The sequence below is a fragment of the Lactobacillus sp. B4007 genome (assembly GCF_026535895.1).
In the GTDB taxonomy this organism is placed as follows: domain Bacteria; phylum Bacillota; class Bacilli; order Lactobacillales; family Lactobacillaceae; genus Lactobacillus; species Lactobacillus panisapium.
In genome coordinates this window covers 83,281-198,623 of sequence record NZ_JAFNPA010000001.1, presented here as the reverse complement: position 1 = coordinate 198,623, position 115,343 = coordinate 83,281, and the positions used below count along the sequence as shown (strand labels likewise).

The window sequence follows — 115,343 nt, the reverse complement described above, 5'->3', positions numbered from 1 at the left end:
TTGACAATTTTGATTTATTCATGAGCACAGTATTTTCAATTGCTGAATACGTGTGTTGCTATAAATTTGGCATATTGTCAACTAATGGCTTTATACAAGAAGATGTCATAAGAAGTGTAAGGAAGGATTATGCAGATAAAAATGGGCGTCTTACTGCAATAGATATTATGTCTATGTTTGGTGTTTTAAAAGACTGGTGGAAAAAAATTGATTTTAAGAGAGGCCCAGAAAGAACAGATTTTGGAAGAAATCCGATTGAACATGGTAGGTATGATCCTAGAAGATTTAAAGAAACAGACTTTATTAAATTAATACTGTTTATATTTACCGTTCTAATGGCGCCAGATCGAAATACATATAAGAAGTAATAAAAGATTTAAAACAAACTTTAGTTAATATTTTTAAAATAATCATTTTTCAAGATAATCAAAAAAAGCATTTAACAAAATTACTTTAAAAAATATTGGAAGATAGACAAAGATTAGAAAGCAAGTAAAATATCTTCAAAAAGGCTAATAATAAAGAAATAACTATAAAGCTATAAATGCTCCAAGATTCGGAAGCGTGTTTGTATATGCTGTAAGAATTTGAAAGTGAAAAAAAGAAATTCTTTATGTGCAATTGACTAAAAAAACAAAAGATGATTAAGAACTTTTTTATAAAAAGATTGGAAATATGCTAAGTTAACCTAAATTCAACCTGAGATAGTGTCTCTTAGTGACAATCTCGTTTAGACATTATTACCAGTTTGCAAGTATAATTAACATTCCATACATAAAAAACTTGACTAATAGTTCAATTTAGCTTGGTAATTTTTTGTATTATGTGATTTAAGAGGAAAGGGTGCCAACAAATTCAATGATTTTGAGTGTCAAATCATTGAAATTATCAAAATCAGGGTTTTTAATTATCACATTTTCAAGTACTGTGCATTTGGGTATATGTGAACAATTTTCACTCTTTTTGTCAATTTTTAAAGAATCTAATATTTTTTTGTACTTCCGAATATCATTCCAAGAGCTATTGCACAAATTGCAGTTTCTAATGGTTTAAACCAAAGCCAAAGCATAAATCGTTTTTTATTAAATTGATGTTGAAAAACGGAAAGTAAGTAGTATGTAAATAACCACATCCAATATTTTCACAAAAATATTTTTCTTTATGTTTTTTAAAATAAAATTTTATCTTTAAAAGATATTTGATTAAAAATTCATAAGCGATACTAATATAACAAGTGTTAAACTATTCTACATATATGGAAATATAATCTATGGAAATATAATCTTTTTACACTTTTTCCATTGCTTATTCCTTTAGTCGGTATCAGTTAATCCTTTTTTAGTCTTCTAGTAGAAAAATGTCCAGTTCTTTGGAAGAAACTTTTGCTGTTACTATGCTGAATCAAGTCTCACATAATTCTACCAAACCATAGAGATCTACTTCAATTGCCAGAGATAAACAGAACAAATAGTGTGAACAATGTATAAGGACGAACCACGTGAACTTGGTAAGAAGCTGAAAATTCATCACGAGCATGTTTGGTTTCAGCTATTACCGAAATTTGTCATTCACATGCTTGGTGTGAATAATATCTAAAACTTATATGTGATAGTGAAGAAATTCTGCTCGGTGAAATCAAGAAGTTTTGTTCACAAGAAAAAGTTGGCAGTACTTAACCCTTTTGCGAGGCATCAAGAACGTTAGAATGAAGTCGGAGGTTAAATAACAGTATTTTTGCGTTTACTTTAATTAACGGCATGACAGAGGACTTTATTCGTCTTCCATAAGATGCTAGCAAAAGAATAGTAAACGAAGTTGCTAAAATCGACAGTATAATCTACAACGTTACTAGTAAGCAGCAGTTAACGATTGAGTGAGAGTAAATGTAATATTTGCAGTAAGTGGAATGCTGATATAATCGGCTTTGGTAGGTAAGGAAAGCGACCTGAAAGCTTTAAATTATTATAATGATGTGTGAAACTTTATCACTTAGCGATAAAAAGTAAACAGTCTTTTTCGAAAAAGAAAAATTTTAATATTGACTAAAATAGAAAAATTCATTTGAAAAATTATATACGACAGTGACGTTATATAATCTTGTTATTTATATATTTTAATTATGGATTATTTAAGTAGAACTTAATGTAGGAGCTAGAAAGGCTTTTATCTTAAGGTAACTAAAAATACTATTTTGTTCTTTTTTATTATAAGCATGGTTACTTCAGCTGTTTAAATTACTTTCCAACTGATAAACTTTCGCTTTTTTGTCAATTACATTATATGCAATATGTATATGAGATTTGCTTTAGTACTTTTAAAAAATTCAAAATTTTTGTTTTAAATTAGCTTAAGTGTCAAATAAATTCCGGTTTAAAAAATGGCAAGTTGATATAGTATGATCATAATCAAAACGCTTTTAATTAGACATGCACTTATGAAGAAGTAGCTATATTCTTGACAAATAAGTTATATACAAATGTGTTAAAACAAGCTTTTTTAAGAAAACAGCTTTTGAATAATTGATTTTTTTAAATATTATGCAATAATATTAATTATAAAAGCGAAAAATCGTTTTAATCATGTATATTTAGGAGTATATTATGTTAGTTGATTTCAAAATACAAAATTTTCGTTCTTTTAAAAAGGAACAAGAATTTTCGATGCAAACAGGTGAACGTCTTAGAAAGCACAGCAAAACTAATACTTTTAAATTTAAAAAAGAAAATCTTGTTAAATCAGCTTTGATATTTGGAGCAAATGCTAATGGAAAGAGCAATTTACTTTTCGCATTAAATGTTCTTAGAAGATTAGTGGTTCAGCCTACTTCCAGTATAGAAGATGAATTATTTTATGACACATACGGCAACAATAGTAAGAATACCAAATTCGAAATCACTTTTATAAAAAATAACAAAAAGTATATTTATTGTTTAGAATATAATCGCAAAAGGATTATTAAAGAAACTTTAAAAAACGATAAAGAATATATTTTTAAACGTGTAGAGCAAAATTTTTTACTACTTCCTCAACAGTTAAAGTCAATAAGTTCCAATATTCGCGATAACCAGTTGCTTTTGTATTTTGGACAACAAAATAATGAGCCAAATTCAAAAGAAGCTTATCATTGGATCGCACAAGATTTAGTTTTTGTGAATACTGATAATATTAATACTGATAAATTTGAAATGTTTGAAGATAAAAAATTTAAGAAAAAAGTTTTGTACTTTATACAAGCAGCAGATTTTGACATAGTAGATATAGAAGTTAAACCAGTTACTATGCCAAATTTAAATTATCTTTTTAAAAAGTTAATTAAAAATCAGGATTCTGAAGATAGCAAAGACGATACAGAAATCTTAAAAGAAACATCAATCAATGAATTATATTGTAAGCATCGTTCTAAAAATGGGACATTTACTCTTAATTTTAATCAAGAAAGTAGAGGAACTAAAGTATTTATTATTTTGGCTTTATATATTCTAAGCAATGAAAATAAAGTTTTATTAATTGATGAGTTCGATAGATCTTACCATCTTGAACTTGCGAAAGCACTCGTTTCATTAATTAATAGTGAAAAGCAGACTAATCAGTTTTTGTTAACAACACATGAACTTTCTTTAATGGATTGTCAGTTGAGACCAGATCAAATTTGGTTTGTAGAAAAAGATCGCTGTGGTGTAAGTGAACTATATAGTCTGTTTGATTTTGATGATCCAGCCTTAAAGCGCAGTGACTTTAATTACAAACGTCGCTATTTAGAAGGCCGATATGGAGCTACACAAATAGTCAACCAAGAATTGCTAATGGAGGCTCTAGAAGATAATGAGTAGAAAAAAGCGACACTTGAAAGTTGGAGCTAAAATTTTTTTCTTTGTAGAAGGCTATACTGAAGAAAATTACTTTAGAAAGTTAATTCAGTATTACAAATTATACACTGCTTCTACTAAGGCGCTTTTTAATGCCTCGGCAAAAAAAATCAAAGTTATGGATGGGAATGGGGACTGGGTAGAATATACAAAAAAAATTTTAACAAAGGATCCTAAGTTTAGGCCTGATTCAGGAACCAGAATTTTCATTATATTTGATAAAGATCAGATTCCTGATAAAAAGATTGATAAAATGCTGAAAGATGCCGATGATTTAAAAGTTAATGGATCTAAGTGCCAGATTGGTTTGTCCAACTGTTCTTTTGAAGTCTGGTTACTTGCTCACTTTCAGAAAATGACTCCGAAACCAATCGAGTCTAGCAAAATGTGGCAGGGGCAATTGGAGCAAAGCTTGGGTAAATACTTAGGTAAAAAATATAAAAAAAATAAAATTGTTAACAATAAGCAAATGGAAAAAATTTTAAGTGATAACAAAGTATTTGAAGCAATAAAAAACACAGAAAAAATATCTCAAATTTCCTTGGAAAAACAGTCAACAAATATAGGACAGATTGTTTCAGATATCCTAAACAATCGATATATTTAACTCATAAAATCATATACTTAATTTGCATTCAATAAAATCATTATCTAATTATTGTCAATAAGTTGTATTGATTTTATAGCAATGTGCTGAGTCTGAAAAGTAAAATGGATTTTTAGACAATGAAGGTAATTTGAAAACTTTATCAAATAAAATTAAAGTTAGGGATCTCTTGGATAAATTATTTAGTAAAAGTTAAAACTCAAATTCAAATGCAATTTTTAAAGAATATAAAATAAGTCATACCTAATTGGGAATGGAGTAATGTGTCCTTTAAAATTATTGAACTCGAGAAAGCTGATAGTATTATATATTCTGAAACAATTAATATAGTTAGGTATTTGAGTAGTTAGTAGGGATGCTTTTTATAGCTAAATGTCTCACTAATCAAAAAGCACTCGTAAATTTTAAACATTTAGAGTTTGTTTTTAGTATAATTTATCATTTGCTCTAATTAATAAGTAACAACAATAAGACCGCGTTTTGATAAAGTACGACTTATTTACCGAAAAAAATGGTGTTTTTAGACGTCCGATGAAGCTATTTATGGCGGATATGACAAAAGCCCTGCGGTTTGGTAGACGAGTACTAAAGGAAATTGATCTAAAGTGGTCAGTGCCAATTATGGTAAAGAGGTTTACGCTCCCTTTGACTTAAGTCAGTTCCAATGAAGATAATTGTTTGGCAAGTTTTACTATGATAATATTTAAATATGTTAATGAAAGTTCTCAAAGTTAATTGAGGGCTTTTTATTATTTCAAAAAATGGGAGGAGCAAGTATTATGAAAAATACTCTATTTCAACATGGCACAATGCAAATGCTAGTAGAAGGATTATTAGACGGCACTTTGCCATTAGCGGAGTTGCTAAAGCACGGCGATATTGGCATTGGAACGGGTGATGGCGTTGATGGTGAATTAGTGATTTTAGACGGGATTGGTTACAAAATCGATACAACTGGAAAAGCCATTAAGTTACCATCTGATTTTAGAGTAACATACGCAGATGTTAGCTTTGCCGATTATCACGACTTTAAAAGCTACCAGGATATTGAGTTAGAAGAGATGCTTTCCCAAGTTTTAACAGCAAATAATGCGCAAAATCGTTTCTTAGCAGTTAAAACTAACGGTGTTTTTCAGAAAATTCGAACTAGATCATCCAAGAAGTCAAAGAAACCTTATCCTTCATTGGGTGAGATTGCACAAAATCAGGTCGAATTCGAAGCCGAAAATATTACCGGGACTATGATTTCATATTACACGCCGAAAGTTTTTCAAGGGGTGGGCGTTTCTGGCTTTCACAATCACTTTTTAGCCGATAGCTTGTCTGTGGGCGGTCATGTTTTGGCTGCAACAATGAAAGATGTAACTGTCAGCGTTCAGTTGCTGGATAATTTGCAATTACATCTACCAGTAGATAGTCAGGACTTTTTAGACGCAGATTTAACCGATATTACCAAACTTGACCAAGTGATTTCTAAGTCGGAATAGGAATCTATTACTGTCATTTTGATTGTGTAAAAAGGTGGTTATTAATAAAATATCTAAACAATCATATGTTGTTGGCTTTTTCTGAAATAAATATGATAAAATACCCTAATACAACTTATTTGAGTTAATTATTTTAATATTTTTTAAAATAAAATATGAACGATTTTTCGAAAAAAAGGGGAAATTTTGGAATTAGGATTAAATACTTATCAACAACATGAACAAATTGATGGTGAAAAGACACTCGGTAGAATCTCGTTAAATTCGGCTGACATGTATAAAGTAATGCATTTGGACGGACGCGAGAGTAATGCCATTCCCAAAAAGCGCACCGAGCAGTTTTTAGTGGGCGACTGGGTAACGCTTGATCCGCAAATTGATTTTGATTTAATTAATGAGCGTTTGCCGCGCTATAGTACTTTAGGTCGGATAACTGGTGAAGAATATCGGGCGGAGCAAAAGTGCGCTGCTAGCAATATTGATCAATTGTTTATCTGTATTTCACTGAATAAAAATTTAACTGACTCGCGGATTAACCGTTACTTGTATGCACTAAAAAAGGATGATGAATATCAGACTTCAGTGGTATTGACTAAGTCCGACTTAACTTCAGATAGTAGTAAAATCGCTGCCCAACTTGCTGCCAAATTGCAAGTTCCCGTCTTTTGCACTTCCAGTGTAACCAATGATGGCATTGAAAAATTACGTTCCAGTATTTTGCCGGGACAAACTGTTTCCTTTTACGGTAACTCAGGCGTAGGTAAATCGAGCTTAATTAATGTTGTTGCCCAAAAAGAGGTCATGGCGACCAGTGATATTAGTGCAAAAACTGATAAGGGTCGCCATACAACTACGAGCTCAAGATTAATTCCAATTGAAAATGGGGATTTTGTCTTAATTGATACCCCAGGCGTGAAAAGCATTGGTGTTGGTGCTAATGATCTAGCACAGGTTTTTCCTGAAATTGCGGAGCTAGCAAAAAAATGCCGTTTTAATGATTGCCGCCATCTCGATGAGCCTGATTGTGCCGTCAAAGAAGCTGTACAAAACGGGACTCTAGCGCAGAAAACTTATGATCAGTTTCTTGCTTTACAAAAAGAAAGTGAATTGACCCAAGGCTACCTTGACAAAAAGCTGGCGAAGAAATTAAATCAGAAGGCTGAATTTAAGAAGCAAACAATCAATTATCATCGTTATCGGAAGCCACCGATGTAAAACTAGAAGAAATCAACAAAAGCTCTCAATCATAATTGAGGGCTTTTTATCTACGAAATTTTAAAAATAACCGTTCATTTTTTATATTGAATTAGATCTGCTTACTATCTATAGCTATTTAATTAGATTGACATTTCGCCTCGTTAATTATATTATAATTTTATTTTAACAAAGATGAATAACAACTTTAACTTGTACAAGAAAGAACATTGCTTATGAATTTATCTGGTTTATTCAAAATCAACCGAAAACGTGCAACTTTTGTCCTTTTATTGTATTTTGTTTATGCAATTACCGGGACAATTGACTTTTACTTGTTTCAATTCGCTGTCAATGCTTTAGGAGCTGGAAATTTATCAGAATATATTAAGTGGCAGGTCTTTGAATTCATACCTGCTTTTCTCGGGATTACTATTTTGCCTTTGGCGACATACTTGTTTAACCAACAAATTCAAGACTATATTGATAAATTGAGATCAAAAATGGTTAGCCATTTTTATGCTGAAAATGACTTGAACGTGGCACAAATGCAAAATAATTTGCAAAATAATCTCGACATTTTAACGATAGATTATGCTCTGCCCTGGATAGATATTGTCAGCAATTTTTTAATCATTCTATTGTCCGTTGGGGCTCTTTTCAACTTAAACTGGACATTTGTCTTATTAACTGGGATTCTCGTTTTGATTAATTTGTATTTGCCCAAAGTAATGCAAAAAAAGACTTCTCAAGCTAGTACGCAAGTGGCTCAAAATAATGGTTCTTTTTTGACTGTGATTGGAGACTGGATTAGTGGCTTGAATGAATTGCGGCGCTACCATGCTGTTTCAATGCTTAATCGTGAACTGGCAAAGTATGGTGAACAGTTGGAAAAGTCAAAGGTTCATCAGACTAAAACAAGAACATTTTCAAATACTGTTAATGGCTTTGGCAACACGATTGGTCAGCTTTCAATTGCTTTTTTGGCAGGTATTTTGTTCCTTTTAGGTCAGATTAGAATTGGTACGGTATTAGCTGCGACTTCGTTTGCCTATAGCATATTCTCGGCCGTCTCAGCAATTACAGTCGCCATGGTTAAGCTTAAATCAACTAAGACTATTAATGAAAACACGCAAAAAATGATTGCAGGGGCTGAGAAAGATAAAAGTTCTTCAGCTGAACTGATAAGTCAGATTGAAGTTAAAAATTTGGTACTTAAATACGACCATAGCCCAGAAATTGCCTATCCCAATTTTATGATTAACAAAGGTGAAAAAATTTTACTCACAGGCGACAGTGGTACAGGTAAGTCAACTTTATTGAAAGCCATTTTAGGTGAAATTAAACCTTATCGCGGTGAAATTATCTATAAAAATGATGCTGGCGAACAAATTACACCGGATTTAAAGCAAATTAGCTATTTGGCGCAAGATCCGAAACTGTTTCCAGGCACAATTGCTGATAACATTGTGATGTTTCATCATGAACTTTTTACCAAAATACCACAATTGTTAAATAAGGTTCAGTTAGAAGCCGATGTGATGAGATTCCCTGCGGGTGTTGAAACAGCAGTTGATTTGGATCAAGATAATTTATCCGGTGGTCAACGACAAAAGGTGATCTTGGCTCGTGAAGAAGTCTTTGATAATGACTTTGTTTTAATGGATGAAGCAACCAGTGCTATAGATAGCAAAGCAACCAAGAAAATTATTGAGTATTTGGTTTCGACTGGCAAAACCATCGTTCTAATTGCACATAACTTGCAGCCAGAAATTCAGCAGCTGTTTGATAAAAATATTTATTTAGTAAATAACCAGGAAGGCAAAAAATGAATCTGAAAACTTTTTACCAGACCAATCGTTTGCGCTTTGTCCTCATTATCTTTCTTAGTTTAATGAATCCGGTTGCGATAATTACTGCTTCGTATCTGAACATGTGGCAACTTACGTCCCTTCATAACCACGACTCTAGAGCCTGGTTGGTAATTCTTTTGGTCACGCTATTAGCATATCTGCTCTCATATTTTTTTGATATGGGTTCGGATAATTTACTCGCAAGACAAGTGCAAGAGTTTAATGGTAGACTGCGAAAGAAGATTGTTAATCATATATGCCGTGATCAAAGAAATTATCAGGTTTCAGAAGTTGAGAATAGATTAACTAACGATTTAAACACGGTAAATGACCAATACTTTAATTTGATACCGCTTATTTGCAATTTTACGGGTTATACTGCCTTTACGACGATTGCACTCTTAACGATGCATTGGAGCTTGCTTTTTTTAACACTAGTTTCGATTGCTGTTTCAATACTTCTACCAAAGGTAATGGATAAACCGATTCAAAAAGCAACAGAAAAATTATCAAGTCAAAACAAACAATACTTGGACTTGATTGAGAAATGGCTTAGTGGAATTGCTGAATTGGAAAGATACCTCGCCGGTGAAAAATTATTCAACGTGATGCACAAAGGCGCAAAAGATTTGGAAAGAGCAAATCTCAATTTGACCAAAAAGCAGCAAATTTTGGCAATTATTACCGGAAGTGCTTCTCAAATCATGGTTATAGTTCTGTATGTTTGGACAGGTATTTTAATCAATAGGGGCTCAGTTACATTCGGGGCTGTTGGGGTTATTGGTAGCTTCAGCACATATATTTCTTTTGGAATAAAGTATTTGCCCTACTACTTTGGTTTAATAAAAGGAACAACTAGTCTAAGAGAACAAATTACCGCTGCTACGTCGTCGATTGAGGTTGATAACAGCACACAAAATGCCCCATATTCATTATGTACGAACAACTTGGAAGTTAATTATGAAAATGGCGAAGCCCTAAAGTTCCCTGATATCAAGATTAATTATGGCGAAAAAATTCTGTTGACGGGTGATAGCGGTACTGGTAAATCGACCTTGTTAAAGTTGCTTTTAGGAATTATTCAGCCTAGTTCAGGCAAAATTCAATTTATGGACAAACAGGGTAGAGTTGTCACACCTGACCTGTCGAAAATTGGTTATATTGCGCAAGACCCCGTTTTGTTTCCTAGCACGATAAAAAACAATATTACGATGTTTGATGATAAGTTAGATGGTTTGGTGGAAAATGCAGTCGAGGATGTTGGCTTAGCGCCAGATATAGCCAAATTTGATGCAGGCCTTGATACTAAAATTAATCTGCACAGGTTAAATGTTTCTGGTGGTCAAAGGCAAAAAATTATTTTGGCCCGTTCCAAAATCCATGACAGTAATATTCTACTCATTGATGAAGGCACAAGTGCGATTGATAAAACGGCAACAGTGGCAATCTTAAAAAAATTAGTCGAGCTGCCAAGCACCATTATCTTTATTGCGCATAACTTTGACGAGCGAATCACTGGCTTGTTTGATCGCGAAATTCAGTTAAGTAAGTAATTTGGTCCAAAGGTAGAAGCAGCTTAACATTAAGTTGCTTCTATTTTTTATTCTCAGAATTTTATAGCAAAATCATATCCTTTCATGTTTGAATATTGACCTGTTGTTGCAAAAAGTGATATTTACTCCCACCAACTAGGTATTCTAATAATTGAGATTACGGAAAGGAGAAACTATGCTTATTGAAACGCACAATTTAACTAAAAATTACGGTAATCGTCCTGCTTTAAATGGGGTTGATTTAAAAATTGGTAAGGGACAACTCATTGCTTTTCTAGGTACAAATGGAGCAGGAAAATCAACTACGATTAATATCTTGACTGGGTTATTAAAGCCAACTTCAGGTACTATTTCTTATGCAGCTAATCTGAAAATAGGTGTAGTTTTTCAGACTAGTGTTTTAGATGATAAATTGTCAGTTAAAGCCAATCTCTATTTAAGGGCAAGAATGTATAAAGAGTTTTCATCAGAGTGGCTCGAAGAACTAATTAACTTAATGGGGATTAGGAGATTCTTGCACCAAAAATACGGAACATTGTCTGGTGGTCAAAGAAGAAGAGTGGACATTGCCCGATCATTAGTTAATCGTCCCGATATCTTGTTTTTAGATGAGCCAACCACAGGGCTAGATTTACAAACAAGATTAGTGATTTGGCAACTCTTACAAAAGCTGCAAAAAGAGCAAGGACTAACCATTTTCTTGACAACGCATTATCTCGAAGAAGCTGAAAGTGCCGATCAAATGTATATTTTGGAAAATGGGCATGTCTTAGCCAGTGGAACAGTTAAAGAAATAAAAAAGCAATATGCGCCTACTAAATTACTCGTTAATGTAAAGAATAAAGCGAAGCTGAAAACAAATCATGCGGTCATTCACCTTAAAAATAACCTAGTTGAAATTGATGCTTTATCTTTTAAAGAAGTAACGAGCTTCCTAAATCAAAATCTGGATGAAATAACTGATTTTGAGTATCGTAAAGGATCAATCAATGACGCCTTTATTAAAATTACGGGAAAGGAGTTACAGTGATGCTTGCTCTATTACAAAGAAACATTAGAATTTATTTTGGAAATATTTTCGGTGTGATTATGTCTTGCTTAGGGGCATTGATTTCATTCTTCATCTATATTGGCTTTTTACAAAGAACTCTAGAAAAATCTTGGGGTAATATTCCGCATATTACCGAAATCCTCGATTTGTGGATGCTTGCAGGTATTGTGACAATTGCGGGAATTACCACATCTTTTCAGGCATTAGGGCAGCTCGTTAAGGACAAAGAAACAAGAACAGCAGATGATTTGAGCCTGACCGATACTTCTCTGCCAACGCGAAATTTTGCTTATATTTTAGCAAGTGTTTTTGTTAGTCTGATCATGCAAATAGTTACTTTTGCGATAATGAGCATTTATTTTACAGCGGTTGATAAAATTAGTATTCCTAATAATGCATATTTGTTAAGCAGTGGGTTTATTTTGCTGGGTGCTATTTCCGCGACCTTGGTAAACGGAGTAATTACGCTATTTATTCACTCCTATACTACTTTTAGCCGCTTATCATCTATCATTGGAGCTGCGGCAGGTTTTGCGGTAGCAACTTATATGCCATACGGAACATTAACTACTCATGCTCAAACTTTAGTCAAGTTAATACCAAGCAGTTATGAAGCTGCAGCTTTGAGAAGTATATTGCTAAATAAAGTAAGCCCCAATTTTTTAACAGGTAATGCAAGAACTCAAATGTTTAATTATCTTGGAGTTTCTTATAAAATTTATGGCTATCGGTTAGCCAGAATGGATAATGCTTATATGTTGTTGGGGATGACAGCACTTTTGACCGTGATAATTATTGCTTTATCGTTGACAATTGCTAAAAGTAAAAATAATGTTTGAAGAATTACCGAACTATTATAGAGACGAAAGTATACAGGTGCTCATAATAGTGGGAAAGTTCCTGTAGTAGTTTCTAGAAAATGACAGACTTAAAAAAAGAGCTGTTAAAGATTGATGATTGGATAAAAAATGGAACAGTTTATGAATAAAAGTTGGGTATTATTGTAATAGATGGCTTTGGCGTTGAAGCAATGCCAGATGCTAATATTTCTTTTTTGATGCATGTTACCCTAAAGAAAATTTTGATATCGTTTTCCCTCTAGATAACTCAAACAAATGGACTCTTTAAGATATAAGAAATTTAAAAATGCTTTTTGATGAAAATTTATACTGTCAAGCCAGACTTTTTTACTCATAATTCTGATATTATAAAGACTGAACGATTTAAAGAACTTTTAGATCCATCTGCTTACGAATATTATGTAAAACATACAATTGCTTTAAAATATATTTATGATTCATACTATCTAAAAACAATTGTATTTTGTCATAATTATTGGATATGAAACTGAAAATTTAGTATTTATTAGAATAAGCAGTTTACTAAAATAAATTGAAAGGTAGCGAATTTTGTTATGCGTGTTTTAGTTATTGGTGGTGCTGGATATATTGGTTCAGTTGCAGTAAAAAAATTAATTAAAAATGGATATGATGTAGTCGTACTTGACACTCTATATTCAAGTGCAATAGATCCTAAGGCAAAGTTTTATCAAGGGGATTTAAAAAATACATTTTTAGTAAGTAAAATTTTGCGCTCAGAAAAAATAAGTGTAGTAATGCATTTTGCAGCATCATCATTGGTTTCTGAATCTGTAAAAAAACCGTTGAAATATTATGATAATAATGTAACTGGTATGATTTCTTTGCTTGAGGCAATGATTGATGCACAAGTTAAATATTTGATTTTTTCTTCTACTGCTGCGGTATATGGTATTCCCAAAGTAGAAAAAATCACTGAAGATACACCGCTTGAACCTATTAATCCATACGGTGACAGTAAAATGATGATGGAGCGTATTATGTCTTGGGCCGATAAAGCTAATGGCATTAAGTCAATTGCTCTGCGGTACTTTAATGTGGCTGGAGCAGCAGATAATGGTTCTCTCGGAGAAGCGCATGAGCATGAAACACATTTAATCCCCGTACTTTTGAAAAGTGCACTTAAGGGTGATGGTAAATTTACAATCTTTGGTGATGATTATAATACAAAAGACGGAACTAATGTTCGCGATTATGTTGAAGTTAATGATTTGATTGAAGCCCATATTTTAGCGTTAACTAGATTAGTGAAAACTAACAAGTCTGATGTGTTTAATCTAGGGACATCTCAAGGGTACTCTAATCTTGAAATAGTAAAGGCTGCAAGAAAAGTTACTGGCATTGATATTCCATATACTTTTGGTCCAAGACGTGGTGGTGATCCAGATATTTTAGTTGCAGATTCAACTAAAGCGCGAGAAATTTTAGGTTGGAAGCCAGAACATGAGAATATTGAAGATATCATTTCTTCTGCTTGGAAATGGCATAAAAATACAGCTAAAAATTAATTTATCTCCTGTAATGTAGACTAATCGTTAAACTTTAAATTAGAGTTAATTTCTAAATTTATCAAATAAATACTGACGTCAAGAGCTAAGTATTTACTTGATAAATTGTCTATTTTTTCTCTTAAGTTAGTTTAGGTCGATAGTCTCTAAGTTTGAATTGAAAAGTGATAAATCTGAAACAGAAGTTTCTAAAAATATGCTTGATTCAGGTTTTGAAAATAATTATTAATAGGTATAAGGAAAAAGAATTAAGGACGCCTGTGAAGCGCCCTTTTTTGTAAAAAATAAATTTTATAGCTGATATCTAGTTTTATTCATCTTTGAACTAATTATTGTATAGATAATATTTTCAGAAAGTAAACTCTTTAAATTAGTTATTGTAATTAGCATGTGATTTTTTACGTATTTGTATTTGCTTAATAAAATCTTCGCCTATTTAATACTTTTAAAATAGTTACTATTTACTGTCAAAGCAAGCTATTATAGAAATGTAAAAACTTGGTTAGTAAGTGAGCATTAGTAATATAAAATTTTTATTTAGTGTCTTATGTTTAGGTTTGCACATTTTGGTGCTTGAAATTAACTGTTTATGTATAAATACAATATTTTGGGGTGTATTCTTAAATTTGAACTTCCAAAGTAATGATTAGAGTATGAAATTGTCATTCTTATAAGATAGAAAGAAAGTGAAGCACAAGTGAAAATTAAGTTTCAAACCGATGCCACTTTAAGCAAAGATGAAATTGAAGTTGCCATTAAAGCCGTGCAGGAAACAGAAACTGTCAGTAAATTGATCAGCTATTTAAACAAGTTTAACGAAAGTCAGCGCGCATTAATCCCTGTTAAAACTGAGGATCGCATTGTCACCCTTAAACAAGGGGAAATTATCAAAATCGAAGTTCAAGCAACGACATTAATCTACTACACAACCAAAAATATTTTTAAGGCTAAGGGGAGACTCTATCAGGTGCTAACTAATTTGAACGATGATTTTGTTCAAGTGTCTCGCCATGGTCTAATTAATTTAAATTATTTGGAGTCAATTGAGGTCGGCTTTGCGGGAAATATGGTTGCTAAACTGGCCAATAACTTAAAAGCTGATGTTTCAAGACATTATTTGCCAGAATTAGAAAAAAAGGTAGGTCTTTAAAATGAAACTACTAAAAAAGTGTATTAGTTATTTCTTAACCGGAGTTGGCTTTGGTTCAACCAGCTATTTAGCTATCCTAACTTTTGTCTATCCTAAGGTTGCACCCACCCAAATTGGTTTTATATCCGTTTTCATCATGTCAGGCTTGATTGGCCTTTTGTCGATGATTTTTGAAACGGATTTGCCTTTTCTAATTGCGCTAATTATCCACTTAGCTGGCAGTTTTATCTTATTTATTCTAATGATGATAATTAGTAATTTTGCTTTAAGCCCAGCGACAATTGGACTATTCTTCCTGATCTACCTGATTGTTTGGGCGGTTGTAATCTTGATGCAGGTGAATACTGTTCATAAAATTAATAAACAAATTAAGAAGCGAAATAGCAATAAATCGTAAACAAAGTAGAATACAAGAGCAAGCTCAGCCAACAATTAAAACTGGGCAAACGTAAAAAGCAGGCAAAGCACATTTTTCAGTGTTGAGCCTGCTCTCGTTGACAATAAAAAGACATATTTTATTTTTTTCCTATACCTAGAAAATCTATCCACTCATAAACAAAAGCAAAAATTGTAAGCGTGTAATCATACCAATGAAATGCTTTAGCAAAGCCTGTAAAAGACATAATTATCACGAAAGCCCAAAGTAGACTAAAGAATATAGGAATAGCAATTGACAGATTGTGCTTTCTAAGCCAAGTATCAATTGGCATAAATTTTATCGCTATGATGATAATTATAATTAATAAAGCAATCAAACAGTATTACCCCCCTTAAAAAATTTTTAAGATAACAAAACACTATCATAGTGCTATTCAATAAGCAACTGAACTATTGAGTTAAAAATTAAATAAGTGCATTTTTAATGCAATTTTCGGCCTTACCTTCATAGTTCGTCAAAAGTTAATGAAAGCTTTCAGTCGATTTGAGTATAAATTTCTGTGTGTTAAGTTTGAAACATATTTGGCAATGGTCTTGATAGTGTCAATTTTTAAACCGCGTGGCACACAGTTTTGCTTAACATCAACTTTTCTTGTAAAAGAGCAAATGGTTGTTCTTATTTAAGGTCCATGCCATCAATAATTCGTTGAATAAAGCTTTTTACATTAATTTAAAAAATATTAATATATAGTTCATAAAAAAGACCAGATTTAAATCTAAATCTGGTCTTTTACATTATTTACTTATTGAGTGAAATAACTGAGTCACGTAGCTTTAATTGTGGGTGATGGACAACCGAAGTAAACTTTTTCCCATCGATTAGCGCTAAGATTCCCTTACCAGCTTCTTCACCAACTGATGTGCGCTGGTAATTCATGGTTGTCAAACTAGGATTTAAGTAAGCTGCGGAGTCAAAATTATCAAAGCCAACAATCGAAACGTCTTGTGGAATTCTAATATTTTTCTTTTTAAGTTTATCAGTTACTAGTACAGCCAGCTCATCGTTGTAACAAGCGATTGCTGTTGGTGGCTGACTGCTATTTAAATAATCGTCAATCTTTTTACTAATAATACTGAATGAATCATGCGAACTATACATAATTAAATTGCTATTAGCCAAATTAGCATCATTATTCTGATAGGCCTGGATAAAGCCTTTCATACGTTCTACACCTTGGAGATCATCAGTCTGAAAGATCCCTAATATATTTTTATGGCCTTTATGTAAAAGGTAATTGATTAATTCTTCTTCAGATTCACGATCAGAATTAGTGATTGCAGGGAAATTAAATTCTGGGTATTCTGCATTAATGAATAAAAGTGGAATCTTGCTTTTTGCAATCCTTTGATAAATATCAGCATTTTGACAGGGTTTTGCACTCTCACTTGGCTCAACTATTAGTCCAGCAACTTGTAAGTCAAGCATTTTAATTAAATTAGAGCGTTCAGTTTTTGGATAATTATGAGTGTTAGCTATTAGAAGAGAATATCCTTTAGGATCAATAACGGTATCAATCTGAGAAATAATTTTGGGGAAAATGTAGTCTGCAATATGTGTACAAATTAAACCAATAGTTTTACTTTTAGGATTTACTTGCCACTTCTTGTTCCAATCTTGGATAAACATCCCACTTCCCTGAATTTTATAAATTAGATGCTCGTTTTGTAACTCAGTTAGTGCTTTTCTAACAGCATATCTTGTCGAATGAAAGCGATTAATTAATTCACTTTCAGTAGGAAGTTGTTGATTAACTTGATAATGTCCAAAAGTAATTTCATTTTTTAAAGTCTCCACAATGGCTATGTAATCACGTTTCAAAATATAAACCTCCAAAAAAATAGTTTGATAAAAGAAGCCATTACTCAAATTAGATATAAAAGATTAGATAAAAATTGTAATTCATGAGTCTAATTTTTTAGTATAAAAATAACAGTAGTTTTATAATCATTTCTATTAATTATAATATTAGTCATTTTATGGGATGAATTTTTGGAAAAATACAGCATAAAAAACAAATATTTTTTCTTTATAGCAAAATATGCCTTAATATCAACACTTAAATTACATAAATATTATAAAATTTGTTCGAACAAATTTCAACGGCTATTGCAAATAACAAATAAAAGTCATATTATGAAAGTGCTTTCGAGAAGGCGAAAATTAAAACTAGTTTTAGATAAAAGGAGGTACTATGAGTGAAAAAGAATAAAATTTCTAGTCGATTTATTTATTTCTTTGGTTCATTTGGTGGAATTTTATTTGGTTATGACATTGGAGTTATGACGGGTGCTTTACCTTTTCTTCAAAAAGATTGGCATTTAACAAATGCAACAGTTGTTGGTTGGATAACTTCAGCTGTTATGTTTGGAGCCATTTTTGGAGGAGCAGTTGCTGGACAGCTTTCTGATCGTTTTGGACGACGCAAAATGATTTTAGCTTCAGCTATTGTGTTTGCAATTTTTGCTTTACTTTCAATGGTTGCTCCGAATAACGGGTCTCTCTATTTAATTATTGTTAGAGTCCTATTAGGTCTAGCTGTTGGTGCTGCTTCGGCTTTGGTTCCAGCATATATGTCAGAAATGGCACCTGCAAATGCCAGAGGTAGTCTTTCAGGCCTGAATCAAACAATGATTGTTTCAGGAATGTTGTTATCTTATATAATGGATTTCTTATTAAAAGGGCTTCCACAAGCTTGGGGTTGGAGAATAATGCTTGGCTTAGCCGCTGTACCTGCAATTATCTTGTTTTGTGGCGTACTACGTTTACCAGAATCACCTCGGTTTTTAATAAAAAATAATCAGGAACAAGAAGCTAAGGCAGTTCTTTCAAGTATTCGGAAAAACCCACAGGAAGTTACCGATGAAATTAATGATATAAAATCTGCTTCGCAAAAAGAAAATTCTGCAACTGAAGCAACGACCTGGGGTTCTCTTTTTAGTAGTAAATATCGTTATTTGGTTATTGCTGGTGTCGGTGTGGCAGCTTTTCAACAATTTCAAGGAGCAAATGCAATCTTCTATTACATTCCGTTAATTGTGGAAAAGGCAACAGGAAACGCTGCAAGTTCAGCTTTGTTATGGCCGATCGTCCAAGGTGTGATTTTAGTGATTGGTTCGTTGGTATATATAGCAATAGCTGAAAAATGTAAGCGAAGAACCTTGCTAATGCTAGGCGGAACTGTAATGGGTCTTTCCTTTTTACTTCCTTCCGTTATTAATAGTATAGATCCTCACGCAAATCCAATGATGATTGTAGTTTTTCTATGTATCTATGTTGCATTTTACTCATTCACTTGGGCACCTTTAACTTGGGTTTTAGTAGGTGAAATTTTCCCATTGGCAATTCGTGGACGTGCTTCTGGATTAGCCTCATCCGTCAACTGGATTGGATCTTGGGCTGTAGGTCTACTGTTTCCAATGATGACGGCTTCAATGTCTCAAGAAATGGTTTTTGCAATCTTTGGCATTATCTGCATTTTAGGAGTCTTATTCGTTAAATTCTGTGTACCGGAGACCAAAGGATATACATTAGAGCAAATTGAGTCTATTGGAATGAATCACGGAAAAGATCTGATGGAGGACTAAAGTGAAATTGAATATTTCAGAAATTGTGCAACTAATAAAATCAGGTCAAACAGCACTTGGAATTGAATTTGGCTCAACACAAGTAAAAGCAGTATTAATTACAACTGATTTCCAGCCAATTGCATCAGGTAGTTATCTTTGGGAGAATACACTGCAAGATGGAATTTGGACATATTCACAAAAAGAAATTTTAACTGGCTTAAGACAAAGTTATGCACAATTAGCTGCAAATGTAAGCAGCAAATTTCATGTCAAAATTGAACATATTGGTTCAATCGGCGTAAGTGCAATGATGCACGGATATTTGCCTTTTGACCAAAATGACAAATTGCTAGTTCCCTTCAGAACTTGGCGAAATACGATAACTGGAGACGCAGCAAGTGAACTAACCAAATTGTTTAATTTTAATATTCCGCTGCGTTGGAGCATTGCTCACTTGTATCATGCTATTTTGCAAGATGAGGAGCATGTAAAAGACATTGCTTATTTAACAACATTAGCAGGTTATGTTCACTGGCAATTATCTGGTGAAAAAAACATTGGTGTAGGCGATGCTTCAGGGATGTTTCCCATCGGTAAGAATGGTCAATTCGATCAGGAATGCTTACAAAAGTTTGGTGCCTTAGAAAAAGTTAAAAAGTACCCGTGGAAGATCGAACAAATTTTGCCACACGTATTGAAGGCAGGCGAAGTTGCTGGTCATTTAACTAAAGAGGGGGCAAATTTACTTGATCCAACCCAGACATTGCAAGCAGGAAGCGTGATGGCACCACCTGAAGGCGATGCAGGAACAGGCATGATTAGTACTAACAGTGTTCGTAAGCGCACAGGTAATATTTCTGTTGGAACTTCTGAATTTTCAATGGTTGTCTTAGACAAGCCACTTAAAAAAGTTCACCGTGACATCGATCTTGTTACAACACCAACTGGGTTGCCTGTAGCCATGGTGCATATCAATAATTGTTCATCTGATATCAATGCATGGGCACAACTTTTCCAGGAATTTGCTGGAAGGCTTGGAATTGATATCAGTGCTGATCAGCTATATAGTGCACTTTTTCTAGATGCGACTAAGTCGGATCCCGATGCAGGAGGAATGGTTAATTACAGCTATTTCTCTGGGGAACCAATTACCAAGACGCAAGAAGGCAGACCGCTATTAGTCAGAACACCTAATAGTAAATTTACATTGGCTAACTTCATGCTGGCTCAGTTATATTCGGCCTATGCACCACTTAGAATTGGGATGGACATTTTGACTAATGAAGAAAATGTCACAACTGATGTCATGATTGCGCAAGGTGGCCTATTTAAAACTCCCGTAATCGGGCAGCAAGTTTTATCCAATATGTTGAACTTACCAATCTCTGTTATGACTAACGCTAGTGTCGGCGGACCTTGGGGTATGGCAGTACTCGCGCAATATGTTGCTTCCGGTGCGTCCGAGCCATTAGAAGATTACCTAGATACTAAGGTTTTTGTAGATTCTGAAATTATGACATTGAGTCCAGAGCCAGAAGGAGTTAAAGGTGCCGCTAAATATCTTGAACGTTATAAATTAGCACTTCCTTTGGAAAATGAAGCAAAAGTTTTGAGTGATGAGGCGAAGTAAATGCTGGAACAACTGAAAAAAGAAGTATATGAAGCTAATATGCAGTTACCAAAACTAGATTTGGTTACATTTACCTGGGGCAATGTTTCAGGAATAGACCGCGATCAAGGATTATTTGTCATTAAGCCTTCTGGTGTGGATTATGATAAATTGCAACCTGAAGACCTTGTGGTAGTTGATCTGACGGGTAAAGTGGTTGAAGGTAAATTAAATCCTTCAAGTGACACTCCAACACATACGTATTTATATAATCATTTTCCCAAAATTGGTGGTATTGTGCACACCCATTCGCCGTGGGCAGTAGCCTTTGCGGCAGCTAAAATGGATATTCCTGCTCTTAATACAACGCATGCAGATACTTTTTACACTGATGTACCAGCTGCAGATGCGTTAACTAAAGAAGAAATCGAAGAAGATTATGAGGGCAACACTGGTAAGACCATCGTTCGCACTTTTAATGAACGACATTTAGATTATGAAGCAACTCCTGGGAGTTTAGTTAGTCAGCATGGACCGTTTTGTTGGGGTGAAACTCCGGCTAAGGCAGTTTACAATGCTAAAGTTTTAGAAGTTGTTGCCGAAGAAGATTATCATACCTTGCAATTAACTAGGTCTGATAGCCATCTTCCTCAGTATTTATTAGATAAACATTATTACCGTAAGCATGGAGAAAATGCATATTATGGTCAGAATAATGCGCAATCAAAAACACATGCTAAAAGAAAGTAAAATTTATTATTTTAATTAAAAAGGAGAGTTTATATTATGTTAGAAGTACCTAAATATGAATTTTGGTTCGCAGTTGGAAGTCAACACTTATATGGTGAAGAAACCTTGAAGGAAGTTGCAGAAGATGCTAAAAAGATTGCAGATGGCCTAAATAAAAATGGAAATTTGCCATATAAGATTGTTTTCAAACAAGTTTTAACTACAGCAGATGAAATAACCAAGTTTATGAAAGAAGCTAACTATGAAGATAAAGTAGCTGGCGTCATTACTTGGATGCACACATTTTCACCTGCAAAGAACTGGATTCGTGGCACAAAACTTTTACAAAAACCATTATTGCACTTTGCAACACAATATTTAGACTATATTCCTTATGACACCATTGATTTTGACTACATGAACTTAAACCAAAGTGCCCATGGTGATCGTGAATATGGTTATATTAATGCCCGTTTACAAATGCACAATAAGATTATTTATGGCCATTGGCAAGATCCAAAAGTAATGAAACAAATTGCTGACTGGGAAGATGTTGCTGTTGCCTATGATGAGTCATTTAACTTAAAGGTTTGCCGGTTTGGCGATACGATGCGTGACGTTGCCGTTACTGAAGGCGACAAGGTTCAAGCTCAAATCCAATTAGGCTGGACAGTTGATTACTATGGCGTAGGCGACTTAGTTGATGAGATGGCTAAAGTTAAAGAATCAGAAATTGATGATGAATATGCTGATTTAAAGTCTCGTTATATTATGGTTCAGGGCTCAATGGATGAAGCCGCATATGAAAAGACTGTTCGCTATCAATTGAGACAATATATTGCCATGAAACGCTTCTTAGAACGTGGGGGCTATACTGCTGTTACTAGCAACTTTGAAGACCTACACGGTTTAGAACAACTTCAAGGCTTATCGGCCCAGTTATTAATGCGTGATGGTTACGGCTTTGCCGGTGAAGGTGACTGGAAGACAGCTGCATTATTGCGGACAATTAAGATTATGACCCATAATCAAAAGACTGCATTTATGGAAGACTATACATTAGACTTGCGCCCAGGTCACCAAGCAATTTTAGGCTCACACATGTTGGAAGTTGATCCTTCGATTGCTTCAGAAAAACCACGTGTTGAAGTTCATCCCCTAGATATTGGTGGTAAGGCAGATCCTGCACGTTTAGTCTTTTCTGGCTCTGAAGGCGATGCAATCGATGTCACCTTAGCTGATTTTAGAAATAACTTTAAGTTAGTTACGTACGCTGTTGACGCCCATAAAGCTGAAAAAGAAACACCACATTTACCTGTTGCTAAACAATTATGGACTCCAAAAGTTGGTCTTGAAAATGGCTCAATGCAATGGATTCAAGCTGGTGGTGGCCACCATACAGTCTTCTCATTCGCAGCAACTGAAGAGCAAATAACAGATTTAGCTACTCTATACGGCGTAGATTTATGTAGTATTAATTAGGAGTAACTAATCTGTACAAAGAATAAAATCCCTATATATTTCATGAAAAGCAATTAAATATTTATCTAAATACACTATTTCAATTATCTTGTTGAAGTAGTGTATTTTGCTAAAAAGAACAGGAGAACAAAAATGAAGGTAATTAAAGAATTTTTTGAAAAATATCAAGATCACGATGTTACCAAGGTAACTTTGGAAAATGACAATGGTGTTGCAATTTCGTGCTTATCAATGGGTGCAACTTGGTATGAGTTTTTAGTGCCGCGGGAAAATGGTCAACAGAAAAATTTGATTATGAATTTTGCTCATTGTGCTGATTATTATGCAAATGGCCTTTGCTGTTGTCAGGGAATTGGTCGTGTAGCTGGCCGAATTAAAAAAGGTCAATTCACTTTAAACAACAAGCAAGTTCAAGTACCAATAAATGAGAATGGAAATACTCTCCATGGTGGTAATGGCGGCTTTCGCTTTCTGAATTGGTCAGTAGCAACAGAGAAGACCGATGACAGTGTCAGCGTCATTTTCAAAAAAACAATCGATGAAAAAACAGATGGCTTTCCTGGTGACTTTGAAGCGACAATCACTTACACTTTAAATAATCAAAATCAGGTTACAATTTCTGAAAAGGCAATTAATGGTGGAAAGGCGACACTATTTAATCCAACTATTCATGTTTACTTTAATTTAAGTGATGCATCCAATCTAGATTCACATGAAATTAAAATCAATAGTCAGAAATACTTACAACTAGATTCTCAGTTGATTCCAACAGGCAAAATGTTAATGACCGCCAATACCCCATATGATTTTCATGAATTTAAAAACCTAGCTACTGCAATTAGAGAAAACGCTGGTTTTGATGATGCATTTGTTATTGATGGGTCAGAAAATGAAATGAAGGAAGTAGCAATCCTGCGTGAAAAAGAAAGTGGTCGTCAAGTTAAGATTACTAGTGAATCAAACTGTCTTGTGATGTATACGATGTCGCAAGAACAGCCAGGAGTAAAGTTTGTACGCGATCAGGGGATTGTTGCTCAGCCAAGTGAAGCAGTTGCGTTAGAAGCGCAGGTCTTGCCTGATGCGATAAACCACAGTAACTTTGGCAATATTATTCTGCCGGCAAATGAAACTAAAACACATCAAATTACATTTAGCTATTTGCAAAAATAAGCTGGGTAGTATGTGAGTAGCGAAAATAAAAGAGCGAGTTAGTAGACCCGCTCTTTTATTCTAGTTGTTTATTCTTTTTTTGAACATAAAGGTAAACGGGCCAGCCACTCAGCGTCAATAAAATGCCAATGATTGCTAAAATTGGCTGTGTCAAAGTTGTGGTAATAACAACAAACAATGCACCGCAGATTGCCAAAATCGGTGGTAACGGGTACCAGGGGATTTTATATGGCCGCTCTAAATCTGGATGTTTTTTGCGCAAAGCAAAAACGCCAGTGAACAAGAGAATTGAAAAGATCCACGAAACGTAAACTAGCATGTCAGTTAGTGAATCAAAGGTCCCTGAAAAAATCATAATTGTTGCGATGATGCATTCAAATAACATGCTGTTAGTTGGGACGATTGTTTGATTATTTAACTTGCCAAAAAAGTTTGAGGCCGGCAACTTCTTTTCTCTACCTAAAACATAGGGCATTCTTGAGCCTAGTAAAAGGTGACCGTTAATGGCACCAAAAACCGATACTAAGATTCCGGCAGCGATAATGGTTCCGCCTAGGTGGCCGAATAACTTTTGGGCCGTTAGCAAGGCAGCACTTTGATTGCCCACTACTTGATTCCACGGAATAACTTTGACGTAACTCCAGTTTAGCAAGGTATAAAAAATGGTAACGCCAAACAAACCCCAAATGATAGCCTGGGCTAAGGTTTTAGCAGGATTCTTGATTTCACTGGCAAGGTTACCTATACTAAGCCAGCCATCATAGGCAAAAAGAACTGCTAGCAGGGCTTGACCAAAAGCCGCTGTGCTACTGGCGGTAGTCAGATGAGGACTAGGCGCGCCTGCTAGTTGATTAGGGCCTTGATAAAAAAGTGCAAAAATAATAATCGCAATAATTGGTAACAGTTTAATTACCAAAGCTATTTTTTGCACCTGTGAACTTAACTTGGAGCCTAACCAGTTGATTACTAGCACTGTTAACATGACAAGCAAAGCAATGAGTGTTGTCGAACAATTTTTAAATTGTGGAATTTCTTTTAGTTGCGTTGCAAAGACAATTGAGAGGGCAGCAATGTTGGCTGGATAATAAATGATAATTAGGGACCAGCCAAATAAAAAAGAAACTTGCGGACCGTAAATCTTTTCGAGATATTTCACTGGTCCGCCATCTTCAGGATAAACGGAAGCAAGTTCTGCAATACTGAGACCCGCCATTAATGTGATAAAACCAGCAAGTGGCCAAACTAAAATACTGAGCCAAGCATTGTGTGTTAGCGATGAGATATTTGCAATCTTGAAAAAAGCACCGCCCCCAATCATGGTTCCCATGACCGTTGCCAAAGCAGCAAAAAAGTTGAGTTGTCTTTTCATAATAATTACCCTATTTAAAAATTACAATAATTAATTGTAATTATAGGCTATGCTGTCCGAAATAAAAAGTTTGCTTACATTTTTTTACAATTTATTTTTAAGATTAAAAAAAGGTTATTAATGTAACCATTAATTTGAAAGCAATTTCAAGTGTGCTATTATTTTTTTAGAGAACTATTGGGCAAGGTTGCCTTTGGTAATAAGGAGAGAAAATGACTAAGATTACTGTTATTGGTAGTATTAATCTAGATACCAATTTGCGCGTTAAGCAAATGGTTAAACCAGGCGAAACGATTCATGCAAAAGAGCATTATTCTGCTGCTGGTGGCAAGGGGGCAAATCAGGCCGTTGCAGCTGCTCGCTCAGGCTGCGAAGTTAACTTTATCGGCGCGGTTGGAAATGATGCACCCGGAAAAGAAATGCTGGGACTGTTAAAGCAAGAAGGAATCGATACTTCTGGTGTAAAAGTGATTAACAATGAATCAACGGGCCAGGCATTCATCACCGTTGATGATGCTGGGCAAAACTCAATCACAATTTATTCTGGAGCTAACTCTGGCTTTAATGCTGATGATGTAGCTGAAAAGCGTGACTTATTGGGCCAAAGCGATTATGTGATTGCCCAATTTGAGACGCCGGTTGAAGCCACAATTAAGGGCTTTGAAATTGCACACGCAGAAGGAATAAAAACTATTTTGAATCCGGCGCCAGCGATGACCGAAATTCCGTCTGCTTTGTTAAAGCAGACTGATCTTATCGCACCAAATGAAACTGAGGCGGCTACAATTACCGGTGTTCAAGTACGTGACGAAGAAAGTGCTAAAAAAGCAGCAGCGAAGTTGCATGCTCTTGGCGTCGAAGCGGTGATTATCACCATTGGCTCTAAGGGTGCCTTTTATGATTACAATGGTCAAAGTGAGTTGGTGCCAGCGTTTAAGGTTAAAGCCGTTGATACTACAGCTGCTGGAGATACTTTTATCGGTGCAATGACTAGCATCCTTAAGCCTGATTTTTCTAATTTAAAAGAGGCAATTATTTTTGCCAATAAGGCGTCATCGTTAACCGTGCAGCGTTATGGTGCTCAGCCATCGATTCCCTATAAAAAAGAAATAGAACAAGTTGACTAGATTTTTCGTAGTTTACGGGTCTTTTGACTAGCATAATCATTAGATTAGTAAAAAATAGTTTAACTTACACGTGGTAAAAATTATAATTAAGATGAACTTGTTGGTGCAGCATGAATTTAAGCTGTCCAATTAGCACAGAAAGGACATCTATTATGACTACTAAAATTGGTATTATTGGCGATGGGCACGTTGGCTGCACCGTTGCACATGAATTAATTGTTTCAGGATTAGTTGATGACTTGGTAATGATTGATCTTAATGAGGGCAAGGTTAACGCTGATGCAGTCGACTTTGAAGATGCAATGGCTAATTTACCCAACCACGTCAATATTACGGTTAATGATTACAGTGCACTTAAAGATGCGGAAATTGTGATTAGTACATTGGGTAAGATTTCGCTTGAGTCAAAGGGCGATCGCTTCCAAGAGCTTGAATATAATAAGAAGCAATTGCAGCCAATCACTGAATCAATTAAAAAAAGTGGCTTTAACGGTATTTTATTGGTTATTTCTAATCCAGTTGATGCTATTACCAACCTTTATCAACAATTAACGGGCTTACCAAAAGAGCGGGTTATCGGAACGGGTACGCTGCTTGATACTGCGAGAATGAAAAAAGTGGTTGCTCATAAATTTGATGTTGATCCCCGTTCAGTTAGCGGTTTTGCCTTGGGTGAACACGGTAATTCACAGTTCACTGCTTGGTCAACGGTTAAGGTATTAGAAAAGCCTATTTCTGAACTTGCTAAGTCCGCTTCTTGGGAACTGACAGATTTAGAAGATGAGATTGTCCGTGGTGGTCAAACCGTCTTCATGGGTAAGCACTACACTAATTATGGCGTTTCTGCAGCTGTTGTTAGAATTGCTCGGGCAATTCTGACTGACTCACGGACTGAATTGCCAGTTTCAAGTTATCAAGAAAAATATGGCACTTACATGTCATACCCTGCAATTGTTGGTCGGTGCGGTATTGTTGCTCGCGTTGAATTAAACTTAACGCCAGACGAAGAAAGTCTTTTGCAAAAATCCGCTGAAACAATCAAAGAAAAATCTCAAGCCTAGTTTAAATTGTAAGCAGTATTACTGGGTAAAGCGTCCTTTAAAATGGACGCTTTTTTATTGCCCTAATTGCTTGAACTACTAGGAAAAGTCGCGCAAAGCAATTTCATTGACAAAAAGTAAGTATAAGAATAGCATTAACTTTATCAACTGTTTTACTTGAAGGAAGTGCGATTATGGCTCAAATTTTAAACACTGTACAATGCAAAAATGTCTGTTTGTCTAACTCATTTGTATTTAGCCGGTGGGGAAATTTGTGTGTCGCTTAAAAACGGTTTAATTAGCAATCTGCAGTTCTAGTGTAATTGCGGATTATTGTTTTTATTTGTTAGGTAAGACCCATGAATCCTCGCGATGATTGGGTCTTTTTCTTTTGGAGTGGGGGAGAGAAAATGAGCTGGCAGATCATTACTCAAAGTTTGCCAATTTTTTTAAAAGCCTTTGAACTGACCCTCTGGCTTTCCTTAATTGGAATCTTAGGGGCAATTATCGTTGGTGTGATTAGCAGTTTAGTGCAGTACTTTAAAGTGCCGGTCTTAAGCCAACTATTTGCGGCTTATGTTGAGTTAGCACGAAACACGCCGTTATTAATTCAACTATTTTTCTTGTATTATGCTTTTCCAGTAATTGGGTTAAAAATGTCAGCGATGACTTGTGGCATCATTGGCCTGATTTTTCTTGGTGGAGCTTATATGGCGGAAGGATTTACCGGTGGGTTTACTGGCGTTAGTGCGACCCAAATTGATGATGGCAAGGCCCTCGGGATGAATAATCTTCAGTTAGCCCGTTATGTGGTTTTTCCACAAGGTTTTGCCTTAAGCATGCCATCTTTAACTGCTAATATCATTTTTCTAATTAAAGAAACTTCGATTTTCTCAGTGATTGCAATTCCGGAATTAACCAATACGGCACTTGATTTAATTGGAATGTATTATCGTTCCAATGAATATTTGTTAATGCTGGTAATTGCCTACGCGATTATTTTAATTCCGGTAATCCTAATCCTGAACTACCTAGAAAGGAGAGTGCGCTATGGCACATTCGGCGATTGATGTCATTTTTACCGGCAACAATTTTGCCAGAATCCTCGATGGTTTATGGACATCTGTCTGGATTTCGGTAGTCAGCCTTGCGGTTGGTCTTATTTTGGGCACTTTATTTGGTATTTTACGTACAATTCCAAACAAAATTATTCGGTTTATTTTGCGACTTTATTTAGAATTTTTCAGAATTGTACCAACAATTGTTTTGCTATATTTGTTCTATTATATCTTGCCGCGTAGTTTTCATATCGATTGGCCAGCCAGCTGGATGGCGATTCTGGCTTTTGCACTGTGGGTCGCCGCGGAATTTAGTGATATTGTCCGAGGAGCACTTGAATCTGTTCCGCTTGTCCAAAAAGAATCGGGACTTGCGCTGGGACTTAGTCCGACGCAACTATTTCGGTATGTTTTATTACCGCAGGCAATGAAACTCGAACTGCCAGCTACGATCAACTTGGCAACCAGGGTTATCAAGACGACCTCTTTATTGATGATGATCAGTATTATGGATGTCATTGCGGTCGGGCAACAAATAATTGAAGCCAATAACCAAAAATATCCGACAGCAGTCTTTTGGATTTACGGACTGATTTTTGTCCTGTATTTTGTAATCGATTATCCATTATCGCTTTGGTCAAAAAAGTTAGCTGCAAAACAGAAATAGGTGGATTAAATGACAAAAGAAATTTTGCGCGTTGAAAATTTGAATAAGTATTACGGAGATCGGCATGTCTTGCATGATATCAACTTTACCCTCCATGAAGGCGAAGTACTAACCTTGCTTGGCCCATCTGGCTCAGGGAAAAGTACTTTGATCAGGTGCTTGAATGGTCTTGAAGAATACAATGATGGGGCAATTTATTTTAAAAACCAAAAAGTTACGCCATCGGCTAAAAATTGGCAAAAATTGCGGCAGAAGATTGGCATGGTCTTTCAAAGCTATGACCTTTTTCCTAATCTAACGGTAATGGAAAACATTTTACTGGCTCCGACAAAGGTGCAAAAACGGCCTGAAGAAGAAGTCAAAAAAGAGGCGGAAAAACTATTAGCTAGAGTAGGTTTAACTGGCTATGTGGATTCATATCCACGGGAACTGTCAGGTGGACAAAAACAGCGAATTGCGATCGTACGGGCATTAGCTATGCACCCAGAAGTGATGCTATTTGATGAAGTCACAGCTTCACTAGATCCAGAGAAGGTGCGTGGTGTGTTACAAATCATGACAAACTTGGCCAAAGAAGAGCACAAGACAATGATTATTGTGACGCACGAAATGAACTTTGCCCGGCAAATTGCTGATCAAGTCTTATTTTTAGAAAACGGACAGATTTTAGAAAATACTCCGGGAAAGGACTTTTTCGCACAGCCGCAAACAGCACGTGCGCGTGCCTTTTTGGCTAGCATGGATTTTTAAGGAGTAAGCATGAAAGTTAAAACAAAAAATAAGGTAATTAGTATAATTGTTGTTGCCGTAGTTTTAATTATTAGCTTTTTTGGGTTTAAATCCTCTTTAAATGAAAGTACGGGTGGCAGCGATAGCAGCGTTAGCGCAATCAAAAAACGGGGCGTTTTGCGTGTGGCAGTGTTTGGTGACTTGCCCCCTTATGGTTGGGTCGACGACCACGGCTTTCGCAGGGGATATGACTTGCGCTTAGCTAGAAAAATGGCTAAGGATCTTGGCGTAAAGGTAAAGTTTACCCAGGTCAATGCCAATAACCGGGTTGATACGTTAAATTCAAATAAGGCCGATATTGTTCTTGCCAATTTCACGGTTACGCCTGAGCGAAAACAAGTGGTTGATTTTGCCAGACCTTATATGAAAGTTTCGGTCGGAGTCATTTCACCTAAAAATGCGCCACTTAAAAGTGAGGCGGCTTTGAAAAGAAAGTCGATCATTGTTAATAAAGGGACTACCGCGGAAAACTATTTCACAGCAAGAGGCGGCGTCAATTTGCTGAAGTTTGATTCTAAAACGCAGCAGTTTAATGCCCTGAAAAATAAGCGTGCGGCGGCTTTAGCCGATGACAACTCGTATCTTTATGCTTGGGTAAAGCGTAATCCGACTTATACGGTTGGAATTAAAAATATCGGGCCAAACCAGTATATTTCGCCAGCCGTGAAAAAAGGCAATAACTCTCTTTTAGATTGGACCAATAAAGAAATTACCAAGTTGACCAACCAGAAGTTCTTTACCGATGACTATAATAAGGAACTGAAACCATATTTTGGTAAGGAAGTTAAGCCGAGTGACATTGTTTTAGATTAAAGATGCTGGTATAATAATTAAGTCTTGAAATATATTTTGGAAAATGTTATTGTATTAGACGTTAATCGATTAATCTATGACTTGCAATAAAGTCATGGCAAAGGAGTAATAAACATGAAACAAGGCATTCACCCAGATTACCAACAAGTTGTCTTTATGGATTCCGCAACAGGTGCTAAGTTTGTTGCTGGTTCAACCTTAAAGTCAAAAGAAACAGTAGATTACGAAGGTAAAACTTACCCATTAATTCGGGTTGAAATTACTTCAGATTCTCACCCATTCTACACTGGCAAGCAAAAGTTTGCTCAAGCAGATGGTCGAATCGAGAAGTTCAACAAGAAGTATGGTATGAAGAAGTAATATCTTTGATCTGGTGGAAGCAGTCCCATTGGGGCTGCTTTTTTACGTAAAACGTTAATATTACGCTGCTAACTATTAGTGTAATATTGATTTTAGCGGAATTTCTTTTTAGCTAGGAGAAAATTAGATGAAAATGCAACTGGTAGAAATTGCTAAAGCAATCAACGCGAATTGTGAGGGCAACGACCAAACTGTTATTACTTCTGTTGCCTTTGACTCAAGAAAAATCGCTGAGGGCGGATTATTTGTCCCGTTAGTCAGTGATCGGGATGGTCATGACTTTGTAAGCAGCGCAATTAATAATGGGGCTAGTGCTACTTTGTGGCAAAAAGGTCACCCTAATAAGCCCACAGATATTGCCGTCTTAGAAGTTGATGATCCATTAACAAGTATGCAAAAATTGGCGCAGTATTACCTAAATAAGGTTAATCCGACTGTAGTCGGCATTACTGGTTCAAACGGTAAAACCACTACTAAGGATATGACTGCGGCGGTTTTGGCCAAAAGATTTAATGTGCATAAGACAGATGCTAATTTTAACAATGAAATTGGCGTTCCAATGACCATTTTGGATATGAAGCCAAATACTGAAATTTTGGTTTTGGAAATGGGAATGGACCATGCGGGGCAGTTGCACCAACTTAGTGAATTGACTCACCCGGATGTTACGGTAATTACCATGATTGGTGAGGCTCACATTGAATTTTTAGGTTCACGTGAAAAAATTGCTGATGCGAAGATGGAAATTACCGATTTCCTGCGTGAGGACGGCGAGCTTATTTACAATGGTGACGAACCGCTTTTGCGTGAGCGAGCTGAAAAGATTGACCAGTCAAAAGTTACTTTTGGTTTTGGTAAAAATGATACAGTGTATGCAACGGGTTTTAGAAGTTATAAACACCACGCCACATTCACGATTAACCAGTCAGACTGTAAGTTTACTATTCCAATGATTGGTAAGCATAATGTTTCAAACGCCCTGTCTGCTCTTTGCGTTGGTCGTCATTTTGGTGAAAGCGATGAAGAAATTGCTACTGCTTTAGCTAGCTTTACCCCAACTGCCAACCGGATGGAATGGGAAAAAGGTGATGTGGGTGAGGACATTATGAGTGATGTCTATAACTCGAACCCGACTGCTGTCCGTGCCGTTTTAAGCAGCTTTGGTCAGATCCAGGTTCCTGAAGGTAGCCGGCGCATTGCTGTCTTGGGTGACATGCTCGAATTAGGTGACAGATCAGCTGAGCTTCATGCTGGTCTTGCAGATTGCCTTGATCCGCAAGTGATTAACGAAGTATATTTATATGGCTCAGAAATGAAAAATTTAGCTGATGCTCTAAAAGAAAGTTACGAGCCAGAAAATCTACATTATTATAAAAAAGATCAGATGCAGCCAATGATAGCTGATCTGAAAAATGATATTAAGCCGCACGACATTGTTGTCCTGAAAGGATCACATGGTATGCACCTCGAAAAAGTAGTGGAGCGGCTTAGATAAGGAGAACTTAGTGAAATTTTCGGAATTAGGATTAAATGATGAGCTTCTAAAAGCAATTAAACGTTCAGGCTTTGAAGAAGCAACACCAATCCAAGAACAAACAATTCCTCTTGCTTTAGCAGGCAAGGACGTGATTGGCCAAGCTCAAACAGGTACTGGTAAGACAGCTGCCTTCGCTTTGCCAATTTTACAAAACTTAGACAAACACAATAAGGTAATTCAGGCGTTAATCATCGAACCAACGCGTGAACTTGCTATTCAAACACAAGAAGAACTTTTCCGCTTAGGCCGTGATGAAAAAGCACGCGTTCAAGTAGTATACGGTGGTGCTGATATTGGCCGCCAAATTCGGTCACTTAAAAACCATGTTCCAGCTATTTTAGTTGGTACCCCTGGACGTTTGCTTGATCATTTAAAACGCAAGACCATTAATTTGGAAAACGTCAACACAATTGTTTTGGATGAAGCTGATGAAATGCTTGACATGGGCTTTATTCAAGATATTGAAAGTATTTTGGGCTATGTCAAAAACCGTAAGCAAACATTGCTCTTCAGTGCGACAATGCCAAAACCAATTCTAAATATCAGCGAAAAATTCATGCATGACCCTGAAATCGTGCGGATTAAGACTAAAGAACTAACGGCTGACTTAATTGATCAATACTTTGTCCGGTCAAAGGACTCAGAGAAATTTGATATTATGTGTCGTTTAATTGATGTTGAAAGTCCAGATTTAGCGGTTATCTTTGTTAGAACTAAACGCCGCGTTGATGAAGTAACGCGTGGACTGCAAGCTCGTGGGTATAACGCTGCCGGAATTCACGGCGACTTATCCCAGGCTCGCCGAATTAGCGTTTTGAAACGGTTCCGTTCTGGTAAATTAGATATCTTAGTTGCTACCGATGTTGCAGCACGTGGACTTGATATTTCAGGTGTTACCCATGTGTATAACTATGATATCCCTCAAGATCCAGATTCATATGTTCACCGCATTGGCCGTACTGGTCGTGCCGGTCAAAACGGTAGTTCAATTACTTTTGTTACGCCAAATGAAATTGGCTACATGCGGACAATTGAACAACTTACTAAGAAAAAGATGACACCTCTTCGTCCACCATCAGATGACCAAGCTTTCCGTGGTCAATTAAAGGTTGCCAAATCCAAGATTGAAGACCTCATGAAGGAAGACTTGACCAAGTATACCGACGATGCTAGTGAGTTGTTAGAAAACTATTCTGCAATTGATCTTGTTTCTGCATTCTTGAAGAACTTATCTAAGGACTCATCAAACGTTGAGGTTAAGATTAGTTCAGAAAAGCCGTTACCTTATAAGGGTGGCGGTCGTCGTGGCGGCGGCCGTGGTCGTGGCCATTATAGTCGCGGTCGTAATGGCGGTGGCCGCGGCGGCTATCGTGGTGGTGACCGCGGTCATGGTGGTCGTGGCAACTACCGTGGTGGTCGCTCGAACCGTTCCGGTGGCAGTCATAATTTCGTAATTAAGAACAAAAAAGATTAATAATTTTACTAAAAAAGAGTTGTGGTCATGTGCAGCTCTTTTTTTGTATTATAATTTTCTCAAGTGAGGTAAGAAAAAATGATTTTTGGCGTGGGCATTGATGCAGTTGAAGTTGAACGAGTAGCCAAGATTGTCGCTAAGGGTGATGGTTTTGCCAAAAAAGCTTTAACCCCGAAAGAATTCGCACAATATCAAAAAATGGTTGGCAAACGAAAAGTTGAATATTTAGGCGGCCGTTTTTCACTGAAAGAGTCTTTTTCAAAGGCAATGGGTACTGGCTTAGGGGAAAAAGTCGGTTTAATGGATGTTGAAACCCTATGGGATGAAAACGGGCATCCGGTGACAACTTCGCCAAAATTCGATGGTCAAATTTTTTCGAGTATCACTCATGATAATCATGAAATAATAACTTTAGTTGTATTGGAGAAGTGAATATGGTTCCTGGAATACATCGTCCGGCAGCTGTTTATGTCGATTTAAGTGCAATTAAGCAAAATATTGAGCAAGAGTTAAACCACCTTGAGCCTGGGCAAAAATTATTTGCCGTAATTAAGGCTAATGCGTATGGTCATGGTGCCGTTAAAGTTGCTCAATTAGCCGCTAAAAATGGTGTCAGCGGCTTTTGCGTAGCAATTTTAGATGAGGCCCTTGAACTTCGCCGAGCGGGAATTACTCAGCCAATTTTGGTCCTGGGAGTTACCCCTGAAGAATACGCTACTTTGGCGGCCAAAAATGATATATCACTGACCGTGCCTGACTTTGAATGGCTAAATACAGCAGACCAAGAGCTTAACAATACCGGTTTGCAATTGAAAATTCATCTGGCGGTTGATTCAGGAATGGGGCGGATTGGTTTTAGCGAGGATGAGGAATTTCTCCAAGCTAATGACTTTTTGCTGGATAACCCGCACTTCGAAGTAGAAGGATTGTTCACACATTTTGCTTCCGCGGATAGCAGTGATGATACCTACTTTAAAACCCAGGTAGAACGGTTCGAGCATCTTAAGAGTTTACTGAAAGTAAAACCTAAATGGATTCATGTGGATAACACGGCGGCCAGTATCTATGGTAAAAAGGTGCACAGTGATTTGGTTCGGTTTGGTATCGGGCTTTACGGCCTTAACCCATCCTCAAATCCAAGTACTCCGGATTTACCAGCACAAATTAGACTTAAACCAGCATTATCTTTGGAGAGTGAACTAGTTCAGGTTCACACTATTCACAAGGGGCAAGGCGTTGGTTATGGTTCAACTTATATTGCTGATTGTGACCAAATTATTGGTACAATTCCACTAGGTTATGCAGATGGGTTTATCCGCAAATTTCAGGGCTTTAAAATCCAGGTCGGAGACGAATATTGTCCAATTGTAGGGCGGATTTGCATGGATCAGCTGATGGTACGTTTACCGTATGAGATGCCGACCAAAACTAAAGTGATTTTGATTTCAAATGATCCTACTGCTCCGAATAATATTAAGGCTGCGGCGGACTATGTTGATTCAATTCATTATGAAGTGGCTTGTTTACTAGACGACCGCTTGCCACGCATCTACCGTGAAGGATAAATTGGCTAGATATTTTTATTTAGTATTTCTAGCTTAAATGATTAAATAAATATCAGTCAAAGACTTAGAGGTACAATTTAGTCATGATGTATTAACTTATTTACTTGAAGAAAATAGTAAGGGTAGCCATCTGCCATCTAAATCTGTGTCCTTTAAAAGTTAAAAGCATACAAAAAGCGACTAATTTCTCAAACTAAGAGAGGTTAGCCGCCTTTTTGCTATTGAAAAATAGTTAATCTAACAAAGTTTTGCTAGTTACAATTATTGACGATTAATCATCAATTGGCTTACTCATAAATACGCCAGGATTTTCATCACTCATAATCGTCATCCCTGCCTGCAAATCTTCGATTTCTGCCACTACGTAGCTCTTTGCTTCCAAGCGCTTCACGATCAGTTTCATCGTGTCTTCTGTTACTCCGGCTGGCAAAGTAAAGAGAATTCGCCGAACAAAATTGTCATTAACCTCGGCCGAGGAGGCATCGAGACTCATTACACCAGCAATTTCTGAATATTTACTAATTGCTTTTGCCATTTTAACTAAATTACCCCGAGAATTATCGGTTAAAACCGTCAAAACATATGACCCAGTCTTGATGTTCCAAGCATCGGATAACATATCAAGCAAGCGGGAGTGGGTTAAAATACCATAAAATTTATTTTCTTCGTCTAAAACCGAAATGTATGGTAAATCCTTAATTGTGAAGAAAACTTTAAAAAATGGTGAATTAACTTTAATTGTTTTGGTGGCGTTTTTGAGCAGGTAGGTAACCGGCAAACTCATGTCTTTACCCTGAGATTTATGGCGGTAGATGTGCATCTTATAAATGTTTCCGCGGAAAATCGTCCCAGTATCATCTAAGATAGGCACACACCGATAGCCAGAGTCTTCTAAAATTTTAAGTGCTTCTTCAAGTGTTGCGTGTTCGTTAACTGTAGTTAGATAATCTTTTTTGATAACTAAAGATTTAATCAGCATGAAACTGCCTCCATTTTAAAAATAATCTGATTAGTCAACCATCACTCAAATGGTTTTTATTAAATAAAAATTAGAATAATTTTATTGAACAAATAGAGTTTAGCACGAGCTTGCCAAATTAAAAAGCTTTTTTACCGACTGAAATCAAAGTGTAATAGTCTTGGGCAATTTGCTTTTGGCAGGATGTGCTATTATTAAGTGCGACTAAAAGTAAGGGGTAATTTGATGAAAATAATTGCTGGCCTGGGTAATCCAGGCAGAAAATATGATGGTACAAAGCACAATACTGGTTTTATGGCAGTTGACCATTATTTACGGAAAAATGCGCTCGAACTTGAGCGGGAAAAGTTTGAAGGTAAATATACAAAACAAAAAATTAATGGTGAAGATATTATCCTGCTTGAACCACAAACTTATATGAATGATTCTGGAAGATCAGTTGCTCAGTTTGCCCGTTTTTTCAAGGTTGAGCCACAAGATATCTTGATTATTCATGATGATATGGATATGCCATTGGGCAAAATCCGCATTCGTGCAAATGGTAAATCAGGCGGTCATAATGGTATTAAGAGCATTATCCGTGATCTAGGTTCCAGTAATTTCAACCGCTTGAAAATTGGAATTCGGCACCCAGATAATGTTACTGAAGCCAGTGTTATTTCGTGGGTCTTGTCCCCGTTTAATGCTGAGCAAAAAGACTTAATGGATGCTGCTTTTGAAACTAGCAGTGAGGTCATTGCCGATTTTATTGCTGGCAAAAGCAGTCAGTTTTTGATGAATAAGTATAACTAAATCATGCGTTTGACAGACTTAATCGAAAAAGATCAGGATTTAACCGCGTTTATTGCCAAAGCGGCACAAGTTAAAAACTCACTAATCACGGGCGCTAATGCCGGTGCTTTTAGTCTGCTCTTATGTCAGATTGTAACGACACTCAAGCAGCCTTTAATATTAATTGAGGAAAACGAAAATAAAGCTCAGAAACTGTATAGTGAATTAAATGCGGTTATGCCGGATGGCACTATTCAAATTTTTCCACTTGATGCAACAATTGCTACGCAAACCGCTGTTAGTTCTCCTGATGAATTGAGCAGCAGAATCCAAACGCTGAACTTTTTGTTAAGCAAGCAAATGGGAATTGTGGTAACGACGCCGCAAGGAATGCAGTATCAACTTTCACAGCCTGAACAATATCAAGCTACTAGAAGAGCCTTTACCCCGGGTAAAGAGTTTGAATTATCTGAACTAACTAACTGGTTAATTCAAGCAGGTTATCGGCGGGAAAACTTGGTTGCGCGGCCGGGTGAATTTGCTCTAAGAGGAGATATCCTTGATATTTACCCGCTTGATCGCGAAAATCCGATCAGAATTGAGTTCTTTGGTGACGAAATCGATACGATTAAGGAATTTGACCTAGCAAGTCAGCGTAGTCAAAAGCAGGTAGAAGAAGTTACGATTGGGGCAGCGCAAGACCGTGTATTTACAGCTGCTGACTTTAGTCGTGCGGCGAAAATGATTACGAAGGCAATGGGCGATGCTCCCGCTCCAGAAGAGGCCGTCAAAGACCACTTTACCCAAATTCTGGATGAATTAAATGGTGGGACTTTACCGCAAAATTATGCTTTCTTAGTTGATTTTTTACTAGCAAAACCAAGTAGCTTACTGGACTATTTAGATTCGGATGGGTTAATTTTACTTGACGATTGGCCGTTAATTGATCAGGCAGTAAAGACAGTTGACCAACAAAATGCTGGCTTTATTGATGATGAATTAAAAACCGGTGCAATGCTGCCAGGGCAGCAGTTACGGGCTGATTTTCACCGCATTTGGTCCAAGGATCAGCATCACCACATTTACTTTTCACTCTTTCAGCGTAGCATCGGCCGCGTAAGACTTGGACAGTTATTTGATTGGCAGACACGTGAGCCGCAACAGTTTTTCAGTCAAATGCCGCTAATCAAAACTGAAATTGAGTCGTACCAAAGAAACGGCCAAACGGTTGTCTTACAAGCAGATAATCCTAAACGGGCACGGCAGATTAGTCAGACGATGGCCGAATTTGGGATGGATATTCCGGTGGTTGATGCGGCAGATATTTCTGAGCAGCAAACACAAATTATTGTGGGTTCATTTACCAGCGGCTTTACGCTGCCAAATAATAATTTAGTTTATCTAACAGAACATGAACTGTTTAATAAAACCACCCATCATAATCGCCGAATTAAAACACTGGAAAATGCCCAGCGTTTGCGCAATTATACGGAGCTTAAGCCAGGCGATTATGTTGTTCACGTCAATCACGGAATTGGTCGCTTTGAAGGAATTAAGACCCTAGAAAATAATGGGGTTAAACGTGATTATATTACAATCACTTATCAACATGGCGATCAGCTATTTGTGCCAGCGGATCAACTGAAATTAGTTCAAAAATATGTTGCTTCGGAAGGTAAGACGCCACATGTTAACAAGCTAGGTGGAACAGAATGGGCTAAAACCAAACGCAAGGTTCAATCGAAGGTGGAAGACATTGCGGATGACCTGATTGATTTATACGCCAAGCGTGAATCTGAAAAGGGCTTTGCATATTCTCCCGATGATAGTTTGCAACGCGAATTTGAGGATGCTTTTCCGTACGTAGAAACACCTGACCAATTGCGTTCACTGAAAGAAATCAAGCATGATATGGAGCAAGATAAGCCGATGGACCGCCTATTGGTGGGAGATGTTGGCTTTGGTAAAACCGAGGTGGCATTGCGCGCCGCTTTTAAGGCTATTCAGGACAATAAACAGGTAGCTTTTTTGGTACCAACTACTATTTTGGCCCAGCAACACTATGAAACAATCCAAGATCGGTTTAAAAACTTTCCGGTCAATTACGCTGTTTTATCCCGCTTTCAAACTCCAGCTGAAGCTAAAAAAATCACAACGGGGTTAAAGGATGGCAAAATTGATCTGGTCGTTGGAACGCACCGGTTATTATCGAAGGATGTCCAGTTTAAGGATCTCGGATTGCTAATCGTTGATGAAGAGCAGCGCTTTGGCGTTAAACATAAAGAACGGCTAAAGGAATTAAAGGCCAATATCGATGTCTTGACTTTGACGGCAACGCCAATTCCGCGAACGCTTCACATGTCAATGGTGGGAGTGCGTGATTTATCGGTTATGGAGACACCGCCATCTAACCGTTATCCAATTCAAACTTATGTGATGGAACAAATTCCTAGCGTCATTAAGGATGCCTGTTTGCGCGAAATGCAGCGCGGTGGCCAAGTCTTTTACTTGCACAATCGCATTGATGATATTGATGAAGTTGTTAGTCATTTAGAAGATTTGATGCCAACGGCTAGGATTGTGAGTGTCCATGGGCGCATGAGCAAGAACCAGATGGAAGATATTCTGTACCGTTTCTTGAATCGTGAATTTGATATTTTGGTGACTACCACAATTATTGAAACAGGCATCGACATGCCCAACGTTAATACAATGATTATTGAAGACGCTGACCATTATGGGTTAAGTCAGCTATACCAGCTGCGTGGCCGCATTGGCCGTAGCGCACGGCTAGCCTATGCTTATTTCTTGTATCAGCCTAATAAGGTGCTCACAGAAATAGGGGAAAAGCGGCTTGATGCCATTCGTGATTTTACCGAGCTTGGTTCGGGTTTCAAAATTGCGATGCGTGATTTGTCAATTCGCGGAGCAGGCAATATGCTGGGTGCCCAGCAGCACGGCTTTATTGATAGTGTTGGGTATGACTTGTATTCACAGATGCTGGCAGATGCCATTAAAACGCGTAAGGGCAAGAAAAAGCTTAAAAAGAGTAACGCAGAAATTGATCTGGGCTTGGAAGCATATATTCCAGAAAGTTATATCGCTGACCAGGAAGAAAAGATCGAGTTCTACAAGAAAATTAAGTCGGCTGATGTTGATGAAATTGCACAAATTCAGGATGAGTTAATTGATCGCTTTGGTGATTATCCGGAGCCGGTTGAAAATCTCCTCGCAATTTCGAAATTGAAGACTGAGGCGGATCTGGCGCAGGCTTTAACTATTACTAAAAGCAATAATCAAGTCAAAGTTGAATTTGATAACGAGGCAAGCCGAGAGCTGGAAGGACCGAATATTTTTAAAGCCTTGGAACATGTGAGTTTAAAGGCTAGAATTAACTTATCGCCGCAAAAACGGTTAATTGTTTTATTAGAATTGCCAGCTAAGATTCAGAGCAGACAGCTTTTTAATGAATTAACAACATTTATGGCCGGCGCTAATGATATTATTCAAAGATAATTTGAGGTAAAAAAATGAGAATAGATAAATTTTTAAAAGTTTCCCGTTTGGTCAAAAGACGTCCAGTAGCTAAGGAAATGGCCGATCAGGGTCGAATCAAAGTTAATGATAAGGTCGTTAAGTCGAGTTACGATGTCAAGATTGGTGATGTTATTGAAGTCGGCTATGGCGCTAAAGAAGTAAAAGCCAAGGTCTGTGACATTAAGGAAACAACCAAAAAAGCAGAAGCAAGTGAACTATACGAATTAGTTGATTAATTACTTTGTTATTTAATGACTTTTATAAGTGGTCTTGCTATAATGAAATTAGTAATTTTAGTAATAGAAGGAAAAAATTATGAAAGGACCACGTATTTACAATTCGCTTAGTCCAGAAGAGCGAGTTGCACGCTTAAGAAAAAAGCAGGAAAAACGGGAAAAAGAAGTACATCGTGTTCGACGCAACAGGATTATTGCGGCTTTTTTAGTTTTGTTTGCCTTTTTAGGCATTCAACTAGCGGTTACGCATGCGCAAACTAACCGCATTAATGAGCAAGTGCAAACATCTAAGAAATCGTTAAAGCAGATTAATAATCAGAAAAAGATTTTATTGGCTAAACGCGATGACTTGAAGGATCCTGACTACGTGGCCAAACTTGTTCGCTTCAAGTTCTTGTATTCTAAGCCAAATGAAACAGTTTATAATTTACCTGAGGACAAAGATAACAATTAATGAAATACCAAGTAGGACAGCGCGTTACTGGTAAAATTAACAACATTACCGATTTAGGCATCTTCGTATCGCTACCGCAAAATACTTCGGGCCTTATTCACCATAATGATTTTGGCGATAACTGGCTGCATGAAAAGCGCCACTATCAGGTCGGAGAGACGATTAGGGTAGTCGTAATTAATAACTTTAAAGGTAAAATAGGATTATCAAAAACGCGGATTAATGATCCTATTTTAATTGACCATACTAATGAATTTTCAACCACCAAAAAAGAAGACTTCTTAACCGTTTTAGCTAAGACAGTTGCTGATGCCGAAAAGGAAATTAACAAATTACAGCAAGAATTGACCGATTATGCTAGTTGATTATTTTTTTAAGCGTCATGGATTGCCCCTTGAGAATAAAACGGTCGTAGTTGCTACTAGTGGCGGCCCCGATTCGATGGCACTGCTAGATATGCTGGAGGAACTTCAGTCGCAGTATCATTTAGCCATCATTGCGGCCCACTTGGATCACCAATTACGTGCTGATTCCGCTCGTGAAAGTGAAGTAATTGCAGCTTATTGCCGTGACAAGCCAATTAAGGTGGTTAATGGGTTGTGGCCGACTGCTTTACATCCCCAAAAAGGAGTTGAAGCTGCCGCCCGCGAATATCGGTACCACTTTTTAGTGCAAGTGATGCAAGAAAACAATGCCGATTATCTCTTGACTGCACATCATTGTGACGATCTTTTAGAAAATATTTTATTGAAGTTTATTCGTTCGGGAAATCCCAGTGAAATGAATAGCTTACAGGCCGTAACTAAAATGAAAGACAGGACGCTCTTGCGTCCGTTTTTGTCTTTAGAAAAAGAAACGCTGCTGAAATATGATCAGGAAAAGCAGATTCCGTATGTGATTGATGAGACCAATAATGAAGACGACGTTTTGCGTAACCGTCTGCGCCATCACCTTGTTCCATTATTAAAACAAGAAAATCCTCAAATTGGTCAGAATGCTCTGCGCTTTACTAACCAGCTTAATTTGATAGATTCATTGGTTGAGTTAGAATTTAGCCAGCTCGGACAGCCAGAGAATTTTTTAGGAATTGCTTACCGCATCAAAACTTCGCATCTTGCATCTTTATCTAAAAAGCAACAGCTTTTATACTGGCAGTATTTTATTTGGCAAAAGTTTCATATTCGCGTCAATGAGCATTTAGGCGAGTTTAACTTAATTACTTACCAAGCCTATTTTTATCTTTACCAAAATAATTTGCCACCGCAAGAAAAACTGCATCATGTTAGTGTGGGGCAAAAGTTCGATTTTAATAACCGCCACTGCTTAATTACAACCAGGCCGTGTACTTCTGGCAAGCTAGTTGGACGGTTTTATGCTCCAGCTAGTGCAGCTCTAGTCGTTGGTTCACTAACTCCCGGCACGCGGCTGGAGTTAATATCAGGGCAGCACGTTAAAAGCAAGAAAAAATTTGCTGCTAAGGGAATCCCCAATGTTTTACGCCCATACTGCTTGGCAGTGTTAGCAGATGAGGTGCCCGTTTTTGTTGAAAAAACATATGTTAAGCGAAATAAGCGAACTGAATTGCAGCAATATTATTTATATGACAATATTTAATAAGATATTTTAAAATATTAGAGCATCACTGAAATTTGTGTTAAACTTTTATTCGTATATCCTTAGGAACTTTGCGGAGGTTTTTTATGAAAAATAACCGGAATCGGCTGTTTTCAAACGGCTTGTTCTATATTGTTGTTTTCCTGTTATTATTGGGGGGAATCAACTGGGCACTTGGTGGAACTGATAATTCCGGTGGTAGTGAAAACATTAGCTACTCGGAATTTGTGAAGGATTTAAATGACGGAAAAGTTAAAAACTTTAACGTTCAGCCTTCCAATGGTGTTTACACTGTATCAGGCAGTTACAAGACTGCTCAGGGTACCAAGGGACAGTCAAAAAATAGTTTTGACTTCTTCAATGGTAATTCTGGTTCTAAAGTAACGCGTTTTTCGACAACGATGTTGCAAAATGATTCAAGTGTTTCGAATGTTCAAAACTTAGCTGAAAAGAGTGGTACAAAGATGACCACTCAGGGCGAATCACAGTCTGGCAATTGGATTTCTACGATTGTGATGCTTGTGCCAACCATTTTGTTCATCGTGATGCTTTGGATGATGATTAGTCAAAGCAGTGGCGGTGGCCGTGGTGGTAACGGCGGCATCATGAATTTTGGTCGCTCACACGTTAAGCCAGAAGATCCGAAGAAAAATAAAGTTCGTTTCTCTGATGTTGCAGGTGAAGAAGAAGAAAAGCAAGAATTGGTTGAAGTGGTTGAGTTCCTTAAGAATCCAGCCAAATTCACCAAGCTTGGTGCTAAAATTCCGTCTGGTGTTTTGCTTGAGGGTCCTCCGGGTACTGGTAAGACCTTACTTGCGCGGGCAGTTGCTGGTGAAGCCAATGTACCATTTTTCTCAATTTCTGGTTCAGACTTTGTAGAAATGTTTGTCGGTGTTGGTGCCAGTCGTGTGCGTGATTTATTTACCAATGCTAAGAAAAATGCACCAAGTATTATCTTTATCGATGAAATTGATGCAATCGGTCGTCGTCGTGGCAGCAATGCCAGCGGTGGTGGTAACGATGAACGTGAACAGACCTTAAACCAGTTGTTAGTTGAAATGGATGGTTTCGAGGGCAATGAAGGTGTTATTGTTATTGCCGCAACTAACCGGTCCGATGTATTGGATCCAGCTTTGCTTCGTCCTGGTCGTTTTGACCGGAAAGTCTTGGTTGGTACTCCGGATGTTCGCGGACGTGAAGCTATTTTACGGGTTCACGCTAAGAACATGCCGTTAGCTGACGATGTTGATTTAAAGGAAATTGCTCGCCAAACACCAGGTTTTGTTGGTGCTGATTTGGCCAACCTGTTGAATGAAGCTGCATTGCTTGCGGCTCGGCGCAATGGCAATGAAATTACTGCCAGTGATTTAGATGAAGCTGAGGATCGTGTCATTGCCGGCCCAGCTAAGCGTAATAGCATGATTTCTAAGAAAGAGCGTCAGCGAGTTGCCTTTCACGAGGCCGGTCACTCCATTTGTGGGCTGGTCTTAAGCGATTCACGGACAGTTCGTAAAGTTACTATCGTACCTCACGGACGGACTGGTGGTTACAACCTGATGTTGCCAAAAGACGATCAGTTCCTGTTGACTAAGAAACAATTAATGGAACAAATTGTTGGTTTAATGGGTGGTCGTGCAGGTGAAGAAGTTGTTGTTGGTGACCAATCAACTGGTGCCTCAAATGACTTCGAGCAGGCAACGCAAATTGCTCACAGCATGGTTGTTAATTACGGTATGACCGATTCTTTAGGAATGGTTGAGCTTGAAAAAGAGGGCGAAACTAATCCATACGGCTTTAAACCATATAGTGAAGCAACTTCTGCTAAGATTGATGAAGCAGTGAAGAAGATTCTTGACGAAGCTCATGAACAAGCGGTTGAAATTGTAAAGAATAATCGTGAAAAACACCGCATCATTGCGGAAGCTTTGTTGAAGTATGAAACTTTAGATGAAAAGCAGATTATGTCACTCTACACTACTGGAAAAATGCCTGAAAAGACGGTTGAAGAATATCCAAGTGAGTCTAAAGCGTCAACTTATGAAGAAGCAAAAGCTGCTGCTGAAAAGAAAGAAAATCATAAGGCAGATGGTGCAGATTCATTGCCACCAAGTGAGCAAAAACAAGAGCAAATTTCTGAAGAGGAAAAATCCGAAACTCCTTTAGAAAAGAATAAAGAAGCAGAAGAAAGAAATCCTGAGAATCCAGAAAAGCTTGAATTTCCTGAGGAAAATGGTTCAGAAAAAGCAGATAATGCTGAGTCTGAGCAAAACAAAGATTCTGATTTAAGTGATGACGATCACTCTGATGATCATTCACAAAATTAATAATTAATAGGGCCTGTGTTGGGCTCTATTTTTTTAGGAGAATAAAAATGAGCGACTATTTAATTAAAGCAATTGATAAAACCAAAAATTTACGTTTGTTAACAATTAATGCCAAAAATTTAGTACAAGAAGCACAAACTAGACACGACACTTGGTCTGCTTCTTCTGCCGTTTTAGGAAGAACTTTAGTTGCTGGTGTATTGCTAGCAGGGGCTGAATTGACTGATCAAGAAGAGTTAACTGTTCGCCTGCTTGGCAATGGTCCTGTTGGACCAACGATTGTTACGGCTAAGTCAGACTTAACGGTTAAAGGCTATGTGAAAAATCCGCATATTGCATTACCGCCGAAGGATGATGGTCATATTGATGTTAAAAAGGCAGTGGGCGAAGGTTGGCTCGAAGTGACCAAAGATTTAGGTTTGAAGGAACCATACACAGGTCAAGTACCAATTGTTTCTGGCGAAATTGCCGAAGATGTTGCATACTATTTAACAAAGTCGGAACAAATTCCTTCTGCTGTTGGACTGTCCGTTTTTGTTAATCCCAATAATTTAATTGGCGCTGCTGGTGGTTTTATGTTGCAAGCCTTACCGGGAGCAAGTGATTCTTTAATCGATCATACAATTGAGCGGATTAACAGTTTGCCAGCACTGTCTAGTTCATTCTTAGATGGGATGGCGCCTGAAGAGTTAGCTAAGTTGATTTTGGGCGATGACTGCAAGATCTTAGCAAAAGACGATGTTGCATTTAAATGTGATTGCTCGAAAGAAAAATATGCCCAAATTTTGGCCACACTCAAAACGAGTCAATTGCAAGAAATGATTGCCAAAGATCATGGTGCAGAATTAACTTGCAATTTCTGTGGTAACAAGTATAACTATACAGAAGAGGAACTAAAGGCAATTTTAGCTGATAAAAAGTAATATTTAGTTCGACAAAAATTGGCGTGAAATAACGATATTTTTATAAACAGGTAAAAGTCATGATATCCAACTACTTAAAAAAATTAATTTTAAAAATCGGTGTTGCTCGGGTCATGGCTTTTATTGTGCTTTTAATTATTAGTTATGCGGTGTATTTTTTACAGCCTTATTTGATTAATCAGTTATTTGCGCAAAAGCAAACGCAAACTAACAGGGTAATTGTTCTGTTATTACTAGCAATTTCGCTCATGATGATGCCGCTAATTAATTGCCTCAACAACGGTTTTATTCAGGCTGTGCGCAAATATTCCAAACAGGAACTATGGGCAGATATTACTAAAAAGCCGCTGAGTTATTTTGCTAGACAATCGGTTGGTAAGGTCCAGAGCTATATTAAGGATGTATCCTTTGCCTGTCGCGAATTAGAACAAACTAGTTTGGCTGTTGTAATTCAAATGGCTGTGATGTTGCTTTTATATACGATCCTGCTTAGTCTGCAAAATATTTGGCTGGGGTTGGCCTACTTATTGTTTTTTATCGGTTACCTATTAGTTTCGATAATGATGGCAAGGAAAAATCGGCAAAATGTGGCTTCTTCTTTAAGTAGTGCCTCTAAAGTCAATGAGTATATTGTTGATTATTATCGTAATGTTGAAACAATTATCTCGAGTGACGCAGCTAAATATGAACAGGACAAGATGGACAAAATTCTTGCCCACGAGCAAAGTTCATTTATCAAGGTCCAAGCAATTACAAACAAGGCAGCGCTGCTGCAACAATTAATGATTGTTATCTTAGCTTGTGTGATTGCAGGAATCAGTCAATTTTTATTAGGCACTCATGACTCACAGTCCCTTTCAATTGTGCTGATTTTATTGTATTCCATTTTAAATTTGTCCGGTTTTGGTACACAATATTTGGCAATTGAGGAACTGTTAAACCGGATTCGGGCAGGGCTTGCTGAACTTGAATACGGTAAAGTAGAAAAAGTTCCACTCACTTGCTTCCAGCTGGACGGCAGTAAACAAGAAATTATCATTAACGGCATCAGTTATTCATATCACGGACAACACCCGGTTTTAAGTAATTTAAAGCTCAATTTTAAAAAGGGCGAAATGTCCGCGCTGATTGGCCCGAACGGAGCGGGAAAGAGTACCTTGCTAAAAATTATCAGTGGCTTTTATCAACTAGATGAAGGGCAAATTATTCTTCCGTTTAGTGATAGGCCTACCATAATGTATGTTGCGCAGGATGCCTCCTTGTTTAATCGGTCCCTAATGGCTAATATCTGTTATCCAGACCATCAAGTTGATCTTCAGAAAATTTACGGCTTAGTCCAGGAAATTGGGTTAGATTCACTGATTAAATCCCCGACTGATTTAATTGATAAAACGCCTGGAGATTTTAAGAATAAAATTTCAGGCGGTGAGGAACAAAAAATCCTCTTTTTGCGGGCGATTATCACTAAACCACAAATTTTGTTGTTAGATGAATTTACGAGTAATTTGGATGAAAAATCGATTGCTACCGTCTATAAAATGCTTAAACAATATCTACCTAAGAGTACGATTATTAGTGTCATTCACCGGACAGCAGAACTTCGCTATTATAAACATGTGGTGGAGTTGTAAAAAAACTAGGGCTAGCACTTAATTATTCCTTAAAATTAGGGTGCGGCAATTACTAAATTTGATTATAATGGAGAAGTTGAATCGAAATAGAATAAGGAGTGTAACTAAATGCTAAACGTGTATATTGTGCGTCATGGTCAAACTGATACTAATAAAACCTTAGCCATTAATGGTTCAGGAACCAACCTGCCCTTAAACGAAACGGGAATTAAGCAGGCTGAAGCTTTACGTGATAGTTTTGACATTAATAAAATTGATTATGTCTACGCCAGTCCCTTAACTAGGGCTAAGCAAACGGCTGAGATATTGAATCAAAATAAGCACAACATTATTTATGACGACCGGCTTAAGGAAATGAATTATGGTAATTGGGACGGAAAATCTGCTGTAGATATTCGCTCGAAATACCCACAGGCCTTTGATGATTTAGGGTATTTTACTGAAAATTATACTAATTATTGTACCGGTGAAAGTTACGAGCATTTAGCTGCACGTTTAACCGACTTTTGGCATGACCTTGTTCAGCGGCATGTGAATGAATCAGTTGCATTGGTATTCCATGGTACTGCTTCGCGGTCGATGGTACAGAACATTTTGGGAAGTAAGAAAATTTCTAAAATTGGTGAAATGCAAAATGCTGGTGTCACCAATATTTCAGTTGACGATCACAGTAAAGAAGCCTTTTTGCGTTACTACAATCGGGTTGCACCGTGCAATTTCTTTATTGAATAATCAAAAATTAAATTACTTAAATTTTAGCATGCATAATAGCCAGAAATTTTGCTTATAAGATCCTTTTTGTTATGATGTTAAAGTATTTGAAAGGATGATTTGGTGAATAATAGCTGGAAAATTCGCGAAATAACCATCCCAAACCGGGTTGTTGTAGCGCCGATGGCCGGAGTATCGAATTCGGCTTTTCGGATGATTTGTAAGGAATTCGGTGCCGGCTTGGTTGTGTGCGAGATGATTTCTGATCATGGAATCATTTATCGTAATAAAAAAACAATGTCGATGATGCAGGTTGATCCGCGTGAACACCCAATGAGTATTCAAATTTTTGGTGGTACAGAGGAAACACTGCTTGAAGCGGCACAATATATTGATCAACACACGGCGGCTGATATTATTGATATTAATATGGGGTGTCCGGTACCAAAAATCACTAAGACCGATGCGGGGTCGAAGTGGCTTTTGGATGCTAACAAAATTTATCAAATGGTGCACGCCGTAGTCCAAAATGTTTCTAAGCCCGTTTCCGTTAAAATGCGGATTGGTTGGGATCGTAAGCATATTTTTGCAGTTGAAAATGCCTTAGCTGCCCAAGAAGCGGGTGCTAGTATGATTGCGATGCACGGCAGAACGCGGAAACAAATGTATGCCGGTGAAGCAGACTGGGAGACGCTTCATGAGGTAGCTCAAGTACTTGACGTGCCATTTGTTGCTAACGGTGACATTACAACACCTGAACTTGCTAAAAAGGCCTTAGATGAAATTGGCTGTACCGCTGTCATGATCGGCCGCGCTGCTTTAGGTAATCCGTGGATTGTCAAAGATATGGTTCATTATTTGGACACTGGTGAAAAGCTCGCACCTCAGACGGTTCGTGAGCGGGTAGCAACTGCTAAACACCAGTTGAAGGGCCTAGTAGATCTTAAGGGTGAAAAAATTGCTGTCCCAGAGTTTAGGCAACAAGCAGCATATTATTTGAAGGGAATTCCCCGTTCAGCCCGTACTCGTGCTAAAATAAATGAAGTTTGGACGGCACAAGAGGTTTATGACTTACTTGACAATTTTGTTGAGGACTATGAAGCAAGGCAAGCACAAAAGGCTGCTAGAAGCGAAAATAGAAAGATAATGGAGGAAAAGTAATTGGCTAAAAGTGAAATGAACGACCAATTAATCGTTCGCCGCCAAAAAATGGAAGAATTACGCGAAAATGGGATTGAGCCATTTGGCATGAGAAAATTTGACCGGCAAGATTTGGCTCGAACTTTAAATGAAAAATACGCACAAGATGATAAGGATGAGTTAAATAGCGAGCTCCCTAAGACCAAAGTTGCTGGCAGAATGTTGGCAAAAAGAGGTAAGGGTAAAGTTGGTTTTGCTGATCTTTATGACAGAACTGGTAAGATTCAGATTTACGTTCGTAAAGACATCGTCGGTGAAGAAAACTACCAGATTTTCAAAAAATCTGATATTGGTGACTTCTTAGGTATCGATGGCGAAGTGATGAAGACCGATACTGGTGAATTAACCATTCGGGCTTTGCACGTAACTTTCTTATCTAAAGCTTTACGGCCTTTGCCAGATAAATACCATGGTTTGAAAGATGTTGAACAAATCTACCGTCAACGTTATTTGGACTTAATTACTAATCACGAAAGTTATGAACGTTTTGTTAACCGGACTAAGATTATTCAAGCAATCCGTGATTTCTTGAATGGTAAGGACTTCTTGGAAGTTGAAACGCCAGTTTTACACAATATCCCTGGTGGTGCTGAAGCTCGGCCATTTATTACTCACCACAATGCTCTTGATATTGACTTATACATGAGAATAGCACTTGAATTACCTCTTAAGCGCTTGATTGTCGGTGATATGGAACGGGTTTACGAAATTGGTCGTGTGTTCAGAAATGAAGGTCTAGATACTCACCATAACCCAGAATTTACTGAACTGGAAACCTATGCCGCATACTGGGACTTCCACGATGTGATGGATGAAGCAGAAGGCATTATTCGGGCAGCTGCTAACGTTGTTACGGATGATGGTAAGGTAACTTACCAGGGTACCGAAATTGATCTTGGCAAGCCATTCCGTCGTGTTCACATGGTTGATTTGATTAAAGAAAAAACCGGCGTTGATTTCTGGAAAGAAATGAGCGTTGAGGAAGCAACTAAGATTGCTGAAGATCATGATATCAAGGTGGAAAGCTTTTGGAAGGTCGGTCACATTATTAACGCTTTCTTTGAAAAATACTGTGAAGAAACAATTGTTGACCCAACCTTTGTCTATGGTCACCCAGTTGAAATTTCACCACTGGCTAAAAAGAATGCTGATGATCCTCGGTTTACTGATCGCTTTGAAATCTATATCATGGGTGAAGAATACGGTAATGCCTTTTCTGAATTGAATGACCCAGATGATCAACGTGAACGGTTTGAAGCACAAATGGCAGAGCGTGAAGCCGGTAACGATGAAGCTGATATGATTGATGAAGATTACTTGCGGGCAATGGAATACGGAATGCCGCCTACAGGTGGTCTCGGCATCGGTATTGACCGTTTGGTAATGCTTTTAACTGATGCACCAGCAATTAGGGATGTTTTACTCTTCCCAACAATGCGTCCTGAAAGAATTGAAGACATCGAACGCGAAGTTGAAGAAGACATGAAAAAGAAAAAAGATAATTAACATAATATGTCTGTAAAAAGCAAGCCTTTAATTTTAATGGTTTGCTTTTTTGTAACCAATTAATAGTAATGGCTGTAAGTCACTTTTTAACATTAAATCTAACTGAAAGAGAAAAGTTTAAATGACTATTGTATATTTTGTTCGGCATGCCGAACCAGACTTAAGTAATCACAACGACTTAACCAGGCCGTTATCCAAAAAAGGGTTGGCTGATTGCCAAAAATTAGTAGAATATTTTAGCAATCAAAACATAAGTGCCATTTATTCCAGCCCATATAAACGCGCGGTTGAGACTATTCAGCCCGTTGCCAAACAAAAAAAGTTAAAAGTTAAGCGAATTGAAGCTTTTAGAGAAAGAAAAGTCGGTGATAGCTGGATTTCTAACTTCCATGAATTTTGTGAATCCCAATGGGCTAATTTCGATTATAAATTGCCTAAAGGCGAATCTTTACGACAAACGCAACAAAGAAATATTAAGGCCTTGGAATTTGTCATTAAGAATCACGAAAAACAGCGAGTAATTATTGCCGGTCATGGCAACGCTATTGGCACGGTCATTAATTATTTTGACCCTACCTTTGACTACTTAAAGTTTAAGGCCATTCAGCCAATTATGCCTTTTATTGTTAAATTTTCGTTTGCAGATGAGTTTAAACAATATCGGATAATTAAATTGTGATAAGTTGGCTAAAAAGACCAGAAAAAGGTTGTTTGATCAATAGCCCATTTCGGTATAGTATTTCGTGATTTTTTCCTTTAAAATAACCTGTAAATCTTTGGTAGCATCAAAGAAGAAGTACCAGTTTTGTAAAAGGCGTAACCAAGTACTTAATTTACGCCATGACAGCAAATCGTCTTTTTGCAATTCCTGATATCGCGCTACGTCGCTTTGATTAATAAGTTCAATGAAGCTGCTAAGGGCAATTTTGTCAGTTTTAACACCTTGGTAAAAGGCAAAAGCAAGGCGCTGCTCCTCATCATCGACAAAGGGCGCGTCCATCTTTTTAAAAATTGTCGGGATTATTTGCATAACCCTGCTTTGCTCCTGTTTCAAAAACTTAGGATGGCTTAAAGCTGCCCCCAGAAAGTCACTACCGTGGGCAATGCTATGGGCCCAGCCTTTGCCTTCAACATAGCCGCGATAATCTTTTTCACGCAGGAGGTAGTCAATGCTCCATGCAAAGAGCTGCTTTCGCTGCTCGTTCGTCAAAATTTCCGTTTCCTGATCTGTTTCGAGTATGACGGAGCCTAATAAGGCACTGAATGATCTTAAAAAAACATTGTCATTTTGTGGTTTAGCAATATCTTTAAAGAGCTTCTTTTCTGTTATAAATGTATTAATAATAGTTTGTTCTTGCTCATGAGTAAATGCGCGTTCTAAAAAGCCGCGGGCAAATAAAGTATAGACAAGATCATCGCGAATAACTGGATCTAAGTTACCGATATTGCCCAGCAACAATTGCACTTGATTATCCGTAAATTTTAATTCGCCTTCGGGGCATCTGACTAATTTTTCTAGGCTATGTTTCATTTTTATCACCAACCTCAATACAGAATTTTTCATTAATTATATATCTTGATCGAGTATCAGAGCTATAGGTGGGGGTAATTATTACTAAAAGATCGTAGAAGTTCAAAATTTTTCCTTTGCTGACCCCCCAAAAACGCTAGGTTTGATGTGCCAGTTGCAATTTCGTGAATTTTTTTGTCAAAAAGGGTTGCAAATCAGATAGGGTTTGCTATAATAATATTTGTCTTGCGGAAGTAGTTCAGTGGTAGAACATCACCTTGCCATGGTGGGGGTCGCGGGTTCGAATCCCGTCTTCCGCTCAAAAAAATAAAAACTCACCGCGCGGTGAGTTTTTTTGTTAATCGGGAAATAGCTCAGCTTGGTAGAGCGCTACGTTCGGGACGTAGAGGTCGCAGGTTCGAATCCTGTTTTCCCGATAAAGAAAATCTGTCTTAGTATCAATGACTTGAAACACTGATGCTAAGGCATTTTTTGTTTTTAACAAAATTGCTTAAGATGAGGTAAGAAACATCAGATAGTTCTTAAATTCTAGCTAAAAATGACCGCAAAATCTGTTTTGTTTTCTGATCCAAAAGTTACTTCGCCTACAAAAAGACGTGCTTTTTTAATGCCATTGGTGTGGCAATCTCACGTAGCTGTTTAAGCCAGTTTTCGCTTTTAGAATGCTGTAATAATTGGCCCAATACTTTTAAGTGCTTTTTATTATCAACAGGGGCAATTCCAACTACAAAAAAGATTTTTTGGTGGTTTATTTCAAACGGCTTCTTAAAAAGGGTATAGCTAACACCCAGACGATTTACTCCTGCTTTCGGCGTTGCGTGTGCTAAAAATATTCCCTTACCAATTGCCATATAGGTGCCCTTAGTTTTTGTTAAATTGATGATTTCGGCGATATATTTTGCGGTAATGACATTTTTGCTGAGTAATTTTGCTAAAGATAGTTGAATTGCTTTTTCCCAGTTATAAGACCTATTAACAACTTCAAATGTGAATTCAGCTTCTGGTACGTTATCTTCTTCTAATTTTAATTTTGAGCTGTTAGAAAGATATAGCCGTAAGTCTTTCTCTAGACCTGTAGGGTCGAATATTCTGGCATGATTAGCAACGATATCCATTATTGTTACTGGATTAATGTTGTTAATTTTTTTATAGGCTACCAACCCGACTTCTTGAAATCTATTTTCAATCTCTTGTAAATCACTATCACTCAGAATTACTGGAACAGTCATCACTGGCACTTCATCCAAATTTTTAGTGATCTTGATCGTACTTATCACTAATTTGACGTCTTGAAAAGAAGAATTTTCATATTCAAAAATGTTGAAAGGGCCAGTGAAGTTAATGCTGGGGTAATGACTACGGAGCTGTGAAATTAAAAGTTCGGAAGTTCCTATCCCGCTTGAACATACCACCATGACATTTTCTTTTTTTTTCAGTTTATAGTCTAAATTTCGGAGTGCCCCGCAAAAGTAAACGGTGATTAACGCTATTTCATCATCTGAGAGCTTTGCTCTTGTGAATTCGTTAAAAGGTAAAATTGCTAGTCTTACAAGTTCAAAGGTTTCTGTATAAGTGGATTTAATTTGGTTAACTAGCGGGTTGCGATAATTAATTTGGTATTTTACCCGGTAATAGGTTGAAACAAGATGAATAGTTAACTTCATATTTAAAGAGTTATCCGAATTTGAAAGATTGACTCCAGCAATATCATCAAATCTTTGAATAATGTGCTTAGAGATAGGTTTAATCCGGCTAATCATAGGATTATCTTCATTGATATGCTGAAAAGCTTTGGTATTAACAATTTCTGCTAGAAAGGCAGCCTCAGCTTTAGAATTGATTTTTAAATCATTTAGTAAGCTCATTGCCCAAGTATAGGTTAAAGAATAGTTCTCTTCTGCAATATCTGTATTCAAGAGACAATTTGGTCGACTGAGAATCCGTTCAAAATCCCAGCCGATAAAATTAGATAAAATAAGAAGCGATTCATCAGTAAAATAATTTCCTGTTATTTTTTCTAGTAGCCGAAGTTGATATTCAAACCACTTATTTTTAATAAATTTGGTATAAGGAGAAATCAGGTTTAACAGCTGAAGAAAATTTTCGAAGACCCATTGTCGGCAAGCTATCTCATCGCCAACAATGGTTTTTCCGTGTTGGCCATTTTTTAGCGTTAGTGTATCAGGTAAATTGTTTTTAATGATACCTAAGTCTTTAATAACCGTATTCTTACTAACGTTGAAATACTTGGTTAAATCATTTAAAGAAGTTTGTTTTCGCGAAATTAGGCAGAATTTCATTAGTGTAATTCTGTCTTTTTGCATTAAATTTTTAAAATCAATAAAGTTCTCAAAAAAATCAAAAAAGTTAATTGGGAGCCTTTTTTTGCTTTCTAAGTCAATAATTTTCTTTTGTGTATCCTTGGTTAATTGATAACCAGCTCCGCGGACGTTTTCGATTAGATCTAAGCCCATCATATCTAATTCTTTATTTAATCTCTTAATTGCGTAAAAGATACTACGGCGAGAGAGATTCAAGTGATCTTCCAGAGTTTTTAAAGAAGTAATAGAGGTGGCATTAACTAATTCATGAATAATCTCATTTCCATGTTTTGTACTTGTAAACTTCATAAACAATCACCACTGATTTAACTTTATTTATCATTTAGTTTATTTCATACTAGTTCATTTTTTGCACAGTAACAAGTAACATAATTGCACTTTTTGTAATTTCTGAAATCGCTTAACATACTATTGCCAGCGATTAGAGGTGATTACGTGATAAATGAACAACTGAATAAGCAAACGGTGCAAGTCGCAAATGGAGATGGTATTGATTGGCAAGCAGCAATTAGGTTAGCAGCTAAGCCGCTTTTGGACAACGGAACGATCGAAAAAGAATATGTGCAAGATGTCATAAAAGTGGTCGAACAAGAAGGACCGTACATCAATATTGGACCCTACATTGCATTGGCACATTCGCGACCGAGTAAAAGCGTTAAAAAGGTTGGCCTATCCTTATTAAAGACTAATAGAGAAATAGCTTTAGTAAATAAGGATCATCCAATCAAATTATGGTTTGTGCTTGCTGCCACTGACAATACAAGTCATTTAGAAGTTATAAAGCAATTACTTAAAGTTTTGATGAATAGAGAAACAGTTAAAAAAATACTGGCTACAACAACTGTTGAAGAAATCTTGAACATCTTAAATAGTTAGGAGAAATATTATGAAATTTAAAGCTCTTTGTCAGTCAGGTTTAGGAAGCAGCTTTATGGTACAGATGAATATCCAAAATATCTTAGAAGAAGAAAACGTAAAGACTGACATTAAAGTAGATCATTCAGATATTGGCAGTACTACCGAAGACCAAGCAGATTACTTCTTTTTAGATCCAACGCTAGAAACTTCGGCAGGAAATTTACCGAAAGATAAAATCGTCATTTTGAATAGTCTGATTGACGCTGATGAGTTAAAAGAAAAAGTCAACGCAATTCTTGATAAAAACGGTATTGCGCATGACTAACTATCCAAAGCTTAAGAATGAATTTTAAAATGGGGTATTTTTATGAATGGAATTTTGAATCTGTTTGAAAGTATTGCAACTACTCCAGCTTTATTGGTTGGTCTAATTGCAATGATTGGATTGCTTCTTCAGAAAAAAAGCGCAACAGAAACAGTTCAAGGCACTATCAAAACTTTTGCTGGTTTTTTAATTTTAACTGGTGGCTCGACTATTTTAAGTAATGCATTGGTACCATTTGCTAAAATGTTTAAATTTGCGTTGGGCGTTCAAGGGGTTGTTCCAAGTAACGAAGCCGTTGTTGCAATTGCGTTAGTTAAGTACGGTTCAATAACTGCACTAATAATGCTTGTTGGCATGATCGTTAATGTGTTACTAGCAAGATTTACGAAATTTAAATATATCTTTTTGACAGGACAAGCAATGCTCTACGTATCCTGTTTAACGGCAGTAATCTTATTAAGTGCAGGGATGAAAGATGACTGGAAAACAATCGTGCTTGGCGGCATTTTTGAAGGAACACTTCTTACTATAACCCCAGCACTTTGTCAGCCTTTTATGCGCGAGATAACTCACTCTGATAATTTGGCGATGGGACATACTGGTAATATCGGATATGCAATTGCTGGCTATGTTGGTAAATGGTCTGGAAATAAAAAACATAGCACTGAAGATATTAAAATTCCTAAAGCTCTAGGATTTTTAAGGGATTCTACGGTTTCAATTACCATTGTAATGTCGATTGTATACATAATTTTAGCAATTATTGCTGGACCACATTTTGTTGAAACGAAGCTAAGTAACGGTACTAATTCTATTATTTTTGCTATTGTTCAAGCCGGAACTTTTGCGGCAGGTTTTGCAGTTGTTTTACAAGGCGTGCGGATGATTTTAGCCGAAATAGTGCCAGCATTCCAAGGAATTGCTAAAAAGGTAGTACCAAATTCAAAACCAGCACTTGATGTACCAATTATTTTTCCATTTGCTCCTAACGCTGTCCTTTTAGGATTTTTCGTTAGCTTTATAGTAGGAACTATTAGTATGTTTGTTATGGTTGCAATGCATACGGTTGTTATCATACCAGGAGTCGTAGGTCATTTCTTCTGTGGCGCGGCAGCAGCGATTTATGGCAATTCAAAAGGTGGTCGTCGGGGCGCAATTATTGGAGCGATAGTTAACAGTTTGCTAATTAGTTGGTTGCCGCTCTACATTTTACCGGTTTTGGGAAATCTGAAGATGGCTGCTTCGACTTTTGCAGACACTGATTATTTAATCCCAGGTATCTTACTAGGTAACTTAGGTCATTTTGGCGCAACTATTGTTGCTTGCGGCATTATCGGATTCTTAATAGTTGTAATTCTTTGCAGCTTTTTAATGAAACCTGGAAAAAGCCAAGAAGTTCAAAAGGCTGAAAACTAGTTTGATTAAACATAAATTCAAATTGAAATGAGGAGTTAAATTATGAATAATGAAGAGATGCAAGCGGTTAATGCTTTACGTTTCTTAAGTACTGATATGATTCAGCGAGCAAATAGCGGACACCCCGGAGTAGCGATTGATGCATCCCCGATGGCATACGGATTATGGGAAAAAGTAATGAATTTTAACCCAGAAAAGCCCAATTGGATAAATCGAGACCGATTTATCCTTTCAGCAGGTCATGGCTCGGCTCTTTTATACAGCTTACTTTACTTTAATCATTTTGGACTCACAGTCACTGATCTAAAAAGCTTCCGCCAATTGGATTCTAAAACGCCAGGACATCCTGAAAAAGGCTATCCCAGTGGAGTAGATGCGACAACAGGTCCTTTAGCGCAGGGACTTGCAATGGCTGTAGGTATGGCAATGGCTGAAAAGCACTTAGCTGCTCTTTATAATAAACCTGGATTTAACATCATTGATCATTATACATACACAATTATTGGTGACGGTGACTTAATGGAAGGCTTAAGCGAAGAAGCCATAAGCTTGGCTGGTAGCAAAGGGCTATCGAAGTTAATTGTGCTTTATGATTCAAATAATGTTTCACTTGATGGTCCTTTAAATTTGAGTACTAATGAAAATGTTAAAGAACGTGTTGAGGCGGCTTCGTGGGACTACTATCAAGTTGAAGATGGGGATACTGATGTCAACGCAATTGTGAGAGCAATTCGTCTTGCTCAAAAAACCGCAAAACCTTCTTTAATTGAAGTTAAAACCACCATTGGCTATGGGAGTCCACAAGCAGGTACAAGTGCTGTCCATGGGGCTGCCTTAGGGCAGGAAAACATTTCGAAAATGCGTGAGTTTTTCAATTGGACATCTGAACCATTTAAATTTCCTAAAAAAGTTTATGACTATTTTGACCAAGCTGTTGCAAGCAAAAAGCAAAATTATGATCAATGGCTTAACACCTTTAGACAATACTCTGCTAAGTACCCAGATAAGGTGAAGCAATTAAAGTCTGCTACTCTCAAAGTGGAGGATTTGGTTTCTAATTATCGCAATGGGGATTTAGTTTCTACTAGGGTGGCTAGTCATGATATCATGCAGCAAATTGCCCATGAAAATCCCACATTTTGGGGAGGAGCGGCCGACTTATCATCTTCAAATAAAACCTTCTTGGAAAAAGCTGGTAATTTTACCAAGACAGATCCAGCTGGTTGCAATGTTTTCTTTGGCGTACGTGAATTTGGCATGGGTTCTGCAATTAATGGGATGAATCTCCATGGGGGAAATAGAGCATTCTGTTCAACCTTTTTAGTATTTACTGATTATCTTCGTTCAGCAATTCGTTTGGCTGCCCTAATGAATTTGCCGTCAATCTTTATTGGTTCGCATGACTCAATTGCGGTCGGAGAAGATGGCCCAACGCATGAACCAATTGAGCACCTGACCTCGTATCGCGCAATGCCTAATTTAAACGTTATTCGACCTGCTGATGCTAATGAAACTCTTGCCGCATGGCAATTAATTGGTAAAACGACTAATCGTCCAACTTTATTAGTTACATCGCGTCAAGCACTACCAGTTTTGAAAGAAACTAAGAATGCTCCCGTAGAAAAAGGTGCATATATCGTTTCAGATTCGGTTAAACCAAATCCAGATGGAATTATCTTGGCGGCTGGCTCGGAAGTTAGCCTTGCTTTGAAAGCTAAAGCACTCCTAGAAAAAGCGGGAAAAGATGTCCGTGTGGTTTCCATGCCAGCAATGAATTTATTTAACGAGCAGCCGGTTAGCTACCAAGAAGAAATTTTACCGGCAAAGGTAACGAAACGTCTGGCTGTAGAGATGGGTGCAAGCATGAGCTGGTACCAATATGTCGGAACAAAGGGTAAAGTGATGGGAGTTGATACTTTTGGTAAAAGCGGCAAAGGTGATGAGGTTATCAAATCATTTGGCTTTACACCTAAAAATGTTGCACAGCAGTTCAATACATTGTAATGTTTAGCATTTTACTAATTGACCAATAACCTGCTTTTGTATAGTGGCGGTTAAGCTAGGATTGAAGCTTGCGCATTTGGCTTGTAACCGGAAGCGGAAATAATTATAATCTGAATAAAAATAAAAGGTGATTCTTAAAGCGAGTAAAGGAGCATTAGCAATGGAAAATTATATCTGGGCAGGCCTTGTGAACGGGGTTTTTGCTTTTGGTTATAGCTTATTAATTGATCAGCGCGTTACTTTTCCCAATGCTGCCATACGTCACATTTGTATGTTAGCGGCTGGTGTTTCCTTTTGCTTGCTGACACAATTTCTGCTAGATTACTTTAATCCACCTAAAAAATAATTTTCTGAAGAATAAGTTAGCGATAGCGAACTTATTCTTTTCTTTTATCTTAAATTCAATTAGAATGTAAATTCGCATCAAAAGTTAGTCTCTGCTATAATGAGAGCAATGTTTTTAAGTACAAAACGATTAACAAGCTTGGATCAAATTATTTTACATTTTTGCAAAAAAGTTTATAGTGTATACACGTCATTTTTAAAGGTGGTGCTATGATGAAAAAATCTTATACTAGAAGTGCAAATCAAGTCTTAGAAATTGCACGTGAACAAGCACAAAGTTTTCATCATCGCTTGATTGGTACTGAACACGTACTGCTTGCGATGGTAATTGAATCTGATGGCGAAGCAGGCAAGAACTTGCGCGCTTGGGGTGCAACGCCAACAGCTATCCGTGAAGAAATTGAGCGTTATACTGGTTATGGTTCAGCTGGCAAAACCACTTACATGGAAATGTCACCGCGTTTAAGTATGGTATTGGCTTATGCCGGTACATTGGCTGAGCGAGAAGGCTCTTCGAAGATTAAGACCTGCCATATTTTGCTTGGACTAGTTCTTAATGATCAAATTCTAGCGTCGACCATTCTGCGTAATTTAAATATCGATTTGAGTGGCTTGCGCAATGATCTTTTCCATAGCTTAGGTGCAGACTACGATAGTATTGAGGATAATGATCAGCCCGATAACGGTAATGGCTGGTCCAACTTTAACGGCCCCGAACTGAATAGTCAATCTAATTCCAACAGTAGTACGCCTACCCTGGATCAAGTTTCAGTTAACCTGAATGAGCGAGCTGAAAACGGGGAAATTGACCCGGTAATTGGTCGTGACCGTGAAGTTGCTCGGGTAATTGAAATTTTATCTCGTCGTAATAAAAATAATCCTGTGTTAATTGGCGAACCTGGTGTGGGAAAGACAGCTGTGGCTGAAGCGATTGCTACAGCAATTGTGAACAAAAAAGTACCACACGACTTGATGGATAAGCAGGTTGTTTCTCTTGATTTGGGTGGTCTTGTTGCCGGTACAAAATACCGGGGCGAATTCGAAGACCGAATGAAGAAAATCATTAAAGAAATCACTGAAGATGGTACGATTATTCTTTTTGTCGATGAAATGCACACATTAATTGGTGCAGGTGGTGCAGAGGGCTCAATTGATGCAGCCAATATCTTAAAACCATCATTGGCACGTGGTGATATTCAAATGATTGGTGCAACAACCTTTGATGAGTATCAAAAATACGTTGAAAAAGATCAGGCTTTAGCTAGACGTTTCCAGATCGTACGGTTGAATGAACCTTCAAGAACTGAAACTAAGGCGATTTTGTCAGGATTAAAGCCGAAGTATGAAAAGTTCCACCACGTCAAGATTACCGATTCCGCAATTGAAAATGCAATTGATTTATCAAGTCGTTACATTTCCAACCGTTATTTACCAGATAAGGCAATCGACTTAATTGATGAGGCTAGTGCCGCAGTTAAAATTAAGTCAGGTAAGGGTTCAAACAATCAATTAATCCAGATTAATGAACAAATTAAAAAGGTCATTGAGCAGAAAAATGAAGCTGCCGTTAACCAAAACTTCGTTAAGGCGGCTCAATTGCAGGATCGGCAAAATAGTTTACAATTGCGCCAAGATCAGCTCTCTAATCGTCTAGATCAAGCTACTAGTAAAAAATCGACGGTTCAGCCAGAAGATGTTGCTAAAGTAGTTTCTAATTGGACGGGAGTACCTGTCACGCAGATGAACCGTGATGAAACTAAGCATTTAGCTAATCTGGAAAGCGATTTGCATAAGCGGATTATTGGCCAAGATAAAGCAGTATCAGCTGTTAGTCGTGCAGTCCGTCGTAGTCGCAGCGGCATTAAGGATGAAAATCGACCAATTGGTTCCTTCCTATTCTTAGGACCAACGGGAGTTGGTAAAACGGAACTAGCTAAGGCAATTGCTGCTTCTATTTTTGGCTCAGAGAACAATTTGATCAGAATTGATATGTCTGAATACATGGACCAAATTGCTAATAGTAAGTTGATTGGTTCTGCCCCGGGTTATGTTGGCTATGATGAAGGTGGCCAATTATCTGAACAGGTCAGACGTCATCCTTATTCCGTTGTTTTATTGGATGAAGTTGAAAAAGCGCACCCAGATGTTTTCAATTTGCTATTGCAAGTTCTTGATGACGGTTTCCTGACTGATTCTAAGGGACGCAAGGTTGATTTTAAGAACACAATTGTGATTATGACCTCTAACCTTGGCTCACGGTCTCTGTTTGAAACTAAGGAAGTTGGCTTTACGGCTGATAATTCAAGTCAAATTGAAATGCGAAAAGATCGTGTACGGCAGGCTCTAAAACAGTTCTTCCGTCCAGAATTTTTGAACCGAATTGATGAAACAATTATTTTTGATGAACTCGATCAAAAACAGCTTCGTCAAATTGTTACCTTGTTGACCCGCAAGTTAATTAACCGGTTAAATAAACAAGGTGTTCAATTAAAAATTTCCCGTGCCGCTTTAGATAAGATTGCTAAAGACGGTTACAATCCTGAGATGGGGGCACGGCCACTTCGCAGAGCTATTCAAAAGGATATTGAAGACGAAATAGCTTCAATGCTAATCAAGGGCGACCTTAAAGAAGGCGACTTGCTCAAAATTGGTTGTAATCATAATAAATTAAAGTTTGACATTGTTAAGGCAAATGACAAAAGTCTTGTTGGCTCTAAGTAAAATTGATTGACAAGTCTATTAAAATTTGCTATATTTATGCGTGATTAAAAAGGCTGATTTTCAGGATTTTGCTGATATATTGTCCAGCAGAATAATAAAGGACAAAAACGACTACAGTTGTTTTTGTCTTTTTTATGCTTAAAAATCCCGCTTTTTGAAATTGTAACCAAAATGTAATATTAGCTTTCTCTGACAGAAAGGATGTTTTCTCCTTGTTAAATGGACACGTAGTGAATTTTGGTCAACATCGTACAAGACGTAGTTTCTCTCGTATTAAAGAAGTATTGAAACTACCTAACTTGACTGATGTCCAAACTGAATCATACAAATGGTTTTTGGATGAAGGTATTAAGGAAGTCTTCGACGACATTATGCCAATTAGTGACTTTTCAGGTAAGCTTTCGCTTGAATACGTAGGCTATAAACTGCAAAAGCCAAAGTATACTGTTGATGAGGCACGTGATCATGATGCAACTTATGCTGCACCAATGCATGTAACCTTAAAGTTGACTAACCAAAAAACCGGTGAAATTAAGACCCAGGATGTTTTCTTCGGCGATTTACCATTAATGACCGAATCCGGTTCATTTATTATCAATGGTGCCGAAAGAGTTATTGTTTCGCAATTAGTTAGATCACCAAGTGTCTACTACTCAGGTGACTATGATAAGAATGGTCGGCAAATCTTTGGGACCACAGTTATTCCTAACCGTGGAGCATGGCTTGAATACGAAACTGACGCTAAAAATGTGTCATATGTTCGTGTTGACCGTACCCGTAAGTTGCCTTTGACTGTTTTAATTAGAGCATTAGGAATCGGCTCTGATGGTGAAATCACTGACATTTTCGGTGATAGTGACACATTACAATTTACTTTAGATAAAGATGTGCACAAGAATCCAGCTGATTCCCGCGTTGCCGAGGCGTTGAAGGATATTTACGAACGTCTGCGTCCAGGTGAACCAAAGACAACCGATTCTTCACGTTCGCTACTTTACGCTCGTTTCTTTGATCCACGCCGCTACGACTTAGCACCTGTTGGTCGTTACAAGGTTAATAAGAAGTTATCATTAAAGAATCGTCTTTTCGGTCAAACTTTAGCTGAAACTCTAGCTGATCCAGATACTGGTGAAATCATTGCTAAAAAGGGTACTGTTGTTACTCATGAAGTAATGGACGGTTTGGAAAAGTACCTTGACCGTGATGACTTCAAGATGGTTACTTATGAACCTTCTAAAGAAGGTGTCTTGCCAGATCCAATTAACGTGCAAGAAATTAAGGTTTACTCAAAGGTTAACCCAGAACGTGTTGTTAAGTTAATTTCTAATGGTCATATTGCTAAGGATGTTAAGTACTTAACTCCAGCTGATGTTTTGGCATCAATTAACTACTTCTTCTTATTACAAGATGAAATTGGTAATACTGATGATATTGACCACTTGGGTAACCGTCGTATTCGTCGTGTTGGTGAATTATTGCAAAATCAATTTAGAATTGGTTTAGCAAGAATGGAACGTGTTGTTCGTGAAAGAATGTCAATTCAGGATCCTTCAACAGTTACACCACAGCAATTGATCAATATTCGGCCAATTGTCGCCAGCATCAAAGAATTTTTCGGGTCATCACAACTGTCACAGTTTATGGACCAGCACAACCCGCTTGGCGAATTAACGCATAAGCGTCGTATGTCTGCTTTAGGGCCTGGTGGTTTGACTCGTGACCGTGCTGGATACGAAGTCCGGGATGTTCACTATACTCAATATGGTCGTTTGTGCCCAATTGAAACACCAGAAGGACCAAACATTGGGTTGATCAACTCGCTTGCAACATACGCAATTATTAACAAGTACGGTTTTATCGAAACACCTTACCGGCGCGTTTCATGGAAGACACACAAGGTTACCGATAAAATTGACTACTTAACTGCTGATGTTGAGGATAACTACATTATTGCCGGTGCTAACACTAAGTTAAATCCTGATGGTTCATTCAAGGATGACTTAATTTTGGCAAGACACAAGGAAGATAACGTCGAAGTTAGTCCAGATAAGATTGATTACATGGACGTTATTCCTAAGCAAGTTGTTTCTGTTGCATCTGCATGTATTCCATTCTTGGAAAACGATGACTCTAACCGTGCATTGATGGGCGCCAACCAGCAACGTCAGGCAGCGCCTTTAATTAATCCACACAGTTCACTTGTTGGTACTGGTATGGAATATCGTGCCGCTCACGATTCTGGTGCAGCTATTGTTGCTAAAGCTGCTGGTACAGTTGAATATGTTGACGCTAACACAGTTAGAATTAGACGTGATGACAGTACTTTAGACAAGTACACTCTTGAAAAGTACCGTCGTTCAAACAATTCTAAGTCATACAACCAAACACCAAACGTTAAGTTGGGTGATCGAGTTGAAGAAGGCGAAGTAATTGTCAATGGTCCAACAATGGATCACGGAGAACTTGCTTTGGGACAAAACCCAGTTATTGCCTTCATGACTTGGAACATGTACAACTACGAAGATGCCATCATGTTATCAGAACGTCTGGTTAAAGATGATGTCTATACTTCAATTAGTATTGAGGATTATGAATCTGAAGCACGTGACACTAAGCTTGGACCTGAAGAAATTACTCGCGAATTACCAAATGTTGGTGAGGATGCTTTAAAGGATCTCGATGGTCAAGGAATTGTTCGCATTGGTGCTGAAGTTCATGATGGCGATATTTTAGTTGGTAAGGTTACTCCAAAAGGGGTAACTGAATTATCAGCAGAAGAAAGATTGCTACACGCCATTTTTGGTGAAAAAGCACGTGAAGTTCGTGATACTTCACTTCGTGTACCTCATGGTGGTGGCGGAATTGTTCGCGATGTCAAGGTTTATACGCGTGAAAATGGTGATGAACTTTCACCAGGTGTAAACACCTTAGTTCGCGTTTACATTGCCCAAAAGAGAAAGATCCAAGTCGGAGACAAGATGTCTGGTCGTCACGGTAACAAGGGTACGGTTGCTGCTGTTGTTCCTGAAGAAGACATGCCATACTTACCAGATGGTACTCCAGTTGATATTTGTTTGAACCCAATGGGTGTTCCTTCACGTATGAACATTGGACAGCTGTTAGAACTGCACTTAGGTCGAGCAGCTAATAGTCTTGGTATTCACGTTGCTACTCCTGTATTTGATGGAGCCAGCGAAGATGATGTTTGGGATACTGTCCACAAGGCTGGTATCGATAAAGATGGTAAAACTGTTCTTTATGACGGTCGGACTGGTGAACCATTCCATAACCGTGTATCTGTCGGAATCATGCACTACTTGAAGCTGACTCACATGGTTGATGATAAGATTCACGCTCGTTCAATTGGGCCTTACTCATTAGTTACGCAACAACCTCTTGGTGGTAAAGCACAATTTGGTGGTCAGCGTTTCGGTGAAATGGAAGTTTGGGCACTTGAAGCTTATGGTGCTGCTTATACTTTGCAAGAAATTTTGACTTACAAGTCCGATGATGTTGTTGGACGTGTTAAGGCTTATGAGGCAATTGTTAAGGGCGATAGAATTCCTAAGCCAGGTGTGCCAGAGTCATTCCGCGTTTTAGTCAAGGAATTGCAATCATTAGGACTAGATATTCGTGTTCTTGACATGGACCACAAGGAAATTGAATTGCGCGACATGGATGATGATTCAAATGAACATTTGAATATTGATACTTTGTCGAAGATGGCCGAAGAACAACAAAAGAAGAAGTTAGCCGAAGAAACCACAAAATCTGAAGATGAAGAAACTGAGGAATCAACACCGGTTGATACTCCTGTGGATGAATCTGATGACGATAATAAGATTTCTAAATAAGTAGGGGGTTAAACTTTTGATCGACGTAAATAAATTTGAAAGCATGCAAATTGGTCTTGCTTCGCCAAACAAAATTCGGAGCTGGTCGTATGGTGAAGTTAAGAAGCCAGAAACGATTAACTACCGTACTTTAAAGCCAGAAAAGGATGGTCTGTTTGACGAAAGAATCTTTGGACCAACCAAGGATTGGGCCTGTGCATGTGGCAAATACAAGGGTGTAAGATACCGCGGAATCGTTTGTGATCGCTGTGGGGTCGAAGTTACTTCCTCTAAAGTTAGACGGGAACGGATGGGTCACATTGAGTTGGCCGCTCCAGTTACTCATATTTGGTACTTTAAGGGTATTCCATCACGGATGGGATTAATTCTTGATATGTCACCAAGATTGCTGGAAGAAGTTATCTACTTTGCAGCATATATCGTGATTGATCCAGGTGATACAGACCTTGAATTTAAACAATTGCTGACGGAAGCTGAATACCGTGAACAAAAAGCTAAGTTTGGTAGTCGCTTTGAAGCCAAAATGGGTGCCGAAGCAATCCGTGACTTATTGCGCAAGGTTGACCTTGAAAAAGAAGTTAAAGATTTAAAGAAAGAATTGGAAACTGCTACAGGTCAAAAACGGACTCGTGCAATCAGAAGATTAGATATCTTGGATGCGTTTAAAGATTCTGGCAATAAGCCTGAATGGATGGTGATTGACGCTGTTCCAGTCATCCCACCAGACTTGCGTCCAATGGTACAACTTGAAGGTGGCCGTTTTGCCACTTCAGACTTAAACGACTTGTACCGTCGGGTTATTAACCGTAATAACCGTTTGAAGAGATTACTTGACCTGAATGCGCCAAACATTATCGTTCAAAACGAAAAGCGGATGTTGCAAGAAGCAGTCGACGCTTTAATTGATAACGGTCGTCGTGGTCGTTCAGTTGTTGGACCTGGTAACCGTCCACTTAAGTCACTTTCACACATGCTTAAGGGTAAGCAAGGACGTTTCCGTCAAAACTTGCTTGGTAAGCGTGTTGACTACTCTGGTCGTTCGGTTATCGATGTTTCACCAAAATTGAAGTTCTATCAATGTGGTGTTCCTCGTCCAATGGCACTAGAATTATTCAAGCCATTTGTTATGCATGAATTGGTTAAACGCAAGATTGCTTCTAACATTAAGAGCGCTAAGCGTAAGATTGATCGTGAAGACGATGATGTCTGGGATGTACTTGAAGATGTAATTAAGGAAAGAACGGTTTTACTAAACCGTGCGCCAACATTACACCGTTTGAGTATCCAAGCCTTTGAACCAGTTTTAGTTCCTGGTAAATCAATTCGTTTGCACCCACTTGCCTGTGAAGCTTACAACGCTGACTTCGATGGTGACCAGATGGCCATTCACGTACCTTTGTCAGATGAAGCTGTTGCAGAATCACGCTTGTTAATGCTTGCAGCTCATCATATTCTTGCTCCAAAAGATGGTAAGCCAATCGTTACTCCTTCTCAGGATATCGTTTTAGGTAACTACTGGTTGACTCAAGCTGAAAAGGGTCGTGAAGGTGAAGGAATGATCTTTAATTCACCTGACGAAGCAACTGTTGCATACAATAATGGTGATATTCACTATCACTCAATTATTGGAATGTCTGCGGACTCAATGCCAAAGAAGGCATGGCCTAAAGGTTATGAACACGGCATTTTCATTACTACCTATGGTCGTGTGATTTTCAACCAAATCTTCCCAGAAGATTACTTCTACGTTAACGAGCCAACTGAAGAGAACCTGAATAATCCACTAGCTGCTAAGTACTTCTTAGAGCCAGGTGAGGATATTCATGAAAAAATCGATAATGTTGCTGGTGATTTAATTGCTACGCCATTTAAGAAATCATTCTTATCTGACTCAATTGCCACAATTTACAAGTACTACAAGGTTCAAAGAACTTCAGAATACCTTGATGACTTGAAGACACTTGGTTACACAAGTTCAACTACTTCTGGTATTACAATCGGAATGACCGATGTTCCAGAAATTGATGACAAGGATGAAAAGGTAGCTAAGGCCCACAAGCAAGTTGACGTCGTTTCTAAGCAGTTTAGACGTGGTTTAATTACTGAGCAAGAACGTCACGATCGAGTAATTAGTATTTGGAATGAGTGTAAGGACCAGGTTCAAAATGAGATTGCACAGATCTATGATCCACGTAATCCTATTACAATCATGGCTGACTCCGGTGCTCGTGGTAATATTTCTAACTTTACTCAGCTTGCCGGAATGCGTGGTTTGATGGCCACTCCTAACGGTGGTTTGTTCGAAATTCCAGTTACTTCAAACTTCAAGGAAGGTTTGTCAGTTCTAGAATTATTCATGTCCACTCACGGTGCACGTAAGGGAATGACTGATACGGCCTTGAAGACTGCTCAGTCAGGTTACTTAACTCGTCGTTTGGTTGATGTTGCTCAAGATGTTATTATCCGTGAAGATGACTGTGGCACTGATCGTGGTATCAATGTTCACTCAATCATGGAAGGTGACGAATTAATTGAGCCATTATACGATCGTTTACTTGGTCGGTTCACTGCTGAAACTGTTAAGGATCCACAAACCGGTGAGGCGATTGTTGGACCAAACGTAATGCTTGATGAAAATCTGTCACATAAAATTTGTGATGCCGGTGTTACAGACGTGAAGATTCGGTCAATTTTAACTTGTGATACCCCTCATGGTGTTTGCCGTAAATGTTATGGTATGAACCTGGCTACGGGTGAAGAAGTTGAAGTTGGTGAAGCAGTTGGTACTGTTGCCGCTCAATCCATTGGTGAACCTGGTACGCAGCTTACTTTACGTACTTTCCACAACGGTGGGGTTGCCGGTGCTGAAGATATTACTCAGGGTCTTCCTCGTGTGCAAGAATTGTTTGAAGCTCGTAATCCTAAGGGTCGTGCTGTTATTTCTGAAGTTGATGGTGTTATTGACTCAATCCAAGAAAACCCAGCAGAGCACACACGGGAAATTACTGTTAAGGGTAAGATCGATACTAGAAGCTACAGTGTTCCTTATACTGCTTCAGTTGCAGTCAGTGAAGGTGATGAAGTTCGCCGTGGTAACAAGCTGACTCTTGGTTCAATCGATCCTAAGGAATTAATTCAAGTAACTGATACGTTGACAACCGAAGAATACATCTTGGTTGAAGTACAAAAGGCTTACCGGATGCAGGGTGTTGACATTTCAGATAAGCACGTTGAGGTCTTAACTAGACAAATGTTGCAAAAAGTTCGTGTTCTTGATCCTGGTGAGACTAACTTGCTTCCAGGTGAAATCATGGATATTGGCGAATTCAAGGAACGCAACACTTCAGTAATTATTTCAGGTGGAATCCCTGCAACTGCTCAAAGTGTAATTCTTGGTATTACCAAGGCTGCCCTTGAAACTAATAGTTTCTTGTCAGCTGCTTCATTCCAGGAAACTACTCGTGTGCTGACTGATGCTTCAATCAGAGGCAAGAACGATCCACTTCTTGGTTTGAAAGAAAATGTTATCATCGGTAAGATTATTCCAGCCGGTACTGGTCTTCCAATTTACCGTGATATGGAACCTGAAGCTGATGTGAAGAAGCCTAAGTCTGTTTACTCAATAGCTGATATTGAGAAAAAGATGAAGGAAGCTGATCAAGCTGGGGAACCACAAGGATAAGTAAAATTTATTAATAAAAATAGCTTTTCTACTAATTAAAGTAGGAAAGCTATTTTTTTGCTATTGCAGAAGTAATTGAATGATTAGTCCAACAAAAATATACGGTACAAAGGCAATTTGCTTTTGCAATGACCAAGTTTTTCTTTTTAGAAAGAATTGAAAGAGAAGTAGAAAAGAGCCAAAAAGAAAAACCAGGTTAGCAAAGTGAGGGGTAAAGAAAAAGGCTAAAATTAAGTAGATAATTAAATCACCCGAACCCAACTTCTTTTGCATAGTATAAAAAAACAAGACTAGCAAAATGGGAATTAGTTCAATTAAGTCGTCTAATTGCAACTTAAAGAGATGCTTGAACCTAAGTAGTGTTAATAAAAGCGCGGGAAAAATCATTGCTAGGTGAAATTCTAGCCTGTCATAATCGCTGATTGCGGCCAATAGTAAACAAAAAATGACAATCGCAGTGGCAATTCCGGTCATCTGACTAAAATCAATCTTAAGATATGCTAAACCACCCAAAAATTCGATTAACGGTAATTTAATTGGAATACTGCGCTGGCAGTAGCGACATTTTCCGTGTAAAAAACAATAGGACAAAATTGGCAACTCGTCCATCAAAGTAAGTTTAGTTAAACAGAAATCACAGCGAGAACGTCCCCAAATGAAGTCACCAGTATCAAAGCGGTCGCAAACAACACAGGCGTGGGATGCTAAGCAGGTCCCAATTAAAAAGTTAGTAAGTTGATAAATCCAAGCCATTTTTTACCTCCCATAATTAGTTACGCTAAAAATAAAAAAACTTTTTTGCCAAAATAATTTTGCTTTTTGGTAAAAAGGGAGTACAATGTCAATTGTGCATTTTGAAGATAGATTCAGGACTAAAAAAGAAACTCCTGGATGTGTGAACAAGATAATCAAATTTTAGGAGGAACAATTTAATGCCAACCATTAACCAATTGGTAAGAAAAGGCCGTCACTCAAAGACGACTAAATCAAAATCACCAGCCTTAAGCTACGGCTACAACAGTATGAAGAAAGAATTAGTATCAAACCCAGCACCACAAATGCGTGGAGTTGCAACTCGTGTTGGTACTATGACTCCAAAGAAGCCAAACTCAGCTTTACGTAAGTATGCTCGTGTTCGTCTTTCAAACTTAATTGAAGTTACTGCTTATATTCCAGGTGAAGGCCACAACTTACAAGAACACTCCGTTGTTTTAATTCGTGGTGGTCGTGTAAAGGACCTTCCTGGTGTACGTTACCACATCATCCGTGGTGCACTTGATACTGCCGGTGTTGACGGCAGAAAGCAAGGCCGTTCTAAGTACGGTGCCAAGAAAGATTAAGGAGGAGTTAAATAATGCCTAGAAAAGGACACGTAACTAAAAGAGATATTTTAGCGGATCCAGTTTACAATTCAAAGCTTGTTACTAAGTTGATCAACCACTTGATGCTTGATGGTAAGAGAGCTAAGGCATCTTCAATCCTTTATGATGCTTTTGACATCGTGAAAGAAAAGACTGGTAAGGAACCACTTGAAGTCTTTGAAGAAGCTATGAACAACATTATGCCAGTTTTGGAAGTTAGAGCTCGCCGTATCGGTGGTTCAAACTACCAAATTCCAGTTGAAGTTCGTCCAGAAAGAAGAACTACTTTGGGCTTAAGATGGCTTGTTTCATATGCTCGTTTACGTAATGAGCACACAATGGATGAGCGTTTAGCTAACGAAATCATTGATGCTTCTAACAACACTGGTTCAGCAGTTAAGAAGCGTGAAGATGTACATCGTATGGCTGAAGCTAACCGTGCATTTGCTCACTATCGTTTCTAATTTTTTAAGGAGAGAAATAATTTATGGCTAATAAGCGTGAATTTCCATTAGAAAAAACACGTAATATTGGTATCATGGCCCACATTGATGCGGGTAAGACTACCACTACTGAGCGTATTCTTTACTATACTGGTAAGATTCATAAAATCGGTGAAACCCACGAGGGTGACTCACAGATGGACTGGATGGACGAAGAAAAAGAACGTGGTATTACCATTACGTCAGCTGCTACTACAGCTCAATGGAATGACTACAGAATTAACATCATTGATACACCAGGACACGTTGACTTCACAATCGAAGTTGAACGTTCACTCCGTGTTCTTGATGGTGCCGTAACTGTTCTTGATGCTCAAGCAGGTGTAGAGCCACAGACTGAAAATGTTTGGCGCCAAGCTGAAACTTACGGTGTTCCTCGAATTGTTTTTGTTAACAAGATGGACAAGATTGGTGCAGATTTTGATAAGTCTGTTAAATCTTTACATGAACGTTTAAACGCCAATGCTTTAGCTGTTCAAATGCCAATTGGTTCTGCTGATACCTTTGAAGGTGTTATCGACTTGATCAACATGGTTGCCGATGTTTACGATGAAGACAAACTTGGTTCAAAATGGGACACTATTCCAGTTCCTGACGAATACAAGGAAGAAGCAGAAAAGCGTCGTAACGACTTAATTGAACAAGTTGCAGACGTTGACGATGACATCATGGAAAAATACCTAAACGGTGATGAAATTTCCATTGATGAATTAAAAGCTGCTATCCGTAAAGCAACTTTGGAATTGAAGGCATTCCCAGTATTTGCTGGTTCAGCTTTCAAGAACAAGGGTGTTCAAATGATGCTTGATGGTGTTGTTGATTACCTACCATCACCATTAGATGTTAAGCCTTATGTTGCTCATGATCCTAAGTCTGGCGAAGAAGTTGAATTGATTGCCGGTGACGACAAGCCATTCTCAGCTCTAGCATTTAAGATCGCAACTGACCCATTCGTTGGTCGTTTAACTTATATCCGTGTTTACACTGGTTCTCTTGAATCAGGTTCATACGTATTGAATGCTTCTAAGAACAGTCGTGAACGTGTTGGTCGTTTGCTTCAAATGCACGCTAACTCAAGAAGCGAAATTTCAGAAGTATTTTCAGGTGATATCGCTGGTGCGATTGGTTTGAAGAACACTACAACTGGTGACTCATTAACTGATCCAGATCATCCATTAATTTTGGAAAGTTTGGAAGTTCCAGACCCAGTTATTCAAGTTTCAATCGAGCCAGAATCAAAGGCTGACCGTGACAAACTTGATGTTGCTTTGCAGAAGTTAACTGAAGAAGACCCAACTTTCAGAGCTGAAACTAATGCTGAAACTGGTCAAACTTTGATTTCCGGAATGGGTGAATTACACCTTCAAATCATGGTTGAACGTATGAAACGTGAATTCCACGTTGAAGCTAAGATCGGTGAACCACAAGTTGCTTACCGTGAAACCTTCACTAAACCTGCTAAGGCACAAGGTAAATTTGTTCGTCAATCAGGTGGTAAGGGTCAATACGGTGACGTTTGGATTGAATTCACACCAAACGAAAGAGGTAAAGGTTACGAATTTGAAGATGCCATCGTCGGTGGTGTTGTTCCTCGTGAATTTATCCCTTCAGTAGATGCTGGTTTGCAAGAATCAATGAAGAACGGTATCCTTGCTGGCTACCCATTGATCGATGTTAAGGCTAAGCTTTATGATGGTAGTTACCACGAAGTCGACTCTTCAGAAGCTGCCTTCAAGGTTGCTGCTTCACTTGCTTTGAGAAATGCAGCTCCTAAGGCTGGTGCTGTTATTCTTGAACCAATTATGAAGGTACAAGTTATCACACCTGAAGAATACTTGGGTGATGTAATGGGTTCAATTACCGCTCGTCGTGGTACAATGGACAACATGGTTGACCGTTCAGGTGCTAAGGTCTTGAACTCAATGGTTCCACTTGCTGAAATGTTTGGTTACGCAACTACTTTGCGTTCATCAACACAGGGACGTGGTACTTTCACAATGGTATTTGACCACTATGAAGCAACTCCTAAGTCAATTCAAGAAGAAATTATTAAGAGCCGTGGCGGCAACAACGCTGACTAGTTTTTAATAACTGATAATAAAAATTAACAACAATTTTAATCGAGCTATTGGTAAATCCGATAGCTCTTTTTTTATTTAAAAATGAGTCTATTAGCGACCATAAAAATTTAAGAACGGCATTGCTCAAATTCTAGGCAAAAAAATTTACAAAATATATTTGGTAGAGTAAATTTTTATTTTGCTATTGCTTGTTTTCAGAAAATCATGAAAAAATTAAAGAAAAAGTCCTAAAACCCTTGATATTTAGGCTTAAAGTAAGTATACTAGTTTTTGTGCGCTTAGGGCATAGTATGCTCTATTGCACATATTTGTTGTAAAGCGTTGATGCAAAAGGTTGCGGCACACCAGGCTGCATTGCCACAGAGGTGGCGCCGGGAATTTTTGCGGAAGCTAGTCATCTTTTAAAAGAAGACGTTGAGGAGGTAATTCAATGGCAAGTCAATCAATTCGTATCAGACTTAAGTCTTACGAACATGGTATTCTCGATGAATCGGCTGCTAAAATTGTAGAAACAGCTAAGAGAACTGGTGCTGAAATTTCAGGTCCAGTTCCTCTACCAACAGAACGGGTATTATTCACTGTTCTTCGTTCACCACACAAGAACAAGGACTCACGTGAGCAGTTTGAAATGCGTACGCACAAGCGTTTAATCGATATTTTAAGCCCTACACCTAAAACTGTTGATTCTTTAATGAAGCTTGATCTACCAAGCGGCGTTGACATCGAAATCAAATTATAATTTTTAAAGAGAAAGAGGTGTAATCATGACCAAAGGAATCTTAGGAAGAAAAGTCGGTATGACTCAAGTCTTCACCAAAGATGGCATCCTTGTTCCTGTAACTGTTGTCGAAGCAACTCCTAACGTTGTTATGCAAGTTAAGACTGTTGAATCAGACGGTTACGAAGCAGTTCAATTGGGATACCAAGACAAGCGTGAAGTTTTGAGCAACAAACCAGAAAAAGGTCATGCTGCAAAAGCAAAGACTTCGCCTAAGCGCTTCATACGTGAAATCCGCGGAGTTGAGCTTAAGGACTACGAAGTCGGCTCAGAAGTTACTGTGGACACATTTAAGGAAGGTGACGTCGTAGACGTTACTGGTACTACAAGAGGTCATGGATACCAAGGTAACATTAAGCGTTGGGGCCAATCACGTGGACCTGAAACTCACGGATCAAGATACCACAGAGTTCCTGGTTCAATGGGTTCCATCATTAACCGTGTACCAAAGGGCAAGCGTTTGCCAGGTCACATGGGTATGAAGAAAGTTACCATTGAAAACCTAGTAATTGAAAAGGTTGTAGCTGACAAGAACGTATTACTTATCAAAGGTAATGTTCCAGGTGCTAAGAACTCATTAATTACTGTTAAATCTGCTGTTAAGAATAATAAATAGGAAGGAGGACTAGAATGGCTAATTTAAAAGTTATCGATCAAAAAGGTAAAGATGCTGGTGAAGTTACTTTAAAAGATGAAGTATTTGGTATTGAACCAAACGAGAGCGTTGTTTTCGATGCAATCATCAGACAAAGAGCTGGCAAGCGTCAAGGTACCTCAAAGGTTAAAAATAGATCTGCTGTTCGTGGTGGTGGTAAGAAGCCTTGGAAGCAAAAGGGTACAGGACGTGCTCGTCAAGGTTCAATCAGATCACCTCAATGGCGCGGCGGTGGTGTAGTCTTTGGACCAACTCCACGTTCTTACGCATACTCAATGCCAAGAAAGCAACGTCGTTTGGCTATCAAGTCAGTTCTTTCCCAAAAATTGATTGATCAAGATTTAATCGTTTTAGACCAGTTGACATTGTCAGCTCCTAAGACTAAAGAATTTAAGTCAATATTAGACAGCTTAAATATTGAAGGTAAAGTACTTGTTGTTTCAGAAGACAAGAATGTACAACTTTCAGCAAGAAACTTGCCAAAAGTTAAGGTTATTACAATTAACGGCTTAAACGTTGAAGATGTAGTAAATTACGACAAGTTAATCTTGACTAAAGACGCTATTGAGAAGATTGAAGAGAATGTTGAGGGGGCTTCGAAGAAATGAGTGCACATGATATCATTTTAAGACCTATCATTACTGAAAAGTCAACGAACTTAATGGATGATAAGAAGTACACTTTCAACGTGCTTTTAACTGCAACCAAGACTCAAGTTCGTAACGCTGTTGAAGAAATCTTTGATGTCAAAGTTAAGAAAGTTAATATCATGAATGTTCGTGGTAAAGACAAGCGTGTTGGCCGTTACACTGGTAAAACAGCTCGTAGCCGTAAAGCAATTGTCACTTTAACTGATGATTCAAACGACATTAAGATTTTCAAAGACGAAAATCAAGAAGAAAATAAGTAATAGGAGGTCAGTCAATTGGCTATTAAGATTTATAAGCCAACCACAAATGGTCGCCGTAATATGACTTCTTCCGACTTTGCTGAGATTACTAAGAGCAAGCCAGAACGTACCTTGCTTGAATCACAATCACACACTGCAGGTCGTAACTCATATGGTCATATTACAAGTAGACACCGTGGTGGTGGTCATAAGCAAAAGTACCGTATCATCGATTTCAAGCGTAACAAGGACAATGCAAAAGCTGTTGTTAAGGCTATCGAATACGATCCAAACAGAACTGCTAACATTGCACTTCTTCACTACACTGATGGTATCAAAGCTTACATTTTAGCTCCTAAAGGATTAAAAGTTGGCGATGTAGTTGAATCTGGTCCTAATGCAGACATTAAGCCAGGTAATGCTTTACCATTAAAGAACATTCCTACTGGTACTTCAATTCACAACATTGAATTAAGACCTGGTAAGGGTGGACAACTTGTCAGAAGTGCTGGTGCCAATGCTCAAGTTTTGGGTAGTGACGGTAAGTACACTTTAGTTAGACTTCAAAGTGGCGAAGTTCGTAAGATCTTGTCAACTTGTCGTGCAACTATTGGTGTTGTTGGTAACGAACAACACTCATTGATTCAATTAGGTAAGGCTGGCCGTAGCCGCTGGTTAGGCAGACGTCCACAATCACGTGGTTCTGTAATGAACCCTAACGATCACCCACATGGTGGTGGTGAAGGTAAGGCTCCAGTTGGTCGTCCACAACCTATGACTCCTTGGGGTAAGAAAGCTCGCGGTATCAAGACTAGAAATAGTAAGAGAGCTAGCGAGAAGTTAATTATTCGTCACCGTAAGGGTAACAAGTAATAGAAGGAGGGTTAATTAATGAGCCGTAGTATTAAAAAAGGGCCTTTTGCAGACGCATCTTTGCTAAAGAAAGTTGATGCACAAGCAGACACAGAGAAAAAACAGGTTATTAAAACCTGGTCACGTCGTTCAACTATTTTCCCTTCCTTCGTTGGTTTGACTATAGCTGTTTACGATGGTAGAAAACATGTTCCAGTTTACATTACTGAAGACATGGTTGGTCACAAGTTAGGTGAATTTGTTCCAACAAGAACTTTCCATGGACACAAGACATCTGACGATAAGGCAACTAAATAGAGGAAGGAGAAACACTTAAATGGCAGAACAAATTAGTTCAGCTAGGGCTGAAGCAAGAACTGTTCGTATTGCTCCAAGAAAAGCACGTTTAGTCGTTGACTTAATTCGCGGTAAAGACGTTGCAGAAGCATTGGCAATCTTGCAATTTACGCCTAGAGCTGCTTCCCCAATCGTTGAAAAAGTTTTACGCTCAGCAATCGCTAACGCGGAACACAACTACGATCTCGAAAGTGCTAACCTTTACGTATCAGAAGCATACGTAAACGAAGGTGCAACTTTAAAGAGATTTAGACCACGTGCCAAAGGTATGGCTTCTCCAATTAACAAGAGAACAAGTCATGTAGTTGTAGTAGTTTCAGAAAAGAACGATTAAGGGAGGTATATTAATGGGTCAGAAAATTAACCCAAATGGTTTTCGTCTCGGCGTAATTCGTGACTGGGAATCTAAATGGTATGCTGACAGAGGATACAAAGAAACCTTAAATGAAGACCTGAAGATCAGAAAATTCATTTCTAAGAAATTAAAGGATGCCTCTGTTTCTACTGTTGAAATTGAACGTGCAGCAAACAGAATCAACGTATCAATTAATACTTCAAAACCAGGTATGGTAATTGGTAAAGGTGGTTCTGAAGTTGAAGCTTTAAGAAAAGAATTAAATGCTTTGACTAACAAGCAAGTTCACGTTAACATTGTCGAAATTAAGAAACCAGATCTTGATGCTAAATTAGTAGCAGATAGTATTGCAAGTCAACTTGAAGCTCGTATTGCTTTTAGACGTGCAATGCGCCAAGCTACTCAAAGAACTATGCGTGCTGGTGCTAAAGGAATCAGAGTTCAAACTTCTGGTCGTTTAAACGGTGCTGACATGGCAAGAAGAGAATGGCATACTGAAGGTCGTGTTCCATTACAAACTTTAAGAGCTGACATTGACTATGCTTGGGTAAATGCCTTCACTACTTATGGTGAAATTGGTGTTCAAGTATGGATCAACCGTGGTGAAGTCTTACCTTCAAAGAGTAAGAAACCTGAAAAAGCTGTGAAGGGAGGAAACAAATAATGCCTCTAGTACCAAAAAGGGTAAAGCACCGTCGTGAATTCCGTGGTAAGATGCGTGGTGCTGCTAAGGGTGGCAAAACCATTGCCTTTGGTGAATATGGTTTACAAGCTCTTGAATCACACTGGATTACTAACCAACAAATCGAAGCTGCTCGTGTTGCGATGACTCGTTACATGAAGCGTGGTGGTAAAGTTTGGATTAGAATTTTCCCTCAAAAGTCATACACTGCTAAAGGTGTTGGTGTACGTATGGGTTCTGGTAAAGGTGCACCAGCCGGCTGGGTAGCTGTTGTTAAGAGAGAAAAGATTATGTTTGAAATTGGTGGCGTTAGCGAAGCAACTGCTCGTGAAGCTTTAAGACTTGCTTCAACTAAGTTACCAATTAAATGTAAGTTTGTGACTAAAAGTTCGGAAGTAGGTGGCAATTCTAATGAAGGCTAAAGATATCAGAGCACTAACCACTGATCAGATGTTGGACAAGGAAAAGCAATACAAAGAAGAACTCTTTAATTTGCGTTTTCAACAAGCAACGGGTCAATTAGAAAATACCGCTCGCCTAAGCAAAGTCCGCAAGAACATCGCTAGAATTAAAACAATTCTAAGTGAAGATGCATTGAAGAAAGATTAGTGGAAGGGAGTTATTAACTTGAGCGAATCAATCGAAAGAAATCGTCGTCACGTATATCAAGGTCGAGTAATTTCTGATAAGAATGACAAAACTATCACTGTTGTTGTTGATACTTACAAGAATCACCCTGTTTACAAGAAGCGTATCAAATATTCTAAGAAATATTACGCACAAGACGAAAAAAATGAAGCTAAAGTTGGCGATACTGTTCGTATCATGGAAACCCGTCCATTATCTCGTACAAAGCGCTTCCGTTTAGTAAAAATTGTCAAGAAATCTGTATAGTTTTGCGGATTTAGTGAGGGGAGGATTAAATAGTGATTCAAAATGAATCCCGTTTGAAGGTTGCTGATAACTCAGGTGCCAGAGAACTATTAGTTATTAGAGTCTTAGGTGGTTCAAGACGTAAGACTGGTAACATTGGTGACATCGTGGTTGCAACTGTTAAACAAGCAACACCAGGTGGCGTTGTCAAAAAAGGTGACGTTGTCAAAGCTGTCATTGTTAGAACAAAATCAGGCGCACGTCGTGAAGATGGTTCATACATCAAGTTTGATGAAAATGCCGGCGTAGTAATTAATGCAGATAAGAGCCCACGTGGTACTCGTATCTTTGGGCCTGTTGCACGTGAGCTGCGTGAGCACGACTTTATGAAGATCGTCTCTCTTGCTCCTGAAGTCTTATAATTAAGTGAGGTGCACTGATGTTTGTTAAAACTGGTGACAAAGTAAAAGTTATTGCCGGAAAAGACAAAGGTAAAGAAGGTACTGTTCTTTCTGTTAACGTTAAGAAAAACCGTGTGGTTGTTAAGGGCGTTAACACAATTAAGAAACACCAAAAGCCTTCGCAAACTAATGCAAATGGTGGTGTAGTTGAATCAGAAGGTTCAATTCACGCATCAAACGTAAAAGTTATTGCTAAGTCTGAAAGCAAAAAAGAAGAAACTAAGAAATAGGAAGGAGGACACAAATGGCAAATTATTTAGCTGAAGAATATAAAGAAAAAATTGTTCCTGCATTGCAAGAAAAGTTTGAATACAGCTCAGTTATGCAAGTACCTAAGATCGAAAAGATCGTTTTGAACATGGGTGTTGGTGACGCAGTTACTAACGCAAAGAACTTGGATGAAGCAGTCGAAGAATTAACTTTGATCTCAGGTCAAAAGCCTTTAGTAACAAAGGCTAAGAAATCAATCGCTAACTTCCGTTTACGTGAAGGTATGTCTATCGGTGCTAAGGTAACACTTAGAGGAGACAGAATGTATGATTTCTTGTACAAGTTAATTAGTGTTTCGCTTCCTCGGGTTCGTGACTTCCGCGGTGTTTCAAGCCGTTCATTCGATGGTCGTGGTAACTACACTTTAGGTATTAAGGAACAACTTATTTTCCCAGAAATTGACTTTGATAAGGTTAATCGGACAAGAGGTTTAGATGTTGTTATCGTTACTACTGCCAACACTGATGAAGAAGCTCGTGAGCTTTTAAGTCAATTTGGTATGCCGTTTGCAAAATAATGGAGGACACTAATGGCTAAAACATCACAAATAATTAGAAATCATCGTCCTGCTAAATTCTCTTCACGTGAATATACTCGTTGCGAGAGATGTGGTCGTCCACACTCCGTTTACCGTAAGTTTGGTTTATGCCGTATTTGCTTGAAGGATTTAGCTCACAAAGGTCAAATCCCAGGTCTTAAAAAGGCTAGTTGGTAATACGGTTAGGAGGATAGCATAAATGGTCATGACAGATCCGATCGCAGATTACTTGACTAGAATTAGAAATGCCAATATGGCAAAGCATAGTTCAGTTGAAATTCCTGCATCAAACATTAAAAAATCTATTTCAGAAATTTTGAAACGCGAAGGTTTCATCCGTGATTACGAAGTTACTGATGACAACAAACAGGGCATTATCAAGATTTTCTTGAAATATGGTCCAGACGGAGAACGTGTCATTTCAGGCTTAAAGCGTATTTCTAAGCCAGGTCTTAGAAATTACGTTAGTGCTGAAAACTTACCTAAAGTTCTTAATGGTTTAGGTATCGCCATCGTTTCAACTTCTGCTGGTGTAATTACCGATAAAGAAGCTAGACAAAAAGACGTCGGCGGCGAAGTTATCGCTTACGTTTGGTAATTCTGACAGAAAGGAGAACAATCAATGAGCCGTATTGGTTTAAAAACAATTGAAGTCCCAGATAGTGTCACAGTTACCAAGGATGGTGACAACATCACCGTTAAGGGACCAAAGGGTGAATTAACTAGATACTTCGATCCAAAGATTACTTTCAAGCAAGAAGATGGCAAGATTAACTTTTCACGTTCAAGTGAAAGTGATAAAGCACTTCACGGTACTGAAAGAGCTAACTTAGCATCAATGGTTGAAGGTGTAGTTAATGGCTACAAGAAGACTTTGAAGTTAATCGGTGTTGGTTACCGTGCAACAGCACAAGGCAACAAATTAACATTAAATGTTGGTTACTCACACCCAGTTGAAATGACTGCACCAGAAGGTGTTTCCGTAAAAGCTACTTCAGCAACTGATATTGAAGTAGAAGGGATTTCTAAGCAAAATGTTGGACAATTTGCTGCTGAAATCCGCGATGTACGTCCACCAGAGCCTTACAAGGGTAAAGGTATTCGTTACACTGACGAATATGTACGTCGTAAGGAAGGTAAGACAGGTAAGTAATAAATAAATTTTTGAGGTGAAATTGTGATTTCAAAACCAGATAAAAATAAGTTACGCTTAAAGCGTCACAAACGTATTCGTGGCAAGATTTCTGGTACTGCTGAGCGCCCACGCTTAAGCGTTTTCCGTTCAAACAAAAACATCTACGCTCAATTAATTGATGACGTAGCGGGTGTAACGCTAGCAAGTGCCTCAACTTTGGATGATTCCGTAGCTAAGGATTCAACTAAGGTAGAACAAGCTCAAGCTGTAGGTAAGGCAATTGCCGAAGCAGCTAAAGCTAAGAACATTTCAAATGTTGTGTTCGATAGAAGTGGTTACCTATACCACGGCCGTATTTCAGCTTTGGCAGATGCCGCTCGTGAAAACGGATTAGATTTCTAGGGAAGGAGAATAATACATGGCAAACCGCAACGATTCTCGCAATAATCGCAGAAATAAAGACGACATCGAAGATCAGTTAGTAGCAATTAATCGTGTCACCAAGGTTGTCAAGGGTGGTCAACGAATGAGATTTGCTGCCTTGGTAATCGTTGGCGACAAAAAAGGTCGTGTAGGCTTTGGTACTGGTAAAGCTCAAGAAGTTCCAGAAGCAATCCGTAAGGCCGTTGAAGCTGGTAAGAAGAACATGATTACTGTTCCTAAGGTTGGTACTACCATTCCTCACGAAGTAATCGGTCACTATGGCTCAGGTAGCATCTTAATTAAACCTGCTCCAGCTGGTTCCGGAGTTGCTGCCGGTGGTGCCGTTCGTATCGTTATGGATATGGCTGGTATCGCTGATGTTACTTCTAAGTCACTTGGTTCAAACACTCCAATCAATGTTGTTCGTGCAACTATCGATGGGTTGAAGAAACTTAAGACCAGTGAACAAGTTGAAAAACTACGTCACGCTGATTTAGATTAGGGAGACAAAATAAATGACTGAATTAAAAGTTACTTTAATTAGAAGTGCTGCGCACCGTCTACCTAACCAACAAAAAGTTGTTAAAGCCTTAGGCTTAGGTAGAATCAATAGTACAGCTACTCTACCAGACAACGCTGCTACTCGTGGTGCATTGTTGAAAATTGCACATTTAATCTCTGTTGAAGAGATCAATAAATAATTAATTGAGGAGGTGCCGAATTAATGAAGCTTCATGAATTACATGCTGCTGAGGGTTCACGCAATACTAGAAAACGTGTTGGACGTGGTACTTCAAGTGGTTACGGAAAGACTTCTGGCCGTGGACAAAAGGGTCAATTAGCCCGTCAAGGTGGACACACTCGTTTAGGTTTTGAAGGTGGTCAAATGCCATTATTCAGAACTATGCCTAAGCGTGGTTTTAAGAACGTTAACCGTAAAAAATATGCAATTATTAATTTAGACGACTTAAACAAGTTTAAAGACAACGACGAAGTTACTGTTGCTAGTCTTAAAGAAAACGGCTTGGTAAAGAAAGAATTATCAGGCGTTAAGCTACTTGCTAAGGGTGAGCTAAAAGTTAAGTTAAACGTAAAGGTTAACAAGGTTTCCGCCGCTGCTAAAAAAGCAGTTGAAGCTGCAGGCGGATCTGTTGAGGTGATCTAATGTTTTCGACTTTGAAGAACGCCTTCAAGGATAAAGAAATTAGAAATAAGATTTATTTCACACTCTTTATTCTTTTGCTGTATCGCATTGGAGCTAACATTACTGTTCCAGGTGTCAATGCAAAAGCGATTACTCAAGTCGCACAAACTGGTTTAGTTCCAATGCTGGACACTGTTTCCGGTGGTGGGCTAGATAATTACTCGATTTTTTCACTTGGTGTTTCGCCCTTCATTACTGCGCAAATTGTTATCCAATTGTTGCAAATGGACATTGTTCCTACTTTAGTGGAATGGGGCAAGCAGGGTGAAGTTGGTCGCCGTAAGACCAATCAAGCTACAAGATGGCTTGCATTATTTGTCGCATTTTTTCAAAGCATTGGAATCACGCTTGGTTTTAACGCTTTGACTGAAATGGGATTAGTTAAATCCCAAACGTGGCAATCATACTGTGAAATTGCAATCATTATGACTGCAGGGACGATGCTGTTGACTTGGCTTGGTGATGAAATTACCGATAAAGGTTTAGGTAACGGCGTTTCAGTAATTATTTTTGCCGGTATTATTGCTCGACTTCCACGCGGTCTTTGGCAGTTATATAAAGATGAAGTGATCAATAATAGTGCGAGTGATCGTTGGCAAGGAATTGTGTTCTTCATTGCGATTCTCATTGCAATACTCATCGTAACGCAAATAGTTACTTGGGTTGAACAGGCTGATCGCCGTATTCCAATCCAATACACTAGACGAGCAACTACTAGTGGCTCAGAAAGTTTCTTACCATTAAAAGTTAATGTCTCAGGTGTGATTCCAGTAATTTTCGCTAGTTCGTTTATTGTTACACCAGCCACAATTTTAATGGCCTTTCAAAGAACTCAAGGCGACCAACAATGGTACAAGGTAATGACTAACATTTTTAGTATGCAGACTACAACTGGTGTTATCATTTATACTCTTTTGATTGTACTGTTTACCTTCTTTTATGCTTTTGTTCAGGTTAATCCTGAGAAGCTTGCAAAGAACTTGCAAAAACAAGGTGCTTACATTCCTAGTGTATGGCCGGGTAAGGATACGCAAAAATATGTTTCAAAGTTGTTAATTAGATTATCAACTGTTGGTTCAGTATTCTTGGGTTTGGTAGCTTTACTACCACAACTTGCTACTAATATTTGGGACTTACCGAGTTCAATTGGACTAGGTGGAACTAGTCTTTTGATCGTAATCGGAGTTGTCTTGGAGTTATCTCGTCAAATTAACGGTTTGTTAATGAAGAGAGAATATGTAGGATTCATCAGATAGGAACGAATAAATGATTAATTTATTTCTTTTAGGTTTGCCGGGTGCTGGTAAAGGAACAGTATCAGAGCAAATTGTTGATAAATATCATCTAACTCATATTTCAACTGGGGATATGTTTAGAGAAGCAATGGCTAATGAGACCAAAGTTGGTCTTGAAGCTAAAAGTTACATTGACAAAGGTGATTTGGTACCGGACGAAGTTACTGCTAGATTAGTAGAAGAACGTTTGGGTCAACCAGATATTAAAGAAGGCTACATTTTAGATGGCTTTCCTCGGACAATTGTTCAAGCTGAACTTTTGGAGGATATCACTAAGAAGTTGAACAAACCTTTAACTAACGTAATCTCTTTAGAGGTTAAGGAAGATACTTTAGTCAAACGTTTATCAGCACGCTTTATGTGTAAAAAGTGTGGTGCCACTTATAACAAAATTACTAAGATGCCTAAAGTAGAAGGTACTTGTGATCGTTGTGGCAGTCATGAATTTTATCAACGTGAAGATGACAAGCCAGAAGTAGTTAAGAATCGTTTACAAGTTAACGAAAAGATGAACACACCTTTGAAAGACTATTATCAAAAGAATGGGTTGTTAACCTGTGTAGATGGTGAACAATCTCCTGAGAAAGTCTTTGAAAGTGTTGATGCGGTTTTAAGTAAAAAGCAATAATTTGTATATTTACTTTTCCGTGTTATAATTTCAAAGTATGACTGTTTAAATGCGGAGGAACAGCTTTGGCAAAAGATGATGTCATTGAAGTAAAGGGTAAAGTTATTGATACTTTGCCTAATGCTATGTTTAAGGTTGAATTGGAAAATGGAGCAGAAATATTAGCACATGTTTCTGGGAAAATCAGAATGCACTATATTCGTATTCTGCCCGGAGACCGTGTTACTGTAGAACTTTCTCCTTACGATTTAACAAAAGGTAGAATTACTTATCGGTTTATAAAGTAATAACGGAGGGAAACATGAAGGTTAGACCATCTGTTAAACCAATGTGTGAACATTGTAAGATTATTAAAAGACATGGTCGTGTGATGGTTATTTGTTCTGCAAATCCAAAACACAAACAGCGTCAAGGTTAAAAATAAAATAGGAGGTGCAATTTATGGCACGTATTGCTGGTGTTGACTTACCAAGAGATAAAAGAATAGTTGTTGCATTAACATACATTTATGGCATTGGTGAACCAACAGCTCAGAAAATTTGTGCGGATGCTGGTGTTTCTGAAGACATACGTTCAAAAGATTTGACTCCAGATGATCAAGAAAAGCTTCGCGCAGAAGTTGATAAATACCGTGTTGAAGGTGACTTGCGTAGAGAAGTCAGCATGAATATCAAACGGTTAATTGATATTGGTTCTTACCGTGGTATGCGTCACCGCCGTGGACTTCCAGTTCGTGGACAAAATACCAAGAATAATGCCCGTACTCGTAAGGGTAGTAAGAAGAGATAAACAAAAATATAAGGAGGTTTATTGATGCCTAAAACAGCACGTAAGCGTCGTGTGAAGAAGCACGTTGAAAAAGGCGTTGCTCACATTCATTCTACGTTTAATAATACTTTAGTCATGATTACTGACGTTCAAGGCAATGCAATTGCTTGGTCTTCAGCTGGTGCATTGGGCTTTAAAGGTAGTCGTAAGTCTACCCCATTTGCAGCTCAAATGGCAGCCGAAGCAGCAGCTAAGAGCGCAATGGACCAAGGCATGAAACATGTAGAAGTTTCTGTTAAGGGTCCTGGTGCTGGTCGTGAATCTGCTATAAGATCACTTCAAGCTACTGGACTTGAGATCACTGCAATCCGTGATGTCACTCCAGTTCCCCACAATGGTTCTAGACCACCAAAACGTCGTCGTGTTTAATTTTGTTCTTAATGAAGGACGTTGCGTTTTGAAAGGGGCCTAGTAATGATTGAATTTGAAAAACCAAATATTACCGTTGTGGACCAAGAGAAGGCTTATGGTAAATTTGTTATTGAACCACTTGAACGAGGCTTTGGTACTACTTTAGGTAACTCATTACGTAGAGTTTTACTTACATCTATTCCAGGTACTGGACTTGTTTATGTTCAAATTGATGATGTTTTACACGAATTCTCCACTGTTCCAGGTGTTAGAGAAGATGTTGCTAAGATTATCTTGAACCTGAAGAAGCTTGAATTAAAATCTTTTTCAGATGAGCAAAAGACCATTGAAGTAGATGTTGAGGGTCCAGCTACTGTTACCGCCGATGATCTGAAAGCCGATTCGGATATTCAAATTCTGAATCCAGATCAATATATTTGTACCATTGCTGACGGTGGTCACTTGCATATGCAGATTGCAGTCAAAAATGGCCGTGGTTACGTTGCCGCAAGTGAGAATAAGAGTGAAGATATGCCAATTGGTGTTATTCCGGTTGATTCTCTCTTTTCACCAATTAAAAAAGTTAATTACCAGGTTGAGTCAACTCGTGTTGGTAAAAGAGACGATTTTGACAAGCTCACTTTAGAGATTTGGACTGATGGTTCAATCAAGCCTAATGACGCCCTTAGTTTTGCTGCCAAAATTTTGGTAGCGCACTTTAAAGTGTTTGAAACTGCTGATGCAAATACCCAATTCAATGATGTTATGGTTGAAAAAGAGGACGATACTGCAGAGAAGAAGCTCGAAATGACAATTGAAGAGCTTGATTTATCTGTTCGTTCATACAACTGCCTTAAGCGTGCCGGCATTAATACTCTGCAAGAACTGACTGATAAGACAGAAGCAGATATGATGCGTGTACGTAATTTAGGACGTAAATCATTAGAAGAAGTTAAAAATAAATTAACTGATTTGGGACTTTCACTTCGTCAAGAAGATTAACTAACAAATAAAAGGAGGTAAACTGATGGCATACCGTAAATTAGGTCGCGATAGTGCACATAGAAAAGCAATGCTTAGAGAAATGACTACTCAATTGATCATGAACGAACGCATTGTTACTACTGAAACACGTGCTAAAGAAGTCCGCAAAACTGCCGAAAAGATGATTACTTTAGGCAAGCGTGGTGATTTAGCTGCAAGAAGAAAAGCTGCTGCTTACGTTCGTAATGAAGTTGCTGACATTCAAGAAGAAAAAGATGCAGTTGTTGTAAAATCAGCATTGCAAAAACTCTTCAGTGATATTGCACCTCGTTACAAGGACCGTAATGGTGGTTACACCCGTATTTTGAAGCTTGCCAAGGCTCGTAGAGGCGATGCAGCTCCAATGGTTATTCTAGAATTGGTTTAAGTTAGAATAACCAAAACTTAATAGCTATTAAGAATTATCCATGAAAGTGAGAATAAGCGTTAAGATGATGACGAAAGTTTAGTCTAGCTTAGATAATGAAAATTATCCCTCTTCATGGGTGATTTTTTTTTTCTGAATTCAATTGAAATGTAAAGTTTCAGCTTGAATTTAATATTTGTTTTTGAATGAATCCTAATTTTAGTGTAGCAACCAACGGATATATCTATCTAAGTGAAAGTCACGAATTTGCTCATATAAAGAGATGCAACTTTAGTTGAAACAAAAAAGTTTTGATTTAAGATCTTCTGATTGAACTCTTTTTAAAAATATTAAAATAATTGGAGTAGGTAAAAAGCTAATACGTTTCTTTTAATAGAAGTAAATTGTTATGTTTCAAATTGATTTTTTTATTTGAAACAAGTATAGTCTGACTATAATTCGATAAGTAACTGGTAAATAAAAAATGATTTTTTCAGTATGTTTCTTTAAAATTGTAATTAAAGAATAAATTTAATAATTATTTATGAGGTAAACAAGGGAATTCATTTTGGCATTCATTAAAGTTCACATTCTACTCAAAAGAGTCAGAAATTAAAAATTTAAACTAACTGTTTTCTCTTCAAACCGATTTTAAAAAATAAGTACCAAGACTTATTTGACTAAAAAATTGAAGAATGTGAGCCAAGAAAAGGTAATAAATTTTCCTTAAAAAGTAAACTCAAAATCATCAATACTGTTAAATTTGGATTGACTTAATTAAGGCTTATTCTGATAAAGCTTTTTATTACATCCATTTAGATCATTATATAAGCAAGGGACCAAATTAAAAGACTAAACTCTGATAAACAATCGGAATTTAGTCCAAAGATAGAAATTATTAAGATTTATTACTCCTAACTTTATATCAATAAAGTTAATATTTGTTTAATTACTTTTCTGCTACGATTTAATGGGAATCCAGTCTATTAAAACTTCGCTTTATTTTGTTATTGTTGGCACATCTGAAACCTTTTTAACAATAATTACCTTATCTTTCAAATTTGGATAATATAAATACGAATCTCTACTTGTTAAAATCAAGGTTCCATTAGTACCTTTTTTACTTTTTAAAATATATGCATATTCACTAGATTTTTCTATAATACCTCGATCAAATTCAGTTCCTTTAAAATACAGTCGATATATGCTCTTTTGATGTATACCTAAAGCGATTCTCACATTATTTCCTGGATTTAAATTGTTAGAAAAATCTCCAAAAACGGAAGGCGGTTTTCTAATTGCTTTCAATAAAAAAAACAATGATAAAGTAAGTAAAAAAGTAAGCAGAAAAGTAGTGATTTTATAGAAGTTTTTCTTCATAATATATATTTCCTAATGCTATTGTGCTACTGCCCAAGCTGTTTGAGAGTACCAATGTTTTCTGTAACCATAATACAAAAATTGTTTTGGTCCACTTTGATGATTAATCGGGTGACCATAGAAAGCTAGTCTTTCAGCTTTATATGTTTTCTGAGCGTAAACCTTGAAATAGTCTCTTGTATTAGGAGCCTTTACCCAAACTCCTGAGGGACCAACTGTACCAAGACTTATCGAAAAGCTAAAACCGGGAAAACCGGATCCAACGGAAATTGAAGGGCCTCCAGATGTAGACCAAAAAAAGCCGCCTGACGAATTTTTAATCCTTGTTCCATGTGAAGGCTGATTGCCAACATATCCTTTAGCACTAGGATATTTTGTTCCATCGATTTTATAGGTAATATTAACATAGTTTGGTGTCCTAGTTCGGCTATTTTCCTCAATAATTGCAGCAGCTTGCTGCTCCATATCCTTTTTTAGAACTTTATCAGGCACTTTATAGTTAACTACTAGTGAAGACAAATCCTTATTTACATTTGAATTGATAGCAAAATTGTTCTCGGACTCGATATTCTCTTTTGCCGAAACATGTTGAGATACACCAATAGAAACGCAGGATAATAATAATGCTACTGTAGATTTTATTGAGCTTCTGGTTAGTATTTTCATAACCTTTCTCCTTTAAAATAATAAAAATATTATATTACAACTATTATTATAAAGCATAAATTAACTTTATACAACAATAAAATTAAATAAATATTAAATTGATTTAATGAGGTTAAGCACATGTGATACTAACTCTTAAAGTTTACTAAATTAGGAAATATCACTGATCAACTTATTTGTATTATCACTAAATAGCAAGTCTTTAAGCCTGTTTTGCTTTGAAATAAAAAACCAGTTCGTTGAAAAATTGATGTTGTTTAAAATCTATAAGGTTTTTAGAACAACGTAAAAATTTTATTTTTGTTGATAATTTATTATATGAGTCTTTTTTTGGTACAATTGAGTAAGACTTTGTAAGAAGGTGAGAGCATGGCAAAAGATAGTATTATTAAAGTTCATAATATCAGTTTTACATATCCTGAGACCGACTCACCTGCGATTGATCACGTCAGTTTTGAAATTAAACGGGGTTCGTGGACTTCGATTATTGGTCATAATGGCAGTGGCAAGTCGACCATTATTCGCTTACTTAACGGCTTGCTGGTGGCCGATGAAAACAGTGACTCAGCCATTGAAATCGATGGCACTAAGCTAGATGATGACAGTGTGTGGGACATTAGAGATAAAATTGGCGTTGTATTTCAAAATCCGGACAACCAATTTGTTGGTGCGACGGTTGCTGATGATGTGGCTTTTGGTTTGGAAAATCGTGGTGTGCCACGTCCTGAAATGCTTAAAATTGTGCCAGAAGCGATTGAAGCGGTGGGAATGAGTGAATATGCCAATACTGAGCCGGCTAATCTCTCCGGCGGTCAAAAACAGCGTGTTGCAATTGCCGGAATTTTGGCAATCAGACCCAAAATTATCGTCTTGGACGAAGCAACATCAATGTTAGATCCAGAGGGCCGCGACAAGATTTTAAGTATTGTACGGCAAATGAAAGACGAATACGACTTGACGGTCTTGGCAATTACTCATGACCTTGATGAAGCCAATCAAGCGGATAACGTTTTGGTAATGAACGATGGCAAGCTGTTAACTCAGGGCACGACGACGGAGGTTTTCGGTCAGGTAAAGCTTTTGCGGGAGATTGGCCTTGATGTGCCTTTTTTCCAACAAGTAATGGATGATTTACGCAGCGATTCGCTTAAACTGCCTCAAAAGATTAATTCAGAAAAAGAGTTGGTGAATTACTTATGTCAATTAAATTCGAACAAGTAGGTTACACATACTCAATCGGCTCGCCGCTTGAAAAAAAAGGTCTAGAAGATGTGAGTTTTGAACTAGCAGATGGCTCCTTTACAGCGATTATTGGGCACACTGGCAGCGGCAAATCGACTTTAATGCAGCATTTTAATGCCTTATTGAAACCCACTGCTGGGCGTATTGAGCTTGCTAATACAGTCATCACACCAGCTACAACGAACAAAAATTTAAAAGAATTGCGGCGCCATGTTAGTTTAGTGTTTCAATTCCCAGAGACCCAATTATTTGAAACTACGGTTCTAGATGATATTGCCTTTGGCCCGAAAAACTTTGGCTATAGCAAAGAAGAAGCATTGGCAAGCGCACGTAATTGGTTGGAAAAAGTGGGTTTACCACCTGAAATCGGGCAGCGCTCGCCTTTTGAACTTTCTGGTGGACAAATGAGGCGAGTAGCCATTGCCGGAGTTTTAGCTTATGAGCCCGATATTCTTTGCTTGGACGAACCAGCTGCCGGTCTTGATCCCCGAGCACGGCGCCAAATGATGCACTTGTTTAAGCAATACCAGCAAGAGGGACACACGGTTATTCTAGTTACCCACAACATGGATGATGTAGCCAATTATGCAGACGATGTGTTGGTAATGGAATACGGCAGGCTGATTAAGCACGACACGCCAGCAAACGTGTTTCAGGATCGCGACTGGCTAAAAAAGCATCATCTTGAGGAGCCTAAGGCGTCCCTATTTGCCAATCAACTGACCAATTTCAACTTTGCTGACGGTCGGCCGTTAACTGAAAAGCAACTAATTAGCGCAATTGAGCAAAATTTAAAGGGGTGAGTGTGTGAGTAAAATTTTAATTGGCCGCTATATTGCTGGCGATTCGCTTGTTTACCGGATGGATCCCCGCGGCAAGTTGCTAGCCACTATCGGCTTTATTTTGTTGATTTTCTTAGCAAATAATCCAGTTACCTACGCCATTGTGACGCTCTTTAGCTTTGTCGGCGTTGCGGCTACCAAGTTGAAGCCCAAGGTTTTTTGGGATGGGGTCAAACCAATGATTTGGTTAATCCTATTTACCTCGCTATTGCAATTGTTTTTTACGGTCGGTGGAAAAATATATTGGCAGTGGTCGATTTTTGCGCTGTCAAGCTACGGTATTACAAACTCAATCTTTATTTTTATCCGGTTCACAGTGATTATTCTGGCATCAACGGTGATGACGGTCACGACCATGCCATTAGAAATTGCGGATGCGATCGAGTGGTTACTGATCCCGCTTAAGCTGTTTCGCGTTCCGGTGGATAAGATTGCCCTAGTAATGTCGATTGCATTGCGCTTTGTGCCCACTTTATTCGATGAAACGGTTAAAATCATGAACGCCCAACGTTCACGAGGTGCCGATTTTAATAATGGCGGCTTAATTCAACGTGCTAAGGCAATAACGCCACTTTTGGTTCCTTTATTCATTAGTTCATTAGAAACAGCCATCGACTTATCAACAGCAATGGAATCACGCGGCTATCGCGGTGATGAGGGACGAACTAAATTCCGAGTTTTAAAATGGTCAAAATATGATTTAGTGAACTTAGGTTATTTCGTCGTCTTAACAGCTCTATTATTAATTTTTAGGACACATTAATGAATTACACAAGGTATAAAATGACACTTGCCTACGATGGGCACCTTTTTCATGGCTTTCAATCGCAACCTCGTCAGCGGACAGTGCAGGGAACAATTGAAGCCGCGTTAAAGAAAATGACTAAAGGTCACGAAGTCGCTGTTGAAGGTTCAGGAAGAACGGATGCAGGCGTGCATGCTTTCGGTCAAGTTATTCATTTTGATTATCCGGGGACAACAATTCCGCCTGAACGCATGATTTGTGCACTTAATTCAATCATGCCGCTTGATATTGTTTTTAAAGAATGTGAAATTGTTGATGAAAACTTTCATGTTCGCTATAGTGCAAAGGGAAAATGGTATCGTTACCGAGTTAGCCTAGATCGCTTTGTTGATCCCTTCAAGCGTTTTTATACGGGCCATTATCCTTATCCGGTTGACTTGGAAAAAATGCAGCTAGCAGCAAAAGATTTATTAGGAACACATGATTTTACTAGTTTTGCCGCTAGTGGAGGCCAGATAAAAAACAAAGTTCGCACAATGTATTATGTCAATGTGCAAAAAGATGAAGAGGAAAATGAAATAATTTTTGACTTCATTTGTTCTGGTTTTTTATACAATATGGTCAGAATTTTGGTGGCAACTTTACTGGAAATCGGTAATGGTAAAAGACCGCTCAATGATATACCCCGAGTAATTAAAGCGAAGAACAGGGAAGAAGTCAGAGAAACGGCACAAGCCAACGGCCTGTTTTTATATCACGTCTTTTATGAAGATATTCCGAAAAAATATCGCCTAGATAGCGAATTATATTGACAATTAAGCAAAAAGGACGTATTCTATTTAGGTATGTTTGTCCACGATAGGCCCCGGAATCTTATTGTATTCAAACAACGTATAAACGGAGGAAATTAAATTGCGTACTACACAATTAGCAAAACCTAATGAAATTGAACGTAAGTGGTATGTTATTGACGCAACAGATGTATCTTTAGGTCGTCTGTCTACTGCAGTAGCAACTATTTTAAGAGGTAAGAACAAACCTCAATACACACCAAATGTTGACACTGGCGACAACGTTATTATTATTAACGCTGCTAAGTTAAAGTTAACTGGTAAAAAGGCTACTGACAAGATTTACTATCACCACTCTTCTTACCGTGGCGGTTTAAAGGCTACCCCAGCAGGTGACTTACTTGCCAACAACCCAGTTAGATTAGTTGAATTGTCAGTTAAAGGTATGCTTCCAAAGAACACTCTTGGTCACCAAGAATTCATGAAGATGCATGTTTATGCTGGTGAAGACCACAAGCATGAAGCACAAAAGCCTGAAAAATTGGACATTAATAAATTAATCTAGGAGGTTATTATAAATGGCACAACAAGTTGCATATGCTGGTACTGGCCGGCGTAAAGATGCTGTCGCTCGTGTACGTTTAGTACCAGGCAGTGGAAAAATTACAGTTAATTACAAAGATGTTGATCAATACATCCCATTCCCTAACTTAGTTAAGGATTTAAAACAACCTTTGACTTTAACCGAAACTGACAGTCAATACGACGTTAAGGTTAACGTTAATGGTGGTGGTTTCTCAGGTCAAGCTGGAGCAATTCGTTTAGGTATTGCCCGTGCTCTTCTTGAAGTAGACCCAGATTTCCGTGGCCCATTAAAGAAGGCTGGCTTCTTAACTCGTGACCCAAGAATGGTTGAACGTAAAAAGCCAGGTCTCAAGAAGGCCCGTAAGGCATCACAATTCAGTAAGCGTTAATTTATTTACGTCTATTGAACAGATCAATAAAACTATTTGGTTATTGGATTACTTATCCTTTTTCCAGACGAGTTTTCAAGGCATCAGTGTTAAACTGATGTCTTTTTTTATAAGGTAGTAAAAAATGGCAAATATCGAATTAACACGTTTTCGGATTAAAAAGGGCAAAGAACAAACGGCACAAGAGTGGATGGATTTCTTAAACCGGCACCACCAAGATACTGTCGCCACCATGGCAGGTGAAAAAATGTATGTTGAAACGGTTTTTAAGGAAAGCAATCCGGACGGTTATACATACTTCTACTGGTATTCAATTCAGGGGATAGGTGGAAATGCGGTTGAAGATTCCACCAGTTATATTGATCAAAAGCATTTAGAATATTGGGAAGAATGCATTGATGAATCTTATCGTCCGGTTGATATGGTGGTTGAACAAAGTTTATTAGCACCACTAATTGAGCAGACAATCAAGCAATCCGAACAATAATTGTGGGTTGCTTATATACCAAGCAGCTGCCGATTTTAGTTCTGTTAGGGGAGAATATCTGTTATTTTACCTAATTAATAATTTTTAATTGAATCAAAAAAGTGCGAGAGTAATTTCTCGCACTTTTTGTTTGTTTTAGAATTTGTTATTCATATCGCAGGGCTGTAATTGGATCGAGTTTAGCTGCCCGTCGTGCCGGTAGTGTTCCTGCCAAGAAGGTAATTAAACAGATGATGCCAATGATTATCAAACTGCTTGACCAATTGAATTGTACCAATGTAAAGCCATCTAGTCCCTTTAGGAAACTTGTAGTTGCAACCTTATTAATGGCTTGTCCAATGCCCATTGCCGCTAACAAGCCAAGTAGAGATCCGATCAGGCCAATTAGAATTGCTTCACAACTAAAGATTGAGAAGACTTTTCCACCGCCTAATCCAAGGGCCTTCATCAAGCCAATTTCACGCGTACGATCACGCACTGACATGTAAAGAGTGTTGATAACGCCAAAACTAGCAGCAATCAGTGCAATCGCACCGAATAAAATCAGTACGCCAGTCACAGCATTAAAGACTTGGAATAATTGTTTAACCGATTCCTTGAGTGTCATTGCATCAAAGCCTTTTTTGTTGAGCCTGTCCTCAATTTCCGTAATCTTTTGATCATCCTTACTTGTTGGTGTGGCTACAACTTCAACATAACGTGCTTTTAGTGCTTTAGGTAAACCGGCTTGGTTGGCAGCAATAATCTTATCACTTAAGCCGGTGCTATAAACCGATTGACCGCTGCTGACCATGCTTTCGTTACGAACGCCCACGACTTTAGCTGCAATCTTTTCCTTTTTCTTAGTCACAGGTGAAATTGCTGTCAAATTAATTTGTTGACCAATCGCGTGCCGTGGGTTTTTGTAGCCAAACGCCTTAGCCATCTCTTTAGTCAACAGAATTTCGCTTACCTGACCTTGAGTAGCAACTTGACGTCCGGCCAACAAGTCATATTTAATTCCTAAGGTTACCTGAGCATCAATTAGGTATTTGGTTTTGCTTTTACCCTGAGCATACTCAACGTTACTATCTTTAAGAGCCTTAACGTCTTTTAACCCTTTGACAGACTTGATTTTGGCGACATCTTTTTTACTAATCATGCCATCGGCATTGTGGCTACTCTTATTTGAGTTGTATTTTTGTGGTCCTGAACCATCACTGCTAGAATATTGCGGACTGATAATCATTTGTTCAGTATTGCCAACATTGCCAATTTGCTTATGCAAATAATCATTAACACCGGTATTGATTCCAAGCGTAATACTAATTGTCAAAGCACCGATTAACACCGCGATTATGGTTAAAAAAGTGCGTCCTTTGTTATGCCATAAATTAGTTGCGGCGGAATTTAAAATATCACGAAATTTCATTCTTTGCCTCCTTCAACTAACTGGCCATCTTTAATTTTAATTTGTCGTTCACACTTGTTTGCTAAATCTGGATCGTGGGTGACGATAATTAAGGTAATTCCTTTTTCTTTATTTAAGTTGAATAAAATATTTTCAACCATTTCACCAGTGCCAGAGTCAAGATTACCGGTTGGTTCGTCAGCAAAAATTATTTGCGGATCATTGACTAAAGCACGTGCGATGCAGACCCGCTGCTTTTGACCACCAGAAAGTGCGTTAGCCTTATTATTAGCCTTGTTTTCAAGGCCCACGGCTTTAATTGCCTTTAAGGCAGCTTCACGCCTTTTCTTCCCTGTGATACCAGCTATTTTCATTGGCAACATGACATTTTCGAGTACACTGTCTTGAGCATTAAGAAAAAATTGTTGGAATACAAAGCCAAAAGTCTTGTTACGCAACTTATTCAAGTCTCGCGCCTTGATTTTAGCTGTTGGTTCGTCATTAAGCCAAACGCTACCCGAAGTGGGGTGGTCAAGTAAGGCCATGATATGCATCAAGGTTGATTTACCCGAACCACTTTTACCGATGATGGCAACTGATTCGCCCTGATTAATTTGTAAACTGATTCCACGCAGCGCATCGAACTTAGAGGCACCTTTGCCATAAGTTCGTGTGACTTCGCGCGTTTCTAGTAGACTCATCTAGTCTTTCCTCCTTGGATCACTGTATTATTGATATAATACAGCTCAGTATATTAATAGTCAATACTTTTTTAATAAAAATCACAGATTAGCGTAGATAGCTGTTACTATTAGATTTACAAGTGCCTTCTTACTTCTTACTTAAATAGTATGAGTAGATAATGGGCACAATAAGATCGATAAGAATAATGATGATAAAAAGGGACATTGTTTGATCAAGTGCGGTTACTAATAAAAATAGCCCACTAAGCAGCATGAGCCAACCAGCTAAATGGTGTGTTTTTTGCCAGTTAACATTATTGTTCAATGTCCAAGGAAGACGAAAACCGATTTGACCATTCGGTCTGGTTTTTGGCAGGTAATTGCCGAAAATAACCAGTATTAATCCAAACAAAATATTGAAAACGAATGACATTTTAAGTGGGTAGCCGAGTGCAAAGGCGTAAATTGAATAACTGGTTACGTTAACAATGATGGGAATAAACCATAAGGTAATGTTAACGATCTTAAAATTTAAACTACCGGTCTTTGACTCATGCGCAATGAGATAAAAAACTAACAATTGCAACAGCAACATTAAGATTGGAATAGCACAAATTGCCCAAATTTTAGCAGCAAAACCGTTTGGACTATCATTTAGGCCAAAGTGAATTGCCATTCGCGCAGGTAATTTATTATATAGCAGTAAACCAACTAAAATTGGTAAAAGCGTTAGTAAACAGGTAATCACAAACGTTTTTTGGTATCTTTTTTTATTCATCTTGATCTCCTTTCAAATCAACGAGCCAAGTCATGATTTCTTCAATGATGGAAGTATTTAAAGAGTAATAAATATAGTTTTTTTCTTTTTCTTCACTAATTAAATCAGCTTTTTTAAGAACGTTTAGATGATAAGAAATTGTTGCTTGTGTCATATCAAAGTGACTAGCAATTTCACCGGCAGACATCTGTCCAGCTTTTAATAACTGCAAAATCTTACGTCTGACAGGATCTGCTAACGCTTTAAAACTGGTTTCAAAAGCCATTTTTTCTCCTTTCTATTTAGAAAAACATCTAATTAGGTATTTTTCTAAATAGTACCACCTTTTTTACTGAAAGCAATCATTATTATTTCTACAGAATAGCTTTTTTTAAAGATTAAATTATTGTGTTTTAATTTTTGAGTTGAAAATAATACTTTTAAGTTTTACAATATTATATAAAATATAATATTGGAAGGAGCAAAAAAATGCCTTTACAAATTCAGCCTCGTTTACTTGATGGGGCAGTCTTATGTCTTATTAATAATGATCGATTATACGGTTATACGCTTTCAAAACAGGTGCAGTCTTACTTTGATGTCTCAGATTCTGCTATTTATCCTGTTTTGCATCGCTTAAAAAAGAAAAAATTTGTTATTACTTATGACAAACCGTTTGAGGGAAGAAATCGCCGCTATTATCAGATCACCGACTTAGGAACTAATGAATTGCAGACTATTACTAATGAATGGTGGATTTTTAGTGATAAGGTCGACCAGTTGATGGGGGAGCAGAAATGAATAAAATAATTGAAAATTATATCAGTGAATTAAGCAATAACTTGAGTGCATTGCCTTATTCTGATCGTCAAGATGTAATTGAGTTTTACCAAGAATTTTTATTTGATGGTGATTTTAAAACTGAACAGGACATTGTTGACGATTTAGGCACACCCAAAATGTTGGCACGTAAAGTGTTAGCTGATTACTCCATTTCGGATAAAGATAACCCACAGCCACGTAATGCCTCCTCTAAATCGAACTTAAAAACAATTTGGGTAATTTTACTTGGAGTGCTTGCGGCACCAATTGGTATTCCCTTAGCTATTCTTGCCGTTCTGTTAATGATTTTAATTCTCCTTATTTTCTGTGCAGTGTTTATTGCAATTACGCTTGCAATTACAGGATTGTTTATAACAGGAGCTTTAATTTTATGTAAATCATTCGGCTTGATTTTTACCATTAATTGGTCGACTGGCCTGTTTTATAGCGGAGCCGGTATCATGCTAATCTGTGTTGGCCTATTGCTATTCCCACTTCTAATGAGATTTATCCGGTTCCTAATTGCGGAATGTACCACATTCTTCCGCTTTCTTGGGAAAAAGATTTTCAAGAAACAATATTATAAGACTAATTCTAAAATGAAAACGGAGAAATAATTATGAAAAAGTATTTTCAAATTACCGGCGTGGCGCTAATTGTTGGAATTATTATGACACTGATAGGTTGGGGTAATAAAGGGGTCAAACCAGTAATTGATAATCATGACCACTTTACTTTTACTGCTATCGGCAATAATAAGCTCACACGCAAAGAAACTATTAATAACAATTTTAACAAAATAGCAATTCAAGCAGAAAATTCAGATTTTCATATCCATTCTGGCAATCGTTTCCAGATTAAGGTTACTGGCGTTAATCCAAATGCAGTGCAGGTAAAAGTGAAAGATGATACCCTGAACATCTATGAACCCAGACCGTTTGCGATTAACTGGCGCAAGATTAACTCCCAAGTTGACATCACGATTCCTAAAAAACATAAGTTGGTTGAAACATTCGTAGCAAGCTCGGGAAACATCAAAGTAGACAATCTAACAATGACCCGGCTACTTATTTCAACTTTTACCGGAACAATAACAGTTGATAAAATAACTACCAAAGAATCAGACATACAAACAGAAGAAAACTATGGGCTCAAAACTATTAATTCGAACTTAGGTAATTCAAGTTTAACAGTTGATCGAGGTAAATTAACTATTGATCATTGTCAATTAAGCGCTATGGGTTCGTCTAATTCTGGTGACGTGTATATTGCTAATTCGCGTCTTCTCAATAAGAGTCAGTTTGATATGGACCGAGGTAAATTTGTGTTAAAAAATGTTCCTAATCTCAGTTATCAACTATCTGCAGACGGCAAAGCAATTACATATATGGGGTCCAAACCATACGAAAATTTCATCAAAAAGACTTCAGATAAGAATTTACTGATTGTTAATTCATCGGAAGGTACAATTATAATTGAGTAAGGTGTACCCAATTAAATGAGTAAATAGAAAGCGGATGGCAATCAAGTAAGTTAGTTTATGTGGAATTTGAATGAGATTTTATCATCGGCTAGTTAAGAGATTGTGAAGTAAGAAATGAAAACTAGTAAAACTATTTTAGGCTCAATAATGGCATTTGCTTTTCTTGCAATTGGCCAAATGCTGGCGGAAATTACTTATTTTGGATTAAAGTTAATCCATTGCCCAGTTACTATCTCAGCAATTATTAGTGGATTAGTCTATTTTGTGGTTGTGTATTATTGCGTTAAATTGCTTTGTCAATATTATTTACACTTGCCTTTATCAGCAATTGGAGTAACAAAATTTCATCTTAATTTGGTGTGGGGAATAACTGCTTTTATCCTGCCAGTAATGGTCATTAGCGTGTTTATCTTTTTTGGTGGTTACTTCAAAACCGCTGCTTTACCCAATTGGGAATTAATCATGATTAACATCTTCTACGGCAGTTTTGCTGCTGGCTTTGTGGAAGAGTTAGTTTTTCGGGGAGTAATTTTAAATCTTCTGTCAATTAGGTGGAATCGCTGGATAGGGGGGTCAGTCACATCATTGATCTTTGCCAGCATGCACATTATTGGCCGTAAATTATCAGCTATAAGTATTTTGCAGTTGCTAATTGCATGTACTTTGGCAGGAATTATGTTTGTACTTATTGAAACTGAGCAGCGTACGATTTGGAATAATGCCGTGATTCATTCAATCTGGAATTTATTGACGAGTGCGTTAGTGGCTGTTAATGTAACTTTTAAAAATGATGCACTTATTACTTTTATTCCTAATAATAAAAACTTCTTGTATACAGGTGGCGACTTTGGAATGGAGTCTTCTCTCATTGCATTAGTGGCCTATCTGATTGTTATTCTTTTAGCAGTATATTTAATTAAACAGAGAAAGCATGTCTAATAATCTGTTGTAAGGATTTCTGCAAAAAGTGTAAACCTCAAAATAATAAGCAAAATTAATGTCTCTTGTAGTTAGTTGTATTGAATTGAGTTTGACTTAATTGTTATTAATACGCATAATAGTCAGCATATAAGCGGGTATTGTGATAACCAACAGGAGATACTAGATGTTAAAAAAACCGCACCGTCTAAACCAAGGAGACCAAATTGCTATTGTTAGCTTATCAATGGGAACGCTAGGAGAGGATTTTGCCGCACACCAACTTAAGCTGGGCAAGAGGCGAATTGAAGAACTCGGCTTAAAACCAGTTTTTATGCCACACGCTCTTAAGGGAATTGATTATGTGAGAAATCATCCGGAAAAAAGGGCAGCGGATCTGAAAGATGCCTTTCTAACTCCTAGCATTAAAGGCATTGTTGCTGCAATTGGGGGCGATGACACTTACCGAATTCTACCTTATTTGCTGGAAGACGAAGAATTTAAACAAGCGGTAGTAGATCATCCGAAGCTGTTTACCGGTTATTCGGACACTACTAATGATCATCTGCTGTTTTATCGGTTAGGGATGCAGAGCTTCTACGGCATTAGCTTTTTAAACGATTTTGCTGAACTAGATAATGACATGTTGCCGTATACTGCAAAAACGATTGCCCACTTTTTTACTAATCCGCCAATAACGGACATCCCCGCTAGCACGACTTGGTATGAAGAGCGAACGGATTTTTCTCCGACCCAATTGGGTCAAGCTCGTGTGAGTCATCCTGATACAGGCTACAAAGTTTTACGCGGTAAAGGCAAGATTCAAGGCCAACTTTGGGGTGGCTGTCTTGACAGTCTAGCCGATGATTTAGGTGATGATCGCTATCCTGATGAACCTGAAGTTATTTCCCACTACCATCTATTGCTTTCGCCCGAGGAAGCCAAGGGAAAGCTGTTGTTTATCGAAACATGCGAAGAACAGCCTGAGCCCGCTCTTTTCCGCGAAAAATTAGCTAAACTTGATAAGGTGGGAATTTTATCCAACGTCAGTGGTATTTTAGTCGGTAAGCCGCAGAATAAAAAATATTTTGCAGAATATCAGCAAGAATTACTGGCTGCAACCGCGGACTACCAAACACCGATTTTATATAACGTCAACTTTGGTCATGCCTATCCGCATACGGTCCTGCCATACGGTGCTACTGCCGAAATTGATTGCGAGCAAGCGAGTTTACGGATACTAGAACCGTGGTTTGCTTAGTATAATTCCTTTTTTGCTAGGTCATTAAATAAAGGTTCACATGTTTTAACCTTCATTTATATAAAAATCGTGCCACGGCTGCTGTAGAAAACCTGGTAACTCCACCAACATAAATTATTTTTCATCTGCGACTTCAAATCTTTGTGAAAGCGATTGCTTAATGCTAGGCTATTCATATAGATAGGAGGTAAAGTTGATGAAAATTGATAAATTTATGAATACGCTAGGATGGATTGCTTCGATTACGGCAATCATTATGTATGTCGCATATATACCGCAAATTTTTAACAATATAAGAGGAATGAAAGGTAGTCCAATACAACCTTTAGCAACGGCCATCAACACTTTTTTATGGGTAATCTATGCTCTTTTTAAAAAAGATCGTGACCTTCCTTTAGCTCTTTGCAATGCCGCTGGTGTAATTTTTGGTTTAATTGCATTTTTTACCGCTTTGTAAGTTACAAATCATTAAAACGAAAGGAAAGCTATGGTTAAAGTCAAAATTTTTAATCCTCAAAATGGCAGCAAAATTCCGCTACCTGTTAAATTTAAATTACCTGCTGAAATTAAGGGCGATTATTGGGTAACGAAAAATAGTAAGGGAGAAACAATAGTAGCGCAGCGGTTATATCATGATGAAGAAAATAATTTTGTAGCAGTAGTTACGTTTGCGGGCGCTCAAGAAGAATTAACCTTTGACCACGAGATAAGCGTGGATCAAGTCAAAGGAATCAAAGAAATAAAAACTACTCAGGAAAAAGATGCGTATGTGCATCTGAATACGGGTAAATTTGACTTTGAGCTTTGCCGAGGAACCGCTATGGGAGAGGGCTCATCAAAATGGGGCTTGCGACATTTCATGGCAGTTGATGAAAAGAAAGATTTACTTCCTTCTGGTAACAATGCCATCGGTGGCTTTTATGGGCCCTTCTTTACGCCGGATAACGGCTTAATTAATCCCGCCGAGCATATCATAGTCGATATTGAGCCAATCGAAGATGGTCCGGTAATGAAGAAGTATCGTTTATTTGGACGCATACCGGATGGGCTAAAACCTGAACTTCATGGTAAGCGTTTTGCTTTGGACTGGTCTTTTTACTATAATGTTCCTTTCTTTTCGAGAACATACCAGGTTGATCATTTTCAGACCACTGTTAATAACCGCTCAATCGTTGATAAGATTACCGTTGGTGATGAATTTGAAAGCGGCATTGGTCAATTAGTTTTTGATCGGTTTGCCGCATATGACGGTGTTTGGTACCGTGAAGGTGATCCATATTCCGGTCAATTGGCGAAAAAAGTGCAAGAGTTAGTGCATGACAGTCAAAAAAGATCTACCAGGTTTGAAAATTTCCGTAAGCAACTGACTGATAACATGGAAAATGCTCATTGGGATTTATATTGGCGGTTGTTTTCTGTATGGGAAAATGCTTTGACACCAGATGAAATTGAAACTAACCTGCAAGATGTGCGGCAAAAGGCCTTTGTGTTGGCGGAGCTAAATAATCGGCCCTGGTTGTATAGCTCTGATCCGGTTAACGTCAGTTCCGTTCCTGATCAAACGATTTTTGCTGGTCCGGCTACTAAGAGTGCCGAAATTAATACCAAAACTGGCCAAGCAATGATCTGGCAAACGGATCAGGCTGCAAGCGCATTTCAAATCGTTCAACGGCCGCAATCTGGTTGGCAAAATTGGGGCACAAATGCTGAAAATGAATGTCCTTCATTGCCAGTAGGCAGTTTAATTCATACGGCTTATGGTCCTTATCAAGATAATTGGCGTGAAGTAGCTGATAGCTTGGCGGCAATCGTTAAGATTAAGACAGAAATACATGCATAATTTTTCTTGAAGAGTTTCAATTGAATAGAAAGTAAAAACTGGTTATTTAAGTTAATACACGATCCCGCTAAATGTATTGGAATCGTGTATTTTGTATATTTTTTCTCTTATTTGATTACAGATATATTTTTACTGGATAAATCTAAAATTTGTTCAGTTTAACTTAAACTTTATAATATCAAAAAAGCAGTAATACTATTCCTGTAATATTATAATATCATTAATATTTTTACTTATTCTTCATTTTTAATATTATTTATGTATCTAATGAGGCAATGGCTGTTATAATATAAACAACTTACAAAAATTGATTTATCGAATTAATTTTAAAGCGTAAGTAGCAATTAAAATCTAGTTAGATATTTCTAGCTGAATATCTAACGAAGAATAATTTTAATTAGTTAATATTGATATTTTTAATAAAAAGTTAAGGTAATAGTTATGAGTAGTAAATTTAATTTGTCTTTTGTAAGAAATTTAACGCTTACTGAAAAAGCAGCATTAGTAACAGGTAAAAATTATTGGTATACTGCCGATAATAAAAAGCGTGAAATACCCTCAATAATGATGACTGACGGGCCATCTGGTTTAAGAAAACAGGCTGAAGGTGCGGATGCTTTGGGGTTAAATGGAAGTGTTGAAGCTGTATGCTTTCCCACAGCTGCATTAACGGCCTGCTCGTTTGATAAGTCAATGTTATTTAAATTAGGACAAAACTTGGGTCAAGCGGCTAAAGCAGAGAATATTAGTATTTTATTGGGCCCCGGAGTTAATATTAAGCGTTCTCCGCTAGCTGGCCGAAATTTTGAATATTTTTCTGAGGATCCATATTTAGCTGGAGAATTAGGCAGTAGCTATGTTCAAGGGGTACAAAGTCAAAAAGTAGGCGTTAGTGTTAAACACTTTGCTGCTAATAACCGTGAAAATCAACGATTTACAGCGTCTTCCAATATTGATGAGCGAACATTGCGTGAAATATATTTGAAGGCCTTTGAAAAAATTGTTAAAACAGCGCAGCCAGCGACTCTGATGTGTTCGTATAATGAACTTAATGGTGTTTTGAACTCTCAAAACCATCGTTTATTGACGCAAATTCTACGTAATGAATGGGGCTTCCAAGGTGCGGTAATGTCTGATTGGGGCGCGGTAGCCGATCATGTAGCTGCTCTTAAGGCTGGCTTAGACTTAGAAATGCCTGGCAATGGAAAGGATTCTATTCACCAAATTGTGACTGCAGTGCAAAACGGTCAATTAGAAGAATCAGTCTTAGATACTGCTGTTTTGCGTGTATTGCATCTAGTCGAAAAATATGTAAACTCACAAACCGTTCATTCGAATTCCTATGATAAAGCAGAGCAGCACGATTTTGCGCGGCAGGCGGCTGAGGATAGTTTGGTTTTGTTGAAAAATGAGCATCAAATTTTACCACTACAAAAAAATGATCATGTTGCACTAATTGGCGCTTTGGCAAAAACTCCACGGTATCAGGGTGGTGGTAGTTCGCACGTTAACTCTTATCGTGTTGTTACCCCGCTAGATGCTGCACAACAAAGTGATTACGACGTTGATTATGCTCAAGGTTATAGTTTAAATACGAATAAGACCGATAAGGAATTAGTAAATGCCGCTATTAAGTTGGCTCAGGAAAATGATAAGGTAATTTTCTTTGCAGGAGTGCCTGAGCAAGATGAATCAGAAGGTTTCGATAAAGAAACACTTGATTTGCCCGATAATCAAGTGGCACTAATTGAGCAATTGGCGCAAGTTAATCCTAATTTGATTGTCGTTTTACAAAACGGTTCCGTCGTAACAATGCCTTGGCGAGATTCAGCACTTGCAATTTTGGAGACTTATTTAGCTGGAGAGGCTGTTGGTGAGGCAACCTGGAATATTTTGACAGGTGCCACTAATCCTTCTGGTAAATTAGCTGAGACTTTTCCAATTCGATTAGAAGATAATCCGACTTATGGCACTTTTAACGCTAGCAAAACCCAGGAAAATTATCATGAAGGTATTTTTGTCGGTTATCGTTATTATGATTTAAAGAAGAAAGCAGTTAATTATCCATTTGGCTATGGATTAAGCTACACAACCTTCACATATAGTAATTTGGTGATTCAAAATACTAGCGATCAAGTGAGTGTAGAATTTGACATTAAAAATACCGGTCAAGTTGCAGGTCAGGAAATTGCGCAATTATATGTGCGTAATTTAGTAAGTGCTGTCGAAATGCCCATTCAAGAATTACAGGGCATTTCTAAAGTTTACTTGCAACCAGGTGAAAGTAAAACGGTTCAACTAAAGCTCACACGGTCTAATTTTGCTTGGTATAATACACAAAACTCTGCTTGGCAGACAGACCAGGGCGAATATGAAATTCGGGTAGGAAAATCTTCTCGCCAAATTGAATTGCGTCAAAGAATCCAATTAGAGATTGGGACTAAACCTTCAAAAATGGTAAATTTAAATACCTATTTAAAGGATATAATTTACCGTTCTGATTTAAAAAACGCTTTGTCAAAAGCCGGTTTGAAGAGCAGTATTAATCAAATTTTACAGTCAGATAGTAATGCTGAATTGTTAGAAAACATGCCACTACGAGCTTTGGTGATGCTTGGAGCCAGTATGCAGCAAGTAGAAACATTTTTAAAACTGGTTCAAAACAAAAATAGTTAGTACATAATTCATTCATCTAAAAAACACATTCTGAGATCTTATCAGAATGTGTTTTTTAGTATACGTCAAAATCTTATTTTACTTTGGAAGGCAGCCCATATTATGTTCGAGTATGATGAATTAGCCAAATATTACTTATTTACTTTACCGCGAGGGACTGGCCCATGTGCCAGACCCATGACCCATAATCGTTTTAACCGCGGGGATGAAGGTGGTAATAATCGTTATGGTGTTGATAACCCATAGACATAATAAATAGATTGGTGCAAATAGCAGGTACTCAATCTTATTACCGCGTTTATCGATTATCAGTGCAGTTACTAATTGCATAATTCCGGCAAGCATTTCAAAGCTAATTATAATTAAGGCCGAGAAACATAAACAGAATAAAGCAGCCCAATTTTGCGTAAGTAAATCGTTAATTGCTAAAACTGCAAAAATGGCAGTAGAAATCCAGAAGAAGAATGCCCAACAAATACTCAGGGTTTGGTCAAAAAGCATTAGCACTTCACCTAAATTTTTAAGTGGGTGGCGCAAAACTCGTAAGAGATTGGTTAACCAAACTTCAGTTCCACCTTTGGCCCAGCGCTTACGTTGATGGTACAAATCACGCAAATTTTCTGGCACTAGGGTGTAGGAGATTATGTCAGGTGCAAAAACAGCGAGCCAGTTGTTGAGCTGATGATCCCAAGCAATGCTGATGTCTTCGGTTGCCCGATCTTGTCGAAAAAGCCCGACATCCATCAAAGCACTCTTTCGGTACATCGTGTTAGCGCCACTATAAGCAAAGATGCTGCCAAACACGCCCATTTCCGCGCGTTTAATGATACCGATGATACTGGAAAATTCAACCGTGATTGATTTGGTAATCAGCTTGGTCCGATTGCGCACCTCTACGTTAGAAGTTACTGCCGCAATATTTTGCCCCTCGGGACTATTAAAATAATTGACATAACGTTTCAGCGCATCCGGTTCTGGAATCGTGTCTGCATCGTTACTGAGAACCAAATCCCCTCGAGCAAATGCTAATCCAACATTAAATGCATGAGCCTTACCATGATTTTGCTCTAGTCGAATGACGCGCAGCTTAGCGTATTGCTTTTGCAATTTTGCTAGAATGCTAGGCGTCTGGTCGGTTGAGCCGTCATCAATTACCAATAATTCATAGTTGGTGTAGTTAAGCTGGGTTAGGAGGTAATAAATGGTTTCTGCCAGCGAAACTTCTTCGTTATGTGCAGGGATCATAATTGTAATCATTGGTTCTTTTTCCGGTGGAATCATGGCAAATTTCTTTCTTTTATTGCGAAAAACATATTTATAGCATAAACCACCGATAAACCAGGCTAAGCCCCCTAAAATTGGGTAGGAAACTAAAATCAAAAACAAAAATTGCGGAACAATCTTGAAATTAAGCCATGTTAAGTACACTGATGATCGTCTCCTTTGACAAATAATAGCTGGGCAAAGTAGGGCTCAAGATTTTGTTGCTTTTTTACGGTATAAAAACTGTTTTGCTGCCGTTTTTGTAAATTACCAAATTTATCTGTCCAGGCATTTTCAATTAACTCTTTTCGAACATTACATCTATTAGTATTAATCGCGACTCGGCGGGTCCAAGTTGACGAAAACCGGTAGTTGTTCCACTCAGTCAGACCAAAATATAAAAGAGCAATAAAAACAAAATAACTATTAAAAAAGCGCGCGAGAAATTTTAGTGGAATGATAATCTGATAGTAATAGTTAAATGGCAGTGCTTGTCTTGCTTGGGTAAACCATAAAGGTAATGCCAAAAAGAAAAACGGTAAGATAACGCCAAACCAGCCAACTAATGCGATAGCAGTTTGTTTTGCTTTAAGTTTCCAATTGGACGAATTAAAATAGTCATCTTCGATCATTTCAATTTTGTTCTTGTGATTCAATTTTTTCTCCTTTGTCAAAAAAATTATTAGGTCTGAAAAGCGCGTTTTCTACTTTATTAGCTTGCAAAAAATAATTCAAATTAGGAATGCTACCTTAAGATATTCTCAATAAAGGTTGTTATTTGGTAAAGAACTTTAGTTTACCTTAACCATGTGAGTAGCCCAACGACCTTTATGGTAGAAACCAAACCGAACTTTTTTCAGCATTAATTAACGTTGCCTCTGTGCTTTTAAGCAAGGGCTTTTTGGTGTGCCTAAAATCGTTTAGTTGCTTTTTCAAGAAAGTTAGCGTTAGCGCATTAAATTTATTAGATTTAAAAAGAAAGTCTTAGCTATTAAATAGTCAATAAGTAATAAAGAAAAGGAATTAAACATGTGAAATTATAGAATAAATTTTTAAAGTAATAATTCTTACTGTAACTGAGAGATTATTTTTTCTAGCCCAATTAAAGCATATTTAAGGCATGAATATTAAAAACATTTCGAATGGATCAGAAAAATTAAAGTTATTAAACTTTTGTTTACCTTGAAATTAAGTTTATAAATGTTTGTGAGAAGGGAAAAGTTTCTATATCTTTGTATAACCAAGAAAATTAAATGTATTTGTGTTAATTATTTTTAGCCAAAATTTATAAAATTAAACGTTTAATTAACATCTTTAAAAGTTAGCAGACCTTCAACTTTTAAGACTGTTATCTATATTAGACAAATACAATTTTTAATTTTAGTAATTATTGAATAATATAACTTTTTATATAAACTAAGTGTAATTCTGCATCTTTTTAGGGTCATTTATGTTGATATTTGTTCAATATTAAGGGATTTTGTTAGTTAAATACAGCTTTATATGTTTGATATATTAATATTTTGCATAAATATGGAGTAAGATATATTTAAAATAACAAAAATAACAATTTTAAATCTTGCTAAATTGTAAAAATAAAATATTTATTTCATTTTTATACATTATTATATTTATATTTAAGGATACAAGATTTAAAATAAATAATCTTAATCTAGGTTATTTTTAAGTATTGTAATGAAATAAAGACGGAATTTTCTTTAGAGTAATAAATAGTATCAATTTCGTGAAAAACGTAGAAAAAAAGGAAAAAAGCAAGGAATTTTTCTTATTTTTTAAAAAAAGCAAGGAATTATTGATTTTATTTTGTAAATTTATTTGTTATTTAAAAAATAAAATCAAATAAAATCGAATAAAAATAAATGATTTTTTTAATAGTTGTGGAAATGAAAAAATAATTGTGCTAGAATCAAAAACTGAAGGAAATAAATAACAGTATTTTTTTAATAAGGAGTATATATGAAACGAAATTATTTAATCAAAGAGATTAAAAATACGAATTACAAGATGCACAAGAGTAAGAAGGGGTGGCTGGTTAGCTATTCTCTTTTAACTTTTATGTTGGGTGGCCTTTTGTTCGGTAGTGCTGAAACACAACAAGTAAAAGCTGCCGAACTTGAAAATTCGACAAGTAAAGTAAATTCTCCTAAGAGACCTACTCATCAAAAAATAGATCTAGATTCTGTCGAAAAAGCTAAGCAAAATGAACTAGCAGCTTTAGAGACAGAAGCTAGTCTCACTAAGCAAAAGATTAATGGTGATAAAGTTTTAGGTCTTAATGAAAGATCAGAAGAGATAAAGAATGTTGACAATTTACTTGAGGAAGCAAAAGTAAAAATTAATAGTGCTGAAAGTATTGTTAATGTTAAATCTTTGACTGATGATTATATTTCACGTATAAAGCTTAGTTACAAGACAAGAACAGCTAATGGTGATGGTGGCAATAGTAATACTTTAACCGATGATCAGAAGATAAAAAATAAGAAAGATAAGCCTAAATTATCTACTTATTCAGGATTAAGTACGTTTTTAGGACAAAATTCTGGCTCGCAAAATAATTCAAAGACAGCTGAAAATAAAAATGAAGAGAGTTTAATAGATTCTTCAAGTAAAATCCAGCAAAGTGTAAAAGTTGGCTCTGATGATTCAGATACTGATAAAGATATTTCGGTTGCATCAGCAAATGATGATGATCGTGATAAATTTAATAATGAGTTAGATAAAAACCAGTCAACTACACCAACTTCAGTAACAGTTGCTACTCCTGATGAAGTCACTAATCCAGATAAATATAAAACCAGTTACACTAAAAAAGAAGTATCAGATTTTAGAGCTTTAGCTAATGCTTGGAATAATTCAACTGGTTCTCTTTATATCGATATCACTGCTGACCTTAAGTATGATGGTATATCAACATTAAACCCAAGAGGATCTAGAGCTAATGTTATTATTAACGGTAATGGTCATACTGTAGATCTTGGGAGACAGTCTTTTTCCTATGCTGGAAATATAGAAAAAAGTAATCCATCGACTTTAACAATTACAAATACCAATTTTATACAGGGATTCGATGGAGTTGATTGGAATTCGTTTGATCTGGTTAATGCTAATACTAGCCGTGGCTTTACCTTAAATATCGATAATGTAACCTTAAAAGGTCCGGATAATGCGCCAAACCTACAGCCATGTCATGTCTTATTTGACGAGTATGGTACAATTGTCTTTTCTGGTACTAATAAATTCTATATTACAAATGAAATAACTCGTGGTGTATCACATGTGTATTTTGCAAATAATAGCCATGTATTAATGCAACGGGTTACTATAAATGGTGGAGAGTCTCGCAACTCAGAATTTTGGTACTCTGTAAGAGATGGTAATACTAATCTAAATACATTTACAATGGGTGACGGCTCATCAAATACTGCTATATCTGCCCCTGGAATCATTGCTAACTATCCCGCTTTGTACCAACTTGTTGATACTGTAAAAGTAGGAGATAACGTTAAATGGGAGCAAGACGGATATCAGTATTTTCTAAATCAATCTTGGGCTCTGAGTTCAGGTACATATAGATTTGGACAAAACTTTGACTTAGAGGCGCCATCCACAACAAGGTCTAACGCAATATATTTAATTGGTAATCAAACAGCTAAATTTGGTGCAGGTGCTATCCTGAACATTAATCAAAAAGCTAATGATGGGTCAATAATTAGAGTTGATGGCAACTCACAAGTAATTTTTACTTCGCCAAAACAACTTCATTTAGCTGTACAAGATTCATATGGAAATGCAGCTACCACAGGGTACGGCATTATTTCAGGAACTGGATCAGTAACACTAAACAATTCAAGTATTAGAAGTTGGAATGGTAGTAACTCTTCTGAATTGGATGAAGCTGGAGATAATTCATCTAAGTTTTCTCAAATGACTGTTCGGAATGGTCAAACAACGATTAAGAGTTTTGATAATACAAGTAGTATTTCTGATATCATTACTTCTAGGACACGTGAATTACAAACTAATGCAATTAAACCTGGTACAATCAAAATTCAATATGTAAATCAAAATGGTTTGAACATCGGAAGTCCAATTTCAATTTCATTGCCTAAAGATGCTTATATTGGTGAATTTATTCCGCTTATAAATAAAGATATTGTTATTGATAAAATGCCAAATAAGTATATGTGGGCCTTAGGAAATCAAGTATTTTCAGGCGCTAAGGATGACCATCAGAGCTTAGGTGAAAAGAACAATAGTAATGATGATGGAGATTCTAATGGCCAAGCAGAAATTGGTATTGTACCAATGGAAGGTCAAGTATATACTTATAAAATTTATGTTTATGGAACACCACAAAAAGTAACTTATAGATATGTTGACTACAACACTAATCGTACTTTAACCTCACCATTATCAGGAGTTTCAGGAAATGAAACAATTGGTGGTGTTACACCAGCTAATTATGGTAATGAAATAGATTGGACAAACAGTTACTATACTCAAGATAATGTTCCATCGGGTTACGTGTACTCTACAACAGCAAAAACGGAGAATAAACAGCCGGGAATTACTAAAGTTACTGATTCTAATCCAGTAGTTGTTATATATGTTGAAGGTAAACAGCAAAAAATTCCAGTTAGCTATGTTAGTTTAAATGGTGACTCTGTGAATCCAGTCACTGCAGTAAATATTTCAGGTGCGACTGGTGAAACAATTACCCTTCCTGCTGCTCCCGAGGCTTATGATTCTGGATTTGATCACATTGAATTAAATGGCATTACAGTACAGCCAGGTTACAAATTTGACATGCCAGATCAAAGTGGATTGGCTTCAGATAAAAAATATTCTATAAGATATGTTTATCATTCAATTAACAAAGAAAGAAATATTGCATTAAACGAAATAAATTCAAGTGCTACTGCTGCAAAAATCAATATTGAAAATGATTCTACGATTACAGATAGTGTTAAACAAAGTCAAAAGAAAATAATTGATGATGCAGTAACTGACGCAAAGTCTAAAATTAATAGTGATAATCTTCCAAGTTTAATTGATAAAGATAAGCAAGATGCATTAAGTATCATAAGAAATGCTCATAAAGGTTCTAAGACCATAGAAGAGCAAAGAGTAGATGCTAAAGGTGCAATTGATAGACAAGCAAGCATAACGAATAAATCGATTGACGATGATAAGACCTTAACTACAGCCGAAAAGAATGATCAAAAGGCAGCTGTCGCAAAAGATGTAACAGATGCGAAAGCAAATATCGATAATGCAACTAATGCTCAAGGCATCAGTAATGCACGAGATGCTGGTGTTAATAAGATTCAGAATGATTATCAAACAAGTAAAACAAGCTTAGCTGAGCAAAAGACCAATGCTATAAGTGCAATTGATAGACAAGCAAGCATAACGAATAAATCGATTGACGATGATAAGACCTTAAGCAAAGCTGAAAAGGATGCTCAAAAGACAGCTGTCGCAAAAGATGTAACAGATGCGGAAGCAAATATTAACAATGCTAGCGATGCTCAAGGTATCCTTGACGCTAAAAATACCGGTGTTGAAAAGATTAAGAATGATTATCAAACAAGTAAAACAAGCTTAGATGAGCAAAAGACCAATGCTAGAAGCGCAATTGAGACTCAAGCAAGCACAACGAATAAGTTAATTGACGATGATAATACCCTAACGACAGCCGAAAAGAATGATCAAAAGGCAGCTGTCGCAAAAGATGTGACAGAAGCGGAAGCAAATATTAACAATGCTAGCGATGCTCAAGGTATCCTTGATGCTCAAGGTGCCGGTATTGAAAAGATTAAGAATGCTTATCAAACAAGTAAGATAAGCTTAGCTAAGCAAAAGACCAATGCTATAAGCGCAATAGAGACTCAAGCAAGCATAACGAATAAGTTAATTGACGATGATAATACCCTAACGACAGCCGAAAAGAATGATCAAAAGACAGCTGTAATACAAGATGTGGTAGATGCCAAAGCAAATATCGGCAATGCTAGCGATGCTCAAGGTATCCTTGATGCTCAAAATACTGGTGTTGAAAAGATTAAGGGCGAATACCATTCAAGTAAGATAAGCTTAGCTAAGCAAAAGACCAATGCTATAAGCGCAATAGAGACTCAAGCAAGCACAACGAATAAGTTAATTGACGATGATAAGACCTTAACTACAGCTGAAAAGGATGCTCAAAAGGCAGCTGTCGCAAAAGATGTGACAGAAGCGGAAGCAAATATTAACAATGCTAGCGATGCTCAAGGTATCCTTGATGCT

General features: G+C 37.5%; 114 protein-coding genes and 2 tRNA genes (1 of these 116 running past the window's edge). 100 read left to right on the top strand and 16 right to left on the bottom strand.

From position 1 onward, the window contains the following. Positions 1-368: the 3' end of a hypothetical protein gene (locus J3U54_RS01005; RefSeq protein ID WP_267384582.1), read on the top strand. It extends 898 nt beyond the left edge of the window; the window shows 368 of its 1,266 coding nt (coding positions 899-1,266); its start codon lies off the left edge, out of view; its stop codon occupies positions 366-368. Positions 369-1,041: 673 nt separating this feature from the next. On the opposite strand, the gene J3U54_RS09115 is transcribed toward J3U54_RS01005, so the two are convergent. Continuing rightward, on the bottom strand, positions 1,042-1,227 hold the full coding sequence (locus J3U54_RS09115; protein WP_416381969.1) for a DUF7000 family protein: 186 nt from the start codon (positions 1,225-1,227) through the stop codon (positions 1,042-1,044). 575 nt (positions 1,228-1,802) lie between these two features. Between J3U54_RS09115 and J3U54_RS09110 the strand changes: the two genes are divergently transcribed. The 12 genes from J3U54_RS09110 (at position 1,803) to J3U54_RS00950 (ending at position 15,544) form a co-directional block, all read left to right on the top strand. Continuing rightward, on the top strand, positions 1,803-1,877 hold the full coding sequence (locus J3U54_RS09110; RefSeq protein WP_416381968.1) for a hypothetical protein: 75 nt from the start codon (positions 1,803-1,805) through the stop codon (positions 1,875-1,877). Between the two features lie 723 nt (positions 1,878-2,600). Continuing rightward, positions 2,601-3,830, top strand: a complete 1,230-nt coding sequence (locus J3U54_RS01000) for an AAA family ATPase (protein WP_267384580.1) — start codon at positions 2,601-2,603, stop codon at positions 3,828-3,830. Next, a complete protein-coding gene (locus J3U54_RS00995; protein WP_267384578.1) occupies positions 3,823-4,473 on the top strand; it encodes an RloB family protein in 651 nt (216 codons plus the stop codon). The genes J3U54_RS01000 and J3U54_RS00995 overlap by 8 nt, the downstream gene beginning before the upstream one ends. A 779-nt stretch (positions 4,474-5,252) precedes the next feature. Next, positions 5,253-5,960 carry an acetolactate decarboxylase gene (gene budA / locus J3U54_RS00990; RefSeq protein WP_267384576.1) on the top strand — a complete coding sequence of 236 codons (708 nt, stop codon included), beginning with the start codon at positions 5,253-5,255 and terminating at the stop codon, positions 5,958-5,960. Positions 5,961-6,146: 186 nt separating this feature from the next. Further along, entirely contained in the window at positions 6,147-7,175 is a 1,029-nt protein-coding gene (gene rsgA / locus J3U54_RS00985; RefSeq protein ID WP_267384574.1) for a ribosome small subunit-dependent GTPase A, read from the top strand. Between the two features lie 215 nt (positions 7,176-7,390). After that, positions 7,391-8,986, top strand: a complete 1,596-nt coding sequence (locus J3U54_RS00980) for an ATP-binding cassette domain-containing protein (RefSeq protein ID WP_267384572.1) — start codon at positions 7,391-7,393, stop codon at positions 8,984-8,986. Next, a complete protein-coding gene (locus J3U54_RS00975; protein WP_267384570.1) occupies positions 8,983-10,560 on the top strand; it encodes an ATP-binding cassette domain-containing protein in 1,578 nt (525 codons plus the stop codon). The genes J3U54_RS00980 and J3U54_RS00975 overlap by 4 nt, the downstream gene beginning before the upstream one ends. A gap of 175 nt (positions 10,561-10,735) precedes the next feature. After that, a complete protein-coding gene (locus tag J3U54_RS00970) occupies positions 10,736-11,590 on the top strand; it encodes an ABC transporter ATP-binding protein (RefSeq protein ID WP_267384568.1) in 855 nt (284 codons plus the stop codon). Beyond that, on the top strand, positions 11,590-12,450 hold the full coding sequence (locus tag J3U54_RS00965) for an ABC transporter permease (protein WP_267384566.1): 861 nt from the start codon (positions 11,590-11,592) through the stop codon (positions 12,448-12,450). The genes J3U54_RS00970 and J3U54_RS00965 overlap by 1 nt, the downstream gene beginning before the upstream one ends. A gap of 575 nt (positions 12,451-13,025) precedes the next feature. Further along, the gene (galE, locus tag J3U54_RS00960; protein ID WP_267384564.1) at positions 13,026-13,997 is read left to right on the top strand and encodes a UDP-glucose 4-epimerase GalE; all 972 of its coding nucleotides are present in this window, start codon (positions 13,026-13,028) and stop codon (positions 13,995-13,997) included. A gap of 697 nt (positions 13,998-14,694) precedes the next feature. Then, entirely contained in the window at positions 14,695-15,147 is a 453-nt protein-coding gene (locus J3U54_RS00955) for a LytTR family DNA-binding domain-containing protein (protein ID WP_220220091.1), read from the top strand. A gap of 1 nt (position 15,148) precedes the next feature. Further along, positions 15,149-15,544 (top strand): DUF3021 family protein, encoded by a 396-nt coding sequence (locus J3U54_RS00950; RefSeq protein WP_267384559.1) that lies wholly within the window; start codon positions 15,149-15,151, stop codon positions 15,542-15,544. Between the two features lie 118 nt (positions 15,545-15,662). On the opposite strand, the gene J3U54_RS00945 is transcribed toward J3U54_RS00950, so the two are convergent. Both J3U54_RS00945 and J3U54_RS00940 read right to left on the bottom strand, forming a co-directional pair. Beyond that, complete coding sequence (locus J3U54_RS00945) at positions 15,663-15,902, bottom strand: hypothetical protein (protein WP_220232254.1); 240 nt, start codon at positions 15,900-15,902, stop codon at positions 15,663-15,665. A gap of 422 nt (positions 15,903-16,324) precedes the next feature. Beyond that, positions 16,325-17,404, bottom strand: a complete 1,080-nt coding sequence (locus J3U54_RS00940; RefSeq protein ID WP_103752328.1) for a GntR family transcriptional regulator — start codon at positions 17,402-17,404, stop codon at positions 16,325-16,327. Positions 17,405-17,781: 377 nt separating this feature from the next. Between J3U54_RS00940 and J3U54_RS00935 the strand changes: the two genes are divergently transcribed. The 5 genes from J3U54_RS00935 (at position 17,782) to J3U54_RS00915 (ending at position 24,142) form a co-directional block, all read left to right on the top strand. Next, entirely contained in the window at positions 17,782-19,170 is a 1,389-nt protein-coding gene (locus J3U54_RS00935) for a sugar porter family MFS transporter (RefSeq protein WP_103752329.1), read from the top strand. Positions 19,171-19,177: 7 nt separating this feature from the next. Then, positions 19,178-20,782, top strand: a complete 1,605-nt coding sequence (locus tag J3U54_RS00930; protein ID WP_267385040.1) for a xylulokinase — start codon at positions 19,178-19,180, stop codon at positions 20,780-20,782. Next, on the top strand, positions 20,783-21,511 hold the full coding sequence (locus tag J3U54_RS00925; RefSeq protein ID WP_103752330.1) for an L-ribulose-5-phosphate 4-epimerase: 729 nt from the start codon (positions 20,783-20,785) through the stop codon (positions 21,509-21,511). Between the two features lie 36 nt (positions 21,512-21,547). After that, positions 21,548-22,972 carry an L-arabinose isomerase gene (gene araA, locus J3U54_RS00920; protein ID WP_267384542.1) on the top strand — a complete coding sequence of 475 codons (1,425 nt, stop codon included), beginning with the start codon at positions 21,548-21,550 and terminating at the stop codon, positions 22,970-22,972. A 132-nt stretch (positions 22,973-23,104) separates the two neighbouring features. Beyond that, the gene (locus tag J3U54_RS00915; RefSeq protein WP_267384540.1) at positions 23,105-24,142 is read left to right on the top strand and encodes an aldose epimerase family protein; all 1,038 of its coding nucleotides are present in this window, start codon (positions 23,105-23,107) and stop codon (positions 24,140-24,142) included. 55 nt (positions 24,143-24,197) lie between these two features. Here J3U54_RS00915 and J3U54_RS00910 read toward each other — a convergent pair whose 3' ends face one another. Continuing rightward, on the bottom strand, positions 24,198-25,511 hold the full coding sequence (locus J3U54_RS00910; RefSeq protein ID WP_267384538.1) for an APC family permease: 1,314 nt from the start codon (positions 25,509-25,511) through the stop codon (positions 24,198-24,200). A 212-nt stretch (positions 25,512-25,723) separates the two neighbouring features. Between J3U54_RS00910 and rbsK the strand changes: the two genes are divergently transcribed. The 11 genes from rbsK (at position 25,724) to alr (ending at position 35,941) form a co-directional block, all read left to right on the top strand. Next, positions 25,724-26,638: a ribokinase gene (gene rbsK, locus J3U54_RS00905; protein WP_267384536.1), complete on the top strand. Its 915-nt coding sequence runs from the start codon at positions 25,724-25,726 to the stop codon at positions 26,636-26,638. Positions 26,639-26,790: 152 nt separating this feature from the next. Next, entirely contained in the window at positions 26,791-27,699 is a 909-nt protein-coding gene (locus J3U54_RS00900; RefSeq protein ID WP_103752335.1) for an L-lactate dehydrogenase, read from the top strand. Positions 27,700-28,088: 389 nt separating this feature from the next. Then, positions 28,089-28,748, top strand: coding sequence for an amino acid ABC transporter permease (locus tag J3U54_RS00895; RefSeq protein ID WP_103752336.1), 660 nt, complete (start codon positions 28,089-28,091; stop codon positions 28,746-28,748). Next, the gene (locus J3U54_RS00890; RefSeq protein WP_103752337.1) at positions 28,729-29,403 is read left to right on the top strand and encodes an amino acid ABC transporter permease; all 675 of its coding nucleotides are present in this window, start codon (positions 28,729-28,731) and stop codon (positions 29,401-29,403) included. Before J3U54_RS00895 ends, J3U54_RS00890 begins: the two co-directional genes overlap by 20 nt. 9 nt (positions 29,404-29,412) lie before the next feature. Further along, a complete protein-coding gene (locus tag J3U54_RS00885) occupies positions 29,413-30,153 on the top strand; it encodes an amino acid ABC transporter ATP-binding protein (protein ID WP_103752338.1) in 741 nt (246 codons plus the stop codon). A gap of 9 nt (positions 30,154-30,162) precedes the next feature. Beyond that, the gene (locus J3U54_RS00880) at positions 30,163-31,005 is read left to right on the top strand and encodes a transporter substrate-binding domain-containing protein (RefSeq protein ID WP_267384533.1); all 843 of its coding nucleotides are present in this window, start codon (positions 30,163-30,165) and stop codon (positions 31,003-31,005) included. 114 nt (positions 31,006-31,119) lie between these two features. Then, positions 31,120-31,365 carry a type B 50S ribosomal protein L31 gene (locus J3U54_RS00875; protein ID WP_103752340.1) on the top strand — a complete coding sequence of 82 codons (246 nt, stop codon included), beginning with the start codon at positions 31,120-31,122 and terminating at the stop codon, positions 31,363-31,365. A gap of 127 nt (positions 31,366-31,492) precedes the next feature. Further along, entirely contained in the window at positions 31,493-32,860 is a 1,368-nt protein-coding gene (locus tag J3U54_RS00870; protein ID WP_267384531.1) for a UDP-N-acetylmuramoyl-tripeptide--D-alanyl-D-alanine ligase, read from the top strand. A gap of 10 nt (positions 32,861-32,870) precedes the next feature. Beyond that, positions 32,871-34,376, top strand: a complete 1,506-nt coding sequence (locus J3U54_RS00865; protein WP_103752342.1) for a DEAD/DEAH box helicase — start codon at positions 32,871-32,873, stop codon at positions 34,374-34,376. Between the two features lie 78 nt (positions 34,377-34,454). Next, positions 34,455-34,808 carry a holo-ACP synthase gene (gene acpS / locus J3U54_RS00860; protein ID WP_103752343.1) on the top strand — a complete coding sequence of 118 codons (354 nt, stop codon included), beginning with the start codon at positions 34,455-34,457 and terminating at the stop codon, positions 34,806-34,808. 2 nt (positions 34,809-34,810) lie between these two features. After that, positions 34,811-35,941, top strand: a complete 1,131-nt coding sequence (alr, locus tag J3U54_RS00855) for an alanine racemase (RefSeq protein WP_267384527.1) — start codon at positions 34,811-34,813, stop codon at positions 35,939-35,941. A gap of 271 nt (positions 35,942-36,212) precedes the next feature. On the opposite strand, the gene cbpA is transcribed toward alr, so the two are convergent. After that, positions 36,213-36,920, bottom strand: a complete 708-nt coding sequence (gene cbpA / locus J3U54_RS00850; protein ID WP_103752345.1) for a cyclic di-AMP binding protein CbpA — start codon at positions 36,918-36,920, stop codon at positions 36,213-36,215. 225 nt (positions 36,921-37,145) lie between these two features. Between cbpA and pth the strand changes: the two genes are divergently transcribed. The 13 genes from pth to J3U54_RS00785 all read left to right on the top strand — a co-directional run bounded on the left by pth (position 37,146) and on the right by J3U54_RS00785 (position 52,506). After that, the gene (pth, locus tag J3U54_RS00845; RefSeq protein ID WP_103752346.1) at positions 37,146-37,712 is read left to right on the top strand and encodes an aminoacyl-tRNA hydrolase; all 567 of its coding nucleotides are present in this window, start codon (positions 37,146-37,148) and stop codon (positions 37,710-37,712) included. A gap of 3 nt (positions 37,713-37,715) precedes the next feature. After that, positions 37,716-41,207, top strand: a complete 3,492-nt coding sequence (gene mfd, locus J3U54_RS00840; RefSeq protein ID WP_103752347.1) for a transcription-repair coupling factor — start codon at positions 37,716-37,718, stop codon at positions 41,205-41,207. Between the two features lie 14 nt (positions 41,208-41,221). Further along, complete coding sequence (locus tag J3U54_RS00835; RefSeq protein ID WP_103752348.1) at positions 41,222-41,464, top strand: RNA-binding S4 domain-containing protein; 243 nt, start codon at positions 41,222-41,224, stop codon at positions 41,462-41,464. A gap of 76 nt (positions 41,465-41,540) precedes the next feature. After that, the gene (locus J3U54_RS00830; RefSeq protein ID WP_103752349.1) at positions 41,541-41,918 is read left to right on the top strand and encodes an FtsB family cell division protein; all 378 of its coding nucleotides are present in this window, start codon (positions 41,541-41,543) and stop codon (positions 41,916-41,918) included. Further along, a complete protein-coding gene (locus J3U54_RS00825) occupies positions 41,918-42,283 on the top strand; it encodes a S1 RNA-binding domain-containing protein (protein WP_267384512.1) in 366 nt (121 codons plus the stop codon). The genes J3U54_RS00830 and J3U54_RS00825 overlap by 1 nt, the downstream gene beginning before the upstream one ends. Beyond that, entirely contained in the window at positions 42,273-43,532 is a 1,260-nt protein-coding gene (tilS, locus tag J3U54_RS00820) for a tRNA lysidine(34) synthetase TilS (protein WP_267384510.1), read from the top strand. Before J3U54_RS00825 ends, tilS begins: the two co-directional genes overlap by 11 nt. Positions 43,533-43,618: 86 nt before the next feature. Further along, the gene (ftsH, locus tag J3U54_RS00815) at positions 43,619-45,856 is read left to right on the top strand and encodes an ATP-dependent zinc metalloprotease FtsH (RefSeq protein WP_267384507.1); all 2,238 of its coding nucleotides are present in this window, start codon (positions 43,619-43,621) and stop codon (positions 45,854-45,856) included. Between the two features lie 47 nt (positions 45,857-45,903). After that, positions 45,904-46,779: an Hsp33 family molecular chaperone HslO gene (gene hslO / locus J3U54_RS00810; protein ID WP_267384505.1), complete on the top strand. Its 876-nt coding sequence runs from the start codon at positions 45,904-45,906 to the stop codon at positions 46,777-46,779. 59 nt (positions 46,780-46,838) lie between these two features. Then, positions 46,839-48,410 (top strand): ATP-binding cassette domain-containing protein, encoded by a 1,572-nt coding sequence (locus J3U54_RS00805; protein WP_267384503.1) that lies wholly within the window; start codon positions 46,839-46,841, stop codon positions 48,408-48,410. Positions 48,411-48,518: 108 nt separating this feature from the next. Beyond that, positions 48,519-49,142, top strand: a complete 624-nt coding sequence (locus tag J3U54_RS00800; protein ID WP_267384501.1) for a histidine phosphatase family protein — start codon at positions 48,519-48,521, stop codon at positions 49,140-49,142. Between the two features lie 102 nt (positions 49,143-49,244). After that, positions 49,245-50,282 (top strand): tRNA dihydrouridine synthase DusB, encoded by a 1,038-nt coding sequence (dusB, locus tag J3U54_RS00795; protein WP_164715376.1) that lies wholly within the window; start codon positions 49,245-49,247, stop codon positions 50,280-50,282. Further along, positions 50,283-51,827, top strand: coding sequence for a lysine--tRNA ligase (gene lysS, locus J3U54_RS00790; RefSeq protein WP_103752357.1), 1,545 nt, complete (start codon positions 50,283-50,285; stop codon positions 51,825-51,827). 121 nt (positions 51,828-51,948) lie between these two features. Further along, positions 51,949-52,506: a histidine phosphatase family protein gene (locus J3U54_RS00785; protein WP_103752358.1), complete on the top strand. Its 558-nt coding sequence runs from the start codon at positions 51,949-51,951 to the stop codon at positions 52,504-52,506. A gap of 36 nt (positions 52,507-52,542) precedes the next feature. Here the strand turns inward: J3U54_RS00785 and J3U54_RS00780 are convergent, their stop codons facing one another. Next, positions 52,543-53,358: a DUF2785 domain-containing protein gene (locus tag J3U54_RS00780; protein WP_198202722.1), complete on the bottom strand. Its 816-nt coding sequence runs from the start codon at positions 53,356-53,358 to the stop codon at positions 52,543-52,545. A gap of 227 nt (positions 53,359-53,585) precedes the next feature. Here J3U54_RS00780 and J3U54_RS00775 point away from each other — a divergent pair. Both J3U54_RS00775 and J3U54_RS00770 read left to right on the top strand, forming a co-directional pair. Then, positions 53,586-53,657: transfer RNA gene (locus J3U54_RS00775), tRNA-Gly, on the top strand. Between the two features lie 43 nt (positions 53,658-53,700). Then, positions 53,701-53,774, top strand: a tRNA-Pro gene (locus tag J3U54_RS00770). Positions 53,775-53,942: 168 nt separating this feature from the next. On the opposite strand, the gene J3U54_RS00765 is transcribed toward J3U54_RS00770, so the two are convergent. After that, positions 53,943-55,988 carry a BglG family transcription antiterminator gene (locus J3U54_RS00765; RefSeq protein WP_267384489.1) on the bottom strand — a complete coding sequence of 682 codons (2,046 nt, stop codon included), beginning with the start codon at positions 55,986-55,988 and terminating at the stop codon, positions 53,943-53,945. Positions 55,989-56,135: 147 nt separating this feature from the next. On the opposite strand from J3U54_RS00765, the gene J3U54_RS00760 reads away from it, so the two are divergent. From J3U54_RS00760 to rpoC, 8 genes are all read left to right on the top strand, one after another. Next, positions 56,136-56,576 carry a PTS sugar transporter subunit IIA gene (locus J3U54_RS00760; protein ID WP_103752362.1) on the top strand — a complete coding sequence of 147 codons (441 nt, stop codon included), beginning with the start codon at positions 56,136-56,138 and terminating at the stop codon, positions 56,574-56,576. 10 nt (positions 56,577-56,586) lie between these two features. After that, positions 56,587-56,883, top strand: a complete 297-nt coding sequence (locus tag J3U54_RS00755; protein WP_103752363.1) for a PTS sugar transporter subunit IIB — start codon at positions 56,587-56,589, stop codon at positions 56,881-56,883. A 42-nt stretch (positions 56,884-56,925) separates the two neighbouring features. After that, positions 56,926-58,299 carry a PTS ascorbate transporter subunit IIC gene (locus J3U54_RS00750; protein ID WP_267384482.1) on the top strand — a complete coding sequence of 458 codons (1,374 nt, stop codon included), beginning with the start codon at positions 56,926-56,928 and terminating at the stop codon, positions 58,297-58,299. Positions 58,300-58,341: 42 nt separating this feature from the next. After that, entirely contained in the window at positions 58,342-60,303 is a 1,962-nt protein-coding gene (tkt, locus tag J3U54_RS00745) for a transketolase (RefSeq protein ID WP_267384480.1), read from the top strand. Between the two features lie 160 nt (positions 60,304-60,463). Next, a complete protein-coding gene (locus J3U54_RS00740) occupies positions 60,464-60,649 on the top strand; it encodes a hypothetical protein (RefSeq protein WP_220234748.1) in 186 nt (61 codons plus the stop codon). Positions 60,650-60,861: 212 nt separating this feature from the next. Beyond that, positions 60,862-63,369 (top strand): ATP-dependent Clp protease ATP-binding subunit, encoded by a 2,508-nt coding sequence (locus tag J3U54_RS00735; RefSeq protein ID WP_220233089.1) that lies wholly within the window; start codon positions 60,862-60,864, stop codon positions 63,367-63,369. Between the two features lie 212 nt (positions 63,370-63,581). After that, positions 63,582-67,223, top strand: a complete 3,642-nt coding sequence (gene rpoB, locus J3U54_RS00730; protein ID WP_220232231.1) for a DNA-directed RNA polymerase subunit beta — start codon at positions 63,582-63,584, stop codon at positions 67,221-67,223. Between the two features lie 16 nt (positions 67,224-67,239). After that, positions 67,240-70,905: a DNA-directed RNA polymerase subunit beta' gene (gene rpoC, locus J3U54_RS00725; protein WP_103752369.1), complete on the top strand. Its 3,666-nt coding sequence runs from the start codon at positions 67,240-67,242 to the stop codon at positions 70,903-70,905. Positions 70,906-70,965: 60 nt separating this feature from the next. Here rpoC and J3U54_RS00720 read toward each other — a convergent pair whose 3' ends face one another. Beyond that, positions 70,966-71,658: an A24 family peptidase gene (locus J3U54_RS00720; RefSeq protein WP_267384470.1), complete on the bottom strand. Its 693-nt coding sequence runs from the start codon at positions 71,656-71,658 to the stop codon at positions 70,966-70,968. 179 nt (positions 71,659-71,837) lie between these two features. Between J3U54_RS00720 and rpsL the strand changes: the two genes are divergently transcribed. The 32 genes from rpsL to rplQ all read left to right on the top strand — a co-directional run bounded on the left by rpsL (position 71,838) and on the right by rplQ (position 88,835). After that, entirely contained in the window at positions 71,838-72,245 is a 408-nt protein-coding gene (gene rpsL, locus J3U54_RS00715; protein ID WP_103752371.1) for a 30S ribosomal protein S12, read from the top strand. 14 nt (positions 72,246-72,259) lie between these two features. Continuing rightward, positions 72,260-72,730: a 30S ribosomal protein S7 gene (rpsG, locus tag J3U54_RS00710; RefSeq protein WP_103752372.1), complete on the top strand. Its 471-nt coding sequence runs from the start codon at positions 72,260-72,262 to the stop codon at positions 72,728-72,730. Positions 72,731-72,753: 23 nt separating this feature from the next. Then, complete coding sequence (gene fusA, locus J3U54_RS00705; RefSeq protein ID WP_103752373.1) at positions 72,754-74,850, top strand: elongation factor G; 2,097 nt, start codon at positions 72,754-72,756, stop codon at positions 74,848-74,850. Between the two features lie 430 nt (positions 74,851-75,280). After that, the gene (rpsJ, locus tag J3U54_RS00700) at positions 75,281-75,589 is read left to right on the top strand and encodes a 30S ribosomal protein S10 (RefSeq protein WP_046307586.1); all 309 of its coding nucleotides are present in this window, start codon (positions 75,281-75,283) and stop codon (positions 75,587-75,589) included. 25 nt (positions 75,590-75,614) lie between these two features. Next, positions 75,615-76,244 carry a 50S ribosomal protein L3 gene (gene rplC / locus J3U54_RS00695; RefSeq protein WP_103752374.1) on the top strand — a complete coding sequence of 210 codons (630 nt, stop codon included), beginning with the start codon at positions 75,615-75,617 and terminating at the stop codon, positions 76,242-76,244. A 14-nt stretch (positions 76,245-76,258) separates the two neighbouring features. Continuing rightward, positions 76,259-76,891 (top strand): 50S ribosomal protein L4, encoded by a 633-nt coding sequence (gene rplD, locus J3U54_RS00690; RefSeq protein WP_103752375.1) that lies wholly within the window; start codon positions 76,259-76,261, stop codon positions 76,889-76,891. Further along, positions 76,888-77,193: a 50S ribosomal protein L23 gene (gene rplW / locus J3U54_RS00685; RefSeq protein WP_103752376.1), complete on the top strand. Its 306-nt coding sequence runs from the start codon at positions 76,888-76,890 to the stop codon at positions 77,191-77,193. Before rplD ends, rplW begins: the two co-directional genes overlap by 4 nt. A gap of 15 nt (positions 77,194-77,208) precedes the next feature. Next, positions 77,209-78,045: a 50S ribosomal protein L2 gene (gene rplB / locus J3U54_RS00680; RefSeq protein ID WP_103752377.1), complete on the top strand. Its 837-nt coding sequence runs from the start codon at positions 77,209-77,211 to the stop codon at positions 78,043-78,045. Between the two features lie 18 nt (positions 78,046-78,063). Then, on the top strand, positions 78,064-78,342 hold the full coding sequence (gene rpsS, locus J3U54_RS00675; RefSeq protein ID WP_103752378.1) for a 30S ribosomal protein S19: 279 nt from the start codon (positions 78,064-78,066) through the stop codon (positions 78,340-78,342). A gap of 19 nt (positions 78,343-78,361) precedes the next feature. Further along, positions 78,362-78,715, top strand: a complete 354-nt coding sequence (rplV, locus tag J3U54_RS00670; RefSeq protein WP_038523752.1) for a 50S ribosomal protein L22 — start codon at positions 78,362-78,364, stop codon at positions 78,713-78,715. Positions 78,716-78,728: 13 nt separating this feature from the next. Then, positions 78,729-79,400 carry a 30S ribosomal protein S3 gene (gene rpsC, locus J3U54_RS00665; RefSeq protein WP_103752379.1) on the top strand — a complete coding sequence of 224 codons (672 nt, stop codon included), beginning with the start codon at positions 78,729-78,731 and terminating at the stop codon, positions 79,398-79,400. Next, a complete protein-coding gene (rplP, locus tag J3U54_RS00660; protein ID WP_103752380.1) occupies positions 79,400-79,840 on the top strand; it encodes a 50S ribosomal protein L16 in 441 nt (146 codons plus the stop codon). Before rpsC ends, rplP begins: the two co-directional genes overlap by 1 nt. Next, entirely contained in the window at positions 79,830-80,027 is a 198-nt protein-coding gene (rpmC, locus tag J3U54_RS00655; RefSeq protein WP_103752381.1) for a 50S ribosomal protein L29, read from the top strand. The genes rplP and rpmC overlap by 11 nt, the downstream gene beginning before the upstream one ends. Before the next feature lie 18 nt (positions 80,028-80,045). Beyond that, positions 80,046-80,312, top strand: a complete 267-nt coding sequence (gene rpsQ, locus J3U54_RS00650) for a 30S ribosomal protein S17 (RefSeq protein ID WP_103752382.1) — start codon at positions 80,046-80,048, stop codon at positions 80,310-80,312. A 32-nt stretch (positions 80,313-80,344) separates the two neighbouring features. Then, positions 80,345-80,713: a 50S ribosomal protein L14 gene (rplN, locus tag J3U54_RS00645; RefSeq protein WP_034980437.1), complete on the top strand. Its 369-nt coding sequence runs from the start codon at positions 80,345-80,347 to the stop codon at positions 80,711-80,713. A 17-nt stretch (positions 80,714-80,730) separates the two neighbouring features. Further along, positions 80,731-80,982, top strand: coding sequence for a 50S ribosomal protein L24 (rplX, locus tag J3U54_RS00640; protein ID WP_046307564.1), 252 nt, complete (start codon positions 80,731-80,733; stop codon positions 80,980-80,982). Positions 80,983-80,996: 14 nt separating this feature from the next. Beyond that, complete coding sequence (gene rplE / locus J3U54_RS00635) at positions 80,997-81,539, top strand: 50S ribosomal protein L5 (protein ID WP_103752383.1); 543 nt, start codon at positions 80,997-80,999, stop codon at positions 81,537-81,539. Positions 81,540-81,551: 12 nt separating this feature from the next. Further along, positions 81,552-81,737 carry a type Z 30S ribosomal protein S14 gene (locus J3U54_RS00630; RefSeq protein ID WP_103752384.1) on the top strand — a complete coding sequence of 62 codons (186 nt, stop codon included), beginning with the start codon at positions 81,552-81,554 and terminating at the stop codon, positions 81,735-81,737. A gap of 22 nt (positions 81,738-81,759) precedes the next feature. Continuing rightward, on the top strand, positions 81,760-82,158 hold the full coding sequence (rpsH, locus tag J3U54_RS00625; RefSeq protein ID WP_090092302.1) for a 30S ribosomal protein S8: 399 nt from the start codon (positions 81,760-81,762) through the stop codon (positions 82,156-82,158). A gap of 24 nt (positions 82,159-82,182) precedes the next feature. Next, positions 82,183-82,713 carry a 50S ribosomal protein L6 gene (gene rplF / locus J3U54_RS00620; protein ID WP_103752385.1) on the top strand — a complete coding sequence of 177 codons (531 nt, stop codon included), beginning with the start codon at positions 82,183-82,185 and terminating at the stop codon, positions 82,711-82,713. 24 nt (positions 82,714-82,737) lie between these two features. Next, positions 82,738-83,097: a 50S ribosomal protein L18 gene (gene rplR, locus J3U54_RS00615; protein ID WP_103752386.1), complete on the top strand. Its 360-nt coding sequence runs from the start codon at positions 82,738-82,740 to the stop codon at positions 83,095-83,097. A gap of 16 nt (positions 83,098-83,113) precedes the next feature. After that, on the top strand, positions 83,114-83,620 hold the full coding sequence (rpsE, locus tag J3U54_RS00610; RefSeq protein WP_103752387.1) for a 30S ribosomal protein S5: 507 nt from the start codon (positions 83,114-83,116) through the stop codon (positions 83,618-83,620). A 13-nt stretch (positions 83,621-83,633) separates the two neighbouring features. Continuing rightward, a complete protein-coding gene (gene rpmD, locus J3U54_RS00605) occupies positions 83,634-83,819 on the top strand; it encodes a 50S ribosomal protein L30 (protein WP_103752388.1) in 186 nt (61 codons plus the stop codon). Between the two features lie 23 nt (positions 83,820-83,842). Further along, complete coding sequence (gene rplO / locus J3U54_RS00600; protein WP_267384433.1) at positions 83,843-84,283, top strand: 50S ribosomal protein L15; 441 nt, start codon at positions 83,843-83,845, stop codon at positions 84,281-84,283. Continuing rightward, positions 84,283-85,578: a preprotein translocase subunit SecY gene (secY, locus tag J3U54_RS00595; protein WP_103752390.1), complete on the top strand. Its 1,296-nt coding sequence runs from the start codon at positions 84,283-84,285 to the stop codon at positions 85,576-85,578. The genes rplO and secY overlap by 1 nt, the downstream gene beginning before the upstream one ends. Positions 85,579-85,588: 10 nt before the next feature. After that, positions 85,589-86,245 (top strand): adenylate kinase, encoded by a 657-nt coding sequence (locus J3U54_RS00590; protein WP_103752391.1) that lies wholly within the window; start codon positions 85,589-85,591, stop codon positions 86,243-86,245. A gap of 65 nt (positions 86,246-86,310) precedes the next feature. Continuing rightward, positions 86,311-86,532 (top strand): translation initiation factor IF-1, encoded by a 222-nt coding sequence (infA, locus tag J3U54_RS00585; protein ID WP_103752392.1) that lies wholly within the window; start codon positions 86,311-86,313, stop codon positions 86,530-86,532. Positions 86,533-86,546: 14 nt separating this feature from the next. After that, on the top strand, positions 86,547-86,663 hold the full coding sequence (gene rpmJ, locus J3U54_RS00580) for a 50S ribosomal protein L36 (RefSeq protein ID WP_003647815.1): 117 nt from the start codon (positions 86,547-86,549) through the stop codon (positions 86,661-86,663). 23 nt (positions 86,664-86,686) lie between these two features. Further along, positions 86,687-87,034: a 30S ribosomal protein S13 gene (gene rpsM / locus J3U54_RS00575; RefSeq protein WP_046307546.1), complete on the top strand. Its 348-nt coding sequence runs from the start codon at positions 86,687-86,689 to the stop codon at positions 87,032-87,034. Between the two features lie 24 nt (positions 87,035-87,058). Next, entirely contained in the window at positions 87,059-87,442 is a 384-nt protein-coding gene (gene rpsK / locus J3U54_RS00570) for a 30S ribosomal protein S11 (protein ID WP_034980403.1), read from the top strand. A 45-nt stretch (positions 87,443-87,487) separates the two neighbouring features. Beyond that, positions 87,488-88,426: a DNA-directed RNA polymerase subunit alpha gene (locus J3U54_RS00565; protein WP_103752393.1), complete on the top strand. Its 939-nt coding sequence runs from the start codon at positions 87,488-87,490 to the stop codon at positions 88,424-88,426. A gap of 25 nt (positions 88,427-88,451) precedes the next feature. Continuing rightward, positions 88,452-88,835: a 50S ribosomal protein L17 gene (rplQ, locus tag J3U54_RS00560; RefSeq protein ID WP_103752394.1), complete on the top strand. Its 384-nt coding sequence runs from the start codon at positions 88,452-88,454 to the stop codon at positions 88,833-88,835. 978 nt (positions 88,836-89,813) lie between these two features. Here rplQ and J3U54_RS00555 read toward each other — a convergent pair. Then, on the bottom strand, positions 89,814-90,194 hold the full coding sequence (locus tag J3U54_RS00555; protein ID WP_267384393.1) for a hypothetical protein: 381 nt from the start codon (positions 90,192-90,194) through the stop codon (positions 89,814-89,816). Between the two features lie 18 nt (positions 90,195-90,212). Beyond that, a complete protein-coding gene (locus J3U54_RS00550; protein WP_267384391.1) occupies positions 90,213-90,860 on the bottom strand; it encodes a hypothetical protein in 648 nt (215 codons plus the stop codon). 369 nt (positions 90,861-91,229) lie between these two features. Between J3U54_RS00550 and J3U54_RS00545 the strand changes: the two genes are divergently transcribed. The 7 genes from J3U54_RS00545 (at position 91,230) to J3U54_RS00515 (ending at position 95,941) form a co-directional block, all read left to right on the top strand. After that, positions 91,230-92,081 (top strand): energy-coupling factor ABC transporter ATP-binding protein, encoded by an 852-nt coding sequence (locus J3U54_RS00545; RefSeq protein WP_267384389.1) that lies wholly within the window; start codon positions 91,230-91,232, stop codon positions 92,079-92,081. Then, a complete protein-coding gene (locus tag J3U54_RS00540; RefSeq protein ID WP_267384387.1) occupies positions 92,057-92,905 on the top strand; it encodes an energy-coupling factor transporter ATPase in 849 nt (282 codons plus the stop codon). The genes J3U54_RS00545 and J3U54_RS00540 overlap by 25 nt, the downstream gene beginning before the upstream one ends. 4 nt (positions 92,906-92,909) lie before the next feature. Further along, positions 92,910-93,707, top strand: coding sequence for an energy-coupling factor transporter transmembrane component T family protein (locus tag J3U54_RS00535; RefSeq protein WP_267384385.1), 798 nt, complete (start codon positions 92,910-92,912; stop codon positions 93,705-93,707). After that, entirely contained in the window at positions 93,707-94,501 is a 795-nt protein-coding gene (gene truA / locus J3U54_RS00530; RefSeq protein WP_267384383.1) for a tRNA pseudouridine(38-40) synthase TruA, read from the top strand. The genes J3U54_RS00535 and truA overlap by 1 nt, the downstream gene beginning before the upstream one ends. Positions 94,502-94,601: 100 nt before the next feature. Next, positions 94,602-95,045: a 50S ribosomal protein L13 gene (rplM, locus tag J3U54_RS00525; RefSeq protein WP_103752399.1), complete on the top strand. Its 444-nt coding sequence runs from the start codon at positions 94,602-94,604 to the stop codon at positions 95,043-95,045. 13 nt (positions 95,046-95,058) lie between these two features. Continuing rightward, positions 95,059-95,454 carry a 30S ribosomal protein S9 gene (gene rpsI / locus J3U54_RS00520; RefSeq protein WP_267384380.1) on the top strand — a complete coding sequence of 132 codons (396 nt, stop codon included), beginning with the start codon at positions 95,059-95,061 and terminating at the stop codon, positions 95,452-95,454. 124 nt (positions 95,455-95,578) lie between these two features. Next, positions 95,579-95,941, top strand: coding sequence for a DUF6176 family protein (locus tag J3U54_RS00515; protein ID WP_267384378.1), 363 nt, complete (start codon positions 95,579-95,581; stop codon positions 95,939-95,941). A gap of 145 nt (positions 95,942-96,086) precedes the next feature. On the opposite strand, the gene J3U54_RS00510 is transcribed toward J3U54_RS00515, so the two are convergent. The 4 genes from J3U54_RS00510 to J3U54_RS00495 all read right to left on the bottom strand — a co-directional run bounded on the left by J3U54_RS00510 (position 96,087) and on the right by J3U54_RS00495 (position 99,057). After that, positions 96,087-97,352 carry an ABC transporter permease gene (locus J3U54_RS00510; protein ID WP_267384376.1) on the bottom strand — a complete coding sequence of 422 codons (1,266 nt, stop codon included), beginning with the start codon at positions 97,350-97,352 and terminating at the stop codon, positions 96,087-96,089. Then, a complete protein-coding gene (locus J3U54_RS00505; RefSeq protein WP_267384374.1) occupies positions 97,349-98,032 on the bottom strand; it encodes an ABC transporter ATP-binding protein in 684 nt (227 codons plus the stop codon). The genes J3U54_RS00510 and J3U54_RS00505 overlap by 4 nt, the downstream gene beginning before the upstream one ends. A gap of 130 nt (positions 98,033-98,162) precedes the next feature. Next, entirely contained in the window at positions 98,163-98,792 is a 630-nt protein-coding gene (locus tag J3U54_RS00500; RefSeq protein ID WP_267384372.1) for an SdpI family protein, read from the bottom strand. Then, positions 98,785-99,057 (bottom strand): autorepressor SdpR family transcription factor, encoded by a 273-nt coding sequence (locus J3U54_RS00495; protein ID WP_103752405.1) that lies wholly within the window; start codon positions 99,055-99,057, stop codon positions 98,785-98,787. The genes J3U54_RS00500 and J3U54_RS00495 overlap by 8 nt, the downstream gene beginning before the upstream one ends. A 203-nt stretch (positions 99,058-99,260) precedes the next feature. On the opposite strand from J3U54_RS00495, the gene J3U54_RS00490 reads away from it, so the two are divergent. The 8 genes from J3U54_RS00490 (at position 99,261) to J3U54_RS00455 (ending at position 107,771) form a co-directional block, all read left to right on the top strand. Next, positions 99,261-99,572: a PadR family transcriptional regulator gene (locus tag J3U54_RS00490; protein WP_103752406.1), complete on the top strand. Its 312-nt coding sequence runs from the start codon at positions 99,261-99,263 to the stop codon at positions 99,570-99,572. Then, positions 99,569-100,210 (top strand): DUF1700 domain-containing protein, encoded by a 642-nt coding sequence (locus J3U54_RS00485; protein WP_103752407.1) that lies wholly within the window; start codon positions 99,569-99,571, stop codon positions 100,208-100,210. Before J3U54_RS00490 ends, J3U54_RS00485 begins: the two co-directional genes overlap by 4 nt. Before the next feature lie 2 nt (positions 100,211-100,212). Then, complete coding sequence (locus J3U54_RS00480; protein WP_267384362.1) at positions 100,213-101,076, top strand: DUF4097 family beta strand repeat-containing protein; 864 nt, start codon at positions 100,213-100,215, stop codon at positions 101,074-101,076. 114 nt (positions 101,077-101,190) lie between these two features. Next, positions 101,191-102,015, top strand: coding sequence for a CPBP family intramembrane glutamic endopeptidase (locus J3U54_RS00475; RefSeq protein WP_267384361.1), 825 nt, complete (start codon positions 101,191-101,193; stop codon positions 102,013-102,015). A 166-nt stretch (positions 102,016-102,181) separates the two neighbouring features. Beyond that, positions 102,182-103,255 (top strand): S66 family peptidase, encoded by a 1,074-nt coding sequence (locus J3U54_RS00470; protein WP_267384359.1) that lies wholly within the window; start codon positions 102,182-102,184, stop codon positions 103,253-103,255. Between the two features lie 196 nt (positions 103,256-103,451). After that, positions 103,452-103,712 (top strand): SemiSWEET family transporter, encoded by a 261-nt coding sequence (locus tag J3U54_RS00465; RefSeq protein WP_220232219.1) that lies wholly within the window; start codon positions 103,452-103,454, stop codon positions 103,710-103,712. 30 nt (positions 103,713-103,742) lie between these two features. Beyond that, positions 103,743-105,095, top strand: a complete 1,353-nt coding sequence (locus tag J3U54_RS00460) for a hypothetical protein (RefSeq protein ID WP_267384354.1) — start codon at positions 103,743-103,745, stop codon at positions 105,093-105,095. Between the two features lie 441 nt (positions 105,096-105,536). Then, positions 105,537-107,771 carry a glycoside hydrolase family 3 C-terminal domain-containing protein gene (locus tag J3U54_RS00455; protein WP_267384352.1) on the top strand — a complete coding sequence of 745 codons (2,235 nt, stop codon included), beginning with the start codon at positions 105,537-105,539 and terminating at the stop codon, positions 107,769-107,771. A gap of 144 nt (positions 107,772-107,915) precedes the next feature. Here the strand turns inward: J3U54_RS00455 and J3U54_RS00450 are convergent, their stop codons facing one another. Both J3U54_RS00450 and J3U54_RS00445 read right to left on the bottom strand, forming a co-directional pair. Further along, positions 107,916-109,199, bottom strand: a complete 1,284-nt coding sequence (locus J3U54_RS00450; protein WP_267384350.1) for a glycosyltransferase family 2 protein — start codon at positions 109,197-109,199, stop codon at positions 107,916-107,918. After that, complete coding sequence (locus tag J3U54_RS00445) at positions 109,190-109,690, bottom strand: hypothetical protein (protein ID WP_103752413.1); 501 nt, start codon at positions 109,688-109,690, stop codon at positions 109,190-109,192. The genes J3U54_RS00450 and J3U54_RS00445 overlap by 10 nt, the downstream gene beginning before the upstream one ends. Before the next feature lie 1,321 nt (positions 109,691-111,011). On the opposite strand from J3U54_RS00445, the gene J3U54_RS00440 reads away from it, so the two are divergent. Beyond that, positions 111,012-115,343 (top strand): DUF1542 domain-containing protein (locus J3U54_RS00440; RefSeq protein WP_267384347.1); only part of this gene is annotated, 4,332 nt, incomplete at its 3' end.

Coding starts and splice junctions, on each gene's coding strand:
- J3U54_RS01000 (WP_267384580.1), top strand. CDS start 2,601: ATGTTAGTTGATTTCAAAATACAAAATTTTCGTTCTTTTAAAAAGGAA.
- J3U54_RS00995 (WP_267384578.1), top strand. CDS start 3,823: ATGAGTAGAAAAAAGCGACACTTGAAAGTTGGAGCTAAAATTTTTTTC.
- budA (WP_267384576.1), top strand. CDS start 5,253: ATGAAAAATACTCTATTTCAACATGGCACAATGCAAATGCTAGTAGAA.
- J3U54_RS00980 (WP_267384572.1), top strand. CDS start 7,391: ATGAATTTATCTGGTTTATTCAAAATCAACCGAAAACGTGCAACTTTT.
- J3U54_RS00975 (WP_267384570.1), top strand. CDS start 8,983: ATGAATCTGAAAACTTTTTACCAGACCAATCGTTTGCGCTTTGTCCTC.
- J3U54_RS00970 (WP_267384568.1), top strand. CDS start 10,736: ATGCTTATTGAAACGCACAATTTAACTAAAAATTACGGTAATCGTCCT.
- J3U54_RS00965 (WP_267384566.1), top strand. CDS start 11,590: ATGCTTGCTCTATTACAAAGAAACATTAGAATTTATTTTGGAAATATT.
- galE (WP_267384564.1), top strand. CDS start 13,026: ATGCGTGTTTTAGTTATTGGTGGTGCTGGATATATTGGTTCAGTTGCA.
- J3U54_RS00950 (WP_267384559.1), top strand. CDS start 15,149: ATGAAACTACTAAAAAAGTGTATTAGTTATTTCTTAACCGGAGTTGGC.
- J3U54_RS00925 (WP_103752330.1), top strand. CDS start 20,783: ATGCTGGAACAACTGAAAAAAGAAGTATATGAAGCTAATATGCAGTTA.
- araA (WP_267384542.1), top strand. CDS start 21,548: ATGTTAGAAGTACCTAAATATGAATTTTGGTTCGCAGTTGGAAGTCAA.
- J3U54_RS00915 (WP_267384540.1), top strand. CDS start 23,105: ATGAAGGTAATTAAAGAATTTTTTGAAAAATATCAAGATCACGATGTT.
- J3U54_RS00910 (WP_267384538.1), bottom strand. CDS start 25,511: ATGAAAAGACAACTCAACTTTTTTGCTGCTTTGGCAACGGTCATGGGA.
- rbsK (WP_267384536.1), top strand. CDS start 25,724: ATGACTAAGATTACTGTTATTGGTAGTATTAATCTAGATACCAATTTG.
- J3U54_RS00900 (WP_103752335.1), top strand. CDS start 26,791: ATGACTACTAAAATTGGTATTATTGGCGATGGGCACGTTGGCTGCACC.
- J3U54_RS00895 (WP_103752336.1), top strand. CDS start 28,089: ATGAGCTGGCAGATCATTACTCAAAGTTTGCCAATTTTTTTAAAAGCC.
- J3U54_RS00890 (WP_103752337.1), top strand. CDS start 28,729: ATGGCACATTCGGCGATTGATGTCATTTTTACCGGCAACAATTTTGCC.
- J3U54_RS00885 (WP_103752338.1), top strand. CDS start 29,413: ATGACAAAAGAAATTTTGCGCGTTGAAAATTTGAATAAGTATTACGGA.
- J3U54_RS00880 (WP_267384533.1), top strand. CDS start 30,163: ATGAAAGTTAAAACAAAAAATAAGGTAATTAGTATAATTGTTGTTGCC.
- J3U54_RS00875 (WP_103752340.1), top strand. CDS start 31,120: ATGAAACAAGGCATTCACCCAGATTACCAACAAGTTGTCTTTATGGAT.
- J3U54_RS00870 (WP_267384531.1), top strand. CDS start 31,493: ATGAAAATGCAACTGGTAGAAATTGCTAAAGCAATCAACGCGAATTGT.
- acpS (WP_103752343.1), top strand. CDS start 34,455: ATGATTTTTGGCGTGGGCATTGATGCAGTTGAAGTTGAACGAGTAGCC.
- alr (WP_267384527.1), top strand. CDS start 34,811: ATGGTTCCTGGAATACATCGTCCGGCAGCTGTTTATGTCGATTTAAGT.
- cbpA (WP_103752345.1), bottom strand. CDS start 36,920: ATGCTGATTAAATCTTTAGTTATCAAAAAAGATTATCTAACTACAGTT.
- pth (WP_103752346.1), top strand. CDS start 37,146: ATGAAAATAATTGCTGGCCTGGGTAATCCAGGCAGAAAATATGATGGT.
- mfd (WP_103752347.1), top strand. CDS start 37,716: ATGCGTTTGACAGACTTAATCGAAAAAGATCAGGATTTAACCGCGTTT.
- J3U54_RS00835 (WP_103752348.1), top strand. CDS start 41,222: ATGAGAATAGATAAATTTTTAAAAGTTTCCCGTTTGGTCAAAAGACGT.
- J3U54_RS00825 (WP_267384512.1), top strand. CDS start 41,918: ATGAAATACCAAGTAGGACAGCGCGTTACTGGTAAAATTAACAACATT.
- tilS (WP_267384510.1), top strand. CDS start 42,273: ATGCTAGTTGATTATTTTTTTAAGCGTCATGGATTGCCCCTTGAGAAT.
- ftsH (WP_267384507.1), top strand. CDS start 43,619: ATGAAAAATAACCGGAATCGGCTGTTTTCAAACGGCTTGTTCTATATT.
- hslO (WP_267384505.1), top strand. CDS start 45,904: ATGAGCGACTATTTAATTAAAGCAATTGATAAAACCAAAAATTTACGT.
- J3U54_RS00805 (WP_267384503.1), top strand. CDS start 46,839: ATGATATCCAACTACTTAAAAAAATTAATTTTAAAAATCGGTGTTGCT.
- J3U54_RS00800 (WP_267384501.1), top strand. CDS start 48,519: ATGCTAAACGTGTATATTGTGCGTCATGGTCAAACTGATACTAATAAA.
- J3U54_RS00785 (WP_103752358.1), top strand. CDS start 51,949: ATGACTATTGTATATTTTGTTCGGCATGCCGAACCAGACTTAAGTAAT.
- J3U54_RS00780 (WP_198202722.1), bottom strand. CDS start 53,358: ATGAAACATAGCCTAGAAAAATTAGTCAGATGCCCCGAAGGCGAATTA.
- J3U54_RS00765 (WP_267384489.1), bottom strand. CDS start 55,988: ATGAAGTTTACAAGTACAAAACATGGAAATGAGATTATTCATGAATTA.
- J3U54_RS00755 (WP_103752363.1), top strand. CDS start 56,587: ATGAAATTTAAAGCTCTTTGTCAGTCAGGTTTAGGAAGCAGCTTTATG.
- J3U54_RS00750 (WP_267384482.1), top strand. CDS start 56,926: ATGAATGGAATTTTGAATCTGTTTGAAAGTATTGCAACTACTCCAGCT.
- tkt (WP_267384480.1), top strand. CDS start 58,342: ATGAATAATGAAGAGATGCAAGCGGTTAATGCTTTACGTTTCTTAAGT.
- J3U54_RS00740 (WP_220234748.1), top strand. CDS start 60,464: ATGGAAAATTATATCTGGGCAGGCCTTGTGAACGGGGTTTTTGCTTTT.
- J3U54_RS00735 (WP_220233089.1), top strand. CDS start 60,862: ATGAAAAAATCTTATACTAGAAGTGCAAATCAAGTCTTAGAAATTGCA.
- J3U54_RS00720 (WP_267384470.1), bottom strand. CDS start 71,658: ATGGCTTGGATTTATCAACTTACTAACTTTTTAATTGGGACCTGCTTA.
- rpsL (WP_103752371.1), top strand. CDS start 71,838: ATGCCAACCATTAACCAATTGGTAAGAAAAGGCCGTCACTCAAAGACG.
- rpsG (WP_103752372.1), top strand. CDS start 72,260: ATGCCTAGAAAAGGACACGTAACTAAAAGAGATATTTTAGCGGATCCA.
- fusA (WP_103752373.1), top strand. CDS start 72,754: ATGGCTAATAAGCGTGAATTTCCATTAGAAAAAACACGTAATATTGGT.
- rpsJ (WP_046307586.1), top strand. CDS start 75,281: ATGGCAAGTCAATCAATTCGTATCAGACTTAAGTCTTACGAACATGGT.
- rplC (WP_103752374.1), top strand. CDS start 75,615: ATGACCAAAGGAATCTTAGGAAGAAAAGTCGGTATGACTCAAGTCTTC.
- rplD (WP_103752375.1), top strand. CDS start 76,259: ATGGCTAATTTAAAAGTTATCGATCAAAAAGGTAAAGATGCTGGTGAA.
- rplW (WP_103752376.1), top strand. CDS start 76,888: ATGAGTGCACATGATATCATTTTAAGACCTATCATTACTGAAAAGTCA.
- rpsS (WP_103752378.1), top strand. CDS start 78,064: ATGAGCCGTAGTATTAAAAAAGGGCCTTTTGCAGACGCATCTTTGCTA.
- rplV (WP_038523752.1), top strand. CDS start 78,362: ATGGCAGAACAAATTAGTTCAGCTAGGGCTGAAGCAAGAACTGTTCGT.
- rpsC (WP_103752379.1), top strand. CDS start 78,729: ATGGGTCAGAAAATTAACCCAAATGGTTTTCGTCTCGGCGTAATTCGT.
- rplP (WP_103752380.1), top strand. CDS start 79,400: ATGCCTCTAGTACCAAAAAGGGTAAAGCACCGTCGTGAATTCCGTGGT.
- rpmC (WP_103752381.1), top strand. CDS start 79,830: ATGAAGGCTAAAGATATCAGAGCACTAACCACTGATCAGATGTTGGAC.
- rplX (WP_046307564.1), top strand. CDS start 80,731: ATGTTTGTTAAAACTGGTGACAAAGTAAAAGTTATTGCCGGAAAAGAC.
- rplE (WP_103752383.1), top strand. CDS start 80,997: ATGGCAAATTATTTAGCTGAAGAATATAAAGAAAAAATTGTTCCTGCA.
- J3U54_RS00630 (WP_103752384.1), top strand. CDS start 81,552: ATGGCTAAAACATCACAAATAATTAGAAATCATCGTCCTGCTAAATTC.
- rpsH (WP_090092302.1), top strand. CDS start 81,760: ATGGTCATGACAGATCCGATCGCAGATTACTTGACTAGAATTAGAAAT.
- rplF (WP_103752385.1), top strand. CDS start 82,183: ATGAGCCGTATTGGTTTAAAAACAATTGAAGTCCCAGATAGTGTCACA.
- rpsE (WP_103752387.1), top strand. CDS start 83,114: ATGGCAAACCGCAACGATTCTCGCAATAATCGCAGAAATAAAGACGAC.
- rpmD (WP_103752388.1), top strand. CDS start 83,634: ATGACTGAATTAAAAGTTACTTTAATTAGAAGTGCTGCGCACCGTCTA.
- rplO (WP_267384433.1), top strand. CDS start 83,843: ATGAAGCTTCATGAATTACATGCTGCTGAGGGTTCACGCAATACTAGA.
- secY (WP_103752390.1), top strand. CDS start 84,283: ATGTTTTCGACTTTGAAGAACGCCTTCAAGGATAAAGAAATTAGAAAT.
- J3U54_RS00590 (WP_103752391.1), top strand. CDS start 85,589: ATGATTAATTTATTTCTTTTAGGTTTGCCGGGTGCTGGTAAAGGAACA.
- rpmJ (WP_003647815.1), top strand. CDS start 86,547: ATGAAGGTTAGACCATCTGTTAAACCAATGTGTGAACATTGTAAGATT.
- rpsM (WP_046307546.1), top strand. CDS start 86,687: ATGGCACGTATTGCTGGTGTTGACTTACCAAGAGATAAAAGAATAGTT.
- rpsK (WP_034980403.1), top strand. CDS start 87,059: ATGCCTAAAACAGCACGTAAGCGTCGTGTGAAGAAGCACGTTGAAAAA.
- J3U54_RS00565 (WP_103752393.1), top strand. CDS start 87,488: ATGATTGAATTTGAAAAACCAAATATTACCGTTGTGGACCAAGAGAAG.
- rplQ (WP_103752394.1), top strand. CDS start 88,452: ATGGCATACCGTAAATTAGGTCGCGATAGTGCACATAGAAAAGCAATG.
- J3U54_RS00555 (WP_267384393.1), bottom strand. CDS start 90,194: ATGAAGAAAAACTTCTATAAAATCACTACTTTTCTGCTTACTTTTTTA.
- J3U54_RS00550 (WP_267384391.1), bottom strand. CDS start 90,860: ATGAAAATACTAACCAGAAGCTCAATAAAATCTACAGTAGCATTATTA.
- J3U54_RS00545 (WP_267384389.1), top strand. CDS start 91,230: ATGGCAAAAGATAGTATTATTAAAGTTCATAATATCAGTTTTACATAT.
- J3U54_RS00540 (WP_267384387.1), top strand. CDS start 92,057: ATGTCAATTAAATTCGAACAAGTAGGTTACACATACTCAATCGGCTCG.
- truA (WP_267384383.1), top strand. CDS start 93,707: ATGAATTACACAAGGTATAAAATGACACTTGCCTACGATGGGCACCTT.
- rpsI (WP_267384380.1), top strand. CDS start 95,059: ATGGCACAACAAGTTGCATATGCTGGTACTGGCCGGCGTAAAGATGCT.
- J3U54_RS00515 (WP_267384378.1), top strand. CDS start 95,579: ATGGCAAATATCGAATTAACACGTTTTCGGATTAAAAAGGGCAAAGAA.
- J3U54_RS00510 (WP_267384376.1), bottom strand. CDS start 97,352: ATGAAATTTCGTGATATTTTAAATTCCGCCGCAACTAATTTATGGCAT.
- J3U54_RS00505 (WP_267384374.1), bottom strand. CDS start 98,032: ATGAGTCTACTAGAAACGCGCGAAGTCACACGAACTTATGGCAAAGGT.
- J3U54_RS00500 (WP_267384372.1), bottom strand. CDS start 98,792: ATGAATAAAAAAAGATACCAAAAAACGTTTGTGATTACCTGTTTACTA.
- J3U54_RS00495 (WP_103752405.1), bottom strand. CDS start 99,057: ATGGCTTTTGAAACCAGTTTTAAAGCGTTAGCAGATCCTGTCAGACGT.
- J3U54_RS00490 (WP_103752406.1), top strand. CDS start 99,261: ATGCCTTTACAAATTCAGCCTCGTTTACTTGATGGGGCAGTCTTATGT.
- J3U54_RS00485 (WP_103752407.1), top strand. CDS start 99,569: ATGAATAAAATAATTGAAAATTATATCAGTGAATTAAGCAATAACTTG.
- J3U54_RS00480 (WP_267384362.1), top strand. CDS start 100,213: ATGAAAAAGTATTTTCAAATTACCGGCGTGGCGCTAATTGTTGGAATT.
- J3U54_RS00475 (WP_267384361.1), top strand. CDS start 101,191: ATGAAAACTAGTAAAACTATTTTAGGCTCAATAATGGCATTTGCTTTT.
- J3U54_RS00470 (WP_267384359.1), top strand. CDS start 102,182: ATGTTAAAAAAACCGCACCGTCTAAACCAAGGAGACCAAATTGCTATT.
- J3U54_RS00465 (WP_220232219.1), top strand. CDS start 103,452: ATGAAAATTGATAAATTTATGAATACGCTAGGATGGATTGCTTCGATT.
- J3U54_RS00460 (WP_267384354.1), top strand. CDS start 103,743: ATGGTTAAAGTCAAAATTTTTAATCCTCAAAATGGCAGCAAAATTCCG.
- J3U54_RS00455 (WP_267384352.1), top strand. CDS start 105,537: ATGAGTAGTAAATTTAATTTGTCTTTTGTAAGAAATTTAACGCTTACT.